At 65.3% G+C, this 115343-nt stretch carries 100 protein-coding genes and 3 tRNA genes (1 of these 103 running past the window's edge); 38 read left to right on the top strand and 65 right to left on the bottom strand.

The genetic code is table 11. From position 1 onward, the window contains the following. The 10 genes from ACPDIX_RS11855 to cas10 all read right to left on the bottom strand — a co-directional run. Positions 1-1161, bottom strand: partial view of a CRISPR-associated ring nuclease gene (locus ACPDIX_RS11855; protein ID WP_423432008.1) — the 5' portion only. The gene continues 714 nt to the left of window position 1, outside the view; only the first 1161 of its 1875 coding nucleotides appear in the window; it begins with the start codon at positions 1159-1161; its stop codon lies beyond the left edge, outside the window. 36 nt (positions 1162-1197) lie between these two features. Next, positions 1198-1617 (bottom strand): type II toxin-antitoxin system VapC family toxin, encoded by a 420-nt coding sequence (locus ACPDIX_RS11850; RefSeq protein ID WP_423432007.1) that lies wholly within the window; start codon positions 1615-1617, stop codon positions 1198-1200. After that, a complete protein-coding gene (locus ACPDIX_RS11845) occupies positions 1614-1904 on the bottom strand; it encodes a type II toxin-antitoxin system Phd/YefM family antitoxin (protein WP_423432006.1) in 291 nt (96 codons plus the stop codon). Before ACPDIX_RS11845 ends, ACPDIX_RS11850 begins: the two co-directional genes overlap by 4 nt. Next, a complete protein-coding gene (locus ACPDIX_RS11840; protein ID WP_423432005.1) occupies positions 1901-2251 on the bottom strand; it encodes a hypothetical protein in 351 nt (116 codons plus the stop codon). Before ACPDIX_RS11840 ends, ACPDIX_RS11845 begins: the two co-directional genes overlap by 4 nt. 106 nt (positions 2252-2357) lie before the next feature. Beyond that, positions 2358-3554: a type III-B CRISPR module RAMP protein Cmr1 gene (cmr1, locus tag ACPDIX_RS11835; RefSeq protein ID WP_423432004.1), complete on the bottom strand. Its 1197-nt coding sequence runs from the start codon at positions 3552-3554 to the stop codon at positions 2358-2360. Further along, the gene (gene cmr6, locus ACPDIX_RS11830) at positions 3551-4993 is read right to left on the bottom strand and encodes a type III-B CRISPR module RAMP protein Cmr6 (protein ID WP_423432003.1); all 1443 of its coding nucleotides are present in this window, start codon (positions 4991-4993) and stop codon (positions 3551-3553) included. The genes cmr1 and cmr6 overlap by 4 nt, the downstream gene beginning before the upstream one ends. A gap of 3 nt (positions 4994-4996) precedes the next feature. Then, positions 4997-5386 (bottom strand): type III-B CRISPR module-associated protein Cmr5, encoded by a 390-nt coding sequence (locus tag ACPDIX_RS11825; RefSeq protein ID WP_423432002.1) that lies wholly within the window; start codon positions 5384-5386, stop codon positions 4997-4999. A 19-nt stretch (positions 5387-5405) separates the two neighbouring features. Further along, positions 5406-6284 carry a type III-B CRISPR module RAMP protein Cmr4 gene (gene cmr4 / locus ACPDIX_RS11820; RefSeq protein WP_423432001.1) on the bottom strand — a complete coding sequence of 293 codons (879 nt, stop codon included), beginning with the start codon at positions 6282-6284 and terminating at the stop codon, positions 5406-5408. Between the two features lie 46 nt (positions 6285-6330). Further along, positions 6331-7752: a type III-B CRISPR module-associated Cmr3 family protein gene (locus ACPDIX_RS11815; RefSeq protein WP_423432000.1), complete on the bottom strand. Its 1422-nt coding sequence runs from the start codon at positions 7750-7752 to the stop codon at positions 6331-6333. Then, positions 7749-10181, bottom strand: coding sequence for a type III-B CRISPR-associated protein Cas10/Cmr2 (gene cas10, locus ACPDIX_RS11810; protein ID WP_423431999.1), 2433 nt, complete (start codon positions 10179-10181; stop codon positions 7749-7751). The genes ACPDIX_RS11815 and cas10 overlap by 4 nt, the downstream gene beginning before the upstream one ends. 1327 nt (positions 10182-11508) lie before the next feature. Between cas10 and ACPDIX_RS11805 the strand changes: the two genes are divergently transcribed. Further along, positions 11509-12366, top strand: a complete 858-nt coding sequence (locus ACPDIX_RS11805; RefSeq protein ID WP_423431998.1) for a substrate-binding periplasmic protein — start codon at positions 11509-11511, stop codon at positions 12364-12366. 21 nt (positions 12367-12387) lie between these two features. Then, on the top strand, positions 12388-15222 hold the full coding sequence (locus ACPDIX_RS11800; protein ID WP_423431997.1) for a PAS domain S-box protein: 2835 nt from the start codon (positions 12388-12390) through the stop codon (positions 15220-15222). 244 nt (positions 15223-15466) lie between these two features. Here ACPDIX_RS11800 and ACPDIX_RS11795 read toward each other — a convergent pair whose 3' ends face one another. The 3 genes from ACPDIX_RS11795 to ACPDIX_RS11785 form a co-directional block, all read right to left on the bottom strand. Beyond that, the gene (locus ACPDIX_RS11795; protein ID WP_423431996.1) at positions 15467-17677 is read right to left on the bottom strand and encodes an LPS-assembly protein LptD; all 2211 of its coding nucleotides are present in this window, start codon (positions 17675-17677) and stop codon (positions 15467-15469) included. A 154-nt stretch (positions 17678-17831) separates the two neighbouring features. Beyond that, positions 17832-18137: an Asp-tRNA(Asn)/Glu-tRNA(Gln) amidotransferase subunit GatC gene (gatC, locus tag ACPDIX_RS11790; protein WP_423431995.1), complete on the bottom strand. Its 306-nt coding sequence runs from the start codon at positions 18135-18137 to the stop codon at positions 17832-17834. Further along, positions 18134-18433 carry an HPr family phosphocarrier protein gene (locus tag ACPDIX_RS11785; RefSeq protein WP_423431994.1) on the bottom strand — a complete coding sequence of 100 codons (300 nt, stop codon included), beginning with the start codon at positions 18431-18433 and terminating at the stop codon, positions 18134-18136. The genes gatC and ACPDIX_RS11785 overlap by 4 nt, the downstream gene beginning before the upstream one ends. Positions 18434-18600: 167 nt before the next feature. On the opposite strand from ACPDIX_RS11785, the gene bamD reads away from it, so the two are divergent. The 4 genes from bamD (at position 18601) to ACPDIX_RS11765 (ending at position 22623) form a co-directional block, all read left to right on the top strand. Further along, positions 18601-19605 (top strand): outer membrane protein assembly factor BamD, encoded by a 1005-nt coding sequence (bamD, locus tag ACPDIX_RS11780; RefSeq protein WP_423431993.1) that lies wholly within the window; start codon positions 18601-18603, stop codon positions 19603-19605. Continuing rightward, positions 19602-20120 (top strand): LPS assembly lipoprotein LptE, encoded by a 519-nt coding sequence (gene lptE / locus ACPDIX_RS11775; protein ID WP_423431992.1) that lies wholly within the window; start codon positions 19602-19604, stop codon positions 20118-20120. The genes bamD and lptE overlap by 4 nt, the downstream gene beginning before the upstream one ends. A gap of 173 nt (positions 20121-20293) precedes the next feature. After that, positions 20294-21853 carry a hypothetical protein gene (locus ACPDIX_RS11770; protein ID WP_423431991.1) on the top strand — a complete coding sequence of 520 codons (1560 nt, stop codon included), beginning with the start codon at positions 20294-20296 and terminating at the stop codon, positions 21851-21853. Then, complete coding sequence (locus tag ACPDIX_RS11765) at positions 21850-22623, top strand: HAD family hydrolase (RefSeq protein ID WP_423431990.1); 774 nt, start codon at positions 21850-21852, stop codon at positions 22621-22623. The genes ACPDIX_RS11770 and ACPDIX_RS11765 overlap by 4 nt, the downstream gene beginning before the upstream one ends. 118 nt (positions 22624-22741) lie before the next feature. Here the strand turns inward: ACPDIX_RS11765 and tsf are convergent, their stop codons facing one another. The 3 genes from tsf to ACPDIX_RS11750 form a co-directional block, all read right to left on the bottom strand. After that, positions 22742-23581: a translation elongation factor Ts gene (tsf, locus tag ACPDIX_RS11760; protein ID WP_423431989.1), complete on the bottom strand. Its 840-nt coding sequence runs from the start codon at positions 23579-23581 to the stop codon at positions 22742-22744. A gap of 53 nt (positions 23582-23634) precedes the next feature. Continuing rightward, on the bottom strand, positions 23635-24540 hold the full coding sequence (gene rpsB / locus ACPDIX_RS11755) for a 30S ribosomal protein S2 (RefSeq protein ID WP_423431988.1): 906 nt from the start codon (positions 24538-24540) through the stop codon (positions 23635-23637). A 329-nt stretch (positions 24541-24869) separates the two neighbouring features. Further along, positions 24870-28430, bottom strand: coding sequence for a PA14 domain-containing protein (locus ACPDIX_RS11750; RefSeq protein WP_423431987.1), 3561 nt, complete (start codon positions 28428-28430; stop codon positions 24870-24872). A 587-nt stretch (positions 28431-29017) separates the two neighbouring features. Here ACPDIX_RS11750 and ACPDIX_RS11745 point away from each other — a divergent pair. Continuing rightward, on the top strand, positions 29018-29434 hold the full coding sequence (locus ACPDIX_RS11745; protein WP_423431986.1) for a response regulator: 417 nt from the start codon (positions 29018-29020) through the stop codon (positions 29432-29434). 5 nt (positions 29435-29439) lie between these two features. Continuing rightward, positions 29440-30588 (top strand): glycoside hydrolase family 5 protein, encoded by a 1149-nt coding sequence (locus ACPDIX_RS11740; RefSeq protein WP_423432035.1) that lies wholly within the window; start codon positions 29440-29442, stop codon positions 30586-30588. Positions 30589-30695: 107 nt separating this feature from the next. On the opposite strand, the gene ACPDIX_RS11735 is transcribed toward ACPDIX_RS11740, so the two are convergent. Continuing rightward, positions 30696-32957: a beta-L-arabinofuranosidase domain-containing protein gene (locus ACPDIX_RS11735; RefSeq protein ID WP_423431985.1), complete on the bottom strand. Its 2262-nt coding sequence runs from the start codon at positions 32955-32957 to the stop codon at positions 30696-30698. 610 nt (positions 32958-33567) lie between these two features. Between ACPDIX_RS11735 and ACPDIX_RS11730 the strand changes: the two genes are divergently transcribed. From ACPDIX_RS11730 to ACPDIX_RS11720, 3 genes are all read left to right on the top strand, one after another. Then, the gene (locus ACPDIX_RS11730; protein WP_423431984.1) at positions 33568-34878 is read left to right on the top strand and encodes an ATP-dependent 6-phosphofructokinase; all 1311 of its coding nucleotides are present in this window, start codon (positions 33568-33570) and stop codon (positions 34876-34878) included. Positions 34879-35013: 135 nt separating this feature from the next. Continuing rightward, positions 35014-36201: a class I SAM-dependent RNA methyltransferase gene (locus tag ACPDIX_RS11725; protein ID WP_423431983.1), complete on the top strand. Its 1188-nt coding sequence runs from the start codon at positions 35014-35016 to the stop codon at positions 36199-36201. Positions 36202-36495: 294 nt separating this feature from the next. Next, entirely contained in the window at positions 36496-37038 is a 543-nt protein-coding gene (locus ACPDIX_RS11720; protein ID WP_423431982.1) for a hypothetical protein, read from the top strand. Between the two features lie 244 nt (positions 37039-37282). Here the strand turns inward: ACPDIX_RS11720 and ACPDIX_RS11715 are convergent, their stop codons facing one another. The 3 genes from ACPDIX_RS11715 to ACPDIX_RS11705 all read right to left on the bottom strand — a co-directional run bounded on the left by ACPDIX_RS11715 (position 37283) and on the right by ACPDIX_RS11705 (position 39283). Beyond that, positions 37283-37711 carry an ExbD/TolR family protein gene (locus ACPDIX_RS11715; RefSeq protein WP_423431981.1) on the bottom strand — a complete coding sequence of 143 codons (429 nt, stop codon included), beginning with the start codon at positions 37709-37711 and terminating at the stop codon, positions 37283-37285. Between the two features lie 57 nt (positions 37712-37768). After that, positions 37769-38440, bottom strand: coding sequence for a MotA/TolQ/ExbB proton channel family protein (locus tag ACPDIX_RS11710; RefSeq protein WP_423431980.1), 672 nt, complete (start codon positions 38438-38440; stop codon positions 37769-37771). Between the two features lie 120 nt (positions 38441-38560). Continuing rightward, positions 38561-39283: an energy transducer TonB gene (locus ACPDIX_RS11705; RefSeq protein ID WP_423431979.1), complete on the bottom strand. Its 723-nt coding sequence runs from the start codon at positions 39281-39283 to the stop codon at positions 38561-38563. 399 nt (positions 39284-39682) lie between these two features. Between ACPDIX_RS11705 and ACPDIX_RS11700 the strand changes: the two genes are divergently transcribed. From ACPDIX_RS11700 to ACPDIX_RS11650, 11 genes are all read left to right on the top strand, one after another. Continuing rightward, positions 39683-40171 carry a hypothetical protein gene (locus tag ACPDIX_RS11700; protein ID WP_423431978.1) on the top strand — a complete coding sequence of 163 codons (489 nt, stop codon included), beginning with the start codon at positions 39683-39685 and terminating at the stop codon, positions 40169-40171. Positions 40172-40377: 206 nt separating this feature from the next. After that, positions 40378-41214: a DUF3106 domain-containing protein gene (locus tag ACPDIX_RS11695; protein WP_423431977.1), complete on the top strand. Its 837-nt coding sequence runs from the start codon at positions 40378-40380 to the stop codon at positions 41212-41214. A gap of 125 nt (positions 41215-41339) precedes the next feature. Next, a complete protein-coding gene (locus tag ACPDIX_RS11690) occupies positions 41340-41903 on the top strand; it encodes an RNA polymerase sigma factor (RefSeq protein WP_423432034.1) in 564 nt (187 codons plus the stop codon). Positions 41904-41951: 48 nt separating this feature from the next. Beyond that, positions 41952-42272: a hypothetical protein gene (locus ACPDIX_RS11685; protein ID WP_423431976.1), complete on the top strand. Its 321-nt coding sequence runs from the start codon at positions 41952-41954 to the stop codon at positions 42270-42272. A 96-nt stretch (positions 42273-42368) separates the two neighbouring features. Continuing rightward, the gene (locus ACPDIX_RS11680; RefSeq protein WP_423431975.1) at positions 42369-42893 is read left to right on the top strand and encodes a hypothetical protein; all 525 of its coding nucleotides are present in this window, start codon (positions 42369-42371) and stop codon (positions 42891-42893) included. A gap of 82 nt (positions 42894-42975) precedes the next feature. Then, entirely contained in the window at positions 42976-44205 is a 1230-nt protein-coding gene (trpB, locus tag ACPDIX_RS11675) for a tryptophan synthase subunit beta (RefSeq protein WP_423431974.1), read from the top strand. 81 nt (positions 44206-44286) lie between these two features. Next, a complete protein-coding gene (locus ACPDIX_RS11670) occupies positions 44287-44583 on the top strand; it encodes a HypC/HybG/HupF family hydrogenase formation chaperone (RefSeq protein ID WP_423431973.1) in 297 nt (98 codons plus the stop codon). Beyond that, on the top strand, positions 44567-45670 hold the full coding sequence (gene hypD / locus ACPDIX_RS11665; protein ID WP_423431972.1) for a hydrogenase formation protein HypD: 1104 nt from the start codon (positions 44567-44569) through the stop codon (positions 45668-45670). Before ACPDIX_RS11670 ends, hypD begins: the two co-directional genes overlap by 17 nt. Positions 45671-45748: 78 nt before the next feature. Then, on the top strand, positions 45749-46801 hold the full coding sequence (gene hypE / locus ACPDIX_RS11660) for a hydrogenase expression/formation protein HypE (protein ID WP_423431971.1): 1053 nt from the start codon (positions 45749-45751) through the stop codon (positions 46799-46801). A gap of 571 nt (positions 46802-47372) precedes the next feature. Continuing rightward, entirely contained in the window at positions 47373-47627 is a 255-nt protein-coding gene (locus ACPDIX_RS11655; protein WP_423431970.1) for a hypothetical protein, read from the top strand. Further along, positions 47627-48130, top strand: coding sequence for a hypothetical protein (locus ACPDIX_RS11650; protein ID WP_423431969.1), 504 nt, complete (start codon positions 47627-47629; stop codon positions 48128-48130). The genes ACPDIX_RS11655 and ACPDIX_RS11650 overlap by 1 nt, the downstream gene beginning before the upstream one ends. A gap of 163 nt (positions 48131-48293) precedes the next feature. Here ACPDIX_RS11650 and ACPDIX_RS11645 read toward each other — a convergent pair whose 3' ends face one another. The 8 genes from ACPDIX_RS11645 to ACPDIX_RS11610 form a co-directional block, all read right to left on the bottom strand. Then, positions 48294-49184, bottom strand: a complete 891-nt coding sequence (locus ACPDIX_RS11645) for a glycerophosphodiester phosphodiesterase (protein WP_423431968.1) — start codon at positions 49182-49184, stop codon at positions 48294-48296. Between the two features lie 84 nt (positions 49185-49268). Continuing rightward, positions 49269-51404 carry an ATP-dependent DNA helicase gene (locus tag ACPDIX_RS11640; protein WP_423431967.1) on the bottom strand — a complete coding sequence of 712 codons (2136 nt, stop codon included), beginning with the start codon at positions 51402-51404 and terminating at the stop codon, positions 49269-49271. Positions 51405-51451: 47 nt separating this feature from the next. Next, the gene (gene lpxD, locus ACPDIX_RS11635; RefSeq protein WP_423431966.1) at positions 51452-52540 is read right to left on the bottom strand and encodes a UDP-3-O-(3-hydroxymyristoyl)glucosamine N-acyltransferase; all 1089 of its coding nucleotides are present in this window, start codon (positions 52538-52540) and stop codon (positions 51452-51454) included. A gap of 134 nt (positions 52541-52674) precedes the next feature. Then, entirely contained in the window at positions 52675-54057 is a 1383-nt protein-coding gene (locus tag ACPDIX_RS11630) for an FAD-binding oxidoreductase (protein WP_423431965.1), read from the bottom strand. Positions 54058-54098: 41 nt separating this feature from the next. Beyond that, positions 54099-55223 carry a glycosyltransferase family 4 protein gene (locus ACPDIX_RS11625; protein WP_423431964.1) on the bottom strand — a complete coding sequence of 375 codons (1125 nt, stop codon included), beginning with the start codon at positions 55221-55223 and terminating at the stop codon, positions 54099-54101. Further along, complete coding sequence (locus tag ACPDIX_RS11620) at positions 55220-56176, bottom strand: mitochondrial fission ELM1 family protein (RefSeq protein ID WP_423431963.1); 957 nt, start codon at positions 56174-56176, stop codon at positions 55220-55222. Before ACPDIX_RS11620 ends, ACPDIX_RS11625 begins: the two co-directional genes overlap by 4 nt. A 41-nt stretch (positions 56177-56217) precedes the next feature. Beyond that, complete coding sequence (locus ACPDIX_RS11615; RefSeq protein ID WP_423431962.1) at positions 56218-56940, bottom strand: metallophosphoesterase family protein; 723 nt, start codon at positions 56938-56940, stop codon at positions 56218-56220. 12 nt (positions 56941-56952) lie between these two features. Beyond that, positions 56953-57240, bottom strand: coding sequence for an acylphosphatase (locus tag ACPDIX_RS11610; protein ID WP_423431961.1), 288 nt, complete (start codon positions 57238-57240; stop codon positions 56953-56955). Between the two features lie 267 nt (positions 57241-57507). Between ACPDIX_RS11610 and ACPDIX_RS11605 the strand changes: the two genes are divergently transcribed. Both ACPDIX_RS11605 and ACPDIX_RS11600 read left to right on the top strand, forming a co-directional pair. Continuing rightward, the gene (locus ACPDIX_RS11605; protein ID WP_423431960.1) at positions 57508-57984 is read left to right on the top strand and encodes a response regulator; all 477 of its coding nucleotides are present in this window, start codon (positions 57508-57510) and stop codon (positions 57982-57984) included. Positions 57985-58019: 35 nt separating this feature from the next. Further along, positions 58020-58988, top strand: coding sequence for a bile acid:sodium symporter family protein (locus tag ACPDIX_RS11600; RefSeq protein WP_423431959.1), 969 nt, complete (start codon positions 58020-58022; stop codon positions 58986-58988). A gap of 33 nt (positions 58989-59021) precedes the next feature. Here ACPDIX_RS11600 and ACPDIX_RS11595 read toward each other — a convergent pair whose 3' ends face one another. The 11 genes from ACPDIX_RS11595 to ACPDIX_RS11545 form a co-directional block, all read right to left on the bottom strand. Beyond that, positions 59022-60239 carry a GspE/PulE family protein gene (locus tag ACPDIX_RS11595; protein ID WP_423431958.1) on the bottom strand — a complete coding sequence of 406 codons (1218 nt, stop codon included), beginning with the start codon at positions 60237-60239 and terminating at the stop codon, positions 59022-59024. Positions 60240-60322: 83 nt separating this feature from the next. Further along, a complete protein-coding gene (locus ACPDIX_RS11590; RefSeq protein WP_423431957.1) occupies positions 60323-61621 on the bottom strand; it encodes an ATP-binding protein in 1299 nt (432 codons plus the stop codon). Then, positions 61618-63024, bottom strand: a complete 1407-nt coding sequence (locus ACPDIX_RS11585) for a sensor histidine kinase (protein ID WP_423431956.1) — start codon at positions 63022-63024, stop codon at positions 61618-61620. Before ACPDIX_RS11585 ends, ACPDIX_RS11590 begins: the two co-directional genes overlap by 4 nt. After that, positions 63021-64454, bottom strand: a complete 1434-nt coding sequence (locus ACPDIX_RS11580) for a class I SAM-dependent methyltransferase (protein WP_423431955.1) — start codon at positions 64452-64454, stop codon at positions 63021-63023. Before ACPDIX_RS11580 ends, ACPDIX_RS11585 begins: the two co-directional genes overlap by 4 nt. Positions 64455-64549: 95 nt before the next feature. Beyond that, entirely contained in the window at positions 64550-65755 is a 1206-nt protein-coding gene (locus tag ACPDIX_RS11575) for an OmpP1/FadL family transporter (protein ID WP_423431954.1), read from the bottom strand. A gap of 160 nt (positions 65756-65915) precedes the next feature. Next, positions 65916-66758, bottom strand: a complete 843-nt coding sequence (locus tag ACPDIX_RS11570) for an SDR family NAD(P)-dependent oxidoreductase (protein WP_423431953.1) — start codon at positions 66756-66758, stop codon at positions 65916-65918. A gap of 305 nt (positions 66759-67063) precedes the next feature. After that, positions 67064-68506: a nucleoside recognition domain-containing protein gene (locus ACPDIX_RS11565; protein ID WP_423431952.1), complete on the bottom strand. Its 1443-nt coding sequence runs from the start codon at positions 68504-68506 to the stop codon at positions 67064-67066. A gap of 7 nt (positions 68507-68513) precedes the next feature. Continuing rightward, on the bottom strand, positions 68514-69377 hold the full coding sequence (locus tag ACPDIX_RS11560; RefSeq protein ID WP_423431951.1) for a FeoB small GTPase domain-containing protein: 864 nt from the start codon (positions 69375-69377) through the stop codon (positions 68514-68516). Next, entirely contained in the window at positions 69374-70396 is a 1023-nt protein-coding gene (locus ACPDIX_RS11555; protein WP_423431950.1) for a FeoA domain-containing protein, read from the bottom strand. Before ACPDIX_RS11555 ends, ACPDIX_RS11560 begins: the two co-directional genes overlap by 4 nt. 174 nt (positions 70397-70570) lie before the next feature. After that, the gene (gene rimO / locus ACPDIX_RS11550; RefSeq protein ID WP_423431949.1) at positions 70571-72220 is read right to left on the bottom strand and encodes a 30S ribosomal protein S12 methylthiotransferase RimO; all 1650 of its coding nucleotides are present in this window, start codon (positions 72218-72220) and stop codon (positions 70571-70573) included. A gap of 158 nt (positions 72221-72378) precedes the next feature. Further along, the gene (locus ACPDIX_RS11545) at positions 72379-73647 is read right to left on the bottom strand and encodes an L-rhamnose isomerase (RefSeq protein ID WP_423431948.1); all 1269 of its coding nucleotides are present in this window, start codon (positions 73645-73647) and stop codon (positions 72379-72381) included. A gap of 386 nt (positions 73648-74033) precedes the next feature. Here ACPDIX_RS11545 and ACPDIX_RS11540 point away from each other — a divergent pair, with 386 nt between their 5' ends. From ACPDIX_RS11540 to ACPDIX_RS11525, 4 genes are all read left to right on the top strand, one after another. Then, the gene (locus tag ACPDIX_RS11540) at positions 74034-74351 is read left to right on the top strand and encodes a hypothetical protein (RefSeq protein WP_423431947.1); all 318 of its coding nucleotides are present in this window, start codon (positions 74034-74036) and stop codon (positions 74349-74351) included. A 129-nt stretch (positions 74352-74480) separates the two neighbouring features. Beyond that, entirely contained in the window at positions 74481-75014 is a 534-nt protein-coding gene (gene pyrR / locus ACPDIX_RS11535) for a bifunctional pyr operon transcriptional regulator/uracil phosphoribosyltransferase PyrR (protein WP_423431946.1), read from the top strand. After that, the gene (locus ACPDIX_RS11530; protein ID WP_423431945.1) at positions 75011-75955 is read left to right on the top strand and encodes an aspartate carbamoyltransferase catalytic subunit; all 945 of its coding nucleotides are present in this window, start codon (positions 75011-75013) and stop codon (positions 75953-75955) included. Before pyrR ends, ACPDIX_RS11530 begins: the two co-directional genes overlap by 4 nt. 15 nt (positions 75956-75970) lie before the next feature. Beyond that, on the top strand, positions 75971-76711 hold the full coding sequence (locus tag ACPDIX_RS11525) for a class I SAM-dependent methyltransferase (RefSeq protein WP_423431944.1): 741 nt from the start codon (positions 75971-75973) through the stop codon (positions 76709-76711). A gap of 156 nt (positions 76712-76867) precedes the next feature. Here ACPDIX_RS11525 and ACPDIX_RS11520 read toward each other — a convergent pair. Next, positions 76868-76954, bottom strand: a tRNA-Tyr gene (locus tag ACPDIX_RS11520). A gap of 166 nt (positions 76955-77120) precedes the next feature. Here ACPDIX_RS11520 and ffh point away from each other — a divergent pair. Next, entirely contained in the window at positions 77121-78464 is a 1344-nt protein-coding gene (gene ffh, locus ACPDIX_RS11515; protein ID WP_423431943.1) for a signal recognition particle protein, read from the top strand. 158 nt (positions 78465-78622) lie between these two features. Continuing rightward, positions 78623-79708: a recombinase RecA gene (gene recA, locus ACPDIX_RS11510; RefSeq protein ID WP_423431942.1), complete on the top strand. Its 1086-nt coding sequence runs from the start codon at positions 78623-78625 to the stop codon at positions 79706-79708. Positions 79709-79791: 83 nt separating this feature from the next. On the opposite strand, the gene ACPDIX_RS11505 is transcribed toward recA, so the two are convergent. Continuing rightward, positions 79792-81891 (bottom strand): thioredoxin domain-containing protein, encoded by a 2100-nt coding sequence (locus tag ACPDIX_RS11505; RefSeq protein ID WP_423431941.1) that lies wholly within the window; start codon positions 81889-81891, stop codon positions 79792-79794. A gap of 248 nt (positions 81892-82139) precedes the next feature. On the opposite strand from ACPDIX_RS11505, the gene purL reads away from it, so the two are divergent. Beyond that, complete coding sequence (gene purL, locus ACPDIX_RS11500) at positions 82140-84497, top strand: phosphoribosylformylglycinamidine synthase subunit PurL (RefSeq protein ID WP_423431940.1); 2358 nt, start codon at positions 82140-82142, stop codon at positions 84495-84497. Here the strand turns inward: purL and ACPDIX_RS11495 are convergent. Next, the gene (locus ACPDIX_RS11495) at positions 84413-84937 is read right to left on the bottom strand and encodes a hypothetical protein (protein WP_423431939.1); all 525 of its coding nucleotides are present in this window, start codon (positions 84935-84937) and stop codon (positions 84413-84415) included. The genes purL and ACPDIX_RS11495 overlap by 85 nt on opposite strands. A gap of 203 nt (positions 84938-85140) precedes the next feature. Here ACPDIX_RS11495 and ACPDIX_RS11490 point away from each other — a divergent pair. From ACPDIX_RS11490 to prfA, 3 genes are all read left to right on the top strand, one after another. Continuing rightward, positions 85141-85218 (top strand) — tRNA-Pro (locus ACPDIX_RS11490). 189 nt (positions 85219-85407) lie between these two features. Beyond that, positions 85408-85653 (top strand): 50S ribosomal protein L31, encoded by a 246-nt coding sequence (rpmE, locus tag ACPDIX_RS11485; RefSeq protein ID WP_423431938.1) that lies wholly within the window; start codon positions 85408-85410, stop codon positions 85651-85653. 144 nt (positions 85654-85797) lie between these two features. Continuing rightward, positions 85798-86889 (top strand): peptide chain release factor 1, encoded by a 1092-nt coding sequence (gene prfA / locus ACPDIX_RS11480; RefSeq protein WP_423431937.1) that lies wholly within the window; start codon positions 85798-85800, stop codon positions 86887-86889. 277 nt (positions 86890-87166) lie between these two features. Here the strand turns inward: prfA and ACPDIX_RS11475 are convergent, their stop codons facing one another. From ACPDIX_RS11475 to nuoF, 8 genes are all read right to left on the bottom strand, one after another. Further along, positions 87167-88693: a complex I subunit 4 family protein gene (locus ACPDIX_RS11475; RefSeq protein ID WP_423431936.1), complete on the bottom strand. Its 1527-nt coding sequence runs from the start codon at positions 88691-88693 to the stop codon at positions 87167-87169. 37 nt (positions 88694-88730) lie between these two features. After that, positions 88731-90596: an NADH-quinone oxidoreductase subunit L gene (gene nuoL / locus ACPDIX_RS11470; protein ID WP_423431935.1), complete on the bottom strand. Its 1866-nt coding sequence runs from the start codon at positions 90594-90596 to the stop codon at positions 88731-88733. A 70-nt stretch (positions 90597-90666) separates the two neighbouring features. Then, positions 90667-90978 (bottom strand): NADH-quinone oxidoreductase subunit NuoK, encoded by a 312-nt coding sequence (gene nuoK, locus ACPDIX_RS11465; protein ID WP_423431934.1) that lies wholly within the window; start codon positions 90976-90978, stop codon positions 90667-90669. Positions 90979-91017: 39 nt separating this feature from the next. Beyond that, positions 91018-91527 (bottom strand): NADH-quinone oxidoreductase subunit J, encoded by a 510-nt coding sequence (locus tag ACPDIX_RS11460; RefSeq protein WP_423431933.1) that lies wholly within the window; start codon positions 91525-91527, stop codon positions 91018-91020. Positions 91528-91595: 68 nt separating this feature from the next. Further along, positions 91596-92141 carry a NuoI/complex I 23 kDa subunit family protein gene (locus tag ACPDIX_RS11455; protein WP_423432033.1) on the bottom strand — a complete coding sequence of 182 codons (546 nt, stop codon included), beginning with the start codon at positions 92139-92141 and terminating at the stop codon, positions 91596-91598. A gap of 110 nt (positions 92142-92251) precedes the next feature. Continuing rightward, entirely contained in the window at positions 92252-93343 is a 1092-nt protein-coding gene (nuoH, locus tag ACPDIX_RS11450) for an NADH-quinone oxidoreductase subunit NuoH (RefSeq protein WP_423431932.1), read from the bottom strand. Positions 93344-93377: 34 nt separating this feature from the next. Further along, entirely contained in the window at positions 93378-95075 is a 1698-nt protein-coding gene (locus tag ACPDIX_RS11445; RefSeq protein ID WP_423431931.1) for a molybdopterin-dependent oxidoreductase, read from the bottom strand. 2 nt (positions 95076-95077) lie between these two features. Further along, a complete protein-coding gene (nuoF, locus tag ACPDIX_RS11440) occupies positions 95078-96532 on the bottom strand; it encodes an NADH-quinone oxidoreductase subunit NuoF (protein WP_423431930.1) in 1455 nt (484 codons plus the stop codon). A 71-nt stretch (positions 96533-96603) separates the two neighbouring features. On the opposite strand from nuoF, the gene ACPDIX_RS11435 reads away from it, so the two are divergent. Further along, positions 96604-96677 (top strand) — tRNA-Gln (locus ACPDIX_RS11435). Between the two features lie 119 nt (positions 96678-96796). On the opposite strand, the gene nuoE is transcribed toward ACPDIX_RS11435, so the two are convergent. From nuoE to nuoB, 4 genes are read right to left on the bottom strand one after another with little or no spacing between them, the layout of a single operon-like run. Beyond that, positions 96797-97312: an NADH-quinone oxidoreductase subunit NuoE gene (nuoE, locus tag ACPDIX_RS11430; protein ID WP_423431929.1), complete on the bottom strand. Its 516-nt coding sequence runs from the start codon at positions 97310-97312 to the stop codon at positions 96797-96799. 58 nt (positions 97313-97370) lie between these two features. Continuing rightward, on the bottom strand, positions 97371-98675 hold the full coding sequence (nuoD, locus tag ACPDIX_RS11425) for an NADH dehydrogenase (quinone) subunit D (RefSeq protein WP_423431928.1): 1305 nt from the start codon (positions 98673-98675) through the stop codon (positions 97371-97373). Positions 98676-98723: 48 nt separating this feature from the next. Continuing rightward, positions 98724-99308: an NADH-quinone oxidoreductase subunit C gene (locus ACPDIX_RS11420; RefSeq protein WP_423431927.1), complete on the bottom strand. Its 585-nt coding sequence runs from the start codon at positions 99306-99308 to the stop codon at positions 98724-98726. Beyond that, the gene (gene nuoB, locus ACPDIX_RS11415; RefSeq protein WP_423431926.1) at positions 99305-99862 is read right to left on the bottom strand and encodes an NADH-quinone oxidoreductase subunit NuoB; all 558 of its coding nucleotides are present in this window, start codon (positions 99860-99862) and stop codon (positions 99305-99307) included. Before nuoB ends, ACPDIX_RS11420 begins: the two co-directional genes overlap by 4 nt. A gap of 185 nt (positions 99863-100047) precedes the next feature. Here nuoB and ACPDIX_RS11410 point away from each other — a divergent pair, with 185 nt between their 5' ends. Together ACPDIX_RS11410 and ACPDIX_RS11405 are read left to right on the top strand one after the other, a co-directional pair. After that, complete coding sequence (locus ACPDIX_RS11410) at positions 100048-100695, top strand: DUF6580 family putative transport protein (RefSeq protein WP_423431925.1); 648 nt, start codon at positions 100048-100050, stop codon at positions 100693-100695. A 90-nt stretch (positions 100696-100785) separates the two neighbouring features. Further along, positions 100786-101259 (top strand): metallophosphoesterase family protein, encoded by a 474-nt coding sequence (locus ACPDIX_RS11405; RefSeq protein WP_423431924.1) that lies wholly within the window; start codon positions 100786-100788, stop codon positions 101257-101259. A gap of 51 nt (positions 101260-101310) precedes the next feature. Here the strand turns inward: ACPDIX_RS11405 and ACPDIX_RS11400 are convergent, their stop codons facing one another. The 5 genes from ACPDIX_RS11400 to nrdR form a co-directional block, all read right to left on the bottom strand. Continuing rightward, positions 101311-102336, bottom strand: coding sequence for a DUF6807 family protein (locus tag ACPDIX_RS11400; protein WP_423431923.1), 1026 nt, complete (start codon positions 102334-102336; stop codon positions 101311-101313). A gap of 12 nt (positions 102337-102348) precedes the next feature. Further along, positions 102349-103710, bottom strand: a complete 1362-nt coding sequence (locus ACPDIX_RS11395; protein ID WP_423432032.1) for a Gfo/Idh/MocA family protein — start codon at positions 103708-103710, stop codon at positions 102349-102351. A gap of 232 nt (positions 103711-103942) precedes the next feature. After that, entirely contained in the window at positions 103943-104287 is a 345-nt protein-coding gene (locus tag ACPDIX_RS11390) for a histidine triad nucleotide-binding protein (protein WP_423431922.1), read from the bottom strand. 66 nt (positions 104288-104353) lie between these two features. Next, entirely contained in the window at positions 104354-104905 is a 552-nt protein-coding gene (locus ACPDIX_RS11385) for a hypothetical protein (RefSeq protein WP_423431921.1), read from the bottom strand. Beyond that, entirely contained in the window at positions 104902-105357 is a 456-nt protein-coding gene (gene nrdR / locus ACPDIX_RS11380; RefSeq protein WP_423431920.1) for a transcriptional regulator NrdR, read from the bottom strand. Before nrdR ends, ACPDIX_RS11385 begins: the two co-directional genes overlap by 4 nt. Before the next feature lie 233 nt (positions 105358-105590). Between nrdR and ACPDIX_RS11375 the strand changes: the two genes are divergently transcribed. Further along, entirely contained in the window at positions 105591-106682 is a 1092-nt protein-coding gene (locus tag ACPDIX_RS11375) for a 3-deoxy-7-phosphoheptulonate synthase (RefSeq protein WP_423431919.1), read from the top strand. 329 nt (positions 106683-107011) lie between these two features. Here the strand turns inward: ACPDIX_RS11375 and ACPDIX_RS11370 are convergent, their stop codons facing one another. From ACPDIX_RS11370 to ACPDIX_RS11345, 6 genes are all read right to left on the bottom strand, one after another. Then, positions 107012-107791 carry an IS5 family transposase gene (locus ACPDIX_RS11370; RefSeq protein ID WP_423431918.1) on the bottom strand — a complete coding sequence of 260 codons (780 nt, stop codon included), beginning with the start codon at positions 107789-107791 and terminating at the stop codon, positions 107012-107014. A 1403-nt stretch (positions 107792-109194) separates the two neighbouring features. Beyond that, positions 109195-109650 (bottom strand): hypothetical protein, encoded by a 456-nt coding sequence (locus tag ACPDIX_RS11365; protein ID WP_423431917.1) that lies wholly within the window; start codon positions 109648-109650, stop codon positions 109195-109197. 97 nt (positions 109651-109747) lie between these two features. Then, entirely contained in the window at positions 109748-110734 is a 987-nt protein-coding gene (locus ACPDIX_RS11360; RefSeq protein ID WP_423431916.1) for an RHS repeat domain-containing protein, read from the bottom strand. 258 nt (positions 110735-110992) lie between these two features. Next, positions 110993-111388, bottom strand: coding sequence for a hypothetical protein (locus tag ACPDIX_RS11355; protein WP_423431915.1), 396 nt, complete (start codon positions 111386-111388; stop codon positions 110993-110995). 291 nt (positions 111389-111679) lie between these two features. After that, positions 111680-112798 carry an RHS repeat-associated core domain-containing protein gene (locus ACPDIX_RS11350; protein WP_423431914.1) on the bottom strand — a complete coding sequence of 373 codons (1119 nt, stop codon included), beginning with the start codon at positions 112796-112798 and terminating at the stop codon, positions 111680-111682. A 1122-nt stretch (positions 112799-113920) separates the two neighbouring features. Next, positions 113921-115343, bottom strand: a 1423-nt coding sequence (locus tag ACPDIX_RS11345; RefSeq protein ID WP_423431913.1) for an RHS repeat-associated core domain-containing protein, incomplete at its 5' end; no start/stop codon positions are given.

Here is a 115343-nt window from a genome sequence, read left to right as displayed (position 1 = left end):
GGGGCGCGACTCATCCATGCAGTGCTGAAAGGCTCTCCGGATGTCGGAGAGCACATGCCAGGGCGAACGTTCCGCAGTGGCGTAGTTGGCCGGCGAACACCGGACCTCGGCGTAAAGGACATTCTGTTCGAGGAAGTGTCGGTAGAGCAGTTCGCACTGCTTCTTCAGGCAACCGGTGTCTTTGAGCAGGGCGCTGCCGGTGGCGTCGCCGAGCTTCATGTAGTCGCTGAGCGCGACCGGTCGAGCGGGCAGAGGCCAGTCTTCGGGGAGCGGAGGTTCGTTCAAGGGGGGCAGTTTCCCGGGATGCTCCGCTGCGGCACGCACTTGCCGAAGGAGGTCGCCATGCGTCGCAAAGCCGCCGAGGTGGCAGTGGAGTTCGACCTTTGGCAGCGCGGCAACCCAGCGCTGGTCTTGGTTGGCGTCCGGATCGAGCGGTTCGTGCAGCCAGCTCAACTCCCGCTCGCTCCAGGTGGCCAGTTCGGCGAAGGGCAGTTCGGGCAATCGGTCCCAGGCACCGATGATGCGCTGGGAGCGCTGGACGATCTCGCGCAGATGTTCGCGAAAGCGTTGGTCGGGAGCGGTGGCCCAGCGGACACATCCTTCCTGCCTGGTGATGCGCAGCGGGTATTGGGTGGCGTCGGCAGAGTGGAGTTGCGGCCAGCCGGATTCGGGACCGAGCCGGATCCAGTGGAGATGGCCGTCACTCTTGGCCTGCAGGATCTCCTCGATGGTTGCGGGCTGGCGCGGTCTGCCATCGGCGCCAGAGTAACAATCGTCCGCCAGCACGTGGAAAACCTCCGTCGCGCCGAGCACGGCAGCCGCTCTTTGCATGGCGGCCGACATGGTCTTGAACCCGCCCGAGACGCAGACGAAGCGTTGGTCCGGCTTCGTTCGACTGTCCAGAAACCAGCGATACATCACCTCCTCGAAGCGGAAGTGATCCTCCTCGGAGGTGAAGTCCACGAAATCCGCCACGCGCGTGATCGTGAGCTTCACCGCGGGCGCATGCTGCTGAAAGAACGTGCGCACCAGCGAGACATCCGGCCGTTCGGTCGTGAGCACGTGCACGGCGGCGAACTCCGCACCGGGTAGGAGGACCGCCTCCGGCACGATGGCCGGCGAAGTGCCGAGGGAGATGAAAAGGTGAAGGGGGCGGCTCATGCGACGGTGTTTTTCGCGTGCCGGGGACAAGGCATTTCAGACGACCTCCAGACCTTCGATTTCAGCAGCTTGAGCAAGACGTTGGTCGGCGGATGCGAAGCGCAGTTTTTCGATGCCTCGACCGGCCAACGAGAGCGCGGCGGCCAATTGGAGGGCGTCCGCGGCCCGCAAGGGATGAGTGCGCAAGAGGCGCCGCGCCAGCCGGCGCAGTTCTTCGCCGGGAGGGACTTCCAGCCAGGCGGTCGCAAGCTGGTCGAGGGCCCGGCGTGCCTGGGAGACGCCGCCGGCCGTGAGGCTTCCCTCCCGGAGGCGTCGCTGGAGGGCGGATTCGCACTCCACCGGCGTGCCCCACCACACGACCACCACGGGGTCTTCGCGCAAAAGACGGCCACACTCCGCCGAACCGGGTTCCGTGACCAGGAGCCGCACCAACGCCGAGCTGTCCCAGAAGATCATCGTCCCTCCTCCCTTTCCTCCAGGACGGCTTGGGCGAGGGATTGTTTGGCGGACAAGCGCGGTCGGGGCATGCCCAGGAATGCGTCCACGTCCAGGGAAGATTGCCGGGGCGGGAGAACGGCCCCCTCGGCGATGAGCCGCGCGACCATGTCATCCGCCGCGGATACCGGACACAACAGGGCGACTGGTCGGGTGCGGTCGGTGATGAGGATGGTTTCGCCGCGCTGGACGCGCTTGAGCAGGCGGCTGAGCTGGTTCTTGGCGGTGGCAATATTGGCGCTTTTCACGTGTCCAAGTTGGACATGTCCGTCTGTGCCGTCAAGGTTTCATGGCCCCGGGCAGGCGCGGGCACCCCGCTGGCTGGAGGCTTCTTGCCGGCACCGCCCTCGGTGGTTTGCGGGCGGAGGCGGTGCTGATCGGACGGATCCGGCCGATCGACCGAATCTCTCCGGGTTTGGGTTTGCCGCCGCGCGAGCCTTTCGCCGGCGAATTGTTCGGAGCAGTGGCCCTCGGCGAAGCTTCGTCGTCCGCTACGAGCGGCCATGACCATCTGATCCACCAGCCGCGAGCGGCGATCGAGGAACGTCCCGCAGAACCAGTACGTGGCGCCGTGGATAAGCGTGTCCAGCTGCAAGCTGGCCAGCGAGTAATAACCCCGGTGGGCCGTAATCGTTTGCGGCGGCGGTCGGATCCAGCGGATCCAGCGGATCGCTCGGATCGGTTGTTGGGTGGTTCAGATTTCAAGGGAAAGGGTGCAAGGTTGGGTCGGTTTTCATTTCGTTGTAGAGGTCCAACTTGACGCTGCGCGTTTCATGCCGTTCGCCGCAAGACAGATGGACGGTTTCATCGTCGGGCCACTTGTGCGCATCCACGAAGATGACCAGCGCGCGCCAGTTGCCATGAGCGTCCTTGTGGGGACGTAGCAAGACCGGCGACGCGAAGCGGCCCTTGCCTTTGTTCTTCTCTTCATCCCAATCCCAGTCCCAGTTGACCGTTGCTTGGCTGCGTCGAATAGGTCCATTCGCGCCACCTAAACTGGAAAAATACTGTATGATCGGCAGACCCAAGGCGGGACGGAAACTCTCGCCCCGTTGGCCTGCCGGGTTCTCAGGATCGGGGTTCGGAGCCCCGGTTCCTTGGACATCCAGACCTTCATTGTGATCACGACGAGCATACTTGAACCCACGCTGGGATCGGTTTTCCTGTTTTTGTGCCGGCGGAATTGGGATCCACGTTCTACTGGGTTTATCCCAACGGCGGTTCATTTGCCCATGCTGTCGCCACCCCCGATACCAGCCGAGCAGTGCGGCAGCCGTGCCACGCCAGTTCCGCAAGTTTGGCGCGGGGAGTTCTTTGATTGTGACTCCTGAGGGCTGGGCAAAGTGGAGTAGGGCTTGCTCCAAGGCAAGATGTGGCTCCTTCAGTTGCAACGCACCAAACGCTCGACGACCCCGGAACCCTAGGCAACCAAGGTGAGCCCACACGGCGACCAGTGCCAGGATGGACTCCCAGAGTTGCGGACTCCCACGCCACAGTATCTGGATGCTGAATTCGGTGTGTTCGGCGAACTTGCCCCGCCGCGCGTCATTGTCCTGGAAAGGCCGCAGCGGAAAGAGGGCGTATCCCAAAGGTGTGTTCATACCCGCGTCCATGTCATCTGCGTTCGCGGGCACGCTCTCGGGCTGCGGCGAAGTGACGCGAACAAGCAGCTTGCCAGCCTGCCCAACGTCACCAGCCGTGCTGCCAAAAATGAGCGCTTCCTGGTCACGGACGGACATGCCTTGGTTAGACAGCGATTTGAAGCCGCCCAAGGTACGAAACCACCAGCGGAGCTGGCCTCGGATGGACGGAGCGCGGATCTCGGCCTGCTTTTCGGGTTCGGCCCCGCCGCAGAAGCAGGGCGTGATAAGTTCGAGTTGAAAGGTTTGGGTTTTCATTTGGGCATCTTCTCGTTGTTCTGCTTGGCACGCTTGAACATGTCCTGAACCAGGGGGCCCCATCGCTTTCTCTCTTTCTGTTTTCCGGTCTCGGAGAGTTGCCGGAGGTTCCGCCACAGGTCCGGTCGGCGATCTTTGAGTAAACGGTAAACAGCCGCTTGCTGGAGTTCGGAGAGTTTTGAATAGTTCAACAAGTGATTCTTGAGCTGGTCTTCACTCATTTGGTCCAGTTTGTAGTCTTCCTGCTGCTCGGGCGTCAGGTCTTTGAGTTTCGCTTCGAGTTCGCGCTTCTTGCGTAGCCGTTCTTCTTCGGCCGCCTTCGCCTTCTGCCGTTCCTCCTCCTCGCGACGCCGCTTTTCCTCGGCCGCAGCTTTCTTTTTGAGTTGGTCGTTGACGGCGGTCTGGATTTCGTCTGAACAATCAAACCACCCGTAACCCGCGTTGGTCTTGGCGCCGAGACCGAAGGTTTCCAAGCCTTGGGCGAGCCAGGTGCGGGCTTGTGTGAGGAGGTCGTTGTCTGCTCCGCGCAGTGGGGCAAGGGCGAAGGCGAAGACGTGGCCGGGAGCGACTGCGGGGAAGACGACCGGGTTGGGGTCCTCGGTGTCCGACGCCACTTGGCGATCACCGCGGTAGTATTCCGGGTGATGGCAGGTGACGACGTCCAGCTCGAGCGTGCCGAGCCGTGGGACTTCGAGGGGGAGCCCCTGCACCTTGCCGGTCTGGTCGAGGTCCACCGGGTAGGCGGGGAGGAAGCTCACGGTGCCGGCAAAGTTGGGGAGGTCATTCCACGGCTCATTCGGGTGTTTGCGCACCCGGACGTTCAGCCGGTCGAGAAGTCGAGTGGCCACTGAGACGGCCACTTCCTGCCATAGTTGGTGGCGCGCAGCATCGGCAGACCGGTCCCCGGAATCTTGAGCCATCGCCCACCAGAAATCCGAATAAGGCTCCGTTTCGATCTGGCGGCCGTTGTGCCGCTTGCGCTTCCGGCCAGCCTTCCAGTCGGTGTCACCCCAGCCGAAGATCAGGGCTAATCTGAAAAGCAGATCGGCCTTGGCTTGGGCCCCTTCGGTTTCCAGGAGTTGCTGGGTGGCCATCCGCCGGGCGCAGCCTTTGACAGCGCTGCCGGGAATGTACGGCATCCCAAACCGGTCGAGGCACAGTCCGGCGTTTTCCATCACGCCGCCAGCCATGTTCACCATGAGGCGGGATCGGAGCTGGGCGAACAACGGCGTGGAATCCAAGCGGGAAATGATCTCCGGCCAGGCCTTCGCTTTGGCGGAGTTTGCGGTTTTGTCAGCAACCCGCTTGAACCATTGGCAACGATCCTCTTCTCTGGCATCCGGAGCGGCGAAGCGATCGAACAGCACAGAACGGCCATCCGGCAGCTGCGAATGGCGGGAAAGCAACTCCCGGGTGTCTTTTGGCAAAAGTGCAGGCATGGCTCAATCCCTTCGGAAGCGTTTCAGGTAACCGAGGTAGGCCAACGATTCGTCGGCAGCCTGTTGCAGAACTAGGGAGTCATTGGCGGTGAGGATGCCGATGAAATCGTCCAATGTGTGCACCGTCTGGTTAAAGAGCCGGCGCCCGTCGTCGCCCTGGCTGGAAAGGTAGCGGCCAATCTCCTCCATGAAGGTCTTGTAGCCCTTACCCTTTTCCTTGGCGAAGGCGAGGGTTGCGAGAAGGCCGTTGGAGATGATCAGCGAAGAGAGGCCGCGGACGACATCGCCGCCTTGTTCACCGCGGACCTCCTCCAATCGACGGCGGCCTGTCTCGTCGGTTGGATTCCAGAACCGGTGTGCGTGGAGGGCACGGATTTGTTCAAGATTCTTCATGGCTTTGGCTCCTTTCTGGTCAGGCGAGTTTGACGGTGCAATAGCCAAGGCCGGTGGAGGCATCGCCGCCGAATTGGAAGACGTTCTTCCGTTGATCCACCTTTTGCTTGAAGGCTTCAAGTGCCTCTTCGGCCGTTTTGTCTCTGAACTGGGCTCCGCGGCCTTGGAAAGCGTGGAGAACAGCGTAGAACAGGGTTTCGCTGGGGACGTTTTCCTGGTTGAAGAGGGCACCGCTGGCGGCGGTGCCGGTTTCGTCGTCAATCCGGACGTGCTGGGCGACTTCGCAGGCGTTGCGGGCAAAGTAGCTCATCATGCCGTCGCTCAGGATGACGAGCCGGTTGTCCACCTCTTTCCAGACGGGGTCGTCGAGAAGGTTGGCGAGCGCGTTGGCCAAACCGCGGGGGAGGTCACCGGCGTGGGCGAAGGTGTATTCTTCGAGGACAACTTTGCCATCGATGGCGAGGGGGCCATTGGTTGCAAACAACGCTTGCTCGTCCGATGGACCGGACAGCTCGGACAGATTTACGTCAATGGCGCCGTCTCGGTAGGCGCGTCGCAGAACGAGGGGGCTGGTGATCCAAGCGAAGCTGCCCCTGGCGCTGCGGATGGGGAAGGCCAGGAGACGGGCCTCAGTGAATTGGAGGGCCCCGGCGGCACCCTCGGTGCCGGCGCCCAAACCGAAAAGCCAGTTGCCTTCTGGACCCCGGTTGAGTTTACCGTCGCCGTTGCGTTCATTCCACTCGTCCGAGAAGGTGCCTTTGAGGGACGAGGCGGGAATCACCGGAAAGCCGGTGTGGCGTTCGCGGATGATCGGTTGGTCAATGGCGCCCACGCTGGAGCCGGCGCCGACGTGCAAGGGCGTTCGAGTGAATATGTAGAGGATGCGTTTCGTGTTCATGGGTTTTGGGTCTGTTCGGTTTCTCAGATCAGTCAGATCGGTCAGATCAGCCGGCCCGGTCGGATGCGGCCGGTCCGGGGTAAAACTGCCAGGTGCCGCAGACGCCCAAGCCGTAGCCCTTTTCGCCCAGGAGCGTGCTGCGGCGGTTGACGATCGCGCGGCCGGAGGTGTTGCCGTGCCAGTTGAGTGCGGCAGCCAGTTGAACTGCAGCCTCGGCGGTGTCGGCCTCGAAATAGTAGACAGCACCGGCAGGGACGGCCAGATGGGTGGATTTGGCGCCGCCTTCCGGGCGGTCGGAGTCGTTCGGCAACGCCCAGCCGGTAACGGGAATGGGCTTGGGCACGATGGCCGCCACGAGGCGCGCGCTGACGGAACGCATCTCGCGGACTCGCTTGCGCCATGCCTCCCGACCTTCGCCCTCGCGACGGGTCGTATCACCCGCCTTGAGAAGAACCGCGCCGGTTTGCGAATCAATCCAGTTGGGCAACCAACCGCCCGGATGCGGCTGTTTCCCTTCGCCGGACATCTCGGGCCAGATGGCCGGCGTGAGGAGGACCCACTTCACGGCGAACTTCCCGTTGGAAAGCCGCACGAAAGCATCCGGATGATGAAGCCCGCACGGCAGGGGCAGCGGTTGCGGTGCGTCGCGGCGCATGGCAGTGCAGAGGCGTTGCTGGCCCCCGACCACGATGGATTGCGGATGGTCGTTGAGCAACAGGCGGATGAGATCCCGTTTGTTGGCAGGGTCGCCGTTCACCTTGTCCATGGCCTCGGCGAAAAGCCCGAGGCGATAGCCCTCGCGCAGGCGCAGGTAATGGGCCGAGTAGATCCTGCCTGCGGCTTCGCCTTGGCCCGTGGTCTGGGTTTCCGGATCGATGGCGATGCCGATGGTTTGCTCGGTGTCGGCGAGGGCGGAGTCCGGGAGGTAATGCGACCGATCGGACGGCGCGCACGGACCACCGGCAAGGTAACGCTGGTAAGCGGCTGTGGAAATCCACGGTTCGGCGACCGTTTCCTTGGCGGGCGGCTGGGTATTGGCGACCGCGTAAACCAAGGGTGCGGGCAGTGAGCTGGTGTCGCGCCAGTTGCCTGATACGGGGTGAAGGGCGACCGCCACGGTGCCCGCCCGGATCGTGTCCCTGGGGCGGGGAAAGAACCAGAGGGGCGCAGGCAGGGACCGGCCTTGCTCGTCGGCGACCGCCACGGGAAACGGCCCGGCGGTGGTCAGGCAGCCGAACTTGCGATCTCGTTGATTGCCGTACCTGCCGCTACGCCCACTGCGATGGGCATGAACGCCACTGAAGCCGGCGCGATGCAAAGCCGCGTGGAGAGCGTGGTTGGTGACGTCCGGCAACGGCCAGGCGGCCGTATGTCCGGCGAGCGAACCGGCCATGGGCCGGCCGTCGCGGAAGAAGAGGACGTCGGTCGGTTGGAGGAGGACTTGGTGCAACGTGCTGCGTGTGTTCATGGCGTGGGTTGCCTGTCGGCGGGTTGCGGGATTTCGGATTCGAGACGGGACGCGCGGGATTGCGACCCGGTGTGAGCGTCCTTTCGGTCGAAGAGGTTGCGCGCGATGAAGGTCGCGGTCTGGCAGAGGCCCATGAGGGCTTGCACCTTGGCTTCAGCTGAGGAAAGGCCCTGCAAGTAGTTGTCAAGGGCCTCCTGAATCTTTCCGACCGCCTCGCGGAGATACCGTTTCCCGCGCTGGCGGTCGGCAGCCACGGCAACTTCGCGGGAAAGGATGGCATCAGCCACCTCGGCAAAGTTCGCGACGGGCCGGACGGCTCCCGGCTTGTCCGTGGTTTCGGCCTGGTAGCCATCAATGAGTTCGATAACGCGATGCGGGAACTTCGCGCTCAGCACGTCCTGATGCAGCGCCTCGATCATCCGCTGGCAGGCGTCGAGGCCGCCGCTGTCCCATCGGCAGCCCCAGTGGATGGTTTCGCCGGATCGCTTCAGCAGCGTGACGGCCACGGCGGAGCGACCGAGATCTTTCTTGGCCCGTTTCTCGGCGGCTTGGGCTTCGCGGACGGCATCCTGCAAGGGATGGCTGAAATGGGCGATGGCGAGGCCGACGGAGGCGCCGGCAGCGGGACCGGGCACGATGAAAGGAATCGGCAGGTCGTTCTGATCACGGATATCCTCCCGCGCCAAGCAACCGGGAGCGATGTGCCGGAACAGGCCGGTTCTCGCGGCCAGCCTCTGATAACACCAAGGTTTGCGGCGAGCCTCCTCGTCGGCCTTCAAGAGGCGGCTGGCGGCCTGGCGGAGCATCTCGGGCAGGCGGGCATCACCCGTAAACGCGAGTTGCAAGGCGCGGGCGCATTCGAGCGCCGTGTCGGCGGGCAGCAGCGCCACCACGTCATCGCCACCGGAGTAGATCAGCCGGCCATCATAGATCTCGACGATGGGCCGGGCGCAAAGGAGGGCGAAGTTCGTCAAAGCCTCGCTGAATTGCAGGTGATAAGAAGGCGACACGGGGCGACGGGTATTCAGGAGCTCTTTATACCGGTTTCGCAGCGTTCCCTGGCCGTCCGGATCGGATTCGCGCTGGAAATATTCGAGCGCGCCGGCCGGGTTGCCGCTGCTGTCGGTGTAGCCGGCCAGTTGCTTGGAGAACGGCGGGCACTTGTCGCCGGCCACCCATTTGCCGATCTGGTCGCCGTCGAAGGCCAGCACAGCGAAGTAACGGTCACCGGCCTGACCTTCGACATCGGGTTCGTCGTCGGCGTTGCTGAAGGGGTCGTGGCGGGCCAGGCCGTGGGTGTTGGGCATGCGCAGCGGGTGCAGGCCGAAGTTCGGCTCCAGATAGGTCAGGTCCCACAACCGTTTGATCAGAGTGATCGCGCCCAGCCAATCGTCGTGTTTGAACCGCCTGGCAAGCAGGCTGTGGTTTGGCTCCGAGGCCGCCCCCTCTGTGACTCCGGCCAGTTGTTTGCATCGCGCCAGCCAGACGCGCCCGCCGGCGACGGCTTCTTCCTTGCCGGTGAGGCTGTCCTTACTGGAGGCGGCGCCGACGCGCCAGCCGCCGTCGCTCCAGGCGTTGAAATGGCGGGTTTGGCGGACGGCATCGAGCTGCCAGGAGTTGAGCGCGGTCAACAGCGCCCAGGCCACGCCGATGTTGTTGAGCCGGGTCTTCTGGTCGTCGGTGTAATACCGGCGGTCGCGGTGGTCTTGCGGCATCTTTTCTTGGGCGGCCTCGATCACGGTTTCAACCCGCTGAAGCAAGGTCTTGCCGTTTTTGCCGTCCTCGTCGGGGGCGAGGGGAAGCTGCTTCGCCAACTCGATGGCCTGCTCGGGTGTTTCCGGCCACGGGGTGACCTGCCAGGCGGTGGAGAGGAAGCGTTCGATCTGACGATCGAACCGAGCCTTCCGATCCACCCCGGCAAAGGCGTGGTCCTCGGGATTGTTTGTCAGGCCGGCTTGCTCGCAGGCGTTCCAGACGGATTGCGCGATGCGGTTGAACTCGTCGCGAATGGCCTTCTCGACCTCCCGGGCGATAGTGTCGCCGCGTTGGGCCGAAACAAGCGCGAGGAAAACGTTGGGCAGGTTGGGTGTGAGCAGGTCGCGCTCCTTGTCGAGCGGCTCAATGGATTCCCACACCGGCCGGTCGCCGATGCGGATCTTGCTCCACAGATCCTTCCTCCAATGCAGGTCGAACAACGGCTGGCCGCGCAGCGAGGGGTAAATGACCGCGTCCGGGCCGGCCAGCTCGGAGAACTTTTTCAGCCCGGCGGCCATGAGCCAGGAAAGCAGGTAACTGCCGCTCCAGAGGTCCCTTGTGCTGCGGGCCTGGGCGATGAATTCCTGCACCGGACCGAGCTGGAACTTCAGGAAGGCCGGGCGCCAGACGTTGTCCTCGTCCACACAGCCCGCCAGCGCCGAGACCACCTGCATGTGCGTCCAGATTGTGTGGTCCGGCAGACGGGTATCCGCCGGCAGAAATGCGAATCGGTAATCCTTCTCGATGGCAAATCTCGGCCAGCATCGCCAGTGAGCAAAGAACCGGGCCCGCCACATTTTGTCGTCTGGCCAATCCTCAGGGATGAAGCTCAACGCCGGCTGGACCGAGTTTTCGCCTTCAAAGCCCTCCTCCACCGAGCGAAACTCGGCATGAAACGGGACCGGCTCGCCGCTGAGCGGGTGGCGGAAGGCGTTCCGGACGCCGTCGAATGCGCAGCTCAAGCCAGCTGGCTGCGAACTCGGAAACGGGAACCGGTCGGCGGCGGCGCCCGTGTGGTCGGCGTGTTTGAAATAGTCGCCGATCTCGGTGTCGGTGAACCCTGCCTGGCGAAAGGCCGCATCCGACCGTTCACCGTGAGTCCGGATGTCAAGGCACTTGCTCGGCGGATCGTGCAGGTAGGCCGCCAGTTTCCGTTTCCAAAACTCGGCATTCATATCGCTTGCCATGGCCTCAGTGTGGGTCGTGTACGGGGACCGTGCCAGTTTTCGGACCTCCGCGGACCTCCGGACGAAAAACCGGCCGGCACGTCCGGGAGATTCCGGGAAAACAGAAACGCACCGCAGCCCGGGAACCTGTATCCGCAGACATCGGGTTGGACCCGGTCACCCTCCAACCCTGAGGACCCAGGCACCGAATCGCAGTGCCCCCCATTAGCCCGCCCGAGGTTTCGAGACTCTCCGCACAGGCCCGTCCCCGGCCGTTTCTGCGTCCGGGAGGGCACACCGGATCGGGACCGCCGTAAGGATGCGCCGCCGGCGTGACCTGGACTGCGGGATTTGCGCGTTGGCAGAAGAAGAAGCCGGTTTCGGAAACAGCGCGGCCCCTGTGGGACCCGTTGCCATTCATCCATGCCTTCGCGCTGAAGGGGCGGAGCTGCACGGCGTCGGCCGCACGCTTACCACGCATGCGCTCCGGGGTCAAGGAAGAACCCGGAGGATAACCCAGGGGACGCGACAACCCCGCCTGGGCCGGGTCTGTTACAGCCCCGTGGATGGGTGAAAACCAACCAGCTGGAGATCCGCCGGAGGAACCATCCGCAGTTAATGACAGGCCTGCGCCACCGGCGCCTCTTGGTGGGACACCCCTCCAGCCGGACGGCACCCGGAAGAAACGGTCTGAAACCGGGACGTGACAGATTGTCGCATGTTTGGCAGTCTCGAAGGTGGCGACGGACCCCGGCGCGGGACGCAACGGGCAGGGCGGGCCGGTCCGGTTGGTCGTTCGAGACCGACTCGCATCCCACCGGGCAGCGCGCTCAACATGACGTGGCGACGGGCCATTGCTCATCCCGGTTGGCTCGCACTGGTAGGCCTGGCTGCCCTGCTGTGGAGCCGGCCACTCTGGTTTGCATCCCCGCACACGCTGAAAGACGGACCCCGTCCAGTCCGTCGCGACCCGGGGATCCTTTGGGTGCACTATCACGAAAGGCCACCCTACTACATCACCACTTCAACCGGATTGACGGGGCTGTGTCTCGAGCCGGTTCGGCGCGCATTGGAGGAATCCGGGCTGAATCACCGGTGGCAGCTCACACCTCCCCAGAGGCAGTTGTACTGGTTGCAAACCCGAACCTGGGAAGCCCACGCCGCCGTGGGCTGGTTCCGACTTCCCGAGCGGGAAGCATGGGGCCGCTTTTCCGTGCCCGTTTACCGGGATGGCCCATGGGTGGCCGTGGTCCGCCGGGAAGAATCGCGCGTGGGCACGGCATCCGCCCTTGCGGATCTGTTGGCAACGACCGGCCTGACCGTGCTGCGACGCGTCGGATACAGTTACGGGGAATGGATCGAAAACGGGCTTGCCAGCGCCCGGCCTGTGCAACGGATGTATTCAAGCGACACCGTGCAGATGTTGCACGCTCTGGCTGCCGGCAGAGGCGACTGTCTCTTCATGGCCCGGGAGGAAGCCGAGACCCTTCTGAGCCTGAATCCTCATTTGAGCAAAACTCTCCGGGTGGTGATTCTGACCGATTCCCCGACGGGGCTGGAACGGCACGTGATGTTCGGACGGGGTGTCCCGGAGAATTGGATCCGGCGGTTCGACGACGCCATGAGGCGCATCCTTCGGCAGGGGCCGGGACGCGAAGACGCCCGGGAGCGGCAAACCTCCGATGGAGGATGAAAAATCTCAACTCCGAGACCCATGAAGTTCCCGAGCAGAAAGACGACACTGTGGAGTACGGCAGTGGCGGCACTGATCGGATACGGTGCCTGGATCTGGTGGTACGAAGGCGAGGCAAGGCGCGTGGCCCTGGCGGATCTGGAGCGCCATGCCGCCGTGGTGGCACCCGCGCTGTGGCACCTGGACCCCGCCATGTGTCGGGACTATCTCCAGCTGGCGGCATCCTCCAAGGGTTACCAATACTTGCGGGTGGAGGATGAAACCGGAACCCCCTTTGTGACCTGTCAGGGGCAGCCGTTGGGCGGGATGGACGTTGTCCTGCACCGGTTGGGGCTGATTCCGGCGGTCTCGTTTCAACGCCCCGTCGTTCATGAGAAAGACGTCCTGGGCCGGATCGTGGGTGTGTGGTATGTGCGCACGGTTTACGCGGAGGTGTTGGCGCTGTGCGGTCTGATCGTGGGGCTGGTCCTGCTGGAGCGGCATCTCCAGGTTCGGGAAATGCGCGATCGGCTCCAAGGCCAGGTGGAAGATCGAACGCGGGAACTGGCGGCGGCCCATGCCGCACTGGCGGCCCGGGAAGCCCAGTATCGCAGTTCCGTGGAACAGAGTCCCGACCTGTTCTGCCGGTTCACCGCAGATGGAACACTTACCTACGTCAACCCGGCCTACTGCCGGTTCTTCGGCAGGAACCCGGATGAACTGGTGGGCAGCCGTTTCCTGTCCTTCATCCCTGAAGAGGATCGTGCCCCGGTGGAGTCGGTCCTTCGAGCACGCTTGAGACCCGACATGGAGCCCCTGACCCTGGACCACCGGGTAAGGGCGGCAGACGGCGAGCTGCGTTGGATCCGTTGGACCAACAGCGCCATCCGGGATGACCAAGGGCGGTTCCTGGAATACCAGGCCATCGGCCACGACATCACGGAGCAGAAACGGGCCGAGATGGATCTGGTGCGGAGTCACGAGTTGTATCGGCGTGCCATCAGCGCCGCCGCGGCCGTACCGTACGAGATTGACCTGGTTGAAGATCGGTATCTGTTCGTGGGTGAGGGGATCCGGTCGTTGACCGGGTACGCTCCGGACGAATTGGCGCCCCGGGAGCTGTGGAATCTGGCGGAGGAGATCGTTTTCCTCGGGGCGTGCGCCGGGTTGAACCTGCAGGAAGCGTTCCAGCGGCTGACCGCGGGCCGATTGGAACAATGGCGCGCTGATTACCGGTTGCGCACGCGGGCGGGTGAGATCCGATGGATCTCGGACACAGCAGTGCCGACCCTGACAGAGAATGGGCAGGTCCGGGGGATGTTGGGGATACTCCTGGATATCACCGACCGTCGCCGGATGGAGGAGGAACATGCCCGGCTGGCGGCAGCGGTGGAGTCGGTGGACGAGGCGGTGTTTGTCACCGACCTGCAGGGCGTGATCCTCTATGCCAATCCGGCACTCGAACGGGTGACGGGATATGATCGGAACGAGGTGATCGGCCGGACGCCGCGTATCTTCAAAAGCGGGAAACATCCGCAGGCCTTTTATCTCCAGATGTGGGCGACGATTCGGGAAGGCCGTTCCTGGACCGGCCGCGTGACCAACCGTCGGAAGGATGGCCGTTTGTACGAGGCGGAGTTGACCATTTCGCCCGTTCGGGACGGCTCCGGCCGGCTCACCTACTACGTGGCGGTCAGCCGGGACATCACCCAACAACTTGCGCTGGAAGAACAGTTGCGCGAATCGCAGAAACTGGAGGCCATCGGCCGCCTGGCCGCCGGTGTCGCGCACGAGTTCAACAATCTGCTCACCATCATCCAGGGCAACGCCCTCTTGATGGACCGGGATGCCCTTTCACCGGAGGACGCCACGTGCGTGGATCAGATCGTTCACGCCACGCAACGGGCCGCCGATCTGACCCATCGCCTGTTGCTCTACAGCCGGAAGAAACCCATGCAGATGCGCGCCGTGGATCCGGGCGATCTGTTGCTCCGTGGCGCGCGGATGCTGGAACCCCTGCTTGGCGAAAGGATTCGACTGCGATTGCATCTGGGGAAGGACCTGCCGGTGCTCCGCGCCGACCCCGCATTGCTGGAACAGTTGCTGATCAACCTGGCGGCCAACGCGCGCGATGCCATGCCGGACGGTGGAGAGCTTTTCGTAAGTGCCGAAGTGTGCGAACTGAGCGAACGGGACAGAATGAACCGTCCGATGGCCGGTCTCGGCCGGTACATTCGACTGACCATCCGTGACACGGGTGTCGGGATTCCACCCGAACACATCCCGCATCTGTTCGAGCCGTTCTTCACGACCAAGGACGTGGGGAAAGGCACCGGCCTGGGGTTGGCGGCGGTGTACGGGATCGTCCAGCAACATCGCGGCTGGATCGAGGTCGAGAGCCAGGTCGGAGGTGGGACAACGTTCCGCATCCACCTGCCTGTGGCGGAGGAGAGCCAGCCCGCGCCGCCCACGGAGCTGGAGGTTCGTGATCTGCCCCGGGGCGGCGAGGGTGTCCTCGTGGTGGAGGACGAGCCTTCGCTGCGCCGGCTTACCGAGACCTTGCTGCAGCGTTGCGGGTATCGCGTGTGGTCGGCATCCGATGCCCGTGAGGCGCACAAGGTATGGGAACAACATCGGGCGGAAATCCAACTGCTGCTGACGGATCTGGTGCTGCCGGGCGGGAGTTCCGGGGCCGACCTGGCGGCACAGTTCGCGGCACAAAAGCCGGAACTCAAGGTCCTTTTCACCAGTGGCTATTTCGAAGCCCAGTTCCATGGGGCCCTCAACCTGATCGAAGGGGACAACTTTCTCCCGAAGCCCTACCGCCCGCGACAACTGGCGGAAATGATCCGGGCGCGGCTGGACCGCGGCAGATAGAGAGACCCGGTCCGGCATGCGGGCGCGCACCGTTCAGGCGGTTGGTAAGAATGACTGTCCGGCCGCATTCGGACCTCTCTACCGGCCGCAACGCCGGGAGCCCGCCGAAAAAGCGGTTTCCGCAGGCTAAACGGGCTGCACGGGGCTCGAGCCGGCATGGACGCCTCGGATTCAATGGCTCGATTGCCACAGCCGGACGGTGAAGCGCTGCGGGGTTCGGTGCCGGGAACCCGGACAGGGCAAGTTACCGCCCGAGAAGGCCGTAGGGTTGGAGGTGGTCCTCACCCACCCGATATTTCGGTGCCGCCTTCAGGGAGAAAGTGAAGGCCACTGCATAGTCCGCCGGTCCCTGGCGCGGATTGCGAACGCGGAAGGTCAAGGCACCGGTCCAACTGCGGAAGTCGCGGTAGACCGTGTAAAACTGTTCCTGCAATTGACCGTCGTCCACTTCGTAGTGGTGGGTCAGGCGGAAGGCCCAGTTGTCGTCCCACCGCCAGAGCAGACTTTGGAACAGCAGGTGATGTCCGGGGCCCCAGGCCGTCGGGTTGGCGCGAAAATCGTCCCGCAGGTGGTAATGACCCACGCTCCAGTTCCAACGCTCGCCTGCTTCCCAGGTGAGCGCGTGGAGGGCGAGCCGCAGCTGTCCCGCCTCGGGCGCTGCCCGCACCGTGGAGCGGATCGCCAACCACGACCTCGGACGCAGGACGAGGTCCGAGAGAAGGTCGCTCCACGTGTCCTCGCCCGGGTCCGGCTGAAGCGCAAGATCCGTGTGGAGAGACCAGTCGGCGAGGATGCTGACCGCGCCGTTTCTCCGTGTGTACCAACGCTGCTGGAGGCCCAGGCGGACGATGTGGGTTTCGTCGAGGGCGTCCACGGCGTTGAAGGCCGGGAACTCCAGAGGCAGCATCCAAAGGCTGGGTTGGAGGCCGTCGAACTGTGGCAGCGCAGCCGGCTCCGGTTCCGGTCGGGGCACATAAAGGTACCGCAGGGAGGGCTGGACCACGTGGCGGAGGCCGTCCAGGTCGAGCCATCGGGAGTGCCAGTCCGGCCAGGTGCGCGAGGCCTTGAATGAGACCTCCAGACCGGTGTGGAACAGGGCCCGGATTTCTTCATCGGTCCGTGCGCCCGGGCCGTCGGCCCGGCCGTAGGCGGTGAACCGGCCACCGATCTCGGGCGTGACGTTGAGCCAGTCCCACAGCAGCCACGGCCAGACGATTTGATGGAACGAGTCCGCGCGCCAGGCCTCCACACGGGGTTCCGTCCAGCCGTTGGTTTCCGGATATCGCAGCCGGTAGAAGCCGGCAGTGCTTTCGCTCTCGTAGTACAACGGGGTACGGCCGATGGGTTGCCGCCATGCGGTGAGTCGGACTTCCGGCAAGCGTTCGACACTTGGGAAGAACTCGTTCACGCGCGGTTCGGCCAGCAGTGCGAGGGCGAACCGGTCACCGGTGTGGGCACTTTCCAGGAATGTGCGGGGCTGTGGATTGCGGCGGTAAAGGTTCTCGAAGAAATCGTGTTCCATCAACGGGTCGGAGAAGTAGCGGAGCTGGGCGCGGAACACCGTGTTGCTTTCGGGGCGGGTCAGCCAGGAAAGGGCCAGGCGGTGCCGGTCCGGAGCGATGTCTCCGCCCCGCGGATCGGAGCCCGGGGCGGTGTCGTGGGCGTAGTAATACTCCAGGCGCGGATCGCCCCAACGGCCGGCGTGGCCCTGCAGATCGAGACCCGTGGCGGGACCGCGCCGGGTGCGATAATCGAAGTGCAGGGCTCCGTCCAGCCCGGGCGAAAGCCGCCACCACCACGTGCCCAACAGGTATCCCCCGAACCGGCTGCGATAACCGGGCACGACATCCCAGCGCGGGTCGCCCTCGGCCAGGGACCGGCGATAATAGGGGAAGTAAAAAACGGGGACCGATCCGAGATAGAGCGTGGCGTGTCGCAGTTCCACGTACCGGCCCGGGACGAGGGTGATCTGCCGGGCCACAATGCGGTCAAAGGGCGCCGCCACGTCGTCGGTGGTGATCCAGGCGTTGGTGGCGGTGTAAACGCCCGTGGTGGTGTCGGCATCCAGACCCTGCGCGGCTGCGAAGACGGGCGGCCGGCCGGTGCGGAACTGCTCAGCCTGCATTCGCCGCGTGCGAAAATTGTAACGGATGCGTTCGCCCACCCAGACCTGGTCGGCATGAAGGATGCGGACCCGTCCTTCTGCCACCGCCTCACCGGTCTGTTGGTTCAGCCAGACCACGTCGGCGGTCAGGGAGGCGTCTCCGTATCGGATGAACACGCCGTTGGTTCCCAGCAGCACTCCCTCTCCGGGCCGGTATTCGAAGCGGCCCGCTTCCGTAAGGGACCGCAGTTCCCATTGCTCGGCAGCAGGGGCGGGGCCGGGTTCCCCGGCAGCAGAGGCGCCTTCCGCCAGGAGGAGCGCCAGGCAGGCAATCAGGATGCGCACCGTCATCGAGCGCGGCCAGCAAAGCAGACCGGCAGGGGCGTTGCCAAGCTGATTGACGGGCCTGTCCCGCCGGTGTGCCGAAACCCACACCCGGGTCGGAATCGAGGGAAAGTGCAGGCCGCCGGAAGGCCCGGGGCAACCCGCCGGGGCGGGGAACGGATCACTCCACGATCTTGGGCACCAGGAAGAGGCCGTTGGCCTGCGCCGGCGCGTTGGCCAGGGCTTCTTGCTGTGAAAGGCCGGGCCGGGGCTCGTCCGGGCGCATGACATTGACCCGCGGAACGGCGTGGGCGGTCGGCTCGATGCCGGTCACGTCCAATTGTTTCAACTGGTCCACGTAGGCGAGGATTTGGCCGAGCTGGGCCTGAAAGAGGGTTGCCTCCTCCTCGGTGAGCTCGAGACGCGCCAGACGCGCCACGTAACGAACGTCCATGCCGGAGTCGGGGAATGGCGGGGATGTGCTCATTCCTCGTTGAACTTGTTGCGGACCAGGGCTTCGAGTTCGGCCAGCGCCTGCGGGGCATCCACGCCGCGCACATGAAGCGTCAACCGGCTTCCCGGTCCGGCCGCCAGCATCATCAAGCCCATGATGCTCTTGCCGTTGATGGTCTCGCCGTCCTTTTCCACCAGAACCTCGGAGGCAAACCGGTTGGCCGTTTTGACAAAAAGAGCGGCCGGCCGGGCGTGGAGACCCAGCTTGTTGGTGATCACGACACTTTTTTGCAGCGCCTGCACTTTTTCGTTCGCCGTTGATCCGCTCATTTTGCCGCAGGATTTGTAGCGCAAGTCCTGCGTGTTCGCCACTCCCAAATGCATGGCGGGCTGCCACCGGCCCGGGGCCGCGCCCTCGCATGGGCGGGCCGGGTCGGCCTGGCGTCCCGGCGCCGGTTCCTTGACTTGCGCGCAACGGCCCCGATACGGTTTGGCCCGTGAAACGCGCGCTGTTCTGGGTGGGTTGCCTGCTGTGGGTGGGGCTGCTGACGCCGACCCCCGTGCCGGCCCCCTTGATTTACACTCCCGGCGAGGGATGGACCTACGAGCCGGTGGGTGAAGAAGGGAAATGGCGCCGCGCTCGTGCCAAGGACCAGCTCGACGCGGCCCGGGAGGCGTTCGAACGCGGCGACTACCGCGTGGCTCTCAAAGCCGCCCGACGCGTCATCCGTCAGTGGCCGCTCTCCGATTACGCACCGGAGGCACAGTTCCTCCTGGCCCGCTGCTATGAGGAGCGGAAACAGGACGAAAAGGCGTTCCGCGAGTACCAGAAATTCATCGAGAAGTACCCGCGGGCCGAACAGGTCGAAGAAGCCCTGCAGCGGCAGTACGCCATTGCCCTGCGTTTCCTGAACGGTCAATGGTTCAAGCTCTGGGGGTACATCCCGTTTTTCCCCTCCATGACCAAGACGGCCGAAATGTTGGAGAAGGTCGTGCGCAACGGACCGTTCAGTTCAGTGGGGCCCCGGGCCCAGTTGAGCCTCGGCACCGCCTACGAAAAGGCCCGGGATTACGACCTGGCGGTCAAGGCCTATGAAACGGCTGCCGACCGGTACTTCGGCCAACCGGAGGTGGCCGCCGAGTCCCTCTACCGCGCGGGCATGGCCTGGCTCAAACAAGCGCGCACGGCCGAGTACGATCAGAGCGCGGCAGGAAAGGCCATCGCGGTGTTCACCGATTTCCTGGCGCTTTATCCCAACGACCCGCGCGCAGCCGAGGCCCGCCAACACATCGCCGATCTCAAGCGCGAACAGGCCCGGGGAAATTTCGAAATCGGCCGGTTTTACGAGCGCAATCGACAGTGGGCCGGCGCCCTCATTTACTACAACGAGGTCCTCCTGCTCGATCCCACCTCGCCCTACGCGGAGGAAGCACGCCGCCGCATCGAGCAACTCAAACCGCGGGTGCGACCGCAGGAAACCGCCAACAGCAACCGCCCATGAAAATCCACGCGGCATGGTGCGGGATGGTTTGCGCGCTCTGCCTGATGGCCGGCTGCACCGGCTACCGCCTGGGCACGCCCGCATCGGCGGACCTGGCCGGCCGCACCCTTCACGTGGCCCCCGCCATCAACGAAACCCTCGAACCCCGACTCACCGAGTTCGTCACCACGGCCCTGCGCCGGCAGGTCCAAAAGGACGGCACCTTCCGTCTGGTCAACGACCCGCACGAGGCGGATCTGGTCCTGCGCGTGACCGTGACCGCCCTGGACAGGCACAGTGTCAGTTTCCATCCCACCGACGTCGTTCGCCCCCAGGACTTCGAGGTGATCCTCCACGCCCGGGCCGAACTCAGAGACCGCACGTCGGGCAGGGTCCGACTGGACCGCACCTTCGAAGGCCGCCGTTTGATGCGAATCGGTCCCGATCTCACAAGCAGCGAGCGACAGACGATGCCGTTGGTGGCCGAGGACCTGGCCCGGCAGATCATCCTGGCCCTGGCCGAGGGGGAATGGTAAAGGGAAAGGCGCACCCTCCGGGCCGGGCACAGCCTCCCGCCTGCGGGGCCGTCCGGAAGCCCTGCACAGGTTTCGCGCCAGCGGCTGCGCCGGTCACGTTCTAGCCGCGGAACCAGCCCGATCCGCCGGCCACCTTGCGATGATGCACGGGCCCGGGCAGTCTCACAGGAGCGATGCATCTGGTGGTGGTTCACTATCATTACCGGCCCGGGGGTGTGCGCCGGGTGGTGGAGCTGGGGATCCACGCGCTGCTTTCGCATGATGCCGGATGCTGGGAATCGGTGTCGTTGGCGGGCGGCGAGCCGCCCGAGGCCGACTGGTGGGAGGCCCTCTGCAAACAGCATCCCAACGTCCCGTTCAGGCTGGTCACAGACCCGGCCATGGGATACGTCGCGGAAACGCGCATGAGCCCGGCCCGGCGCAGGGCCCGGCTCCGCCGGTTTCTGGAAACGTTGCTGGGGCCTTTCCCAAACGGCAGCGCCGTCATCTGGCTGCACAACCCGGGCTTGGGCCGCAATCTGGCCATGTTGCGGGAAATCCTGCGTGTCTCGGAGGCGCGGGGGTTTGCACTCGTGGCTCATCATCACGACTGGTGGTTCGAACACCGCTGGCATCGGTGGGAGGAGTTGCGCAGGAATGGCGTGCGCTCGCTGGCCGAAGTGGCCGGGATCGTGTTCGCCACGGGGCGGCAGGTTCGGCACGCCACCATCAATCGGCGCGACTTCACGCTGCTGCGAGCATTCCTCGGATCGCGGGTGGGTTGGTTGCCGAATCTCGTGGCCCGGCAGGCCCCTCCAGCCAAGGCAACCGTCCGGGCCGCCCGGTCCTGGCTGAGGGAACATCCGCTGACCGGTGGACGCGTCGCCTGGGTGGTGCCGTGCCGGTTGCTGCGGCGGAAGAACCTTGCCGAAGCCCTCTTGCTGACGCGGTGGCTTCGTCCGGAGGCATGCCTCATCACCACGGGCGGGCCCAGCTCGGAAGAGGAGGTTCCCTACGCCCGGGCGTTGGCTGAAGCCGCCCGCCGCCATGGCTGGCCGCTGGCGCTGGGAGCGCTGGCCGACCCGGACCCGCGTGCACCGGACGTGCTGACCCTCATGCGCGCCTCTGAGGCGGTTCTGCTGACATCGGTCCAGGAGGGGTTCGGCCTGCCCTATCTGGAGGCCGCCGCGGTCGGCCGGCCACTGATCGCCCGGGCATTGCCCGCGGTGGTGCCGGACCTGCAGCACATGGGATTTCATTTCCCGCAGTTGTACACCGACATCCGCATCCCCACGGCCTGGTTGGACTGGCGGGCTGAACAACGGCGCCTGCAACGGGCGTTTGACCGCTGGCGCCGGCTGCTGCCGCGTTCTCTGCGCAGGCATCCGGCCCTGCAGCCCTGGTGGGAAACCGCTCCGCCTCACGTGGCGTTCAGTCAGCTGACCTTGACGGGACAGCTCGAGGTGTTGACCCGGTCCATCGAAGAAAGCTGGGAGGCGTGCCTGCCGTTGAATCCGTGGTTGGCGGAGTGGCGCGCCCGGACGGCGCGCGGTTCTCTGGAAGTGACCTCCTGGCCGGCCGGAGCGGATCGCTGGACCCACCCCGGCGCCTACGCCCTCAGGTTTCACCGGTTGTTGCGCCGCCGCCCGGAACCGGCGCAGCCGGATGCCGCACGCCTTGCCCAGCAGGCAATGCTCGAGAAAACCCTTGCAGAAGCGCTTCATCACCCGCTTCTTTGGGCCCCGGTATCATGAAAGTGCGGGCCGTGCTGTTCGACATCTACGGGACCCTCTTCCGGGTGGGCCTGCCTCCGGCCGATGCCGACGCGCAATGGCAGCGCTTGTTTGAGGAGACACTGGCGAGTCCACCGCCGTTGAATCGTCTGCATTTTGCCGCCGCCTGCAGCCGGGCAGTGGCCCGGCGACACGAAATCGCCCGGGCCCGCGGGATTCCGTATCCGGAAATCCTCTGGCCGGCCGTGGTGTTGGAGGTGGTGCCACAGTTGCGGCGTCTGCCGGCTGCCGGGTTGACTCACTTCATTTACCACCAAATGCAGATCGGCCGGCACATCGAACTCCACCCGGGTGTCGCGCCGGTGTTGCGGATGCTCCGGGCCCGCAAATGTGCGATGGGCCTCGTCTCCAACGCCCAGGCTTACACACGGGAAGAGTTGCACGTTCATCTGGGCCGGGTGGGCCTGGCCCCGGACTGTTTCCGAACCGACCTGTGCTTTTTCTCGTTCGAACACGGCTTCGCCAAGCCGGATCCCCACGTGTTCCAATGGGCCACAACAAGGTTGGAAAGTCTGGGGATCGGCCCGGCCGAGACCCTCATGGTGGGTGACCGCCTGGACAACGACATCGAACCGGCCCGGGCGTTCGGCTGGCAAACGTGGCATCTCCACTCCCAGGCAGGAGACGGGCGGACGGGCGGTTCGTGGGAACAACTGCGGGCCTGGTTGGACCAGCATGCCGCCGCCGCTCCACCCGCAACAGCCGGCACGTCTGCCATGCAGCCCTGCTGAGCCACGCCCTCGCCCCCGGGCCTTGGTCCGCGACCCGGTCGGAGGGCCTTGCGAAAAAGAAGGCCCCGCGGGCCGTGGCCGACCCGCAGGGCTGAAGTCCCAGACGGAACCCGCCAAATCACGAGGTGGTCTCGCCCACCTGGAAGCGCAGGAACCGCCGCACTTGGATGGTGTCGTTCAACTCGCGGCTCACCCGCTCAATGTACTCGCGTACGCTGATCTCGGAATTCTGTTTTACGTAGCCCTGATCCAGGAGGCAGACGGTCTGATAAAACTTCTCGAGCTTGCCGTCCACGATCTTCTGGATCACAGCGGGCGGTTTGCCCTTGACCTGTTCGGCAGCGATCTCCCGCTCCTTGGCCACCACCGCCTCGGGCAGTTGATCCCGGGAAATGGCCAGGGGCGAAGAGGCGGCAATTTGCAGCGTGATGTCGCGCACCAGTTGTTTAAAGCCCTCCGAGGCCACCGTTTCCTCGCGGCCCGCGCCGACCTCGACCAGCACACCGATCTGGGCGCCGGTATGAATGTAAGCCGCCACCATGCCGCAGCCCTGAACCTCCAGTCGGGCATGGCGGGCGATCCGAAGGTTCTCGCGAATGCGGCTTACGGCATCCTGGCGCAGGCTTTCCACATCCGCGTTCGGATCCGCAGCCAGACGTGCCGCAACCTCCTGGGCGAAGTTGCGGAACATCTCGTTGCGCGCCACGAAATCGGTCTCGCAATTGACCTCCACCAGCACGCCGGCGCGGGCCCCGGGCAACACATGGGCCACGATGACACCCTCCCGGGCTTCCCGCGCAGCCTTGTGTGCGGCCGTGGCCGCGCCCTTTTTGCGCAGGATCTCCACCGCCTTTTCCATGTCACCCTGCGCCTCCAAAAGGGCGCGCTTGCAGTCCATCATCCCGGCGTTGGTAATCTCCCGCAGTTTGGCGACCTGAGCAGCCGTGATTTCAGCCATAAAAAACCTCCCGTGAATCGTTCCCTGGTTGTCTCGTGCCCAAAGGACCGCCTTCAGGCGGCAGGAGTCGTGCCGCCGCTTTCCTGAGAAGGCGTACCGGCAACCGGCGCCGCGGGTTCTGTCGCGGCCGGCGCCGTCTCCATCGCAGGGGCGGCCGGCGCCGCGGGCGGCGAGGCCGGCGTGGATTCCGGTGCCGACACCGTTTCGTTCACCGGGGCGGCCGGCTTTTGCTCCTCCCTGCGGGCCGGCTGGCCCCGGCGCGATTCCCCAGCCTCGAACTCCGCCCGGGCCTGTTGGATGGTCCGGGCCACCACGCCGAGAATCAAGCGAATGGACCGGATGGCATCGTCGTTGCCCGGAATGGGGTAGTCCACCTCGTCCGGGTCACAGTTCGTGTCCAGAATGGCCACCACCGGGATCTTCTTTTTGCGTGCCTCGGCCACTGCGTTGTGCTCCCGCCTGGTGTCCACGACGAACACCGCGCCCGGCAACCGGTCCATGCCCCGGATGCCTTCGAAATACTTCCGCAACCGCGCGGCCTCCCGGCGAAGCCGCGACTGTTCCTGTTTCACGTAGTTGTTGATGGCACCACTGGTCTCCATCTTTTCCAGCTCGTCCAGCCGCGCCATGGAACGTCGGATGGTGACAAAATTGGTCAACGTGCCACCCAGCCAACGTTCCGTCACCCAGAACTGGCCGCATTCCCTGGCCGTGTCACGGATCACCTGCTGGGCCTGCTTCTTGGTCCCCACGAAGATGATTTTGTCGCCGCGCAACACGACATCGCGCAAGAACCGGCAAGCGTCTTCCAGAAGGGTGAGGGTTTTGCTCAGGTCAATGATGTGGATGCCGTTGCGCGCATCGAAGATGTAGGATTTCATCTTCGGGTTCCACCGGCGGGTCTGATGCCCGAAATGCACGCCGGCATCCAACAGCTCCTTGATTCCAATGCTCAGCACGATGCTTCTTCCCTTTCGTCCCACCGGTCCGCAACACGGTGGGCCATCCCGTATGGCCGGGATTCAAACCGATGTGGTTGTGGCCCCCTGCGCACCGACCGCGCAGGCTTTTTAAGACCGTTCCTCCCTGTGCGGCTCACCGTTGCGGCGGTGGTCCCGGCACAAGGGACCGCCAATCTAGCAAAATGGCCGCCTCTCGCAACATCGGAGTCGAACCTCCCGGGCTGTCCGGATACGGCGGGGGCCGGATGCGCCTTGCCGGCGCACCCGGCCCCGCAGCCTTTCTCGATCCTCAAACGGGCCCGATCAGGCCCTCCCGCACGCCGGCCTCACCGCACCACGCGGAAGTACTTCGCCGTGCCCGTGATCGGGATCACCGCCGGATTGTCCGTCGTCTCGGTCGTCCAGGTCGCACCCGGACCCAGCACCGGACTGCTCTCCAGCCGGCCTCCGGCAGGACTCCACGAGATCACCACGTTGTCACCCTGCCGCACCACCGTCAGCACCGGCGGCTCCACCGGCGCAGGCGCAGCCATGTACCCAATCACATCCCCCGTCAGCCGCGGCGCATCCCCGTCCACCGGATCGTTCTCACTGGTCAGTTTGTAGGTCACCGCCAGGTTGTCCCCACCGCTGCCCTCGCGATGAATCGCCTCGATGTAGTAACGCTTGCCGGCTTCCAGGTGAATGCCCATGCCGTACGGATACGATACCCCACCGTCCGGCGTGAACTGATCCGAACGCCGCTGCAACGCATCCGTCCCGGAAACCCACATCCGCGCATCGTTCCAGCCCGATTGCGCCGCCACCAGCACCTTCGCCGCAGGCTGATCGCTGTTGGTGCTGATGTACAAGCGACTCTGATCGTCCGAGCTCAGGAAGAACACGTAGTTGCCGGTCTGCGGCGGAATGAAGAACCCGCTGACCCGACGCGTGTAATTGTCAGCCATGTTGGTCCTCGACTCGAAGATCGTCCACTCGTTGACCTCCGCCGGGTACCCAACGTTGCCATACAGCACCGCGTCGAACGAGGCTCCCGGGAAGAACTCTTCCTTGAGCTTGCCGGGCACGAACACCGTGTCGGTGGCCACCGTCACCGTCGCCACCTGGCTGGTCACCGAGCCGTATTGCGACAACGTCACCACACAGTCAATCTGCGCCCCGTTGTCATTGGTCGAGGCCACGAACGAGTAAACCGTCGTGGTCGCGTTGGCAATCGGCTGGCCGTTGCGACGCCACTGGTAGGTGGCCGGATACAACGCGTCGGTTTGGATTCCGACGGTGAACACCGCCGGATGCCACGCCCGCACCGTCACGCTCTGCGGTTGTTGCGTGATGCTCAGCGAGGTCGGCGCCGGCAACTTCAGACCCACCACGTCGCCCCGCAGGTTCGAGGGCGTACCGTCGGCAGGAGCCGGCTCGCCAAACAACGTGTAGTAGACCGCAACGTTGTCGCCGCCCGTACCCTCGTGTTGAACGACTTCGATGTAGTAGCGTTGACCCGCCGTCAGCGGAATGCCGCTGGCCCACGGCATGGAGCCATCCGGGGCCACAAACGTGCTCGAATTCCGCTGCGACACGTTGTTGCCCGACTGCCAGGCACGCGTCCCGTTCCAGGAGCTCTGCTGCGCGATCAACCGCTTGTTCGCCTCGTTCTCGTCGGTGCTCAGGAACAGGTCGGAGTCGTCATCCGACGAGAGGTAGAACACGTACCGCCCGGTCGTCGGCGGCACAAACCACGTGCTCAACCGTTGCACGTAGTTGTCCGCCCAGTCGGTCACGTCCATCGCGGTGATGAACTCCCGGATGTTCGGTGGACCGGCCTGGTTGTTCTCCACCTGCACGCGGGTGACGCTGCTGTTGTTCGGGCCCCACACCTCGCGGCGGACGATGCCCGGGATGAAGACCGACTGTTGCACCGTCAACGTGGCCTGGTCACTGGTTACAGTAAGGCCCGTTCCGGGGATACTCACCACGCACCGGTAGGTGGCCCCATTGTCAGCCATGGTGGCCACGAAGCTCAGGGTGTCCGAGTTCCGACCCGGCAGGTCCACCCCGTTCCGCTGCCACTGGTAGACAGGCGTCAGTTCCGAGTCGGTCTGCACCCTTACCCGGAACGTCACGTCCAAACCTTCCCACTGCGTCACCGACTGCGGCTGTTCCACAATGGTCAGGGTGGTCGGTTGCCAGGTGAGCAGCCGGATCAGACCGTTGGTCAGATTCGAAGGCGTCCCGTCCAACGGACCGCCACCCAGGTACTCCTGGCTGTCCGTGGTCAGGAAGTAAACACCCAGGTTGTCCCCACCGCCGCCTTCGCGGTGGACGGCCTCGATCCAGTACTTCTGCCCCGCCACCAGTGGAATCCCAAGGGCGTACGGCTGGGTCATACCATTGTCCGGTGTCCACAGATCCGAGCGCTTCTGCGTGGAAGCCAGGGGACCACCACCCCCGCCGTGGGTCAGCCAGTTGTTCCGACCCGACCAGCCCTCCTGCTGGGCGATCAACCGTTTGCTGGCCGGACTGGCATTGGTGCCCAAATACAGATCCGCATCGTCGTCAGCAGCGATCCAGAAAACGTAATTGCCGGTCACCGGCGGGACGAACAGGCCACTGACCCGGCTGGCATAGTTGTCGGCGTAATTGGCCGGGGCATCGAAGGCCTCGATGGCGCGAATCGTGGTCGGGCGACCATGGTTACCGGACCGCAGATCCGTAAGCGTCCGGCCTGGATAGTATTCCCACTTGAGGTAGCCCGTCACTTCCAAGGGCGCCACCACCGTGACCGTCCCTGTGGGGCTGTACACAGAAGCATCGCCGACCGATGCACGACAATAGATCTTCATGCCGCTCTGGGCGGCGCTGGGAATGAAGGAGAAGTCGCTGCCCGTGGCATTGGTCACGACGCTGTCGTTGATGAACCACTGGTAGCTCCCGGGACCGAGCAGAGCATTTTCCAACGCCCGATTGGTCACCACGAACCGGAAGGACTGTAGGGCTCCTTCGGTCGCCGTCACATCGGCCACGGTGGTGCTGACGACGGCCAGGTCCGGCAGAGGAGGCGGGGCTTTGGCAGCCATGTAGTTCACCGCTTTGAGAAACAACTGGGGGCCGATGCCGATAAGGTCGTACATACCGGCAATCTCGGAAGTCTGACCGGAGGCTTCCCGGCTGCCGGTCAGGAAGACCATTCGCGGCCCGGCCAGCCTCGCGTTTCCGGCTCCGGCCATTACGGCGCCCTCTTGCCATTCACCGATGATCATCCCGCCAAAGGCCGGGTCGCCTTCCGTCCCCACCACGGCCAACACGGTGCCGTTGCCGGCGACGGGGTCGGTGTTCACCGAAATGCCCCGCTGCACGACCCCGTTCCATTCCATGATGGTCGCGTAGGGGTCCACGGTGACGTTATTGGCGTCCAGATTGATCCCGTTGAAGATGGGATGATTCGGCTGCAGCACCCGCAACCGGAGGTCGTAACTGGCGGTGTCCGGAATGGTGGTTCCGGTGGTGAACCCCAGGCGGTTGTTGCGCAGGACGTACCCGCCCAGGATCATCACCGGCACGCGCAGTCCGTGCCAGGCTGCGTTCTCGGTGGCGGTCTCATAATGCCCGCTGGGAACAGACCGGCTGATGATCACCAGATCGTACTGGTTCAGGAATCCCACGTTTTCGGGCGTGGCGTTGTCGAAGGTCACCACCCGCGTCACCGTGTGGCCGTTGGCCCGCAATAATTGGGTGTAAGGCGCGTCCGGCGCGTTGGTGAAGCCGAGGGCCGCCGCCGCGGCAGAAGGCGAGTCATCCGCCGGGTGGAAGCTGATCCAGGCAATGTTGGCGCCCCAGAGCCGGGGAACGGTCAGGGCACCGCACAACAGGAGGGTACGGAGCAGTTTCATAACAGGTTCGTCGGGTTGGAATGTGACGGACGGATTCCGCAGAGGTTTTCCAACTGGAGTTGTACCGTTTCCCGCCGGTTCGAGCGTCCCCGCAAGCCGTTGCCGTACCCGGGAAAGGGCACAGGTCAGGTCTCCGGAGCCGCGCAGCACGTCGGGTTTGGCTGCCGACGGGTACCATTGCACCACTCCTTATGAAAGCATGCACCGTTTCTGTCAAGACTGCCTCGCACGGCTGGGTCCACTGTGCCGAAGGGGGAGGAAATGGTCCGTGGGATCCGGGGCCGTCCGCTGGGGAAGGTTTCCCTTGGTCCCTCCACCTGTGAGGGACCCAAGCGGAGCATCGGAGGATGACGCTGCGCAACAACCGGCAGATGTAGACCGGCCGCGGCCCCTGCTGCATACGATCCATCAGCCAGGGTATGGAAAGTTTGCCGGGTTTCCCCCGTTCGTCAGGGGTGATCCACAGGCAGACCCAGCCCGTGCCGCATCATCCCTCTCCGGCTGGGCGGCAGGCCACAGGGCAGGCGGATTCTGGCTTGCATCCCGGGCATAAGGCGGCATTTACTGTTTGCGGGCAACAAGTGTGCATGAGCTCGCCTGCCTCCAGCCGCACTCCGCAGAATGACCACGGTGACCACGGGCGCCCTGTCGTCTTGGCCGTGGACGACGAGGTGATGATCCTGGAGCTGATCGCCATGGTCCTGGCCCCGCACGGATACGAGGTGATCACCTTCGACGATCCGGTGCGGGCGTTGGAAGCCGTGCGGGCCGAACCGAATCGAGCAGCCCTGATGATCACCGACTATGCCATGCACAACATGAACGGCATGGAGCTGATCGAGCAATGCCGGGCGGTGGCGCCGGAGCTGAAGATCCTCCTGATCAGCGGAACGGTGAACGAGGCGGTTTATGCCGGCAGCCCGGTGCAACCGGATGGTTTTTTGGCCAAACCCTTTCCCACCCATCAATTGCTCGCCAAGGTGCGCCAGTTGATTGGGCGTTGAAGGAAGTGACGGGCGGGCACGTCGAAGCCGAAAAGACCATGATCAGCCGCCGCACGTTCCTCAGCCGGTCATTGGTGGCCCTTGCCGGCGGGCCTTGGTCCTCTGCCCTTGCCGCCGAGACTCCCAACACCCATGCGTCTGCCCGTCAGACCTCCACCGGCCTGGAGGAGCCCGATCCGGCCCGACTCCCACGCTGGCGCGGGTTCAATCTGTTGGAAAAGTTCGTTGCCCGCCCGGGTGGCAACCCGCCCTTCCGCGAGTCCGATTTCGAATGGATCGCCGGGTGGGGCTTCAACTTCGTGCGCCTGCCGATGTCGTACCGGTGCTGGTCAGCCGTGGAGGAACCGCGCAAGTTGGACGAGGCGCAACTGGCGCACGTGGATCAGGCCGTGGCATGGGGCCGGCAGTACGGCGTCCACGTCAACCTGAACCTGCATCGGGCACCCGGTTACTGCGTCAATCCGCCCAGGGAACCGTGGGACCTGTGGACGGATCCGCAGGCGCTGGACCTCTGCGCGTTTCATTGGGCGCAATTGGCCCGGCGTTTCAAAGGAATTCCCAACCGCTTCCTCAGTTTCGACCTGCTCAACGAGCCGCCAGACATCCCGGAAGCCACCTACGTTCGAGTGGTCCGCCATCTGGTGGCGGCCATCCGGAGCGAAGACCCCGGGCGCCTCATCGTCGCAGACGGCCTGCGCTGGGGACGCGATCCCGTACCCGGCTTGGTGGACCTGCAGGTGGCCCAGAGCACCCGCGGTTATGATCCCATGGAAATCTCCCACTACCGCGCGGGATGGATCCCCGGCTCGGACCAATGGCCGGAGCCCACCTGGCCCTTGAAACGCGGTGAACGCGTGGTGGACCGGGAGACCCTGCGGCGTGAACGAATCGAACCGTGGCTGAAGCTGCAGGCCCGCGGGGTGGGTGTCCACGTGGGAGAGTGGGGCGCCCACAACCAGACCCCGCACAAGGTGGTGCTGGCGTGGATGCGCGATTGCCTCCAGCTTTGGAGGGAGGCCGGTTGGGGTTGGGCACTGTGGAACCTGCGCGGCTCGTTCGGCATCCTGGACAGTCAGCGGGCGGACGTGACCTATGAGTCGTTTCGGGGTCACGCCTTGGACCGCGCCATGCTCGAGCTGCTTCGCCAAGGCTGAGCTTCGCACGGGCCAGGGTCGGCACACACTCTGCCCCGTCGCAATGTATCTACGACCGGCAACACGCACGGGACGGTAACCAATTCCACGCAGCCCCGCCCCGGACGCTACGGCTGGGTCTGACGCCGAACCACGCGCACGCCGAACACGCCGCCGGCATAATTGCCCGGATGGGCCTGGAAGCGAACCTCCACACGCTGTTTCCCGCGCGTCAGCCGTTCGGGCAGTGGATACACCTTCTCCCAGAACTCGTTCGGCCGGTCCATGTGCAGTCGGGTGGTGTCGATCCGTTCGCCCTCCACCAGCACGTCGAAGGTCCGGTTGCCCGTTTCGCTGCCCCAATAGGTGACGATCAGATCGGCCGGTGCGTCCGGCGGGACGGCCACGTCGAATGCAAACCAACCACCGTCCCAAGCATGCCGGAACTTGCGACCGTTGAATTCACCCGGCGCGCTCTTTTGACCCCGCACATTGTGGTCGCGCTCGGGCTGCATCTCCCCAATGGCGAACCAGTCCACCGTGCGGGCTCGGAGCTCCCGGAGCCGCGCCTGCTCGGCCTCGAACTCGGCCTGACGCTTTTCCCATTCCGCCTGGGTGAAGAGGTCCCAGTACACCGCGTGCCGAACGTCGTAAGCCGCGTAGAACGGCTTGAGCCAGACGTCCCCCGGCCGGCCCACCATGCGTGTGCGGAATTCCAGAGGCCGGCCCCAGGCCGACTCCAGCCACTCGTTCACGGGACGATCCTCCGTGACCAGGACGGGAACCGGGTCCTCCGATCCGGGTGCGCCCACCTGCCCGGCCAGCAGGATCGGACCGTAAAAGATGGCCACCCGGCGCGGGTTGTCGGGCATCGGCTCCAACCGCAGACTCATCGGCATGCGCACCACCAGCACATCGTCCCGATGCCAGTCGCGTTCGATCCGCGCATAGTCACCCGGCCGGCTCACCACGTCGAGAGGGCGGCCGTTGAGTTCCACTTCGAACCCGTTGGTGGCCCAGAACGGGTGCCGAATGTGGAGCGTCAAATGCACGGGTTGGTCCGGGAAGAACTGTAGTCGGACCTCCGGTACCTCGGGAAAATGGGTGTGCATGCGCAGCCGCAGCCCCTGCTCGGGCCACCGCAGTTCCGACGCGATGAACTGGTCCACCCACAAGGCGCCCGGCCCGTGAAAATAGATGTTCTCGTTGTAACGCGCATGGTTTTCCATCCCGGTGCCGCTGCAGCAGGTGAATGCATGATCGTCCATGAACTGTTTCACCGCCCCGGGTCGCAGCGGGAGGAAATAAAGCACCCGGCCGTTCTCGGGGTTCTGCGAAGCCAGGATGTGATTCCAGAGGGCGCGCTCGTAGTAGTCGCCCAGCGAGCCATCGGGATGCCAGCGATAGAGCGCCCGGGCCAGCTTGAGCATGTTGTAGGTGTTGCAGGTCTCGGTCGTGTTGTCCCCCAAGCGCCGGCTCAACCGGCCCGGCGGCCCGAAATGCTCGCCCTCGCTGTTGCCGCCGGTGGCGTAGGTATGACTCCTCAAGACGATGTGGAAGAAATTGCTGGCGATGGCCGCAAACCGGGGTTCACCCGTCAGCTCGAAGATCCGCGCCGCCCCGATCATTTTGGGGATCTGGGTGTTGGCGTGCTTGCCGGCCAGCTCGTCGCGCCCTTCGGCCAGGGGGTCCAGAACGGCGCGATGGTAGAATTTGAGAGCCAGATCCAGGTAGAGCGGTTTGCCGGTTCGGGCGGCCAGTTCGGCCAGTACCTCGTTCATGCCGCCGTGTTCGCAGGCCAGCATTCGTTGCCACCGGTCTTCATCGAGGTTCTTGGTGACCTCGTGGACCCAGTCTCCCAACCGGGCGGCAATTTCCAACGCCTGTGCGTTGGTACAATACGCGTGCGCGTCCAACAGGCCGGCAAACAATTTGTGCAGGTTGTACCAGGGCACCCATGACCCGTTGAGGTCGAAACCGCCTGAACGGATCTCGCCCCGGGCGATTTCCGAGAAAATCCTCCGGCTTTCGGGCATGCCGCCCACGAAGCCGTCCCCGCGGGCCTTCTGACACGTTGCCAACTCCTCCACGATGTAGTCCACCCGCTGCTTGAACTGCGGGTCCTGCAGGGCCTGGTACATGCGCGCACAAGCCGAGAGATAGTGTCCCAGGCTGTGCCCGGAGATGCTCTGCGATTCCCACCCCTCGTACACGGGCGCTTTCAGCGGCAGACCGGCCTCCCGCCGATACGGCGCCAACAAACGGTCCGGTTCCAGCCGCAACAACCAGCGGGCGTCCAGTTCCTGCGCCCTACGGAACGGCCCGTCGAGCAACCGCACCTGACCGGGCTCAAACGGTTGTGCCTCCCAACGAACGGATTGTGCAGCCACGGGCCACCATTCAGCCGCACATGCACCGGAAGCCCATCCCCAGACCAGCCCGAGCACCGCCCCGAGGGGCGCCTTCCCATTCCAGCCCACACGGCCGGATCCACCCGCAAAACCTCTCCTCAAGATCGTTCCCGCAGAAACCCGCCACCCGGCTGCCAACCACCGTGCCGTCTGCCGCACACTCTTCATGGCTCGAACCTTTCTCGCTAACCTCGTTGTCGCGTTCGTCAACAGACGCTGAGCGGCCCGACCGCTGCCGCGGCCCGACCCGGCCGGCGTTTCGTCCCCGGCCCCGCCTGCCCGCCCACAGCGGGCGTTCCGCCCTCGCCGCAGGCGTAATGGTAGCGACGTCGGTTGCCGGCGCGACACCAGATTGCGACTTTTTCTCGCCAAAACACGAACCAAACCCGGCCAGGTCGAACTGCCTGGCCCCCGTCTGCCGGGCGCGTCCACACTCCTCTCCCGGCGCACACCTGCCAACCGCGGTCCCCCCGCAGGGAACGAAAGCCGCACCGAGGCGCTGGAGACTCCCCGCACTCTACAACCGGATGGCCCCGGGACGACTGCGGGGTTGACCCGCGCGTTGGCACGGGAGTAATCCGGAGGCAAGATGCTCGCGTCTGAAGACACCGTCGTACCCGCCTTGGGCCCGTGTACGATTCCCTCGCCCCTTCGCCTGGGGCGTCAGCCGGAGGCCGGTTTTCCCCCGTTCGTTCCTGAAACTGCCCGGGTCCGTTACCGCGTGGATTGCGACCCGACCTGTGGTACCGAACCCGATGTATTCTTCGAAAAGGCCGGACCGCGGGAACGGCTCTTTTTCGATCCGCGCCGAACCCGGGCGGCCATCGTCACCTGTGGCGGACTCTGCCCGGGCCTCAACAACGTGATCCGGTCCATCTTCCTCGAGCTCCACTACAACTACGGTGTGCCGGAGGTTCTGGGACTCCGCTACGGTTACGCCGGGTTGAACCCGGCGGTGGCCGAACCTCCTCTGCGACTGACCCCCGAGCTGGTGGACACCATCCACGAGGAGGGCGGCACCATCTTGGGCACCTCCCGGGGGCCCCAGCCGGTGGAGGTCATGGTGGATTTCCTGGTCGAACGCGGAATCGACCTGCTCTTTTGCGTGGGAGGCGACGGCACCCTCCGGGGAGCCCGCTCCATCGCAGAGGAAGTCTTGCGTCGCGGCCTGAAGATTGCCGTGGTGGGCGTGCCCAAGACCATCGACAACGACGTCATGTACGTGCAGCGCACCTTCGGCATGCAAACAGCCGTGGACAAGGCCCGGGAGGTCTTGGACGCAGCACACAACGAGGCCAAAAGCGCCTACAACGGCGTCGGCCTCGTCAAGGTCATGGGCCGCGACGCGGGATTCATTGCCGCCATGGCCACCCTGGCCAGTCAGGAGGTCAATTTTACACTGATCCCGGAGGTGCCGCTGGTCCTCGACGGTCCCCGGGGCTTCCTCGAAACGCTGCGCCGCCGGCTCATGGCCCGCCACCACGCAGTCGTGGTGGTGGCCGAAGGCGTGGGCCGCGAATTGATGGCCGGCGAACCCACCGAAACCGACGCCTCCGGAAACCCCAAACCACCCGACATCGGGCCCTTTCTCAGGCATCGGATCATCCAACACATGCGCCGGAACGGGATTCCTGTGGACGTGAAGTATTTCGACCCCAGCTACCTCATCCGGAGCGTGCCGGCCAACAGTGACGACGCGATCTTCTGCGACGCCCTGGCGCGTCATGCCGTGCACGCCGGCATGGCCGGCAAGACCAACGTTGTGGTGGGGATCTGGAACGGGGTCTTCACTCTGGTTCCCATTCCCCTGGCGGTTTCCGGCAAGAAACAGGTGGACCCGGCCGGACCCCTTTGGAAGAGCGTCCTGGCAGCCACGGGCCAACCCCCCGTTTGGAGCTGAACCCCGGCTCCCGCCGGCAGGCCCCCGATACCGGACGAAACACCCCGCCGGACGTTCCCCCGGTCTTCGCCCGGACCCAAGGGCCACGGGCCGCCAGAACCCGCGCCTGCGGCCTCTGCAGCAGGCATTGCCCCCGTGGCCGGCACGCATACCTTGAATGCCGTGGACGTTCAGGTCGGACAACCCCAGGTGGGGCAACGCTTGACCCTGCGAATCGAAGACCTGGCCTTTGGCGGAGAAGGCGTGGGCCGGGCCGACGGATTTGTGGTGTTCGTTCCCTTTGTGGCCGTGGGCGAGACGGTGGAAGTGGAAATCACCGAACGCAAGGCCCACTACGCGCGGGCACGCCTGCTCCAGGTCCTCGAACCCTCGCCGGACCGCGTGGACCCCGCCTGCGCGCATTACGGCCGCTGCGGCGGGTGCCAGTACCAACATCTCCGTTACGAGGCCCAACTGCGCGTCAAACACAAACAGGTCACCGACCTGCTGCAGCGGATCGGAGGAATCGATCCGTCTGTGGTCCAGCCGGTCGTTCCGTGTCCGCGCCCGTACGGCTACCGCAACCGCATCATGGTTCGCAGCCAGTGGAACAAGCCGGAACGACGGATGAACGTGGGATTCCTGCGTTGGGACTGCGGCCTGGTCGAGGACGTGCAGGAGTGCAAGATCGCCGAACCCGAAATCAACGAGCAACTGCAACACGTCCGCGCCCACCCGCCCCCCAAAAGCGGGCTCAAGGTGGTGCTCAGACTTCCCCCAGCAGACTGGGTGGTGCCACCCGATTCGTTTTTTCAAAACAATTTCCATTTGCTCCCCGAACTGGTGCGGACCGTCCGTGAGGCCGTGACCCGCAGCGGCGCCCGCTATCTGGTGGACCTGTACTGCGGGGTGGGCTTCTTCGCACTCGAACTGGCCGGCTGCGTCCAACGGTTCATCGGCGTGGAATACGATCGACGCGCCGTCACGGCCGCCCGTGAGAATGCCCGACGGCGCAACATCACCAACGGCAGCTTCCTGGCCGGGCGCGTGGAAGAATGGCTGCCCCAAATCCTTCAAGAAATGCCCGCAGGCCAGTCCGTCTTCCTGGTGGACCCGCCACGCAAGGGCCTGACCCCCGAGGCCGTGCAGATGCTGCTCCAGGCGCGCCCTCGCGCCCTGATTTACGTCTCCTGTCATCCGGCCACTCTGGCGCGTGACCTGAAAGCCCTCCGGGACGACGGCTCCTACCACCTGGTGCGCGTCACCCCGCTGGACATGTTCCCTCAGACCCAACACGTCGAATGCGTGGCTGAACTTCATCGGCAAGGACTCTCGAGCGAATGACCAGGGCACACCCCGGTCGCACCCGGCCCCACCTGCTGGCCCGGCCGCATGTCGCTTTCCCACCTCCCATGACCCGGGGCCGGCCGGAACCCCGACAAACCTGACGGCCCGGCCGTGCGTCCACGGTCCGGTATCCCGCACCTTCCCCTGCGTCTGCCCGGCTGGGTCCGCCCGGCGGCACCTCGCGCCGGGTGGGCGGCCGGAAAAGACCGTTCTCCGGCTTTGACTCCGCGTGCAAAGCCTGTAATCCTCCGTTCGCTTGGCAGCCGTCCCACAAAAGGACGCACTCAATCTATGAAATCATTTTTGACGACGCTCTTGATGGTGTTTGCCCTGGCCCTGTGCGGTCTGGTGGCGTTTCAATGGAACCGGGAGGTTCGACTGCGCCAGCGCTTGCAGGCGCTGACGGACGAGGTCCAGGACCAGAAGGAGGCCATCCAGAACCTCAACGGTCTGGTCAAGCGCACCCAGGAGGAAGTGGACAGACTCGAGGCCATCCGCAAGCAGTTGACCGCCACCATCCAAACCAACATGGCCGAGCTGAGCCGGCTCGACAAAGAACTCGACAAGGCCCTGCGGGAAAACGAGCAGCTGAAGCAGCAGGTGGACGTTTACAAGGAGGCGCTCACCCAGGCCAACGAGAACATTGAACGCCAGAACCAAATCATCACCCAGCAGAACGAGGAAATGAAAAAGCTCGCCGAGGAGCGCAACGCCATCGTCGCCAAGTACAACGATCTGGTCCAGCAGTTCAACGATCTCGTTCAGAAGTGGAACGCCCAGCAGGAGGCACTGGCCGCAGCCGCCACCAACGCCCCCTCACCGCCCCGGCGCTGAGTCCAGCCCCGGATGCGCCGCGGCACCCGAAGATTCAACCGATCCGACCGGTCCGCATGCCCCGCCCCAACCACTCCTGCCAACAGCGGTGGTTGCAGTTCTCGCCCTCGCCGGGAAGGATCCGTTTGGAGCCGCATCCGGATGAGGGGCTGGAAAGAGCCCGGAACCTGCAGGTCCACACCGACCTCCTTCACCCACACCGGACTGTGCCCCGAAGATCGAAGTCGGTTTCGCGGCCGACGGGTCAATTCCCTCCCTCGCCGCTGCTCTGCGGAGAGATCGCAAAGGACACCTTCTGAATCCCCTCCCGTCGCACGATGTCCAACACGCGAATCACCGCGCCGTGGGTGGCGTCCTTGTCACCGCTGATGTACACCGGGACGTTGGTGTTGATGCGGTATTTGTTCGAGAGGTAAAGGCGCAGTTCGGAAAGGGTGACCCGCTGTTTCTCGATGTAGACGTCGCCCAGCTTGTCCACGGCAATGTTGATGATGTCCGGCTTGAAATCACGGGTGGCAGCGGTGGCCGTGGGCAGGTCCATCTTGATGGATTGGAGACGGATCATCGTCAGGCTGGCCATCATGAACGAAGCCAGCAGGAAAAACATGATGTCAATGAGCGGGATGATCTCGATCCGCGCCTTCTTGTGCGGCAATGGTGAGCCGATTCTCATGACGGGTCCGTCCGTTCTCAGGTTGTGATTCTGCCCGGCGCCGGCCGGGAGGCCGCATCAGGTGGTCTTCTCCCGGGCCGCTTCCTCGTGAAACTCGATCGTATCGAAACCGCGCTTTTTGGCCGCAGCCACCATGATTTCGAGGTTGGTCGCGGCCGATTCCAGCTCGAATTGAAGCCGGCTGACCTTGCTGGTGAAGTAGTTGAAGGGAATCAGACAGATGATGGCGATGGCCAGACCGCACATGGTCGCGATCAACGCCTCGCCGATGCCCCCGGTCACCTTTTCCACCGCCAGTTCCACGTCGCCAATCGACAGGAAGGTTCGGAAAATGCCCGACACGGTGCCCAACAACCCCAACAACGGAGCCAGCGTCACCATCGTGTCCATCACGGTCAAAAACCGGCCCGCCCGCTGAAGTTCGGCTCCGGCCGCCACCTGCAGCGCCCCCTGCAGCGAGGAATGATGATGGTTCAGTCCGTGCCAGATCATCCGGATCACCGGATCGCTCGAATCTCGTGACAATTGGGCGGCACCGCGGAAGTCGCCGTTCTCGATCGCGGCGAAGATTTGTTCCAGCTTCTCAGGCTCCCGGCGGAATCCTTCGCGGATCCACCAAAACGTGCGCTCGCCCACCACGGCCACAGCCACAATGGCGGTGACCAGGATGGGCCACATGATCCATCCACCCTTCTCGAAGTATTCCACCAGGATGTTCGCCAGCATCATATTCGTATCTCCCGTTTTCTTTCTCGTCTCAAGGGGCGGCTCCGGGAAGCGCCCCTCCATCGGTTCCGCCTCGCAACCGCCGCCACTCCCGTCCCCATCGGGATCGGAGAACTCCGCCGGTCACTTCGGCAACTGATAGACGAAAGGCACGTAATAGGCCCGGGGCGGACCCGGCGGCCAGCGCCAGTGATCCCGCACCCACTCCAATGCATGCCGATCCAATGTGCCGTACCCGGAACTCTCATGGACGGTTACCGAGGTCGGCTTACCGTCGGTCCCCACCTGCACCAGCAGGGTCACCGTACCTTGTTGCCGCTCCAGCAGGGCCTGCCGCGGATAACTCCGCGGCCAGGGGAAGCTCCCGCCCTCCCGACCGGTCGGAACGAACCGCGTCGGCGTGGGCGGGGGCGGCCGCAACACCCGCGGCGGCGGTGCCGCAAACCGCGCCGGCGCCAGGATCACCGGTCCCTGGACCGGCACGGCAAACGCCACGTTGGCCGGATCAGCCGCCACAACCGTGGCCACGACCGGCGTGTCCAACGTGGGCTCCGGCAGATCCTCAGGGGGCTCTTCCATCGGCTCTTCCTCCGTGCTCGGCGGCGGTTGATCCGGCGGCGTGAACACCACCGGCACAATCTCCACCGGCTCCGGAATCGGACGCACATGCGGCTCGGGCATCTTCAGCCCCACCAACCCCACCAACAAGAAAGCCGCGCAAATCGAATTCACGTAGGCAAGCCGGCGCAACGGATCCCGGCTGGCCGCTGGTAAACACAGCTTGGCCAGATCCGAGTTCAGTTGATACGACGTCACCGTGGCTGCCGGACTCACCGATTCTCCCATGGGCTCTACTGGCACCATGCTGTTTCAGGGTCACCTGCGGGCCCCTGGCCGGACCGTTGCCGGCTGGAGGAACCCCCGCCGCCCTTCTTCCGGACGTACCCGGATGGGCATACGTTGCTTTGGCCCGTGAGCCGCACGTCTGCCAAGGCGCATCGGGTACAACCCGGTCAAGCTGTGACAGTGTATCCGTTCTGCACACCGCCGCAAGCCCCGGAGCAGAGCCATGCCCGTGCCGCCCGAACCCCGCCCGACTCCGCCCAAACCACACGGTCCGCAGGCCCCCTGCACCCCTTGACACTTCCCAGCCGTCTTTCGGACCGCGCAAAGGGTTGCGGGAGCCTCCGCCGAAAGGCGGCGGCAACTTTGGCCACCCGCCGGTGTTTTGTCCCATGAACGACCATGAAAAGGGACGATCTGGACCGGTTGAGGGCGGAATTGTGGCGCCGGCCGTTGAACACGGAAGAGGCGGCCCAACTGGATGCCTGGCTCCGCCAACACCCGGAAGCCCGTGAAGATTGGGCCTTGGAACAGGCCCTGACCCGCGCCCTGAAGAGCTTGCCGGAGCGGGAGCCGCCGCCGAGCCTCCACGCGCGCATCTGGACGGAGCTGGATCGCGACACTGGCGCCGCCGGACCGGTCCGCTGGAGGGAAATCCTGGGCGCCCTTCGCACGGCCTGGGTCCGCTGGGCAATCGCCGGCGGAGTGGCCCTCCTGCTCGGCATTTTCTCATGGCAGCCCCTCACGCAGCCCAACCCGCCGGCACCGGAGGTGGTCCGGGTCTGGAACGATTGGGCGGCGCCGCCCGAGGTCTGGGCCGACTTCGATGTGGTGGCACGCTTGCCAGCCGGGCCGGGGCCCGACCTGGAACTCCTGACGTTGCTCCAGTGATGTGCCCCGGGCTCTCCCACCGCAACTCGTTTCGCCCTCCCACAGGCCAGCGCCGGTGGCGATGGCGCGTCTGGCTGGTGTTGGCCGCCCTTCAACTCTGGTTCGTTCTCCTCGCACCCGCCCAGACCGCCGCCCCCATCCCCCCGGCTGCTCCCCCCCTGCCTCCACCCGGTTCCCCGGTGGATTTTTTCAGGGAAGTGTTGGCCATGCAGCCCGCTGACCGCGAACGGGCTTTGAGCAATCGGCCCCCCGCAGTAAGGGCGAGGATCCTGGCCAAGGTCCGGGAGTACGAAGCCCTCTCGCCCGAGGAACGGGAACTGCGCCTGCGCGCCACCGAACTGCGCTGGTACCTGACCCCCTTGATGGGACAGCCCCCTGACCGGCGCCCGCCTCTGGAGCAAACCGTCCCCGCTCACCTCCGCCAGGCCGTGGCCGACCGGTTGGCGCTCTGGGATCGGCTACCTGAATCGGTCCGCACCCAGTTCCTCCGGGATGAACTGGCCCTGAACTATTTCAGTCGCGTCCCACCCCTGCCCCACTCTCCCGACCCCCGCGCACTCCGGGTCGTGGCCGTCCGAACCAGTTCACCGGCCGGCCCCGGGGTGGACACCCCGCCGCCCCTGCCGCAAACCGAGATGCGCGACGTCGTCCGACAGCTCCGTCGCTTCTTCGAATGGACGCCCGAAGAAAGGCAGAAGGCCCTCTCGACCCTCTCCGATACGGAGCGCCGCCAGATTGAGCAAAGCCTCCGCCGCTTCGAACAGTTGACTCGCGAACAACGGCGCCAGGTCCTTGCCTCCTTCGAACGACTGGCCCGCATGTCGCCCGAGGAACGGCGTGCCTTCCTGCGCAACGCCGAGCGTTGGACCGCCATGACGCCTTCGGAACGTGAGCGTTGGCGCCGGCTTGTGCAACAGGTGCCCGAACTGCCTCCGTTGCCCCCCGGTTTTTACGACCCCGTGCCCCCGCCCCTGCCCCCCGGCGCACCCGCCTCATCAAAAGGCCAGACTTCAAATCCACCCGTCCATCCTCCCGTACCATGACCTCCGGGCCGGCCCAGGAACGGGCGGCAGCCTCCCGCCACGCACCGCAGCACCCGGTCGAAGAACCGGACGTTCGGAGCGGCTCCCCCGCACCGGCTGCCACGGAACCTTCCGACGCCGCCTTGGTGGCCGGGGCGCGCGCGGGGGACCTCGGCGCATTCGAAACCCTGATGAGAAGGCACAGCCCGCGCGTATTCGCCACCGTTCGCCGCTACACCCGGCGGGAAAGCGATGTCGAGGATCTGGCCCAGGAGATCTGGATCAAAGCTCACCAAAAACTCGATGGATACCGCGGCGAGGCACCCTTCGAGCACTGGCTCATGCGGCTGGCCGTCCGCACCTGTTACGACGCCCTCCGCGCCGCCCGACGCAACCGCGAAGCCAGTTTCACCGACCTCACCGAGGCTGAGCACCAGTGGCTCATGGACCGGCTCCCCTCGCGGGAACCTCGCGACCCACACGACGCCGAGGCCGCCCGCGACCTGGTCCAGAGGCTCCTGGAACAACTCAGCCCCGCCGACCGGCTGGTCCTCACGCTGCTGGAGCTGGAGGACCGGTCCGTCAAGGAAGTTGCCGCCCTCACCGGCTGGTCGGTCCCCACAGTCAAGGTCCGCGCCTTCCGGGCACGGTCCCGGATGCGGCGGCTCTTGAAACGCTGGCTGGACAAGCATCCCATTGAAGCCCTGTAACCGCCAGCTCCCGAACTCCGTCTGAAAGCGTGGGAAGCTTTGTCGGTCATGAAACGATCTGAACTGGAACGAATCCGACGCGCCCTGATGAGCACGGCGCGCGCCAGTGCACCGTGCCAGGATGTGCCCGAGGGTTTCGAGCAACGGGTGCTGGCGCGGCTGCGCCGGCCGGCCCCTGCCCCCGACCCCTTGGCGACCTGGCTGCACGGGTTCGTACGCGCCGCCTGGGCATCGGTCGCCCTGGCGCTGGCCGCCAGTGCCTGGCTGTGGGTCGGCACCCCCACGGCAAACGGCTCGGCCACGGACCCTGCAGACCTGGAGTCGGCATTGTTGGCCGGCATGGAAGATACGGACGCTCTGACCTGGTGACCCGGAACCCGGGAGATCACACCCCTGGATCCAAGTCTTCTGGAGGGCAGCCACATGAGTCCAACGCCACAGGAAAATCCGAACCCAACCGGACCGATGCCCCAACCGGCCTGGTGGAAGATCGCCCTGGCCACCGCAATCATCTTCGCAGCCGGCGTGGTCACCGGCGGGATGGTGATCAGCAAATGGACACGGGAGCACAACAGGAATCTTCGTTTGCGCGCCCAAGTGCGCCCACCGGCGGACGCACCGCCCCCGCAGTTCCTGCCCCCTCCGGCCGAATGGACGCGTCGGCCCGCACCGGAACTTCAACTCCGGCTGGAACAGCGGCGCACCGAATTCCTCCTGCGTGCCGCGCGCGAACTGGACCTCCACCCCGAACAACGGGCCCGAATCGAGCAGATCATCCGCGAAAGCCAGGAACGGATCCGCCAGCTTTGGGAATCGGTCCAACCGGAGATTCGCCGGGAACTGACCGAAACGCGCGAACGGATCCGGCAGGAACTGACACCCGAACAACGCCGCGCCTTCGAACGCCTGCTCCGGCGGGAACCCGCCGGACGCACAGAACGACCACCGCTTGACCCCGACCGGCGAGATGCGCCCCGCCCCGCCCGTTGAAGCGGATCCATCCCACCGCGCCGGCCGATACCTCAGCCCCGGCCGACTCGACGATTCGCCCCTGCCGGGCTAACCTCCGGTCATGGATCGTCACACCCTGGCATCCGTGCCGGATGCACGCGGCCATTTCGGGCCCTATGGAGGCCGGTTCGTACCCGAGACCCTCATGCACCCGCTGGAGGAGCTCGAGCAGGAGTACCGCCGTGCCTGGGCCGACCCGCAGTTCCGTGCCGAGTTCGAGTATTACCTCAGAGAGTACTGCGGTCGCCCCACCCCGCTCTATTTCGCCGAGCGTCTCACGCGCCAGCTGGGCGGGGCCCGGATCTACCTGAAAAGGGAGGACCTCCTCCATACGGGTGCCCACAAGATCAACAACTGCATCGGGCAGGCCCTCCTGGCCCGGCGCATGGGCAAGCGCCGCGTCATCGCCGAGACCGGCGCCGGCCAGCATGGCGTGGCCACCGCCACCGTGGCCGCCCTGTTCGGCATGGAATGCGTCATCTACATGGGCGCGGTGGATTGCGCCCGCCAGGCCCTCAACGTCTACCGCATGAAACTCCTCGGCGCCGAGGTCGTGCCCGTCACCGCCGGCCAGCAAACCCTCAAAGAAGCCATCAACGAGGCCATGCGCGACTGGGTCACCAATGTCCGCACCACCCACTACATCCTGGGTACCGTGTACGGCGCGCATCCGTACCCCGAAATGGTCCGGAACTTTCAGCGCATCATCGGCGAGGAGGCCCGGCGCCAGATCCTCGAAAAAGAGGGGCGACTGCCCCATCTGTTGATCGCCTGTGTGGGCGGCGGCTCCAACGCCATGGGACTTTTCCACGCCTTCCTGGAAGATCCCCAAGTCCGGATGGTCGGAGTGGAGGCCGGCGGCGAGGGGATCCAGCCCGGCAAACACGCCGCCCGATTCCAAGGCGGTTCACTGGGCGTGCTGCAGGGCACCCGCTCCTACCTGCTCCAGGACGAATGGGGCCAGATCCAGCTCACCCACAGCGTCAGTGCCGGATTGGACTACGCAGCGGTGGGACCCGAACACGCCTGGCTGCGCGATCAGCGCCGGGTGGAATACACCTATGCCACGGACACGGAAGCCCTGGACGCCTTCGAACGACTCGCCAAAACCGAGGGCATCCTGCCCGCCTTGGAAAGCGCCCACGCCGTCGCCGAAGCCGTCAAACGCGCACCCCGGATGCAGCCCGACCAGATCCTCATCGTCAACCTCTCGGGCCGGGGCGACAAAGACGTCGCCCAGGTGGCGGCACGCAAGGACCTGAAGCTGCCCTCGGGCGTACGACTCGACTAGACCGCCGCGCACAAGGAGCGGGCCCGGGCGGAGTCCCCACGTTTGCCAAGCCCCCGCTCATGGCCTTACATTGCAGGCACCATGTGTTTGGCGGTACCGGGAAAGCTGTTGAGCATCAGCGGGGAAGACCCGCTGGAACGCACGGGCCGGGTGAGCTTCGGCGGGGTGGTCAAAGAAGTCAGCCTCGCCTGTGTGCCCGAGGCCAAGCCCGGTGATTACGTCCTCGTGCATGTGGGCATGGCCCTCAGCGTCGTGGACGAGCAGGAAGCCCGTCAGGTCTTCGAATACCTCCGCCAGATGGAGGAACTGGAAGAACTCGCGTCGCCGGGACCCAGCCCTCCCCGGGACTCTTTTGGCCCCGATGAAGTACGTGGATGAGTACCGCGATGCGGCCGGCGTGCAACGCCTGGTCGAAGCCATCCGGAAATGCCAGACCCGCCCGTGGGTCATCATGGAGGTGTGCGGCGGCCAGACCCACGCCATCGTCCGATTCGGCCTGGATGAGCTGCTGCCCCCGGGACTCACGCTGGTGCACGGCCCCGGCTGCCCGGTCTGCGTCACACCCGTGGAACTGATCGACAAGGCCGTGGCCCTGGCCCGCCGGTCGGAGGTCATCTTTTGTTCCTTCGGCGACATGCTGCGCGTGCCGGGCAGCCGCGAAGATCTTCTGTCCGTCAAGGCCGCCGGCGGCGACGTGCGCATGGTTTACAGTCCTCTGGATGCCGTGGCCCTGGCCCGCCGGCACCCGGACCGGCACGTCGTATTCTTCGCCGTCGGCTTCGAAACCACCGCCCCGGCCAACGCGCTGGCCGTCCTCCAGGCGCGGCGGCTCGGGTTGAAGAACTTTTCCCTGTTGGTCTCCCACGTGCGCGTGCCTCCGGCCATCGTGGCCCTGCTCAGCTCCCCCGACAACCGCATCCAGGGCTTCCTCACCGCGGGTCATGTCTGCACCGTCATGGGCTACACCGAGTACGAGCCACTGGCCGAACAATTCCGTGTGCCCATGGTCGTCACCGGATTTGAACCGCTCGACATCTTGCAGGGCATCTACCGCTGTGTGCGCCAGCTCGAGCGCGGCGAGGCACGGGTGGAAAACGCCTACGCACGGGCCGTCCGCCGCGAAGGCAACCTGCCCGCCCAGCGCCTGATGCAGGAGGTCTTCGAGATCGTGGACCGACAATGGCGCGGCCTCGGCCGCATCCCGGCCAGTGGACTGGGCCTGCGCGACACGTACGCGGACTACGACGCCGAGCGCAGGTTCGAGCTGGCCGTCTCCTCCCAACCCGACTCCGGCGAGTGCATCAGCGGCCTGGTGCTGCAGGGCCGGAAAAAACCGATCGAATGCCCCGCATTCGGCACGCGTTGCACCCCCGAACATCCGCTGGGCGCCACCATGGTCTCCAGCGAGGGTGCCTGTGCCGCCTACTACCGTTACCGGCGGGTCCCGGCCGTGCCCGCAACTTGAACGCCTCCGGCTCCGCTCCCCGCACCTTCGAAAGCGGGCTTGCCCTGGCATCACCTCCAACCGCATACCGATCCGGCCATGAACGAAACTCCTTTGGGAACGAGCTGTCCCCTGCCGATCAGCCGTTACGAAAACATCCTCCTGGCCCACGGCGGAGGCGGCCGCCTGATGCACCGCCTCCTGGAGGAAGTTTTTCTCCCGGCCTTCCACAATCCCGCCCTGGCCACACGTCACGACGGCGCCTCACTGAGCCTCGGTCCGGAACGCATCGCCTTCACCACCGACGCCTACGTCGTGCGGCCCCTCTTCTTCCCCGGCGGCGACATCGGCACCCTGGCCGTGAACGGCACCCTCAATGACCTCGCCATGTGCGGGGCCCGGCCCATGGCCATCTCGGCGGCGTTCATCCTCGAAGAAGGCCTGCCCGTTGACACCCTCCGCCGCGTGGTCGAATCCATGCAACAGGCCGCCGCCGCCGCCGCCGTGCCGATCGTGACCGGCGACACCAAGGTCGTGGACCGCGGCCGCGCCGACGGCTTGTACATCGCCACCACCGGCCTGGGCCGCATCCCGGCCGGCCTGGATGTCGGGCCGGGCCGAATCCAACCCGGCGACGCCCTCCTCATCAACGGCGACGTCGGCCGGCACGGCATGGCCATCATGGCCGTCCGTGAAGGCCTGGCCTTCGAAACCACCATCACCAGCGATTGCGCGCCGCTGGTGGAGCCGGTCTTCCGCCTCATCGAAAGTGGCGTGGAGATTCACTGCCTCCGCGACCTCACCCGCGGCGGCCTGGCCAGTGCGCTCGTCGAACTGGCCGAGGCCACAGGTCTGGATTTCAAGGTGGACGAGGCCGCCATCCCCGTGAGCGAAGAAGTCCAGGGCGCCTGCGAAATCCTCGGCCTGGACCCGCTGCATGTCGCCAACGAAGGCCGGTTCCTCGCAGTCGTGGCCGCGAAGGACGCCCAACGCGCCTGCGCCATTCTCCGGGAGGTCCAGCCGGACCTGCCGGCGGCCCACATCGGCCAGGTCCAGGGACGCGGTCAGGGCCGGGTCACCCTGCGCAGCCGGATCGGTGCCCCGCGCATCCTCGACATGTTCAGCGGCGAACAACTGCCGCGTATCTGCTGAACACGGCCCGCCTCCGATTCGCCCCGGCCGGACACCGCCCGGGCTCCGCCCTGACGAAACCCTCATCCACCGCCAACCTCCGGCAGCCGAGGTGTGCCGCACCACGCATCCCGGCCCGGCACTCACCCTGGGCCCCAAGCCGCAAAGGAAAACCGTGTCCTTCCCCCGGGCCCCCTGCTACACTGCGTCACGGGCTCGATCACGTCGTTGACCATCGAGCGTTTCAAATCAGTTCGTCCTCTCGAGTTGAGTTGCCGGCGGATCAACCTCTTCATCGGAGAACCCAACACGGGAAAGTCCAACATCCTGGAAGCCCTCGGTCTGTTGTCGTGGACAGGTTGGCCGGAGACACCCTTGAGCCAGTTCGTCCGCTCTCCCCCCTCACGCAGTACCTTTTCTCCGACGGACTCACGGACGAACCGACTCAGATTGCGTGGAAAGAACCCTCCCCGGGCACCCTGACCATCAGGTTCGAAAACAGCCGGTTCATCGTTGACATCAATAAACAACAGATTTGCACCCTGGATTTTCGGGCTAACCCACGTTTTGGACCGGGCACACAGCGCCTGTCGTGGATCCGCTTCTACCGTTACGCTCCGCTGAAGAAGTTCGACCGGGCAGAGCCCGGCATCCCTTCCCTGCCACGCACAATCCCTATTTCCCGGCGGCCGTGCTCGAAAAGGCCCCCCGGCAGGACGTCGCCGTGTTCGCCACCCGCTACGAGGACCATGAAACCATGGTCACCCTCCTGACCGACGAGCAAATCCAGCGGCTCAGGGAAGCCGACCCGTTTCTCGGGCTCTCCAACATCCTGGAAGGCGACTGATGCTCCATCTTGAGTGTTACGCTGACGAACGGTTGGCGCGGTCGTTGGGCGTACCCAGACGCCTCATCCGACACGAACATTGCACGGGCAACATCATCAGCCAACTTCGTCGGCTCGAGGCCGGACCGGGTCTGCTGGATGAAAACCCGCAAGCGGCCCAGCCGCGAGAGTTGAAGCACTACAGAAGCGTGAAGGAAACCGCCTCGCTCCGTCTTCTCCAGCACGAAGAGGTGCCGGGCCAGCGGCTGATCATCCTGTGCCCCCGCTTGGAAGAGTGGCTGTACCGGTGCGCATCCGCCTGCGGCGTGGATCCTCAAGACTACGGGCTCCCCGAAGACCCCGAATCCCTGAAGGCCAGACCGCGATACGACCGCGACAGCAGGTTCGGACATTTCCTCGAAACCCTCTGCCGGGAAAACCCTGAAGTACAGACCCTTGCCAACCGGATCCGGCACGCGCTCGCACTCGACCGAGATCAGCCCGATGTCCGGCCGGGGGCTTGAACCCCTCACCGTTTCCATTTTCCGGACCCTGGGCGACTGAGAAGGATGCCGTTCCCTGTGTGGACACGCGGCATGGCAGCCGCGCCCCACAAGGCGGACCCCTTTGTTCCTAACAGCCCGGGCAAGTATTGCGCCCCAGCACCCCGACCCCGCGCGACACCGCCTACCGCTGCAGAGCCATGAAACGCCAAAGCCGGGCAGGCTGATCGGTGATGAGACCGTTCACACCCGCCTTCAACATTGCCGCAAACTCCGGCGGCTCGTTCACCGTATACGCCCAGAACTTGAATCCCTTCTGCTGAACCGCGCGAATCCCTCCGGCGTCCACGTGACGATGATCCCAGACCAGAAGCCGCGCGCCGGTCTGCCGGGCATGGACCAGCCAGGGTTCGCTGCCTCGCTTCGGTTCATCCGTCGCCGGCCTTTCGCCGTTGGGAAGTCTGGAGGGGGGTCCCAGTGCGCCCAGGATCACTTCCGGCACCTGCTCGTGAAATTCTCGAAGGAAACGCCAGTCGAAAGACTGCACGACCACCCTGCGGCTTGCATCCAGCTCCTGCAGCAGGCGGGCCAGGTCGGCCGGGTTACCCGCTTTTCGTTCGATCACGGGCACCGCACCTCCGGCCAGGATGACCCGGAGGGCCTCCTGCAGGGTGGGCAGCCGCGTGCCCGCAAATCGCGGATGAAACCAGAAGCCGGCATCGAGCGACTGCAGTTCTTCCCACGCGACGTCCCGGACCTTCACCTTTCGCCGGCTCCACCGCGACACCGCGTCGGTCGTACGGTCGAGGGTCGCGTCGTGAATCACCACCCAGGTTCCGTCGGCTGTCTGGTGCACGTCCAGCTCCACGAGGTCGGCCTCCGCCGCCAGCGCCAGTTCGAACGCCGGAAGCGTGTTTTCCGGTGCCACCGCCGAGAACCCCCGGTGGGCAATGACCAGTGGCCGCGCCGTCTCGCACAGCGCGGCCGCGGCACCGAACGGCTCTCCCGCCAGGGCACTCATCAGACCCGAGCAAACCCCTGTTGCCCACAACCGCAGCAGAAAACCCATGTCCATGTCCCGATCGTAAACCGCGTGACCGACCGGCCAAAGTCACAACCCGGTCACACTACGAAGCGTGCCATCCCGGGCCGTCCACCCTCACACGATCTCGATGGGGCACGGAGGCAGGGCGTCCAAAAAGGCCCGGCCATAACGCCTGGTCAGAATGCGGTTGTCGAGCACCACCACGATGCCGGTGTCGTTCTTGGTGCGGATCAGCCGGCCCACGCCCTGCCGGAACTTCAGGATCGCCTCCGGCAGTGAAAACTCCCGGAACGCGTTGCCGCCGCGTGCCTCGATGGCCTCGATCCGCGCCTCGATCAGCGGGTGATCCGGCACCGCAAAGGGCAGGCGCGTGATAATCACATTGCTGAGGGCCTCGCCCGGCACGTCCACACCCTGCCAGAAGCTGTCCGTGCCAAACAACACCGAGTCCACGTCTTCCTTGAACCGTTCCAAAAGGGTGGAGCGCGGGGTGCCCGTGCCCTGCACCAGGCAGGCGATCCCCAGTGCGGCCAGCTTGGGTTCCAACCGCGCAGCCAATTCGTGCATCAGCCGCGTGTTGGTGAAAAGGACAAAGGCCTTGCCGTGGGTCTGGCGGATGAAATGCTCGATCCAGTGCTCCAGCGCATCGCGATATCCGGGCTCGCGTGGATCGGGCATCTTGGCCACCACGTACAGCTTCATCTGCCGGGCGTAATCGAAGGGTGTGCCCACCTGGAGTTGGACTGCTGATTCTCCGCCCACGCGGCGGGCAAAGTATTCCAAGCCGGCCCCTCCGGCCGCGGCCGTGCGACCGGTTCGTCCCCTCGATTCGGACGCCGCCTCCCCCGGGTCCCATCGCGTCGTGGCCAGGGTGGCACTGGTCATGATGATGCTCGTGCCGCTCTGGAACAGACGGGCCCGCAGGTAATCGGCCACCTCCACCGGCGCGGCGTTCAACGTCAGGTTCTGCTGCGCCTTGCCGGCGCGTTCCACCCAGTAAACGTGGTTCTCGGCGCTCTGACTCAGAAAGACCGCCACCGCCTCGCGCAGCTCGCCCAGCCGGCGATTGCACTCGGCCAGCTCCTCACCGATCTCGCGATCTTCGCTGGCCTTGATGAGATCGCCCACCGATTCGCGCAGCCGCTGCAGCGGCACGGTGAGCCGGTCCGGCACCAGGTCGGGTCGCCGGATGCGCAGCTCCGTCCAGGTCGCGCCCCCGGCCGGTTCGCCCTCCTCCCCGGTGTGGCGCCGGCCCGATCCGGAGGATCGAGCCAGTGCCTCGCAGGCGGCCTCCAGTTCCCGGAAAAACGCGTCGGCCGCCTGCAGCGCCTCGGCCACCAACGCCACCGACGCACCCTTGCGCAAGGTGGCCAGCAGTCCCTTTTGCGTCCGCGGATTCCAAAGTCGCTGGAGCGTGTAGCGCACCTGGGCATGGGAGAGGCTCAGACCGATGTGCCGCGCGGCCACGTTTTCCACCGTGTGGGCTTCGTCGAAGATCACGAAATCGTTCTTGAACAGGACGCCGCCGTCGGGCGGTTCCTCGTCCCACCCGCCCACCAACGTGAACAACAGGGTGTGATTCAAGACCAGCACATCCGATGAGAGAATCCGCTGCCGCGCGCGCTGGTAGAAACATGCCCCGTGCAGTTTGGCGAACTCGGACTGGGCCCCGCACAACCGCGGCGCGCACAGGCCGCGTTCCGAACAGACCAGGTCCCACACCTTCGGATCCGGTTGCGGCTCCAAGTCCGACAGACTGCCGTCCTCGGTGCGCTGCGCCCAGTCGCGAATCCGCTCCAGCTCCGCCTGCTCGGGCGAGGTGAACAGCGCGTGGGCCTGCTCCCACGCCTTGTGCAACCGCCGGGTGCAAAGGTAGTTGGCCCGGCCCTTGAGCATGCAGTAGCTGAACCTGACCGGCAGGATCCTCTCCAACAAGGGCAGGTCCTTTTGGATGAGCTGCTCCTGCAGATTGATGGTGTGGGTGGAAATGATGGCCCGTTTGCGGTGCCGCACCGCAAACAAAATGGCCGGGATCAGGTAGGCCAGGCTCTTGCCCACACCGGTGCCGGCCTCCACCAGGAGACTCTCCCCCCGCACCAACGCCTGCGCCACCGCCACGGCCATGGCCTGTTGTTGCGGCCGGTACTCGAAATTCCGCGCCCGGGCCAGCAAACCATGCGGAGAGAAAATCGCCTCGACCTGCGCCACCAGGTCGTTCGCCTCGGCCAGCGGATCGAGTACGGCAATCATGCAAGCGTTCCGACGAAAGACCGCAGCAAACCCTCCGCCGGCACACTTCAGGACCCGCCCCCCGGCGGGACAGCCGGATTCTCCGAACCCGCCGGCCCATCCTGTCGCTGCCCCCCCAGCGCCGCCTGCAGGCTGGCCACCTGCTTTTCCAGCTCGGCCACCCGGCGGAGCAGATCGGGCAGTTGTTGCAGAGCCACGATCTGTCGCTTGGCCTGCCGATCCGGTTGCGCAGGGATGCCCATCCACTTCTGGCCCTCCGGGATGTCGTGCATGACGCCGGACTTGGCCGCCACACTCACCCGGTTTCCGATCTTCAGGTGCCCCGCCAAACCAACCTGGCCGGCCAGAACCACGTGGTTTCCCAACCGTGTACTCCCCGCAATGCCGGTCTGGGCCACAATGAGGCACCGTTCGCCCACCGTCACGTTGTGAGCAATCTGCACCAGATTGTCGATCTTTGTGCCGCGCCCGATCACGGTCGGCCCCAGCGCCCCACGGTCAACCGTGACATTCGCGCCGATCTCCACATCTTCGCCAATGATGACCCAACCCACTTGCGGCACCTTCACATGCACGGGACCATCCTGTACATACCCGAAACCGTCGCTGCCAATGACCGTGCCGGAGTGGATCCGGACCCGCGCGCCCAGTTGCGTCCGCGGATACAGCACCACCTGCGGAAACAACCAGACGTCCTCACCCAACACACAATCCTCGCCCACGTACACCTGCGCCCACAACACCGAGCGCGGCCCCACCACCGCCCGCGCGCCCACCACGCACCACGGCCCCACGTGGGCCGTCGGGTCCACCCGCGCACCCTCGCCCACGACCGCCGTCGGATGGATCCCCGGCTCGGGGCGTGTTTCGGGGAAAAACAGCGGGAGCACCCTGGCAAACGCGATCCGCGCGTTGGGTACACGAATGAGCGTCTTGGAGGACTGTGCCGGCCGATCCACGATGATCGCCGAGGCACGACCCTGTTCGGCCCGCGCCAGGAACACCTCGTTCTCCGCAAATGTCAGGTCACCGGGCTCGGCCCGATCCGCCGGCGCAAACCGGTGGAGCACGACCGACCCGTCTCCGATCACTTCACCACCCAGATGCCGGGCAATTTCTGCTGCTGTAAAAGGCATAGACTGCGGACCGCGCCCGGACGGCCGCGGCCCGGCCTCCCACTATGGGACGCCCCTGCCGCAGGCGCAATGGCAAGCTCGAGCGCCGGCAGCACAACCCCGACCGCCCGACCACACCGCCCGCGCCGCCCGCCTCAGTCGAACATCTTGCCGGGGTTCAGTATCCCGTGTGGATCCAGCACCTGCCGCAACTGTTTCAACACCCGCAGTTCCACCGGATTCAACTGCAGGGGCAGGAACGGCTTCTTGGCCAGGCCCACCCCGTGTTCGCCGGTGATCGTGCCGCCCAGGCGGATGGCTTCCTCGAAGATCTCGCGCGCCGCCGCCTCCACCCGGTGCATCTCCTCGGCATTCCGCTCGTCGGTGAGAAAGGTCGGGTGGAGGTTGCCGTCCCCCATGTGCCCGAAGGTGCCGATCCGCAGATTGTACTTCCGCGCCACCTCCTGAACGAAACGCACCATCCGGGCCAACTCGCTTCGCGGCACCGTGGCATCCTCCAGGATCGTGGTGGGGGCCACACGGGCCAGGGCCGAGAACGCATTGCGCCGGGCCGCCGCCAGGCGAAGGGCCTCGGCATCGTCCCCGGCCACGCGCACCTCGCGCGCGCCGTTGCGCCGGGCGATCTCCTCCATCCGGGCCGCCTCCTCCTGCACGGCCGCCGGGTGCCCGTCCGTCTCCATCAACAACACCGCCTCGCAGTCCAGCGGCAGGCCCACATGCGCATGAGCCTCCACACAATGAAGGGTCGTCCGGTCGAGAAACTCCAACGTGCAGGGGATGATCTTCGACGCGATGATGTCGGACACCGTCTGCGCCGCGGCTTCCATCTGATCGTAAAGCGCCAGCAGGGTCTTCTTGGCCGCCGGCCGGGGGATCAACCGCAGCAGCACCTTGGTGATGATCCCGAGCGTGCCCTCCGAGCCGATGAAAAGGTCCTTGAGCGAATAACCCGCCACGTCTTTGACGCACTTGTTGCCGGTGAAAAACACCTCCCCGTCCGCCAGCACCACTTCCAGGCCCATCACATAGTTGCGCGTGATCCCGTACTTGAGCCCGCGCAGGCCGCCGGAATTCTCCGCCACGTTGCCGCCGATGGTGGAAATCTTCATCGAACCCGGATCCGGCGGATAAAACAGGCCGGCCGCCGCGGCCGCATCCGCGATGGCCTGGGTCGTCGCCCCCGCCTCGGCCAGCAGGGTCAGGTTCGCCCGATCCAGCTCCAGGATCCGGTCCATCCGCGCCAGGCACAGCACGATGCAGTCCGGCACCGGCACGCTGCCCCCGCTCAGACCGGTGCCCGAACCGCGCGCCACCACCGGCGTCCGCGTCCGCTGCGCCAGTTTCAACACCGCCGACACCTGCGCCGTCTCGCGCGGAAACACCACGCACCCCGGCATCTGCTGCAACGCCGCCGTCCCGTCAAACGAGTACGGAATCAGATCTTCGGGTGCGGCCAGCAGATGATCGGGCCCCACAATCTCCCTCAGCCCGGACAGGACAGCATCAGGCAACCCCATAAGCAGACGGCAGCATCAAACAAACCGCACCCCGGGGCAAGTTAGCGTTGCACCGGGCCGGGCCCTCCCCCCAGCTCCTCGTACAGCGCCAGCGTGCGGAGACACATGGATTCCAGCGTAAACGGCGGTCCCACCGGCCGCGGCACCGGCGGGTTCGACAAAAACCGGTCCACCCGCCCCGCAGCCGCCTCCACATCGCCCGGGCGCACCGCCCCCTCCGGCAGCAGGGCCCGAAGCTGCTCGCCCACCCCGCCATGGTCGTAACCCACCACCGGCCGGCCCAGGGCCAACGCCTCCAACGTCGTCCGGCCAAACGATTCCGGCTGCACCGAAAACGAGCAGACCACGTCCGACACAGCCAGGATCTCCCGCACGTCCCTCCGATGCCCCACGAAAACCACCCGCGATGCCAAGCCCAACCGCCGGGCCTGCTCCACCAACCACGTTCGATAGCCCTCCTTGCCCGACGGGACCCCGCCCACGATCAAGCCCGCCACGTCGGGCCGGCGCTCCTTCAAGCGAAGCAACACCTGCAGCAGGTCTTCATGCCCCTTCAATCGCGTCAGGCGACCGACCAGCGTGACCAGGCGGCACCCCGTAAGTTGCGGATATTCCTCCCGCCAACGCCCCCACCAGGCCGGGTCGGGACGGAACCCGTGCGGGAACTCGGCCGGATCCACGCCGCGTGGGATCACCCGGATCCGATCCGGATCGGTCCGCCGATAATTGCTCAGAATGTACTCCCGGATGCTCTCCGAAACCGCGATGACACGTTCCCCGCGGGTCATGATCGCCGAGTAGGCATTGACGGAGTAAAACCCATGGACCGTGGTCACCAGCCGGGGACGCTCCTCCGCAGCCAACCCCCGCCACGCCAGCCAAGCCAACCATGCCGGCCACCGGGAACGCAAATGCAGCACGTCCGGCCGCCCGGCCCGCAGCAACCGCCTCAGCCGTGGCACCAAAAACAGACCGCGCAGACCCTTCTTGTGCACCGGCAAGGTCACATGACGCACGCCCGCGCTCTCCAGCCCGGCCACGAGCCGGCCGCCGTTCGAAATCACAACCGCCTCGTGCCCCGCGCGAGCCAGGAACCGCCCCACCTCCAGCGTGCCGCGTTCCACGCCGCCCTCGTTCAGTTCCGGCACGATCTGCCACACCTTCATCGTCGCGTCCCCGGAAACAAACGGTCCAGGACCAGGTCCGCGCAACGGGCCGTCTCGTGCAGGCGCCGCGGCGGCGGCAACGACCGGCCTCCCAACCGCCATGCCGCGTACAGGGTCGCATACCCGTCCGCCACCAACTCTTGCAGCGCGCGCACCGGCCCGCCGCTGCTGTCCCGGACCGGTGCCGGCAACAGGCCCACACGCGCCCCGGCCGTCACCGCCTCAAAAGCCATGGACACACTGTCGGCCGTCACCCACACCTCCTCGGCCACCAGCAAATGATCGAGCAACTGTCGTGTCGAAGTTCGATCCCGCGGAAGCGGTTCCAGCGGCAGGCCGCTTGCCACCAAAGCATGCAAAAACCCCGCCGGAGTCCGCCGCGAATCCGCCGCGGCCCATCGAAGTTCGGGCCGCGCCGCCACGACCTCCGCCACACACCCGATCAGGGTTTCTCCGGCCCAATCGTGCGTGCGCGAAGGCCCCCCCAACAGGATCAACCCGCGCGGCTGTTTGGGAGGCAAATCCTCCGGGATCCGGTTCAACGCACCGCGGGTGGGAATCACACGCGATCCGGGTCCGGCAAAGCCAAGGTCGTGCCGCGGCACCAGGCAGAGGTCGAAGAGAAACATGGGCCAGGTCGGCTTCATGATCACAACCGAGCGCGCCCGAAACCGGCGTGCCGCCAGCCAGAGGGCCAGGTGCGTCTTGTGCCCGGCCCCGATGATCAGATCCGGTGCCGGCCCAGCCCGGCGCATCGCCCACCACCAACGCAGCGGCGGCCCGCCGGCGTCGGGGAGCCGACGGCATTCCACCTCCGCTCCGGTGCGTCGGGACAGTGCCTCCGCCAGACCCAGGCTCTGGTTCTCATGCCCCGGACGACCGTCCGAGAACACCCGGATCCGCCGCAGGCTGCGTCCGGCAGCACCTGACCGTTCCGTGTCGGAAGCAGACATCGGGACAGCATGGCCGGCACGGCGACCGGGGCGGCCGCCCTTCACCGGCCGTAGGCCAACCGCTCGGCCAGCCGTTCGGGCAGACCCGCAGCCCGGATCTTCTTCTGGGCCGTGGCAATGTCGTAATCGAGCCGCCGCAGTTCCACCGTGCCCTCGTCAACGTCGTACACCACGTAGGCCGCCTTCGGGTTGCCGTCGCGCGGCTGACCCACCGCACCCACGTTGATGAAGTACTTCTTGCCCGGCTCGACCTTGAACTTCGAGTAGGTGCCGCCCCGCACCATGCTGTCCCGCACGAAGGCCACCGGCACATGCGTATGACCAAAAAAACAGACCGGCGTGTTTTGATACGGAAAACTCGCCGCCGCGGCCAGTTTGTCGAACACGTACCCCCAACGCTGCGGGGCGTCCAACGTGGCGTGCACGATGGTGAAGTTGGTCACCATGCGGACGTACCGGAGATCCCGCAACCACTGCCGATCCTCCTCGCTCAACTGCTGACGCGTCCACATCACCGCCTCGGCCGCCAGCGGGTTGAAACCCTCGGCATCCTCCTCGATCGAGCAATACTCGTCGTGGTTGCCCTTCACACACGGCATCCCCATGGAGCGGATGATGTCCAGGCATTCCTTGGGGTTGGCACCGTAGCCCACCACGTCCCCGATGCACGCATAGTGCGTGCATCCCTGTTTCCGGGCATCCTCCAGCACCGCCTGCAGCGCCTCGAGGTTGCCGTGAATGTCCGCAAGGATGGCAAACTTCATCGTCTTACCCGTCTAACCTACAATTTGAAATCCTTTCATGCCACCCACCGCCGCCGACCACTGGACCTCCTCGTCCCGGATGAACCGTCCCACAGACGAACGCCGGATCGCCTCCCGAAACGCCTCCAGCTCCTCCCGCGCGCCCTCGGCAACCAGTTCCACCCGCCCATCCGGCAGGTTCCGCACCGTGCCCGTCACGTCAAACCCCCGTGCCACCTGACAGGTGGTATAGCGGAAACCCACACCCTGCACGTGACCCGAATAAAGAATCCGCATCCGCTGTCGGCCGGTCTCGCCCATGGCTGCATCCGGTTACCCCGTGCCGGCTCCGAACCGACCCGCCGGGCCGCCTCGCCGGAACGGAATCTCCCGCAGGATGAAGCCACAACAACCGCCTCCGCGCAACGCTTTTCACCGCTCACCCCTGCGTGCAGACCCGGCACCGGCACCACCGCAACCCGCCCCCCGCCCCGCACTTTCCAAGAGCCACTCGCCTCACCCCGCTCCTCCCGGACCGCGTGGACTTGCACGAGACGCCCGACCCGTTACCTTGGTCGTGGACATGCCATGAGCACGCCGGCCGAACCCATGCAACCGGGCGCGAACATGCCGGAACCCGACCCGCCGGCTCCGCGCGTGTACGAAATCCCCGAAGACCCCACCCAGATCCGCGCCCAGTCCGTCCTCATCCTCGAAGACGACCCGGAGCTCTGTGCGATGCTCCAAGTGACCCTGGAACAACAGGATTACCGGGTCACAATCGTCAACAACGGAGCCCAGGGCGTCCAACAGATCCTCGCCCGGGACTTCGACGCCATCCTCTGCGACATCATGATGCCCAATTTCCCGGGCGACATGTTCTACCTGGCCGTCCAACGGGCCAAGCCCGCCCTCTGCAGCCGGTTCATCTTCATGACCGGCCACCAGCACGACCCCGGGATTAAAGAATTCCTCGGGAAGATCTCCTGTCGCATTCTCTACAAGCCCTTCACCATGCGCGCCCTCTTCGACGCCCTCGAATCAGTCACCGGCCGGAGCCACTGACCCCGCCGGCCCCGGACCGCCCCCATCGCCGTCGCATGCATCGCCCGGCCCTCGTCCGCTGGTCCGCCCTGGCCACGAACCTGTTTCCCGTCTGGGTCCTGCTGGCCGGCGCCCTGGCCATGTTCCGGCCGCAATGGTTCACCTGGTTCAGCGGCCCGTGGATCCCCGTCGGGCTCGGGATCATCATGCTGGGCATGGGCCTGACCCTCCGCTTTGACGATTTCCGCGGCGTACTACGCATGCCCTGGGCGGTGGCCGTGGGGTTCGCCGGGCAGTACCTCATCATGCCCTTCCTCGGCTGGTCCCTGGCCCGCCTGTTTCAACTGGAGACTTCCCTGGCGGTGGGATTGATCCTGGTCAGTTGCTGCCCCGGCGGCACCGCCTCCAACGTCGTCACCTACCTCGCCGGCGCCAACGTGGCCCTGTCCGTGGTCATGACCCTCTGCTCCACCGTCGCCGCCGTTCTCATGACCCCCCTGCTGACCGCCCAACTGGCCGGTCATTACGTCCCCGTGGACGCCTGGGCCCTGTTCCGAAGCACCCTGATGGTGGTCCTGGTCCCCCTCCTTGCCGGGCTGACCCTTCACCACACCGTGCCGCGCTTGGTGCACGCGGTCCTGCCCGTGGCGCCCCTGGTCTCGGTGATCTTCATCACCCTCATTTGCGCCAGCATCATCGGTGGCAGCACCGCCGTGCTCAAACAATCCGCGTTGGCCGTGGCCGGCGCCGTCACCCTGCTTCACCTGGGCGGTTTCGGGCTCGGTTACCTGCTGGCACGACTGTGCCGCCTCTCCCCGAACGATGCCCGCACGGTCTCCATCGAGGTCGGCATGCAGAACTCCGGCCTCGGCGCCACACTGGCCCGCCAACATTTCGCCTCCATGCCCGCCGCCGCCCTGCCCTGTGCCCTCTCCGCCACCGCCCATTCCATACTCGGCAGCCTGCTGGCCGGGTACTGGCGCTGGCGCCAGCCACGTTCCGGCCGACCCGCCCAACCGCATTAGGCCTTTGACCCTGGGGCCCGCCCGGACCCGGCCTCACAAGATCGAGGCCGCCACCATGCGCACGACCTCCTCCAACGTCGTCCGGCCCTCCAACGCCGCCTGCAAGCCGTTCTGCCAGAGCGTGCGCATCCCGTTTTGGACCGCAATCTCCTCCAGCGCACTCGTCGGCAGCCGTTTCAAGACGGCCTCTCGAAACGGCTCGTTGACCACCAACAGCTCGCACACCGGCATCCGCCCGCTGTAGCCCGTGTGCCGGCAATGCTCGCAGCCCCGGCCCCGCCGGAAGGTGGCCCGCGCCAGCCACTCCCCCGGCACCACCTTCAAGACGCTCGGTTCGGGCTCGTACGGCTCCGCGCATTGCGGACACACCCGCCGGACCAGCCGCAGTCCCATCACTCCCAGGATGCTCGACGCCAGCATGAACGGCTCGATCTCCATGTGGATCAACCGCGTAAACGCTCCCGCCGACACCCCCGCATGAATCGTGCTGATCACCAGATGCCCGGTCAGACCCGCCTGCACCGCGATCGCCGCCGTGTCCGCATCCCGGATCTCCCCCACCATGATCACCTGCGGGTCCTGCCGCAGAATGCTCCGCAGCGCCATCGCATAGGTGAAATCCTGCGCCGGGTTGATCTGCGTCTGGCTGATCCGCGGCAGATTGAATTCCACCGGATCCTCCACGGTGCTGATGCTCACGGCGCTGCCCTCCCGCTGCACAATGTGACACAGCGCCGAGTACATCGCCGTCGTCTTGCCCGAGCCGGTCGGACCCGTGAACAACAGCAGACCACTCGTCCGCCGCAGCAACCGCTTCAAACCCTGCAACGTGTCCGGATCGAAACCCAGCTCGTCCAGATCGAACCGGCGATCCTGCGGATCGAACAACCGCAGCACGATCTTTTCCCCGCGGGTCGTCGGAAAAATCGAAACCCGCACCTGCACGTGGTCGAGCTCGGGACCGCAGAGGATCTTTCCGTCCATCGGAAGCCCCGTCTGATAGGTCGGCAGATTGGCCAGCACCTTGAACCGTGCCGACACCTTCTCCATCAGCCCCGGCGGCAGATGCACCACCTCGGTCAGGACCCCGTTCACCCGCGCCCGCACCGCGATGGTTTCCTCCCACGGCTCGATGTGCAGGTCACTGGCCCCCAGCCGAATGGCATCCTGCAGCAGGCAGTTGACCAGCACGCTGATCTCGATCCCCTGACGCGCGGCAGGCGATTCCAGATAATGAACCGTGTAACTCATGACACTCCCTGGGCGTCAAACGTCACCTTCCGTCCTGCCCCCGCACATGCGCCAGCCCGGCCACACCCGGCCCGCCCCCTCTCTCAGTCACCGGCGCGCCCCGGCCCCGCAGCCGGAGCCGTCCCCGCTGCCAGCCGGTGCCACAGTTCCTCATTCAAGACAACCTTGCGCAGAAACTCCGTGTCTCCACCCGGGCCCGAAACCGGCCCGCCCCGAACCGGCAGCCGGATGACAAAGGTCGTCCCCTGCCCCGGCTCGCTGCTGGCGTGAATGACCCCTCCGTGATGGTGCACGATGATGTAACAGGCCATCAGATTGATGCCGAACTCGGCCGGGCTGTCCGTGCGCGAAACGAACGGGTCGAACACCAGCCGCAACCATTCCTGGGGCAGACCCGGACCGGTGTCCCGGACACGGATCTCGACCTCCGGTCGTTGCGGATCCGAAACCGGCACCAGACGTGCCTCGAACCGCACCTGCCCACCGGGAGGCAAGGCCGTCAGCTCGTCCCTTAACAACAACTCGAACAACCGGCGAAACCGTGGCAGATCCACCGTCAGCTCGGGCAGATCCTCCGGAATCGCCAGCTCCACACCGATCCGGCGCGCCGCCAACTCCGACGCCAATCCCGCAAGCACCTCCCGCAGCAGCGGCGCCAGCCGCACCCGGTCGCTCAACGGTCCCGCAGGCCGTTCGGAAGCCCGCCACAACTCCTGCAAAAGGTGATTGATCCGGTCAATCTGCAGCTGCACATCGTGATGGTAATCCCGCCAAAAGGCCGCATCCCGCAGCCCGCCCGGCTCGGCCTTTTCCTCAGCCAGCTTCAACGGGGCCAGATCCAGGAACGTCTTCACCGCCACCAACGCGTTGCGGATGTGATGACTCAGGCCCGCCGCCAACAAGCCCAGGCTCACCACCCGATCCGCCATCACCAACTGCCGCAGCTCCGTCATCCGCAACCGCAGCAGCTCGTCCCGCTCCCGCTGGATCATGAACAGCTCCAGCGCATGCTTGAGGGTCTGCTCCAACTTGGGCAGGTCCCACGGCTTGGAAATGTACTTGTAGATGGCGCCCGTGTTGATGGCGTCAATGGCCTCCTTGTAGTCGCTGTAGGCGGTCACCAGCACCCGAATGATCCGCGGGTCCAAACGCCGGGCCTGGTCCAGCAACCACACGCCCCTCTCCCCCGGCATCCGCTGGTCCGTCATCAGCAGGCCGATCTCCTCCCGATGCTCCACCAGCAGCCGGTGGCCCTCCCCCGCGTTGGGAGCCGTCAATATGCGAAAAGTATCGGCAAAGGCCCGTTCGAAGCTGCGCAGCGACTTCTCCTCGTCATCCACGTACAGGATGGCGTACCGCCGATAATCGTAGGCCGGCTTCATGCATCAGGTCCTGAGTGACCTCCAGCGTGGGCCGTGCCCGACGGAAACTCAAGAATGAACCGGCAAAACCGGCCCGGCTCGCTCTCCACCCGGATGGAAGCCCCGCACTCCTGCAACAACCGGTAACAGATGCTCAACCCCAGCCCCATCCCTTCGCCCACGTCCTTCGTGGTGAAAAAGGGGTCGAAGATCCGACCCTGATGCTCCGGCGCAATTCCCGGACCGTTGTCCCAGACCTCCACGATCACCCGCCCGCCCTCCTCCCGGCTGGAGATGCGCACCGTGGGGACCTCCTCGCGGAATTCCTTCTGCCGCAGGGCGTCCAGCGAATTCTCCACCAGATTGATCAACACATGCACCAGCTTGTTCCGGCTGCCCCGCACCGCCAGATGCCGCGGCACGTCCACCTGCACCCGAACCGAGTCCGGCCGTTCCCCGCTCAGATAACGCACCGCCGCCTGGACAGCCTCCGCCACCTGGACCGCCTCCAGACTCTCCGCCTCCGGATGCGTGAACGTGCGCAGATCCGAAACGATGTCCCGGACCCGGCCCAGCCCGTCCTCCACGTCGGCAATGATCTCCTCCAATGCCTGCCGCTGGTGCCCTTCCAGCCCGGCCAGCCGCTTGCGCAACGCATACAGGTTGGTCGCCGCGAAGTTCAACGGATTGTTGATCTCATGGATGATGCCCGCACTCAACACGCCCAACGAGGCCATCTTCTCCTGCTGCACCAACTGCGCCTCCGCCTCCCGCAACCTCCGAATGGCCTCCTCCAGCTCGCGCGTGCGCTCATCCAATGTAAATCTACTCATGAATTCGCGAATCCGAAGATCACTGTGGAGCCAACTGCCAATGATCACAATAATGCTCGTAAGCGTGAGGAAATACAGGTTGTTCACGAACAGACCCCGCTGCTCGGGCGGTATCGGTCCCTGAGCGAAGCATGCAGCAAGATACGAGCCAAACACCACCACCGAGGCCATGATGCTGAGGTCTACCGACCAACGCATGATGAATCCGATGGCAAGCAACGTGAGATTCAACCCCGCGTAGTACGGAGAACCAGCAGCCCCCCCTTTCTCCGGTGGCGCGACAGCGATCATCAAGCAAATGAACACAACCGGGATGCTCGCTATGGTAAGCCCTACGGCACGATAAAACCGCTGACTGATTGGAAATCTCAAAAAGAACCACACCAACCCTGCGGCCAGGACGCTCAGGATCCTCAGCAGAAAAAAAAAGCCGAGTTTTTCAGGATAGACGAAATAATCCAGTATTACGCCCAACGGCATCAAGGTCATGACCAGCCAACATCCGACCTTGAGATGACCGCCGGTGATCTCGCGTTCGTAATCCGCATAGGCCCGGAGCGCTTCGGGCCGGTAGGCAGCCTTGGGATTCATCGGGCCTCTTTGCGCACTTCAAGGAAGATGTTCACTCCCGTTGATTCGCGCTTGATGCTCACACAGTGGGCTGGACAGTTGGGCGGAACGAGTGCCGCCATTGCAGATGTGTCCCGATATATCAGGTGCCAGTCCAAAAAACACTCCATCTCATAGCGCGCCGCGTGGTGATCCACGTTCGTCGCTATCAACAGCCCACCGGGTCGCAGCTTCTGGTAAAGAATCTCCAACAACCGGCGACACACGCGGTCAGAAAGATAATCGAACAGCCCTGCACAGTACGCGACATCATAGCCTTCTGCGGGTTCCTCGCCACGCAAGCGTTCCGCTTCCCGAATAAACTCCTGGGCCGATTGCCGCAGAAATCGGATCCTCGGCCGGCGGGCGAACCTGCGCGCTTGTTCCTCCAACACCCGCTCCGTGTGTGCCAGCGTCTCCTCGTTGAAATCCGCCAGCGTCGCGTCCAGGAAGTCGGAGAGTGGCGATTCCGCCAGGAACTGCTGGATCTCGTGAGCCGGACCGCAACCCAGACTGAAAATCCTCGGCCGATTGCCTTCAGCCACCACACGGGCAGCCTCCTCTTGGAGGATCCGCTTCAGATAGGCGATACGGTTCCTGTGGCCGGCAATGGGAGGCAGCTGAAGAGCGTACGCGTTGATCAGCATGCCCAGAATCGTCTCGCCCTGCAGGGGATCTCGAAACATCATGTTCACCACTTCGTAGTCACCCGAGTAACCCAAGGGCTTCTGGAAACTGCGCCGAACGAACGGCGAGCATAGAAGCACGTGGTGAATGAGTTGCCGCCCGAAACGGTAGTGCACCTCGACCAGTGCCGGCTCGATGCGCGACGCCGCTTCTTCGTACCGCCGAAAAAGCTGACCCAGCGCCTCGGTCACCCGGGGCGACAATCGCGCCGCCCACTCACGCAACCCCGAGCCGTCCTCTGCAGCCGCTCCCACGCTGGCCGCAAGCTGGCCCTGCTTGAGCCAGAGCCGAAGTTCCGACAAAAAACTGTGCAGGTCGGCCACGGCAACCTTGTACTCTGGCAACAGCCGGCAAGCGGCCTGCCAGTCTTTCAAAAACGTGTCAAACGTCTGCAGGGCACGCGAATAGAGCTTTCCATTGTGACCGACCAGGGCACGGTTCAGCGCCTCGGGGTCCAGTTTGAGCTCGCCGACGTAACCCGTGCCGGCATCCACCAGCGCCGTCACCACGCCCGGGCCGGTATAGACTTGGAGGCCAGCCGCCCAGATGCGTACGCACGGGATCCGTTCCGAGATGCGAAGCGCGGGCCAACTGCCAGGGACCTCGAATGCCGCGCTGTGCCAGCTCAGCCTGCGCAGGTGCGCCGCGACTCGAGCCCCAAGTGGCGCTTCGAATACAACCGCGCTCTCATAGCCCGCGGGCAGTTCCTGACCTATGCCACCCATAATCGCCCCACTCCGCGACTGCGGGTCCGCGGCTCTCGCCACCACGCCCGCAGCTGGCATGGTTTCCCATAGAACTCCTACTGTTACAGCGCGCTTTAAAACCTCCACCCCATCGACACCGCCAGCGCGTGGCTGAGGAAACGGTATCGGCCGTCGGCCGACTGACCCGTCCCCGAGGGCACGCTGCCCGACACGGTTCGCGCGGGGCCGTAACCAAACTGATAGGCCACGTCCACCGCCAGCCGTTCGCCCCGCCAGCCCACGCCCACACTCCCGAAATGCCGGTTCAAATCCGCCACCAGCGGCGAATAGGTGGCGTCCGGAACCGAGTTCTCGTTCCAAATATAACCTGCACTCACGTGCCAGCCACCGGAGAAATACCGCGTCACACCAAACTCGTAGTACCAGCTACCCTCCCACTCCAGGCGCAGTGGCACGGTGGAGGGAATCAGTCCCGGCAGCCCACCCGACTGGTGCAGGGTCACCGTACGCAGACGGTTCCACCCCGTGTAGTCGGCGTTGAACTCCAGATTCCACTCCGGAGTCGGCCGCCAGGAGATCCCGAAAATCGCCTTCAACGGAAACGGCCAGTCAGCCTCGGCCGACCACCGCTGCTCCGGAAAGGCCGGCACCATGCCCACCCCCGGCGGGAACTCTGCACGGTTGTAGGCCCGGCTGTGACCGTCCAACTCCACCGTCGTGGTACTACGAAAACTCACGCCGATCACCACCTTCTCGTGCACCTGCCACCGCAGACCCAGGTTGTATCCCACATCCCAACCGTCCCCCTTGAACGCAAAAAGATCCAGGGGTTGGGCCGGCCACACCAGGCCCTGCCGCAGGTCCAGCTCGGCGTAATTGATCGTGAGACCCGCGCCCAGGGACAGTCCCGGTGCCACCTCCCATGCCGCGACCGGGTTCACGGTGTAGTACCGCACCTCACCCTGCGTGGCCACCGTGCGGAACCCGGTGTCGTCCGGCCACTCCGAGCTCAGCCCGAACGGCGCGTAAAGGCCCAGACCAAAACTCCAGCGCGAATCCTTCGGCCCGTAAGTGTAATAGAACTGCGGGATCGCGTGCAGATCCTTCTCGTTGTCGAAACTCCGGCCCGTCGATGGCGACCGGTACCGGCTGCGCAGGTTCAGCCCGTAGACCCCCACCCGCACCTGGTGTCCCTCCAGCTGGGTGATCCCCGCCGGATTGTAGTAAATCGCCGACGGATTGTCGGCAGTGGCAGCGAAAGCCTCGCCACGCGCCGTCGCGAATGCGTCCTGGTCGGGCAGGCGAAAACCTGTGCCCATGCAGGGGCTCACACCCAGAAGCGCCAACCACCACAAAGAGGATGGCCAAGGCCGGAGCAACAATAACCAAACACCGAAGCGCCCGCTCTTGATTCTTGACCAGATTGTCTTCATAAAACAGCTCTCCCCAGGCTAATCCCGGTAGCAAGCTTGAGCCATGCTAACCGGTTGTAAGTGGTCGGGCGGTGCCAGTCTCCGCTGCTGCTTGAAAGAAACGGTTTACGCCGAAAAGGCGCGTCAACCAGGCTGAGGCTCCCGGCACCAGCTGCAATAACGCCAGCAGAGGACGTACCGGATAGCGCGTCACCATTACCTCGGCCAGATCGCGCTCCACGGCTCGAAACAGCGCCCGAACCACCCGCTGCGGTGTTACCGCAGCCAACAGCGGCGGCGCGGGCCGACCCGCCAGGGCCTTCAGGCGCTCGTACATCCCCGTCTCCACGAACCCGGGCACGATCACCGAGGCGCTCACCCCCGACCCACCATACGTCGCCCGCAGGGCATGTGTGAAGGCGATCAAACCGGCCTTGGAAGCGGCATACGGTTCCTGAAACGCCGGCCCGGCCTTGCCGGCCAGCGAGGCAATGTTCACCACGTGCCCGCGCCGCCGTTCCAACATTTCCGGCCACACCAACCGGGTCAGCATCATCGCCGCCACGAGGTTCACCGACAAAACCTCCTCGATTTCCGACTCCGCCAACCGGTGGTAGTAACCGTTGTGTTCCACGCCGGCGTTGTTGATCAACAGGTCCACCGGGCCGAAACGCCGGCGCACCTGTTGGACCACCCGATGGCGTTCGGCCGCCACCCGCAGGTCCGCAATGCATGGCTCGGCCTCCACCCCGCGGGCGCGGAGTTCCTCCGCCAAAGGCTCCAAACGTGCCCCCGGATGCGCCACCAGGAAGAGCCGGACCCGCCGATCCGCCAGCGCCCGCGCCATCACGCTGCCCAGACCGCCCGAGGCCCCGGTCAGCAGGACCGTCTGTCCAGGTTCAATCTGCATCGCCGCAATGCCCAGTGTAGCCCGTGCCACCCACCCGGCAATCCCCAAAAAAACCGGGGCCGGGGGCCGGACGAATGCCTTTTCATCGGCACACCCGGGTTTCAACTTGAGGACTTTTAGTCCAAAGCGTCACACCGCGAACGCCCGCACCAGGCGGTATTGCTCCGCCGGACGTGAAGGGAACAAGATCCCCGGGCCGGGCGCCCCGCTGCGGCCACGGGCGCGCCGGCGGTCCCCGGCCAAAAGCGGAGCCAACCTTTCACAGTCCGGACCCACTTGGCGTTGACCGTCGGAAGCCCGGGCCGTCAGGTGCACCACTGCCAGATCCGGGCCACCAGGAAACAAACGGCGAAACCCAGTGCCAACGGCAGCAGCGCGGCCCAGGCGGTCCAGCGCAGGCTGCCGGTCTCCTTGTAGATCGTGTAAAGTGTGGTGCTGCAGGGGTTGTGCAGCAGACTGAACAACATGAGGTTGATGCCCGTCAGGGCGGTCCAGCCTCCCTGGGTCAGCACCTGTTTCAGTACATTCTGATCCTCCACCTCGAACATCACCCCGGCACCGGCGCCCACACCCGGTGCGCCGGTCACCAGCACGGTCAGCATCAACACCGTCGGGATCACGATCTCGTTGGCCGGAATGGCCAGCACATAGGCCAGGAGAATGACGCCGTTCAACCCGAGCCAGAGCCCGAGCGGATCCAACGCCCGGATCAAGTGCGCCGCGACGCTCTCCCCTCCGATGTGCACATTGGCGCTCAACCAGATCAAGGCCCCGCAGGGCAGGGCAAAAACCACCGCCCGCCAGAGAACGAACAGCGTCCGATCCAACAACGAGGTGTACAAGGTCTGCCAGAGCCGCGGCGGGCGGTAGGGCGGCAACTCCAGGCTGAACGCCGAGGGCTCGCCCTTCAATACCGTGCGCGAGAGCGCCCAGGAAACGAGCAACGCCAGCACCACACCCAGCGCCGCCACACCCGTAACCGCCGCGGCCGCGGCCAGGCTGGACCACGGAGCGGGCACCAGCGCCCCCACAAACAGCGTGGCCATCAGGAACTGCGTCGGCCAGCGGCCGTTGCACAGGGAAAAATTGTTCGTAAGAATGGCCAGCAACCGTTCGCGTGGACTGTCAATGATGCGCGTGGACACCACCCCCGCGGCGTTGCACCCGAACCCCATCATCAGGCTCATGGCCTGTTTGCCATGAGCACCCGCACGCCGAAAGAGCGCGTCCAGGTTGAAGGCCACGCGCGGCAGATAGCCAAAATCCTCGAGGAGGGTGAACATCGGGAAAAATATCGCCATCGGCGGCAACATCACGCTTACCACCCATGCCGTGGCCAGATACATCCCGTCCACGGTGAGGCCCCGCAACCAGTCCGGCCACCCCCAGCCCGTCGTCAATCCCCGCAGCCAGGGATGACCGCGCTCCACCAACCACTCGGCGAGCAACCCCGAGGGAACATTCGCTCCGCTGATGGTGATCCAGAACATCACCGCAAACAGCGCGAACATGATGGGAAACCCCCAAACACGGCTGGTGACGATCCGATCCAGGGCACGATCAAACGTCGGCCGGGCCGGCGCGGTCGGAGTGGAGACCGCACGAGACACGATCCGCTCGGCCTGTGCGTAGATGGCCTCGACCATCTGCTCGTGCAGGTCTGCCTGCAATCGCTGCCGGTATTGCCGGGCGGTCCGCAGCAGGTCGTCCACCTCGGGGGCCGGCGGAATGGCCGGGGTTTCCTTCATGCGGGTTTCACGTTGTCTCGACCGCGCGTTCAGACTCCGGGGCCGGTCCGGCAACAGCCGCCCCGGACCGGCTCAGCGCCGCCAGTTCACCCGAGCGAATGGCGTTGAGGATGCTCTCGTCGCCCGCCAGCAGGCGCATGGCCACCCAGCGGGCGTTGGGCAGACCGGGATACAACCGTTCCAGGCGCCGTACCAGGTCTTGAATGGCCTCCCGCAAGGCCGGCGGCGGTTCGGGCAGGCGGAAGGGACGGCACCGGACCCGTCCGGTGGCCACGTCCTCGATGGCCTGCAGCAGCTCGGGCAGCCCCCGGCCGCGGCGCGCGGCCGTGCCCACCACCGGAATCCCCAGGTCCCGTGCCAGTTGGCGGGTGTCCACCTGAGTTCCATGTCGCTCGGCCTCGTCCAAGAGGTTCACGCACAGCACGGCACGGTCGGTAATCTCGAGCACCTGCAGCACCAGATTGAGGTTCCGTTCCAGACGCGTGGCGTCCGCCACCACCACGGTCACATCCGGCTGCCCGAACAACAGGAAGTCCCGCGCGACCTGTTCGTCGGGGCTGGTCGACAGCAGGGAATAGGTCCCGGGTAGATCCACCAGTTTGTAACGCCGTCCGTTGTACTCGAAGGCCCCCTCGGCGCGGGTGACGGTTTTGCCCGGCCAGTTGCCGGTGTGCTGCCGCAGACCGGTCAACGCATTGAACACGGTGCTCTTGCCGGTGTTGGGGTTGCCCGCCAGCGCCACCACAAAATCGGCCCGTCCCACGCGTACACCGAGTTTCCGAAGCCGGGCCGCGCGGAAGACCGCACAACTCTCGCACGCTTCACCCACCGGCGTCACCGCGGCACCGGAAAGAGAGGTCGGCTCGCTCATGCGGCCTCCGCTGGCAAGGGTTCCACCCGTATCCATCGGGCCTGGTCCTGACGCAGGGCCACCAGGCTCCCGCGCACCCGATAGGCGCGGGGATCCCCGAGCGGACTGGCCATGTCCACCGTGACCCGCGTGCCGGGAACGAAGCCCAGGTCCAACAACCGACGCCGTTCCAAACCCCGGCACGCGGGCGAGAGTTCCACCACCCGCGCCGTCTGGCCCGGAGCCAACTGGTGCAAAAAAACCTCGCCCTGCAAATCCCGCAGGCTGGTGTCGGACAACGGTTCCACGCCGATGCTCTGGGCTTCGACGGGCGAAAGCAGGTGTTCCCGCCCCTGGCCCCAGAGCCGGACCGTGTTGGGCGTGCGCTCGAGCACGCAGATCTTCACCCCGGGCCGCAACCCTTCGCGCGCCAGCCGTGCGTACAAGGGCTGTGGCTCATCCTCCACGTGGGTAATGACCGCGGGGGTCTCCGGCTCAAGGCTGTTCAATGAGGCCCCGCGGTCGGCAGGCAGGGCGGACCCGGGTTCCGGAATGGCATCCCCGTGGGGATCCACACGCGGGTGACCCAGCTCGGCTGCCAGGGCCTCGGTTTGTTGTCGGCTGAGCAGGTGCTCCTGCCGCTCCGCCAGACGATGCCACTGTTCCTCCGTCAGACCGGTACGGTCCGCCAGATAACTCTCCCACAGCCGATGCGCCCTCACCACCTGGGTGGCCAGTTCGCGGCCCTGCGGACTCAGTTGCATGCGCCCGCCCTCGAACGAGATCAGCCCCCCCGACTCCAGCTCTGCCAGCAGCCCGGCGGCTTTTTGAGGCGAGAGTTGCAACGCGCCGCTGACGCTCTCCAGCGTGGCCTCACGCCCGTTGGCCTCGGTCTTCAGGATGTGTTTGAGCGCGTCCTCCCGTCGGGCTCGCTCTGCCAGACGCCGCGCCTCACGCAAACGGGCCCACAAACCCCGCCGCGGCCAGGCCACCATGAGCCCTCCCACAACCGCCAGCGCCATCCAAAGCATCCAGTTCATGCCCGAACCATTCCATCTGTGCTCCGCCGCCCCGCAAACCGCCACACGCGGCTCGGTTCACCCCTTTCCAAGCCTCACAATCCGCCAGCCTGCCCCAGTTTTGCATCGTCCGGGTCGAAGTCAAGGACCCGGCCCCTCCGACGCCACGGCCCGTGCCCCGCCGGTTCGTTCGGATCACGCTGCCACCGGTCGGGCGAGCAGGTCATAGTCCGTCGCCCCCACCACCTCCACAGTGACGAACTCGCCGACCGGCAACCGGCCGCGGACGAAGACCCGCCCGTCCACCTCGGGGGCATCCGCCTCCGAACGGGCCACCGACCAGCGCCCCCGCCCAAGCCGCTGGCCATCCTCAGCCCCCTCCCGCACCAGACCCTGTTCCCACGACCGGATCTCGGCCGGCGCCGCCTCGTTCCCCTGCAGATGACCTTCCACCAACACGCGGAGCCTCCGTCCCACCATCGCCTCGTTCCGCTCCCGGGAAATCCGCCGCTGCAACGCCATGGCACGATCCCGCCGACGCGCCTTCACCTCGGCCGGGACCTGCTGGGCCATCCGCGCCGCCCGGGTCCCCTCCTCTCGCGAGTACAGGAACACACCCGCTCGATCGAACCGAACCCGCTCCATGAACTCCAGCAGGGCCTCGAAACAAGCCTCCGTCTCGCCCGGAAAACCCACGATGAACGTCGTGCGCAGGGTCACGCCGGGTATCCCCTCCCGGATCCGCTGCAACAACTCCTCGATGTAGGCACGGGTCGTCTCCCGCCGCATCCGCTCCAGCATCAGGTCGTGGATATGCTGCAGCGGCATGTCCACGTAACGGGCCACCTTGCGGCACCGGGCAAAGGTGCGGATCAGTTCGTCCGTCCAGTGCGCCGGATGCGTGTACAGCACGCGGATCCAAAAGTCCCCCGGCAACGCGTCCAGCGCCTCCAACAACCGGGCCAGCGTTGGCGTGTCCGGCGGCAGCTCCTGCACCGCCCGGCGAAACCGATCCGGCGCCGCAATCGCACCAGCCCGCCGCGGGCGCAGGTCCAGACCGTAATAGGTGGAATCCTGGGAAATCAGATTCAGCTCCCGCACGCCCTGTTCCAACAACGCCCGCGCCTCTTGCAGGATGTCTTCCATCGGCCGACTCCGATGAGAACCTCGCATCTGCGGGATGATGCAGAACGAACAGGGATGATTGCAGCCCTCGGCAATCTTCACGTAGGCGTAGTGTGGCGGCGTCAGTCGAAACCGGGGAGTCTCGTAGTCCGGAATGTACCGCGGGCGCGCCTGCACGAGCACCGGCGCCGGAGCCACCGCGGCGCCGCGCCTCCCGCCGGCCCCTCCACCGCCGTTGCCCGACCCCGTTTCGTGCAGCTGCAGCAACTCCTTTCTCAGAGCCGCACGGGCCCGCCCCTGCCGGGCCGCCGCGCCCGCCAGCCGCGTCGCCCGGTGGGCCAGCGCCTCCCGGACGATTTCACTCACCTGCGGCACCTCGTCCACCCCCATGAAGGCGTCCACCTCGGGCAACAGATCCCGCAGCTGCGCCCGAAAACGCTGCGGCAAACACCCCGATACGATCAACGCCTGGCCCCGCCGATGCGCCTCCCGAAACTCCGCCGACTCCAGGATCGCGTCCACGCTCTCCTCCTGCGCCGCGTCAATGAACGAGCAGGTGTTGATGATCAGGGCATCGGCCCGGGTGGGGTCGTTCGTAATCTCGAACCCGTCCCGCAGCAACGTCCCCAGCATCACCTCGGCGTCCACCAGGTTTTTTGCGCACCCCAGCGAGACCAAACCGACGCGCCGGGGGGCTTCCACTTGGTTCTTCGGCTGCATGTCGGACCGCCGAATGTAGGCCGCGCCGCGCCGGTTGGCAACCCGCCGGCGGGTCCCCACAGGACAGGCCGGTCACCCCTCCGCAACACCGCGCCGCCAGGCCGGGCGCGGACCCGTCCTCAACCGACCCCGCCACACGGTCGCCCCTGCAAACGCACTCAACTCCGCCGGCTCAGGACCTTCCGTTCGTACTCCCGCACCTCCTCCAGCCAGGCCATCCCCGCCGGCACGCCCGACCGCAGGCAGTGATAATCCCACACCGCTCCGTAGGGCAGGTTCTTGGCCTCTTCCATCCACGCAAGGCGTCCCGTGTAATCGCCCGCACGCTCCAGGCGCTGGTACTCCGGCCACGGCTCCAGCAGCGCCGTCAGCAACGCCCGCAAAAAACTGCGTGCCCCGATCACCCAGGCTGCCACCCGGTTGATGCTCGCATCGAAAAAGTCCAACCCCAGCCGGGTCCGGTCCAAATACCGCCCGCGCACGAGTTCCTGCGCAATCGCCAGCAAATCGTCGTTCAGAATCACCACGTGATCACTGTCCCACCGCACCCCCCGACTCACGTGCAGCAGGATCCCCGGCACGTACGTCAGCACCGAGGAGATCTTGTCGGCCAGACTTTCCGTCGGATGATAATGGCCCGCGTCCAAACAGAGCCACTTGCGCCGCGTCACCGCATAACCCAGATAAAACTCGTGCATCCCCACCGTGTAACTCTCGGCACCGATGCCGAACAGTTTGCCCTCCACGGAGTCGAGGTTGTACCGGGAGGGCAACGGCTTCCGGAACACCTCATCCAACGATTCCAACAACCTCTCGCGCGGTCCCCGCCGATCAGCCGGCGTGTCCTTCATCCCGTCCGGTATCCACACATTGGTCACCGCAGGCGTGCCCAATGCACGACCCATCGCCGCACCAATCTCCCGACACCGCTGGCAGTGCTCGATCCAGTAACGCCGCACCGACCGATCCGGATGCGACAACGTGAATCCGTCCGACGCCAGCGGATGGGCAAAACAGGTCGGGTTGAAATCCAGGCCCAGCCCCAGCCCCCGGGCCCACTCGATCCAGCCCCGGAAATGTTCCACACCGATCTCGTTCCGCTCGACCTTGCGGCCGCCAAATTCCCCGTAAATGGCGTGCAGGTTGAACCGGTGCCGGCCGGGAATCAACGAGAACGCCTTCTCGGCATCCTGCCGCAGCTCCTCCGGCGTCCGCGCCCGCCCCGGATAAGCCCCCGTGACCGCCAGCCCGCCACCCGGCGCGTCGGCCGCACTCTCGAAACCCCGCACATCATCCCCCTGCCAGCAATGCAACGACACCCTTAGCCCGGACAACCGGGCCAGGGCCGCCTCCGTGTCCACACCCACAGCCGCAAACCGTTCCCGCGCCCACCGGTAAGCCTGCTCAATCTGCTTGTTTGATTTCATGGTCTTCTCTGCATTCGACGGCAGGTTACGACGCGCCCCCGCGGTCCTGCTCTCATGGCAGGCCCGGTCTTCGGCCCCCGGTCCACCCCCGAGAGCGCCCGCCGTGCCCCTTCGGTTTCCATTCTCACCACCAGCCTGAAACGCCGCCACCAAGCCTTTCCAGCCCAAAAATCGCCGCCGCCACCGCAGCCCCGTGCAAAGGCGTCCCACCCGCCGTCGCGCCGCGGGCCACAAGCCCACCGGACCGCGCACCGCATACACAAATGGCTGATTCCCAGATTCTTGGATCTGAGCGGGGCGGTGTGCCGCGCCCGTTGGCGGGACTTTTGGTTTGTCATGCCGGGGAAATGGGCTTACTGTGCCCCGTAGAGCTGAAAGGTTCGCCTATGTCCAAACCTGCTATGGCGGAAGACACCAAAGAACTGGACGGGGACGACCTGCTTCGGAACTCGACCCTTTACCGCGAGTTCCAGGCCGAAAGGGAGGAGATCCTCAAGCACAAGTGGATCGAGTCGGAAAAGGCCGGCTACGACATCGGCTTCGAACGGGCCCTGACCGACTGGATCCTCAAGCACCGCTCCAAATGGCGCGCCTACCGCCAGGCAATGGCGCGCCAGCAACAGGGCGCCCCGACGCAGCCCGCCTCCGCCCCCTCTTCCCCCACTCGCTCTGATTCGAATCCCGACCGCTCCCCCTCTTCCTGATCCGCCTCCCGCTCCTTCCATGGCCGACTGCATCAGGAGTGCAAACGCCCGCGGCATGGACCAGGGGTGCACCCCGCCAGCCCGGGCCCGAACCCGCACACCTGTGTCCGCGCACCTCCGCCCATCAGCATGAGCCAGCGCTTCCTCATTCTTTCCGGTCCGGTCCTGCAGCGGATCCTCGCCCGCATGGCCCACGAAATCGCCGAGGCCAACGAGGACTCCACCCGGGTGGCCCTGGTGGGCATCCAACGCGGCGGCGTCCAACTGGCCCGCCGCCTGGCAGCCCGACTGGCCGAGATCTGGGGCCACCCCGTCCCCGTGGGCGAGCTCGACGTCTCCCTGCACCGCGACGACCTCGACCAACGCGTCGCACCCGACATCCAGCCAACCGTCATCCCCTTCGACGTCACCGACCGCACCGTGGTGCTCGTGGATGACGTCCTCTTCAGCGGCCGCACCATCCGCGCCGCCATGGACGCCCTCAACGATTTCGGCAGGCCCCGCCGCATCCAACTGGCTGCGTTGATCGATCGCGGACACCGCGAACTGCCCATCAAGGCCGATTTCGTCGGCAAAAACATCCCCACCTCGCCCGCCGAACGCATCGAGGTGGTCCTCTCCGAATCTGGCACCGAAGACGCCGTGTACCTCGAACGCCCATGAGCTGGACCCGACGCCATCTGCTGGACATCGAATCCCTCACGGCGGAGGAAATCCTCACCGTGCTCGACACGGCCCGCGCCTTCAAGGCCGTCGGTCAACGCGCCATCAAAACCGTGCCCGCCCTCCGCGGGAAAACCGTCGTCAACCTCTTCGTCGAACCCTCCACCCGCACGCGCACCAGCTTCGAACTGGCCGAACAACGGCTCTCGGCCGACATCATCAATTTCACCGCCGAAGCCTCCTCCCTTCGAAAAGGCGAAACCCTCAAGGACACCGCACGCAACCTCGAGGCGCTGAACGTGGACTTCATCGTCATCCGGCATTCCGCCGCCGGCGCCCCTCATTTCCTGGCCCGCGTACTCCAGGCCCACGTCATCAACGCCGGCGACGGCGCACACGAACATCCCACCCAGGCACTCCTCGACCTCTTCACCATCCGCGAGCGAAAAGGCACCATCGAAGGCCTCAACGTCACCATCATCGGCGACATCCTCTACAGCCGCGTGGCCCGATCCGACATCTGGGGCTTCACCAAACTTGGCGCGCGCGTGACCCTCTGCGGCCCGCCCACCCTCGTGCCGCGCGAATTCGAGCAGCTCGGCTGCCGCATCACCCACAACCTCGAAGAAGCCATCCGCGACGCCGACGTCATCAACCTCCTGCGCATCCAGCACGAGCGCCAGCGCCGCACCATGTTCCCCGGCCTCTCCGAGTACATCCAGCTCTTCGGCATCAACCCTGCCCGCATGGCCGGCACCAAGCCCGACGTCCTCATCATGCACCCGGGGCCCATCAACCGCGGCGTCGAAATCGACAGCGAAACCGCCGACGGCGAACGCTCCGTCATCCTCGAACAGGTCACCAACGGCATGGCCGTCCGCATGGCCGTCCTCTTTCTGGTCAACGGAGGCCGGGGTCCACAGGAGGTCATCGCCGCCTGAAACCCTCCCAGCACCATGGCACCAGCAGCACGCACGGCCCACCCCCACCCACCCCGCGCCTCCCGGGTCAACCGTCCGGCCGTTCCCGCCCCCGTCCCCCGTTCCGCCCACCTCCGGCGCCTCCTGCGCGCCTTCGCCGACACGCCCCTCATTCTCTGGCACTACGCCACCCATCCCCGCCGCATCGGCGCCGTGGCGCCCAGCTCGCGTTTCCTCGCCCAAGCCATGGCACGATGGGTCCCCATCCCACCCAACGGCTACGTGCTCGAACTCGGCGCGGGCACCGGCGCCGTCACCGAAGCGCTCCTGGCCCGCGGCGTGTCCCCGGACCGGCTCGTGGCCGTCGAAGCCATGCCCCGGCTCGTGGAGGTCCTCCAGAAACGCTTTCCCGGCATTCACGTCCTGCAGGGCGACGCCCGTCAGCTACGCCAATTGCTCCGGCAGCGCCTCGGCCCGGACACCCCGGTCGCAGCCATCGTTTCCAGCCTGCCCTTGCGCGCCTTTTCCCCGGAAGACCGCCGGCAAGTCGTCCACGAAATCCACCGGCTGCTCGCCCCCGGCCAAGGCTGGATCCAATTCCGCTACCGCCTCCGCCATGAACCCTCCCTGCACTGGCCGGGGTTCCGGATCCGGCAGACCATGGTCGTATGGTGGAACATCCCGCCGGCCCGGGTCGTCCTCTACGAGCGCACCACCGAACCCTGGCCCGACGAAAAAACCTTTTCGACCGCCTCCCGGACCGCCAAGCCCTCGTAACCTGCCGTGCCCCCGACGATCCCGCCGCAAGGCAACCTCCGTCACGCGGCCCAAACCGGGCCCCCACGCCCCGCCACCGCAGATTCAGCTCATCCACCATCCACGCAACACCCACTCCCCACGCTTCGGCAGGACGAAAGCAGGACAAAAAAAAGATGGTGGTGGGAACAGGATTCGAACCTGTGAAGGCGTAACGCCAGCAGATTTACAGTCTGCCCTCGTTGACCACTTGAGTATCCCACCACTCGGGCGCCTTTAGTAAGCCACGGCCAGCGCCGGTTGTCAACGGGGTCAATTCCCGGGCAACTTTCTGCGCCCCAGTACCTTCGGAAACCCCGGCGCGTTTCCGCCACCCGCCCGCACCCGCCGTTTGCCAGCCAGGCTCCCTCCTGCTAGCCTCCCATCCGGCATGTTCGAATCGCTGACCAGCAAACTGCAGAACGCCTTCCGCCACCTTCGCGGCATGGGCAAGCTCACCGAGGCCAACATGGCCGACGCCCTCCGCGAAGTGCGCATTGCCCTGCTCGACGCCGACGTCCACTACAAGGTCGCACGCGACTTCCTCGAGCGCGTCAAAACCAAGGCCCTCGGCCAGGAAGTCATCCAAAGCATCCAACCCGGCCAGCAGGTCATCAAAATCATCCACGACGAGCTGGTCGCCCTCCTCGGTGAGACACATGCCGGCTTGGACCTCAGCGGCCACCCCACCGCCATCCTCATGGTCGGCCTCCACGGCTCCGGCAAAACCACCACCAGCGGCAAACTGGCCCGGCTCCTCCACAAGCAAGGGCGGCAACCCCTGCTGGTGGCCGCGGACGTCTACCGCCCCGCCGCCATGGACCAGCTCGAGACCCTCGGCCGGCAGCTCGGCATCCCCACCTACGCACCCCGCGGCGAAAAAGACGTCCTGGCCATCGCCCGCGGCGCGCTGGACCAGGCCCGATCCCTCCAGCGCAATGTGCTGATCTTCGACACCGCCGGCCGCCTCCAAATCGACGAGCCCCTCGTCCAGGAACTCGTCCGGCTCCGTGACCTGGTCAAACCCCGCGAGATCCTCCTCGTCCTCGATGCCGCCACCGGCCAGGAGGCCGTCAACGTCGCCACTCACTTCGACCAGGCCCTGCAAATCACGGGCGCCATCCTCACCAAACTGGACGGCGACGCCCGGGGCGGCGCCGCCCTCAGCTTCCGGGCCGTCGTCGGCAAACCCATCAAATTCGTCGGCACCGGCGAAAAACTGGACGACTTGGAACCCTTTCACCCCGATCGCATGGCCTCCCGGATCCTCGGCATGGGCGACATCGTCAGCCTGGTCGAAAAGACCGCCCAAGCCGTCAGCCTCGAAGAAGCCAAACGGTTCGAGGAAAAACTCCGCAAGGGCCAGTTCACCCTCGAGGATTTTCTCGAACAACTCCGCCAGATGCGCAGGCTGGGGCCGATCGAGAACCTGATGAAACTTCTGCCCGGCGGCGACGAAGCCCTCCAGCAGGTGGACCTGGCCAAACAGGAAAAGGAACTGCGTCGCATGGAGGCCATCCTCTGCGCCATGACCCCGCAGGAACGCCGGCAACCCCACATCCTCAACGCCAGCCGCCGCTTCCGCATCGCACGCGGCAGCGGTGTCACCGTCCGCGACGTCAATGACCTCCTCAAAAAATTCAACCAGATCCAGCAGATGATGAAAAAAATGGGCCGGTTCCAAAAGCTCATGGCCCGCATGGGCGGCCGCATGCCCGGCCCTTGGGGTGGCTGAATCCTCGCCCCCGCCCGAGCCGAACACCGTCACCCCCACCTGGGCCCACCTGCCACCGGATTTGACGGCCGCCCGCGCCCGCGATACGCTGCCGGCCGGAACGAAACCCGAAAAGCCCCCTCCGGGGCCGGGCCCGCTCATGCAGCAAACTGTAAGCCATGCCACCCAAAACCAATGAACGAGCACAGGCCGACAAGGCCGCCAGCGAGACCAAGACAACGGCGGACACCCCCCGACTGAACCCGGCCCGCCAACGCGATCTGGACGCCGCCATCGCCACCATCACCAAAACCTTCGGCGAGGGCAGCATCATGCGCCTGGGCGACGAGCAGGCCCGCGTCAAAATCGAGGTCATCCCCACGGGCGCACTCGGACTCGACCTGGCACTCGGCGTGGGCGGCATACCCCGCGGTCGCATTGTCGAAATCTACGGCCCGGAATCCTCCGGCAAAACCACGCTCATGCTCCACGTCATCGCCAACGCCCAGAAGGCCGGCGGCCTGGCGGCCTTCATCGACGCCGAACACGCCCTCGACCCCGCCTACGCCAAAAAACTCGGCGTCAACCTCGACGACCTCCTGGTGTCCCAACCCGACAGCGGTGAGGAAGCCCTCACCATCTGTGAAACGCTCGCCCGATCCAACGCCCTCGACGTCATTGTGGTGGACTCCGTCGCCGCCCTGGTGCCCAAGGCCGAACTCGAGGGCGAGATGGGCATGGCCACCATGGGCATGCAGGCCCGCCTGATGAGCCAGGCCCTCCGCAAACTCACCGCCGTCCTGGCCAAGGCCAAGACCGCCTGCATCTTCACCAACCAGATCCGCGAAAAGGTCGGCGTGCTCTTCGGCAACCCCGAGACCACCCCCGGCGGCAAAGCCCTCAAGTTTTACGCCAGCGTCCGCATCGACATCCGCCGCAAGGACACCATCAAGGACGCCTCCGGCAACGCCATCGGCAGCCGCGTCCGCGCCAAGGTCGTCAAAAACAAGCTCGCCCCGCCCTTCGCAGAAGCCGAGTTCGACATCCTCTTCAACCAGGGGATCAACCGCGAAGGCAGCATCCTCGACGCCGGCCTCGAAAGCGGCGTCATCGAAAAGAAGGGTTCCTGGCTCCAGTTCGCCGGCGAACTCATCGGCCAGGGACGCGATGCCGCCCAACGCGTCCTGGCCGAGAAACCCGAGCTGGCCCAGCGCATCGTCGAGGCCATCCTCGCCAAACGCGAGGTCGGCACGGGCCGCACCTGATCCCGGCCCCGCCACCATCGCCCGCGCCACGCACCAAGGGCACCGCAGTTCACCGCCGGAGCCGCCCCGGAGCCCCCCGAACCTCACCGTGTGCCGCCCAGCAACCGCCTCAGGCCCTCCGGATCCTTCACCGGCGGCAGGCACGTTTCCCGACGGCACACCACCGCACACGCGCCCTCCCCGCCCACACCCGCACCCGCCGGCACAGACACCGGACCTTCACTCCCCAGAATGACCCGAAACGGATCGTACACCGCATGCGACGCACCCAGCAGCGCGCGCACCTCGGACGACGCATGCGAACCACGGATCCACACACGGGTCACCGGCCAAACCGCAAAACCGGCCGCCCGCAACATCGCGCAATAGGCCGTCGGCACCCGACTCCATTCCCCGGCAAACGCCCGGATCGTCCGCAGGGCGGCTTCCTCATACTCCGCCCGGCCGGTCACCGCCGCCAGGCGCAACATCCCCTGCACCGCAAGGCTGTTGCCCCCGGGCTCGGCCCCGTCCGAATCGCGCTTGAGCCTGACCCACGACTCGCCGCCGTCCGACGGCGTCATCCAAAACCCGCCCCCTTCCTTGTCGTAAAAATCGCGAAGCAGGCCCCCGGCCAGTTCTCGGGCAAACGCGAGCACCTCGGGGGCCAACGTCGCCTCGTACAACCACAACAAGCCATCCAGCAGAAAGGCGTAATCCTCCAGGAATCGCACCCGCATCGTCCTCCCGGCCCGCCACTCGTGCCATAAACGCCCTCCGCCCCCGCCGTGGCCCTCTTGCCCGGCCGAACCCGCTTCCCAGAGGTGCGACTGCAGAAATGCCAGGTTCTGCCGGGCCGCCTCCACGTACCGCGGTTCGCCCAACACCGCACCCGCACGGGCCAGCGCACCCAACATCAGACCGTTCCAGGAGGCCAGCACCTTGTCGTCCCGGGCCGGCCGGGGCCGCCGCGCCCGTGCCTCCCGCATCTTCTGCACCGCCGTGGCCAGCCGCACCCGCGCATTCGCATCGTTCAACACCTCGGGATCCGCCACACTCAACACGTTCAACCCGCGAACCGGATCCGGATGACTGTGGTCCACAAAGTTCCCCTCCCTCGTGACCCCGAAATACCGGGCCGCCACCGCGTACTCCTCGGGCGTCAACACCTCACGCAGCTCCGAGTCCGTCCAGCAGTAAAACCGGCCCTCCTGACCCTCGCTGTCCGCGTCCTCGCCCGAGGCAAATCCACCCTCCGGCAAACGCAGATCCCGCAAAACGTACTCCAGGATGTCCCGCACCACCGCCGCATGCCGCGGCTGTCCCCCCGTCAGATACGCTTCCAGATACAAATGCGCCAGCTGGGCCTGGTCATAGAGCATCTTCTCGAAGTGCGGCACCAACCAGCGCTCATCCACCGAGTACCGGGCAAACCCGCCGCCCAACTGATCGTGGATCCCCCCGGCCGCCATCCGGTCGCACGTCAGCAGCACCTGCTCCACCGCACCGGGCAGCTCCACCCGCGAAGCAACCGCCAGCAAAAACAGCCCCACCACAGGCTGGGGAAACTTCGGCGCCCCACCGAACCCGCCGTGGACCGGATCGGAATGCTCCAGAATCCTCTCCGCTGCGCGCCGCAACAGGGCCGGACCGGGCAGGCCCGCCGGTCCGCTCTCCAGATCCAGAGCCGCCACCAGTTGCCGGCGCAAATCCGCAGCCGCGCGGCAGATCTCCCCACGGCGCTGCCGCCACAACTCCGCCACCCGTCGCAACACCATCATGAACGAGGGCCGTCCATGCCGCGGCTCCGGCGGGAAGTACGTCCCACCAAAAAACGGTTCCCCCTCCGGCGTCAGAAACACCGACAGCGGCCAGCCTCCCTCCCCGGCGGTCGCCTGCACAAAAGCCATGTAATACCGGTCCAGATCCGGCCGTTCCTCCCGATCCACCTTGATGCTCACGAAATGCGCGTTCAAGAACTCCGCCACCCTCGGATCCTCGAACGATTCCCGCTCCATCACATGGCACCAGTGGCAGGTCGCATAGCCGATGCTCAGAAAAACCGGCTTGTCCTCCGCACGCGCCCGCGCGAACGCCTCCCCGCACCACGGATACCAGTCCACCGGATTGTGCGCGTGCTGCAGCAGGTAGGGTGAAAGCGCGCCCGCCAGTCGGTTGGCCGGGCGCACCCCGCTCGTTTGCATGGCCGCTTCCTCCATTCCCTTCTTCCCGCCTTGACCGTGACTCGAACACCCGCCCCGGCGTGGTGCACCCCGCCGGGGCCGTGGCGCAAACCTAGCCCGTTTCCTCGCCTGGGCAAAACGGCCCGCCGCTCCGCGCGCGGGCGTTCCCCGTTCCCCCGCCCAACCCGTGCGCCGGTCGGAAGGCGGACTTGTAACGCCGGCGCCCAATCGCCATCGTAAAGGCCATTCGCGTGGGACCGATGCAACCGATGAACGAACCGGCAATCACACCGGAACTGGTGGCGCAGCACAACCTGACGCCCGAAGAATACGCCCTGATCGAGCAGATCCTGGGCCGCCCGCCCACCTACACCGAGCTGGGCATCTTCTCCGTGATGTGGAGCGAACACTGCAGCTACAAAAACACCCGGCCGCTGCTCAAACAGTTTCCGACCCGCTCGCCCCGGGTGTTGGTCGGCGCAGGCGAGGAAAACGCCGGTATCGTGGACATCGGCGACGGCCTCGCCGTGGCCTTCAAGGTCGAGTCCCACAACCACCCCAGCGCGGTCGAACCCTTCCAGGGAGCGGCCACCGGCGTCGGCGGGATCATCCGCGACATCTTCACCATGGGCGCCCGCCCGCTCTGCGCCGTCAATTCCCTGCGCTTCGGCCCCCTCACACCGGACGCAGCCACCGACGCCGCCACCGCAGCCAACAACCGCCGCCTCTTCTCCGGTGTCGTGGCCGGAATCGCACACTACGGCAACTGCTTCGGGATCCCCACACTGGCCGGTGAGGTCTGTTTCGACCGCTCCTACGAGGGCAATCCCCTGGTCAACGTCTTCTGCCTCGGCATCCTCCGGCACGAGCAGATCGCCCGTGCGCGAGCCCAGGGCGTGGGCAACCCCGTCTTCTACGTCGGCCCCCCCACCGGCCGCGACGGCCTGGCCGGCGCCGCGTTCGCCTCCCAGGACCTCACCGAAGAATCAGCCGAACTGCAGCGCGGCGCCGTGCAGGTCGGCGATCCGTTCATGGAAAAACTCGTCTGCGAAGCCTGCCTCGAACTCCTGGCCACCGGCGCCGTTGCCGGCATCCAGGACATGGGCGCCGCCGGCCTCACCTGTTCCACCTGCGAAACCGCGGCCCGCGCCGGCACCGGCATCGAGATCGACCTGGACAAGGTCCCCCAACGCGTCCCCAACCTCTCCAGCTACGAGATCATGCTCAGCGAATCCCAGGAACGGATGCTCGTCATCGTCCACAAGGGACGCGAGCAGGAGGTCCGCCGTATCTTTGACAAATGGGAAATCCCATGGGCCGAAATCGGCACCGTCACCGACACCGGCCGCATGGTCGTCAAGCACCAGGGCCGCGTGGTGGCCGACATCCCCGTGGACAAAATCACCAACAACTCCCCCGTCTACCACCGACAGGGCCGGCCCCCGGCGTGGCTCGCCGAAGCCCACGCCTTCTCACTCGACCGGTTCCCGGAAACCCATGATGTGGACGCCACCCTGCGGCGCCTGCTGGCCTGGCCCACCATCGCCTCCAAAAACTGGGTCTTCCGCCAGTACGATCACATGGTCCGCAACAACACCGTCGTCTGCCCCGGCAGCGACGCCGCCGTCATCCGCATCAAACCCGATTGCCTCCCGCCGGCCCCGCCCGACCTGCCCGAAAAAACCATCCCCGAAAAATTCCTCGCCCTCAGCGCCGACGGCAACGCCGCCTACGTCCTGCTCGACCCCTACGAAGGCGGCAAAACCGTCATCGTCGAAGCCGCGCGCAACCTTGCTTGCAGCGGAGCCGTGCCCATCGGCGTCACCGACAACCTCAACTTCGGCAATCCCCTCCGCCCCGACCTGTTCTGGCAACTCAGCGAAAGCGTCCGCGGCATGGCCGAGGCCTGTCGGACCCTCCAAATCCCCGTCACCGGCGGAAACTGCTCCCTTTACAACCAGAGCCCGCGCGGCCCCATTGACCCCACCCCCACCGTCGTCATGGTCGGCCTCATCGAGGAGGCCGCCCACATCACCACCCAGTGGTTCAAAGACGAAGGCGACGTCATCCTCCTGCTCGGCCGGGCAGTGGACCCCGAGGACCCCCTCCAAGGCCTCGGCGGCAGCGCCCTCATGCAACTGACCCTCCAGCGCAAAACAGGCCGCCCCCCGCGATGCGACCTTGCCACCGCCTCCACCCTTCACTCCGGCCTCGTCGGCCTCATCCGCGCCGGAGGAATCAAAAGCGCCCACGACTGCAGCGAGGGCGGCCTGGCCGTGTGCCTTGCCGAAAGCTGTATCAGCCACCAGATCGCACGGCACACCCCGAGCCTCATCGGCGCCCGCGTGGACCTGTCACCCCTGCTCCAGCCTGGGCCCGACGGTTTCACTCCGCGACTCGATGCCCTCCTGTTCGGCGAAACCCAGTCGCGCGTCGTGATCTCCTGCGCACCACTGGACGAACCCAAGATCACCGAACGCGCCCGCATCCTGGGCCTCTCCGTCACCCGACTCGGCACCGTCGGCGGACCCGATCTGGTCATTCAAACTGGCCAACACAAATGGTCCTGGCCCGTCAGGGAGCTGTACGACCTCTGGTGGAACAGCCTCGCACGGGCCATGGGTTGACCACGATCCGGACCGCCTGCCCCTTGCAGCCCCTGCCCCGGATCCCCCGCACCGGGCAACAGGATCCGTACCTCGTCACCACCCGGCAACGCCCGCGCGGTCTCCTCCTCCCGCACATGCGCCTCGCCCTCCTCCCGCGGCCAGATGTGGAACCCGCCCCGGTCCAGAGCCGTGATCTCCCACGTCCCCCAAATCCCGCGCCCCTCGCGAAACCCGCGGTAAAACACATCGTGCCCGCCCACGTACGTCTTCGTCCACCAACACTCCAGTGCGTCCCGATCGTACCGCCCCCGGATCACAAACCGGCCCACATCGTCCACGCCCGTTCCCTCGATCCGGCCGTCGCGAAACGTCAGCTCCAGATCCATCCGATGCCGGTCGCCCGGCCGATAGTTGTAAAACCCCGTCCACGGCCCTGACGGAAACAACGGGTCACTCACACCGCCACCCATAGGCCGCTCCCTGCAGTTTGTCAAAACGCCCCGCCACCCTACCCGGCCGGCCTGGCACCCACCCCGGCCCGTCCATCCGCATCCCGCCCGCCGCACCCCGTTTTACTGCCCGCAAATTCAGTTGAGTCGGGCGCCGGATCAGTGGTACAGTCTCCCTGCTCGGTGCCGACCGCGCCGGGCCCAACCATGGTCGGGGCGTAGCGTAGCCTGGCTAGCGCGCTTGCTTGGGGTGCAAGAGGTCGCGAGTTCAAATCTCGCCGCCCCGACCATCTCACTTTTCCGCGCCCGGTCGCCCGCGCCCACCCAGGCGCGGCCTTGCCTCCGGCACCACCGGCCCGTCAACGGCGATCCCTCCCCGCCCTTTCTCCCCGGCCCCCGAAGGCGCACACCCGTCCACCGGCCTGACTTTCCTCCTTGTCACACCGGCCAACCCTGATAGCCTGATCCGCCTTGGGAATATGAAAGCGGACATTCATCCGAAATACGTGGATGCGGAAATCCGTTGCGCCTGCGGCAACGTGATCAAAACGCGTTCCACCAAGCCGGTGATCATCGTGGGCATCTGCAATGCCTGCCATCCCTTCTACACCGGCCAGCAAAAACTGGTCGACACAGCCGGCCGCGTGGACAAATTCCAGCAGCGCCAGGCCAAGACCGCGGCCCTGCAGGCGGCCCTTGCCGCAAAGAAGAAAAAGAAGCGCTAGACGGTCACTTCGTGCAACCGCCCGTCGCCGTGCGGACCACCGCACCCGCGGGCGGTTTGCTTTTCAACCGGTGCGGTTCCCCCGCCCGGCCGGCCCGCCCCCTGCACGCGCCGTTGCCGGCTCCGTAAAGCACGCCGCTCCGCCATGGACATGAAACCCTACATCGAAAGGTTCCGCCAGCGCCTGGCCGAGGTCGAAACCGCGCTGGGCAACCCCGCCGTGGCCGCTCAACCTGCCCGCCTCCAGGAACTCGGCCGCGAATACGCCCGCCTCAAGGAGCTCGTATCCATCGGAGACGCCTACCTCCGCACCGAACAGGAACTCGCCCGAAACCGCGAACTGCTGGCCGCCGAACCGGCGCACTCCGAACTCGCCGGGCTCATCCGCGAAGAAATCACCCGCGGCGAGGTCGAACTCGACCGGCTCACCCGTGAACTCCAGCGCGGCCTGCTTCCACCCGATCCCGCCGACCACCGCAACATCGTCATGGAAATCCGCGCCGGTGCCGGCGGACAGGAAGCCGCCCTCTTCGCCGCGGACCTCTTTCGCATGTACAACCGCTACGCCGAAGCCCGGGGATGGAAAACCGAAACCATCGACGCCAGTCCCTCCGACCTCGGCGGTTTCAAGGAGGTCATCTTCCTCATCAGCGGCCCGGACGTCTACCAACGCCTCAAATACGAAAGCGGCGTCCACCGCGTCCAACGCGTCCCCGTCACCGAGGCCCAGGGCCGCATCCACACCAGCACCTGCACGGTGGCCGTCCTTCCCGAGGCCGAGGAGGTGGACGTCGAAATCAAACCCGACGAACTCGAGATCACCGTCAGCCGCGCCTCCGGACCGGGCGGCCAGGGTGTCAACACCACCGACTCCGCCGTCCAAATCCTCCACAAACCCACCGGCATGATCGTCCGCTGCGCCGACGAACGCTCCCAACAAAAAAACAAGGCCAAGGCCCTGCGCGTCCTCCGCGCCCGCCTCCTCGAAGCCAAACGCGCCGAGGAAAACGCCAAATACGCCGCCCAACGCCGCGCCCAGGTCGGCACCGGCGAACGCAACGAACGAATCCGCACCTACAACTTCCCCCAAAACCGCGTCACCGATCACCGCATCGAACTGACCCTCTACAACCTCGGCGCCGTGCTCGACGGCGAGCTCGACCCCCTCATCGAGCCGCTCATCGCCCACGACCTCGCCCGGCGGCTGCAAGAGTGGATCCGTACCCAGCCAGCCTGAGCTCCGACCCCGCTCAGCCCCACACACATCCGCCACACACCGGCTTCCACCCCGCCAGCCCCCGGGACAACCCCTCCCGGCACGACCTACCGACACCCGGACAACGCCCGCAGCAGGCCCCTCCACACTCACGTCGCACCGATACGCCGGGCACGTGACCCCTTGCCGGCCGGTCGTTCCAGCCCCGGGCCCCGCCCGGGATGGACAACAAAACCACACCGGCAGAAACCGGCGCCAGGGCCAGGCTCCCGGCCCGGCCAGCCAGGCGCAGAGTCTCTCAAGGGCTGCGCGTCGCCAGAACACCCGCCTGCACCCGCGGCATCAGACCGGCCACAGCGGCATCCACCTTCTCCACCAACACGCCCGGGAACCAACCGAAGAACAACAACACAGCCAACAGCACCGCATAAGGAAGACGCGCGGACAAGCCCGTCACATCCGCAGCTTGCACACCCTCCGCCGCCGGCCCGTGAACCAGCCGCCGCACCGCCCGCAACATGTACACCGCGCCCACCACCAGCGCACCGAACAGGGCCGCCACCGTCACCCCGCGCAAGGCCGGCACCTCCCAAAGCCCGAAAAACACGGTCACCTCACCAATGAAATTCGCAAAACCCGGCAAACCACAGCCGGCCAGCGCGGCCATGGTCATCGCCGCCCCCCAGAACGGCATCGCACGGCCCAGGCCACTCATCTGCCGCAGGGACCAGTCCCCCGTCTGTTCATACAGGTGCCCGGCCAGTCCGAACGACAACGCTGCCAGAAACCCGTGCGCCACCATCACCACCACCGCACCGGTCACACCCACCTCGTTCCAGGCCGCCAACCCCAGAAACACAAAACCCATGTGCGCCACACTCGCGTAACCCAGCAGCCGGCCCAGATCCGTCTGCCGCATCGCCACCCAGCCCGCATACAGCACGTTACCCAACGCCAGCGTCGCCACCACCGGCATCCACTCCGCCGCAGCCTCGGGCAAACACGGCTGCGCCACCCGCAGCAGACCGTACAGCCCGAACTTCTTCAGCACACCCGCATGCAGCATCGCCGTGGCGCTCGGCGCCGCGGCGTAGCCGGCCGGCGCCCACACGTGAAACGGCCACAGCGAAACCAGAATCCCGAACCCGAACAACAACAACGGATAGATCCAGCCCTGCACGCCCGCGGCCGGCGGATGATCGCGGAAATACCGCGTCAGAGTGGGAATGTCGAACGTCCGTTCACCCGCCGGAAGCTGCAGATACAACGCCACCAGACCGATCAACACCAGCAACGCGCCCGCCGTCAAAAACAACGTCATCTGAAACGCCGCCGGGCCCCGACCCTCCCCACGGCCCCAGATCCCGATCATCAAAAACGTCGGCACCAGCGCCAACTCGTGAAAGAAATAGAAGTAAAACAGGTCCAGCGAGGCGAACGCGCCCAGAATCCCGCCCGTCATCAGCAACAGCAGGAAATAAAACTCCTTGGTCCGGTGCCGGATCTCCCGCGAACAAACCGCCGCCGCCCAACCCACCACCGCACCCATCAACAGCAAACCCACATTCAGCCCGTCCACGCCCAGCCGGCACTTGATCCCCAACGACGGCGCGCCCCATCCCGGAACCTCCGTCACCATGCGGTACCCGTCCGCATCGGCCGGCGCCCCGGCAAAACGCAGAAACACACCCACCGCCACCAACGCCGTCAGACCCGTGGCCACCAGGGCGATCACCCGCGGCGTCCGCCCGGCCGTGCGCGGCACCAGCAACACCGCCAGCGCCGCCAGCAACGGAATCCCCACCAGCCAACCCAGCATCGTCATCGCCGTCCCTCCACTCTCCTGCGACAACCGAACCTCTTCATCCGCCCAACCACCACCACAACACCACGGCCAGCCCAGCCGCGAAAACCAGCGCGTAGGTCTGCAGACTTCCCGACTGCATCAGCCGCAGGGTCTGACCCAGCACATCCGCGCTGCCCCGCAGCAAACCCACACAAAACCCTTGCAACACCCACCGTTCCACACCGGCCAGAAACATCGCCCAGGCCTCATGCAGCCCGATCACCGTTGCCTCGTACAACTCATCGAAGTACAGCCGGTGCCGCAACCAGCGCGCCAGCCGCGGCCACCGTTCCGCCACCGGATCCTCCGACGCCCCCGCATACCATTTCCACGCCAGCACCGCCCCTGCCGCCATCGCCAACAGCCCCCCCAGCGCCGGCACGGGCGCATGACGAAACGGTTCCCACAGGCGGTCCCACCACGTCCCGGAACCGGCCCCCTCCAACCCGGGCAGCACGCCCTGCAACACCGACTGGATCCCCGTCACACCGCCCACGATGCTCAGCACCGCCAGGATCCGCAGAGGCCACAACATCGCCTGACCCGGCTCCGTCGCATGCCCGGCCGCCTCGGTCCGCGCCTCACCGCCAAAGGCCACGCACACCAGCCGGAACATGTAAAAGCTCGTCAGACCGGCCACCCCCACGCTCAACACAAACAACGGCAACTCATGCTCCCAGGCGGCCGCCAGCAGGCTGTCCTTGCTGTAAAACCCGCTCATCGGCCAGACCCCCGCCAGCGCCAGCGTCCCCACAACGAACGTCCAAAACGTCACCGGCAGGCGGCGGCGCAACCCGCCCATCCGCCAGATGTCCTGCTCGTGGTGCAGCGCCACAATCACCGAACCCGCCCCCAGAAACAACAGCGCCTTGAAAAACGCATGCGTAACCAGATGGAACATCCCCGCAGCCGGCGCCTGCAACCCCACCCCCATCACCATGTAACCGAGCTGCGACAAGGTCGAATAGGCCAGAATCCGCTTGATGTCGTTCTGCTGGACCGCAATCAGCGCGGCCACCAACGCCGTCAGCCCGCCTGTCCAGGCCACCACCGCCAGCGCGTCCGGCGTGAACAGGAAAAACACCCGGCACAACAGATACACCCCGGCCGCCACCATCGTGGCCGCGTGGATCAGCGCGCTGACCGGCGTCGGACCCTCCATCGCGTCCGGCAACCAGACATGCAACGGCACCTGCGCCGACTTCCCCACCACCCCGCAGAACACCAGCAAACCAGCCACCGTGGCCACCGTGCCCAGCTCCGAAACCATCCCCGGCCAACGCGCCTCCAGCCGGCCGAAATCCATCGTCCCGGCCAAACCGTACACCATCAGAATCCCCGCCAGGAAACCCAGGTCCCCCAGCCGGTTCGTCAAAAACGCCTTCCGAGCCGCATCCGCGGCCGAAGGCCGTTCGAACCAATGCCCGATCAGCAGGTAACTCGACACCCCCACCAGCTCCCAGAACACGAACATCTGCAGAAAATTCCCCGCCAACACGATCCCCAGCATCGAAAACATGAACAGGCTCAGGCAGGCAAAGTACCGCGCAAAACCGCCGTCCCCTCGCATGTACCCGGGTGAGTAGATGTGGATCAGACTCCCCACGCCGGTCACCACCAGCAACATCACCAAACTCAACGGATCCACCCGCAGATCGAACGTCACCGACCACGAACCGGCCGACCACCACGGCACCGACACCGTCCCGGCGGTCCAACCATTGATCCCCCAGAAGATCACCGTCAGCAGAAAACTCCCCACCGCCGCCCCGATGGACAATGCCGCACTCCGCCGCGGCTGCCGCAGCGAGGTCAACGTGATCCCCCCCGCCGCCGCCAGCGGCAGCAGCAGAATCCACCACAACAAACCTTCACCCTTCATCGTCTCGTCACCTTGCCCGCAAACCAGCGGCAGCCGCCCCTGCCGATCCGCGCCGACGGGGCCGTTCCCGCTACAACCTCAGCAAACTCACATCCTCCACGTGCGCCGTGCGACGTTGCCGGTACAACGCCACCAGCAGCGCCAGACCCACCGCCACCTCGGCCGCCGCCACCGTGATCACAAAAAACACCAGCAATTGACCGTGCATCTCCCCGCGAAACCGCGAAAACGCCACCAGCGCCAGATTCGCCGCGTTCAACATGAGCTCCAGACTCATGTACATCACCAGCAGGTTCCGCCTGGCCACCACACCCAGCAACCCCAGGCCGAACAACAGAAAACTCACCGTCAGGTAATGTTCCAGTCCCGGTTTCCAATCCATGGCTCGTGCCTTCCTGCCCCGCCCGGCCCCTCCGCACCCTCACGGCAGATCGCGTTTACTGATCACGATCACGCCCACCATCGCCGCCAGCAGCAGCACCCCCATGATCTCCAGCGGCAACAGATACTGCGTGAACAACAACCGGCCCAGAAGCCGAACCGTCCCCTCCATCTCGGCCGCCGGCAGCCCGTCCCCCGGCCGGGCGCGCCACAGCGCCCACAGCAACAGCGCCGTCACCCCGGCCGCCGCCGCGCCACCCGTCAGCAGGCCGGCCCACCGCAACCGGCGCCGCGCCTCCTCCCGCAGATCCAGCAACATCAACACGAACAGGAACAACACCATCACCGCCCCCGCGTACACCAGCACCTGCACCGCCGCCACGAAGTAGGCGTGCAGCAGCACGAACAGCCCGGACAACGCCAGGATCGTCACCGCCAGGAACAACGCGCTGTACACCGGATTCCGGCTGAACGGATTCCAAACCACCAATCCCCCGCTGCCCAGCGCCAGCAGGGCAAACACATAGAACAACACGTCCGGCAGCGTCATCGCTCAACCTCCTCCGCGAACCCCGACCGGGCGCCGCACGCCGCGGCGGCCGCGCCCGAACCCACCTCTCAGGTCCGCACCGGAAAGTCCTCCTGTGCGCGCGCCTCTTCCAGCTTGTGCTTCCATTTCTGAATCCCCGCGTGCACGCCCCCCAGGGCGAGCAGCTTCTCCTTGTTGAAGATCATCTCCTCGCGACTCGTGCCGGTCAGCGAATAGTCCTTCATCAGAAAAATCGCCTCCTCCGGGCAGACCTCCTGGCACAACCCGCAGAAGATGCACCGCAGCATGTTGATCTCGAACTCCAGCGGCATCTTCTCGGCATTGGGCCGGTCGGCCGGCGGACCGTCCGGACCCGGCGGCACGATCCGGATCGCCTTGGGCGGACAAACGAACTCGCACAACTGACAGGAAACACACTTGGTGTTGCCGTCCTGGTCCCGCACCAGATACGGCGCACCCCGGTACCCTTCCGGCACCGTCCAACGCTCCTCCGGGTACTGCAGCGTCACCTTCCTCCGGAAGAAATGCCGCAGGGTCACCTTCAGCCCGCCCCAGACCGCCGGCAGATACAGCCGCTCCCAAAAACCCAGCGGCTTGCGCGGCACCACCCGCACCGAGCCGCGCCCCACCTTCTCAGCCGGCGCCTGCCACGACCCCGCCCCAGGGCCGGCAACAGGCCAGCCGCCCGGTCCGGATCGGCCCGGTTTCTCCTCCGGTCGCTCCTTCATAGGCTCCGCCACCATAGCCACGTCGCCGTCACCAGAATGTTCACCAGCGCCAGCGGGATCAGGTTGTACCAGCTCAACCGCATCAGTTGATCATAGCGAAACCGCGGCCACATCCAGCGCACCCAGATGAACACCAGCAGCAGCGCCAGCACCTTGCCCAGAAAAATCCCCACGTGCAACAGCCCGCCCCATACCGTCGCCGCCGGCCGGTCCAGCCCCCACACCGGCAACGTCCAACCACCGAAGAACAACGTCGTCATCAGCCCCGAGGCCAGGATCATCGCCGCGTACTCGCCCATGAAAAACAGCGCAAACCGCATCGAGCTGTACTCGATGTTGTACCCCCCGGCCAGCTCCTGCTCCGCCTCCGGCAGGTCGAACGGTGTCCGGTTCGTCTCGGCAAACGCCGCCACCAGGAACAGGCAGAACGACAGACACGTCATCGGACTCTGAAACACCAGCCAGTTGGGCACCGGCATCCAGGCCGGTGCCCACGCCGCCCGACCCGCCTGCACGGCCAGAATCTCACTGAGGTTCAGGCTCCCCACCCACAAAAACACCGGCACCACCGACAACCCCATCAACACCTCGTACGAGATCAACTGCGCGCCGCTGCGCAGCCCGCCCAACAACGGATACCGCGAGTTCGACGCGTACCCCGCCAGCACAATCCCGTACACGCTCAGCGACAGAATCCCGAACACGTACACCAGGCCCACGTTCAGGTCGGCGATCACCCACGAACCGGCCCGTGTGCCGGGCGCCGACCCGAATGGGATCACCGCCAGGTTCAACACCGCCGGGGTCATCACCAGCGCCGGCGCCAGCGTGAACAACACCCGCCGCACATGCGCCGGCGTGAAGTCCTCCTTCAAAAACGCCTTGATGGCGTCGGCCGCCGGTTGCAACAGCCCGAGCGGACCACACCGGTTCGGCCCCACCCGATCCTGGATGAACGCGCACACCCGGCGCTCGATCAACACCACGTACGACACCAGGAACATCAACACCGCAAACGCCCCCACCGCCCGCACCACGGTGAGCAGCGCCTGTTGGGTCGTCGGTTCCAGTTGTGCCCAAAAATCCATGGTCACCCCGTTTCCCGTTCCGCCACCCGCGCCCTCAAACCGGCACGGTGGCCCCGCAGTCGCCCAACGCCGACCAGCTCAACCCCCGGAAGGCCGGCACCTCCGAAGCCATCCGATCGAACAACCCCGGCAGATGCCCCGGCAGTTGCTCGCCGGTCAACGCGCTCACCCACTCGGCCAGCACCTCCCATTCCGGCCGGGCGTCGCCCGGCGGCGGGATCGCCGGTTGAAACCGTTGCACCCGGCCGCGCACGTTGGTGAACGTGCCCATCTTCTCCGCCGGCGCACAGCCCGGCAGGAGATAATGCGCCCGCTCCGTGGTGGCATTGGGCAACACGTCGCACACCACCAGCAAATCCAACCGCTCCAGCAGCTCCGGCTCGAAACCGTGCCGCGTCAGCTCCTCCCCGAAAACCAGCAGCGCACGGATCTGCCCCTTGCGCACCCGCTCCAGCATCACCGGCAGCTGACTGCCCATCTCGGTGTAACAGATGCCCGTCAGCCGCGCCCCCTGCGTGTTCGGGTTGCGATCCGCGTTCAACAACAGATGATCGCCCTCGCTCTCGCGCGGGACCGAATCGCTCATCGCACGCAACCGCGCCTTCAGCCGGCTCAGCAGCCAGAGCTCCTCGTTGCTCAGCCGCGCCGATCCCACCAGCCCCACCGACCCGGGCTCGGCCCGACGCAGCCGTTCCAGGATCTCCGCCGTGGCCAGCTCCCAGCCCGAATCGCGACCGCGGATCCGCACCTTCTTCAACCGGTCGGCCCGGTGGATCCACTTGTAGTTCAGCCGGCCATAATCGCACATCCAGTGGCTGTTGACCGCGTCGTTGGGCCGGGGCGTGTACCGGTAGATCCGGCCCTGGCGCGAGCCGATCAGGATGTTGCAGCCGGTTCCGCAGCTCGGACAGATGCTCGGCGTCTCCTTCAGGAACCACACGCGCATCCGGAACCGGAAATCCCGGGAGGTCAACGCCCCCACCGGACAGATGTCCACCGTGTTGAGCGTGTAATTGTTGTCGAACGGCCGGCCGGGTGCGGTGGCAATGGTGTTGTAACTGCCGCGGTTGATGATCCCCAGCGCGTCGTCGCCCACGATGTCACGAGTGAACCGGATGCAACGCGTGCAAAGGATGCAACGCTCCGCGTCGAACACGATGCGCGGGCCCAGGTCCACGGCCTTCGGCTTGTGCACCTTGGCCTCCACAAACCGGCTGCCCGCCTGCCCGTAATCCAGCGAGTACTCCTGGAGCTTGCATTCACCGGCCTGGTCGCAGATGGGACAGTCGAGCGGATGATTGATCAGCAGGAACTCCAACACCCCCTCCCGCATCGCCTTCACGCCGGGGGTCTCCGTGTAAATCTCCATGCCGGGACTGACCGGCGTGGCACACGCAATGGCCGGGCGCGCCGATTTGACGATCCGCGGCGTGCCGTCCGGGTTCAGAATCGGCTTCCGGTCCGGACCCAGCGCCGGGGTGCCGTACTCCACCAGGCACATCCGGCAATTGCCCGCAATGGGCAGCTTGGGATGATAGCAATAGTGCGGCACCGTCACACCGGCCAGCTCGCACGCCTGCAACATCGTCGTGGGCGCCGGCTTGCCCTGCCAATCCGGCATCGTGCGCGGCACCTCGACCTCGCGCCCGTTGACCCGCACGCGGATCGTCTCCACCGCCGGAGCCGCCGCCCCGCTCCCCGCTGAAGTCGCACTGGAAGTCGCCGTGCTCATCCTCACCTCGTCATCGGCACCCGGACGGTCCCGGCCCCGACCGGCCGACCGCCCGATTCCGCGCCGGCCTGCTCGGCCGCCTGACGCGCCTCCGCCTCGGCACCCCGCGCCACAAACTGCTCCTTGAACTTCGCCACCGTGCTCTGGACCGGCCAGGAACAGGCATCCCCAAACGCGCAGATCGTCCGCCCGCCGGGAATGTTGTCTGCAATGTGCAACAAATCGTCGGCATCCCGCCGCCGGCCCCGCCCTCCGGCCAGGCGCTTCAAAATCTTGGCCATCCAAAGGGAGCCCTCCCGGCACGGCGTGCACTGGCCGCAACTCTCGTGCGCGAAAAACGCACTGATGTTGGCCAGCACGTCCACCATGCTCACCGAATCGTCCACCACGATGATCGCGCCCGATCCGGACATGCTGCCCGCGGCAATCAGCGTGTCGAAGTCGTACGGCAAATCCAGCACGTCCTTCTCCTCCACGACCTCCCTGCCGTCCAGACCGCGCCGGCGCAGCGTCACCCGTTCCCCCGCACGAAACACCTTCGCCGAAACCCCGCCGGGAATGATCGCCTGCAACTGCCGCCCCTCCCGGAGCCCGCCCCCGAAAGCCGGATCAAAGATCAGCTCGCCCAACGTCACCTTGCCGGTCTCGATCTCGTAACAGCCCGGCTTGCGCACATGCCCGCTGAGACTCACCAACCGCGTGCCGGTGTTGTTGGGCGTCCCGATCTTGGCAAACTCCGCACCCCCCATCGCCACGATGTGCTTGATGTTGCACAACGTCTCCACGTTGTTGACGATCGTGGGACACATGTACAACCCCAGCACGGCCGGAAAATACGGCGGCTTGATCCGCGGATAAGGCCGTTTGCCCTCCAGCGACTCGATCAGTCCCGTCTCCTCCCCGCAAATGTAGGCACCCGCCCCGCGGTGAACGATGATGTCCAGATCGTATCCGGTGCCCAGAATGTTCCTGCCCAGAAAACCGGCTTCACGCGCCTCCGCCAGCGCCCGCTCCAGAATCTTCGCCCCCTCGGTGAATTCGCCCCGGATGTAGATGAACCCCAGGTGCACGTCGTTGGCAAAACAGGCCAGAATCATCCCCTCCAGCAACTGGTGCGGATCCCGGTGGATGATCTGCCGGTCCTTGAACGTCCCGGGCTCGGATTCGTCCGCATTGCAGATCAGATAAATCGGCTTGCCGCTCTTGCGGTCCACAAAACCCCATTTCAACCCGCACGGAAAACCGGCCCCGCCGCGCCCGCGCAGCCCGGATTTGACCACCTCCTCCCGAATCTGTTCCTGCGCGGTCATCACCCGGCCGTCCGGCAGCGTCCGCGGCGGCAGGGTCAGCCCCTTGCGCAACGTCTCGTACCCGCCATGCCGCAGGTAGCACGCCAAATCCGGCGTGTAGCCCGGCTCGAACGCATGCTTCAGGATCAGCCGATACTCCGATGGCATCGCCTCAACCTCCCCCCATCCGAACCCTTGACGACCGGCCCGGAACGAATACTCTCTCTAGCAGACGGGCTTGCCCGATGGTGTAACGGTAGCACAGCAGACTCTGGATCTGTTTGTCATGGTTCGAATCCATGTCGGGCAGCCATTTCGTTTTGCCCGGATTCCCCCCGTCTGCCGCCCACCGCCCGCGCCGGGCGCCGCCCTGACCGCACCCGGTCCAGACCCGCCGGCCCCATTCTTGGGTGGCCCGCATGTGACCGCGTTTCACGATCCAACCTCCACCCGCGGCAGCTTTTCTTCCGGATGGGCCAGCCACGATTCGACCTGCTCGGGGCTGACCCGCTCCCACAAATCGTCGTTGATCATCACCACCGGTGCCGTGTGACAACTGGCCAGGCACTCCACGAACTCCAACGTAAACCGGCCGTCGGCCGTCGTCTGCGGCCCGTGTCGGTGCGGATCCAGCCCCAGCCGCTCGCACAAACGCCGGTGCAACTCGTGCGACCCGGCCAGCATGCAACTGAGCGTCCGGCAGATCTTGATCTGCCACCGGCCGCACGGTTCCTGCCGGAACATCGGATAAAACGTGACCAGCTCGTAAATGTGGATCGGCTGCAACCCGAGTTTCCGGGCCGTCCATTCGATGGCCTCCTGCGACAGCCAGCCAAAATGAGCCTGCAACGCGTGCAGCACCATCAGGGACGCGCTCCGTTTCACCGGATACCGCGCCACCAACGCGTCAATCTCCGCCTCCAATTCCCGGGGTACGGTCCAGTCCATGACTTCTTCGACTCCCCGCAGTCGGGCTGTGGCAGCCGTCCCACCTCGCCCGACAGGCTCAGCGGTCGCACTCGCCCATGACGAAATCAAGCGAACCCAGAATCGCCGGCACGTCACCCACCAGGTGACCCGGCAACAGCCGGGGCAGGATGCTCAAATTACAGAAGGAGGGCGAGCGGATTTTCAGCCGCCACGGCGCCCCGCCGCCCCGACTGTGGATGTAAAAGCCCAGTTCGCCCTTCGGATTCTCGTGTCCGAAATACACCTCGCCCGGGGGACAGTTGATCCCCTCGGTCACCAGCATGAACTGGTGGATCAACTCCTCCATCGAGGTCAGCACCTTGCGCTTGGGCGGCAAAACGATCTTCCCATCATCCACGCACACCGGCTCGCCCGTGGCGTTGTCCGGGCCGCCCGGCATGCGCGCCAGACACTGCCGGATGATGCGCGCGCTCTGGCGCATCTCCTCCATCCGCACCAGGTAGCGGTCGTAGCAGTCCCCCGCCGAGCCCACCGGCACGTCGAATTCCAGCTCCGCGTAGCACAGGTACGGATGCGCCTTGCGCAGGTCATGCGCCACACCGCTGCCGCGAAGGTTGGGACCCGTCAGCCCGTAAGCCACCGCCAGCTCCGGCGGGATCACCCCCAACCCCTGCGTGCGGTCCACCCAGATGCGGTTCCGTGTCAACAGGGTCTCCACCTCGTCCACCGTGCGCAGCAGCTCCTCCACAAACCGCCCCACCGCATCGCACCAGCCGGGGGGGGTGTCCCGGGACACTCCGCCGATCCGCGTGTAACTGGTGGTGAACCGCGCGCCCGTCAGCGCCTCGCACAAGTTGTAGATCTTCTCCCGTTCGGTGAACGTGTGGAGAAACACCGTCACCGCGCCCACGTCCATCGCAAAACTGCCCAGGCCCAGCAAATGGGCCGAGATCCGCGCCAGCTCCGCGCAAATGACGCGAATGTACTGGCAGCGCGGCGGCAAACGGTCGTGGATCCCCAACAGCTTCTCCACCGCCAGTGCATAGGCCACGTTGTTGGCCAGCGGTGCCAGATAGTCCAGCCGGTCGGTGTAGGGGATGAACTGCGTCCACGTCATGTTCTCGGCGATCTTTTCATCGCCGCGATGCAGATACCCGATGTCCGGCGTGGCACGCGTGATCACCTCCCCGTCCAACTCGAGCACGATCCGCAACACGCCGTGCGTGGACGGATGCGAGGGCCCCATGTTGACGACCATCCGGTCGCCCGCCACCTCCTCCCAGGCCCCATCGTCCACCGCCGGCGCCTCCACCCGCGCCTGCGCCAACTCCTGCGCACGCGCAGCCGTGTCGCCGAATTCGAATGTCCGCCCCGTGCTCATCGGTCTCCTTTCGGCCGGTCGCCGCTCCCCGGCTGCGTCCGACCCGGTTCAGCCCTCGGTCGGCCCCGGCTTGGCCCGGGGCTCACGATGAATGGCATCCGCAGCCCCCGGCGTGGTCACAAACGGCCCGCCCTCCAGGGGCGCCACCTCCGTAAACGCCACCCCGGGCACCTCGCTCGGCAAACCGCCCAGCGGAAAATCCTTCCTCAACGGATGGTACGGATACCCCTCCCACATCAGGATCCGGCGCAGATCCGGATGCCCGCGGAACCGGATCCCCATCATGTCGTAAACCTCCCGCTCGTGCCAATCCGCCGCCGGCCACACGCCGGTCACCGTCGGCAGCTCGGACCGCTCTTCCGGCACCCGGGTGCGCAAACGCAACATCTGCCCGTGCCGCAAACTGTAAAGGTGATAGACCAGCAACCACCGCGGCGGCCGGTCTTGGTTGTCCACACTGGTGATGTCCAGCAACAGGTCGAAGCCCAACTCGTCCCGCGCCGCCCGGCAAACCTCCGCCACCCGCTCCGGATCCGCCAGATCCAGACTCACCTCCCCGCGAAACTCCTCCGGCTGGCCCAGGACCCCGCCGAATCGTTCGCGCAGTTGATGGGCCAGTTCGAGCGCGGTCATGGCTGCAACTCCATCTGCCTTGCCGGCGGCCGCACCGGCAACGCCGGCCCCGGTCGCTTGAGCGTTCGCAAGACCGGTTCGCGCCGCACCTTGCCCTGCAACTTGATCAGCGCATCCAACAGGGCCTCCGGCCGCGGCGGACACCCCGCCACATAAACGTCCACCGGCAGGATCCGGTCCACACCCTGCAACACCGCATAGCTCCGGTACATCCCGCCCGTCGAGGCACAGGCACCCATCGCGATCACCCACTTGGGCTCGGCCATCTGCTCGTAGAGACGCCGCACCACCAGGGCCATCTTGTACGTGACCGTGCCCGAAACGATCATCACGTCCGATTGCCTGGGGCTGAAACGCATCACCTCCGCGCCAAACCGCGCAATGTCGAACCGGCTGGCCCCCGCCGCCATCAGTTCGATGGCACAACAGGCCAGCCCCATCGGCATCGGCCAGAGAGAATACTGCCGAAACCAGTTCAACGCGGCTTCCAGGCGCGTGATCACCACGTCGCCCTCCACCTTCGAGTCGTAACCAATTACCGTGGTGGTTTGCATCGGACGAACACCGCTCCCCGGTTCGAGACCGCTCAACCCTAGAGGAGCCGGACCCCCTTCGCAAGTGAATCCCCCGGATCACCCGGCGTCCGCCGGAATCGGTCCGGGCCCCGGAAAAGCCCAGCTGCGCCCGGCGCGGCAGGGCCGCTTGTCACTCGACACCGCTGCTCTATGATGGGGCGGTGATGGCGAGGATCGCTTGGCCGTTGCTGTTTGCCCTGGTTTTCGCGCTGACGAGGATTCCGGGACTCCTCCCGCCCAACTTCAGCGCCGCTTACGCCTTTGCCTTCTGCGCAGGCGTGTTCTTCCGAGGGGCCCTGGCCTGGTGGCTGCCCCTGGGGACCCTCGCGCTGACCGACCTCGCACTGACCGCCTGGTACGCCTTCGGCCTCGGCTACGACGTCCTCTCCACCCCGGCCCTGCTCGCTCTGGGCTTCAACTACGTGGCCTACGCCGCCCTGATCCTTCTCGGACGTTGCTTCAAACCTCACAGTTCGCTCCTGACCCTGCTGGGCGGCGGGCTCCTGGGCGCCATCCTGTTCTACCTCATCACCAACACCGCCGCCTGGTGGTTCAATCCCTTCGGCCACCCGGAATACACGCGGACCCTCCAGGGCTGGTTGCGCGCGCTGACCCTCGGCGCCAGCGGATGGCCGCCCACATGGGAATTCTTCCGCAACACGCTCCTCAGCAGCGGCCTGTTCACCGCCCTGTTCAGCGTGGCCGCGCGCCTGACCGCCCCGGCCGAATCACCCGCGGAAAAAGACCCCCTCCCCGCGGCACAAGAACCCGAGGAATCAGCCGAACCTGAGGGCGGCCCCCAACCGGCCTGATCGAAACCAACCCCGGCAGGATGCAACGCCTGCAAAGATTCCCCACACCGCCGCCGGCAATCCCGAAAACCTCCTCCACACGCACGGCCCATGCGCATCGGCGTCATCTCCGACACCCACGGTTACCTCGACCCGCGCGTGGCCGAGTTGTTCGACGGTGTGGACGCCATTTGGCACGCCGGAGACATCGGCCCGGCATCCATTCTCACCGAACTCGAGCTGATCGCCCCCGTGACCGCCGTGCTGGGCAACAACGATTGGAACCTCCCGCTGCGCGAAAGCGAGGTCGTTCAGGTTGAGGACCGGCGCTTCCTCATCCGTCACATCGTGGAGCCGGCCCGACCCGGCCCGTCCCTGCTGGAACGGATCGCCCGCGGTGAACTTCACGGCGTGGTGTTCGGTCACACCCACCGTCCCTACCGGAACCATCACCACGGAGCCCTCTTCCTCAACCCCGGTTACGCAGGCCGACCCCGCGCCGGTCACGAACGCACCGTGGCCGTCCTGCACATCGGCCCCGGCGATTGCATTGTGGAACACTTGAGGCTGGACCCCTGCGGGTGAGCCCGCCCGGCAGCGACACTCCCCTCGGAACACCGCCGTCCCCCGGGCCACTCACAGACGGCCCTCGCTCCAGGCCCGGTACCGTTCAGCCACCCGGCCGCTTTGCACATCCCCGCGATGGATCAGCAGCCCCACGCGCGTGCCCAGCGAGTCGCCCGCGGCCAACGTGAACGGTCTCCCGCTCCGGGCAGCCTCACGCCGCGGACCGAACGTCCCGTAGTCCCGCGTCAGCCAGGTGTGCGGATGCGGATTGGACGGGTGACTGAAAAGCGCCAGTCCCTCTGCATCCGGCACGCCGGTCCGCGAAAAATCCACCCACCGTGCCGGCTTGTCATGCGTGCCCGCCTGACCCACACCGCCCTCGGAATTCACCAACCGGCCCATCCCGTTGGTGTTGAACCGGTCGTTCATCCGAACATACGGCCAGGCATAATGAACCGCGTCGCTGCGGAAGATGACCGGGCCGTACGCCGCGGTGACCGTGAAGCGGATGTCGAGAAAGTACTCTCCCCCCTCCAGCGCCACCACCCGCATCTGCCGCTCCTCCTCCAGCACGGGCGTCCGACCGTGATCCATCTCCCAGATCAACCGCCAACGAAGCCGGCCCTCCCCACGGCCCGGCGCCCATGACAGAAAACGATCGTGCCGAATCCGATCCCGAAACGGCGCGTGCGGGTCCTTGGGCCCGCCCGCACCCGTGTAGAAAGCGTTGTAAAACGACGCCTGCCGGTGCCCCGCCAGCTCCACCGTGTCGGCGAACCAGAACGAGCGATGGTGCGGATACGGCTCGGCCTTCTGCACCGTCATGGATCGGCCGGACGGACTGTAAATCGGATAAAAGTGCGGCAGGTCCCAATCCTCGCCGTAAACGTACCTGAAGGCCGGTCGGCCCCCGATCCGCACCTCCAACCGGCCCTGCGCATCGTCCCGCACGAATTCCACCCGCGGCGCGCCCGTGCCGCCCGCGCCCGTCTGCCGGCAGGCCGTCAACAGCAGAACCGCACACGCGCCCCCCGACAACACCGCCAACAACACCCGAAGCGACCCGGTCCAACCCTTGCCAGGTGTGCGTCCCATTTTCGTAGGTGCTCAGACCTTTTCCGGATGTTGCCAGGGCTTCCGCCGTTCCCGCTCCAGATACTGATTGGCCTCGGGATCGTCCGGGAAGATCTCGCGCACCGGGTCCCAGCGCAGCCGACGCCCCACCCACCGCGCAATGTTGCCCAGATGACACACCGTCGCGGAACGATGACCAATCTCCACGTCGGCGTTGGGTCGCTGCCGCGTCTTGATGCAGTCCAGCCAGTTCTTGATGTGGTCGTCGTTGAAATCGCGGGGCCGCCGCTTCAACAGTTCGATCGCATATTCCTCCGGCTCCGATTCCACCCGACCGCGGTCCACGCGGAACCGGCCACGGTCCGTGATGAATATCGCGCCGAACCCGGGTGGCCTCGGGTCGTCGCTCGGTTCCAGTACCACCCCGTTCGCGTACTTGAAGTACACCCGCGCCTCGCTGCAAATGCGGTCGCCGCGGTCCTTCGGCTCCGGCTGCGTGTACACCGGCGGAATGAGCTTCTCGCCCTCGATCCAAACCTCCACCGGGCCGCTGTCGTCCATCCCCAGCGCCATCTGGATCATGTCGAACCCGTGCGAACCCCAGCCGGTCATCTCCCCGCCCGAGTACGGCCGGAACGACAACCAACCCGGATTGGCACGCGGCAGGTAAAGGTCCCGATTGTACGGCACCACAGGCGTCGGACCACACCACATGTCCCAGTCCAACCCTTCCGGGATCTTCTGCTCCGGCAGCGCACACTCCCACGGCGTGGGATAGTTCATGTAGAGCACCTTCTGGATCCTGCCCCAGTCACCACGGCGCAGCGCATGACACGCCTCAATGTCAATCCACATGGACCGTTGCTGGCTGCCCACCTGGAAAACCCGGTTGTACTTCCGCGCCGCCTGCACGATCAGCCGCCCGTCCCGGATGGTCAGCGACACCGGCTTCTCCGCGTACACGTCCTTGCCGGCCTGGCAGGCACTGATGCAGATGTACGCTCGCCAGTGCTCCGGCGTGGCCGTGATGATCGCGTCCACGTCCTTCCTCTCCAACAGCCGCCGGAAATCCTGATACGCCTCGCCCCCGTGTTGCTTCGTCACCGCCTGAGCCCGCGGCAGGTTCACGTCCGCCACCGCCACCAGCCGCGCCTCCGGCAACCGCAACAGCCCCTGTAAAAGATTGCCCGCCTGCCGGCCCATCCCGATGAATCCCACACCAATCTGCTCGTTCGGCCCGGGCCGACCCGGCGCCCCCAACACACTCCGCGGCAGCACCTGCGGAAACGCCCACGCAGCAGCAGCCGCCATCACGCCGCGGCGCAGAAAGCTGCGGCGCGACAATCCCTGTGACTCGGAGGAACGGACCTTGGTTTGGGAGGTGTACGGCTTCATCGTTTTCACCCGGCTCGATACGGTCGCCACCGGCCGAACCCTTCACCGCGGCCACCCACCCTTCGCGAATGCCTCAAGGCCGGCCCGGGTCCAACCGCATCGTCTCCAACTCCATTCACCACTGTCAGCATGCGCATCTGCCAGCGCAGGTGGCCAGAGGAAAGTTTGCCCGGCCCCGGGCGTTTCTCACGAGCCGGCGCCACCCCCACGGCCCTCCTCCCGACCCACCCGATCAACCGGGCGGCCAGCCCATCTTGCGCCCGCCCAGGATGTGACCGTGCAAATGCGGCACCGCCTCCCCGGCGTTGGGCCCGCTGTTGAAAACCATCCGCCAGCCCTCCTCGGCCAGCCCCAGCTGCCGCGCCACCTCAGCAGCCTTCACCATCAAATGACCCAGCAGCGGCGCGTCTTCAGGCGTCACCGAGGCGAGGTTCCGGATCGGTTTGCGCGGCACGATCAACACATGCGTCGGCGCCTGCGGGTTGATGTCGTGAAACGCCACCACCAGATCGTCCTGATACACGATCCGCGCCGGCAGTTCCCCGTCACAGATATTCTGAAAGATGGTCTTGCTCATGTCACGATCTCCTCTGATCCGAACCCTGCCGGCCGGCCCGCGCCCACGGCCGCACCGGCACCCACCTCATTCCACCACCAGCAGGCACTCGCCGCTGGCATGGGCACGCACACATGCACGCAGGTACTCCACAATGCGCTCCCGCAACGCCTCGCACCGCGGACACCATCGACGCACCCCCAACAACCGTTTCACACAGGCGCGCAACCCGCAAAACCGGACACGCGCCGGCGTCAGGCGCAACTGAGTCTGAACCGCCCGACGCAATTCGGCAAAGAAGAACAACTCCCCGCCCCCGGCCGCATGCGCCAACGTCAAAAGATCCTCCGACCGCGCCCGCTCCAGCCCCGTCCTCGGCCCGCACGACCGCATCTCCTGCGCCAGCCCCCGCAAGGCCTGTTCCAACGTGCGCGTGAACTCCTCCAGCGTCACCGCCTCCCGCGCCAGATCGTGCCGGAAATAGTGAAACACCGCCCGCACCGTCTCCTCCAACACCTCCGCGTCACACGCAGGCGACCCGTCCCCAATCAACTCGCCCACGATGCTCTCGGCCGAACAAGGGACCCGTTCCCCGCTCGCCAGCTCGAACACCAGATAATCACTGCCCAAAAGAATCATGACGCCCCCTCCAGTCGCCGCACCTCCTGCACAAAATCCGTCGCCTCCTGAAACCGACGGTACACACTGGCAAATCGCACATACGCCACCTGATCCAGCCGCCGCAGTTCCTCCATCACCAGGTGACCAATCGCCTCGGCCGGCACCTCGCGATCGTACCGCTCACGCAACGCCTGCATCACCCGCTCGATCAACCCCTCCACGGCCTCCGTGCTCACCGGCCGCTTCTCACAAGCCTTCGCAATCCCGGACGCCAGTTTCTCCCGCGAAAACGGTTCCCGCCGCCCGTCCCGCTTCCGCACCACCAAATCCTCGTGCTCGATGTGCTCGTAGGTCGTGAACCGATACCCGCAACGGGTGCACTCGCGCCGACGTCGAATCGTCGCCCCCTCGCGTGAGGACCGGGAATCCACCACGCGATCCTCCAGACACCCGCATTTCGGACAACGCATACCCAGCCGCCACAACCCGTCGCGGCTCCCCCAGCTAACACCCCAACCGGTGGGACGTCAAGCCGGAGCAGCAAAAAACACACCATGTTCCCGGCCAACCTTCACCACCCACGTCCTGTGCCCACCTGCACTCCACTCCGGCCCGGTTTCCCCCGCCCGGCCACGCCCCGACCCGGACCGGTCCCGTTCTCCAGCCTTTGCAAGCCCGATGCGCCGACGATAATGTTGCCTGTATGGTTCGCGTGCAAAACGTCCATGTCCGGGAACTCATCCGGCTCAAGCCCCCCCGGGCCATGCTGGCCGAGCTGCCTCTGGACCAGGCAGCCGCTCGCACCGTCGTCGCCGGTCGCGAAGCCGTCCAGCGCATCCTTGACCGGTCCGATTCCCGAATCCTGGTCCTCGTCGGCCCCTGCTCCATTCATGACCCGGAAGCCGCCCTCGATTACGCCCGGCGCTTGGCCGCCCTCCGCCGCGAACTCCACGATACCTTCGAAATCGTGATGCGCGTCTACTTCGAAAAACCGCGCACCACCATCGGCTGGAAAGGACTCATCAACGACCCCCACCTCGACGGCACCTACGACATCGAAACCGGCCTGCGCCGCGCCCGTTCCCTCCTGCTCGAGATCACCCGCATGGGCCTGCCCGCCGGAACCGAGTTCCTCGATCCCATCGTCCCCCAATACATCGCCGATCTCATCTCCTGGGCCGCCATCGGCGCCCGCACCACCGAGTCCCAAACCCACCGCGAAATGGCCAGCGGCCTCTCCATGCCCGTCGGATTCAAAAACGGGACCGACGGCAGCCTTCAAGTGGCCATTGACGCCATGCAAGCCGCCCGTCACCCCCACGCTTTCCTCGGCGTGGACGAGGACGGCATCACCAGCATCGTCCGCACCACGGGCAACCCTTGGGGCCACATCGTCCTCCGCGGCGGACGCCAACGCCCCAACTACGATCCCGAAAGCATCCGCCAAGCCGAACAACAACTCGCCGCCGCCGGGCTGCCCCAGGTCATCATGGTCGACTGCAGCCACGCCAACTCCGCCAAAATCCCGGCCCGACAAGAGGACGTCTGGCGCAGCGTCATCCAGCAACGCTGCAACGGCACCCTGTCCCTCGTGGGCATCATGCTCGAAAGCAACCTCTTCGAAGGCAACCAACCCTTCCCACGGCCCGTTCACGAACTCCGCTACGGCGTCTCCATCACCGACCCCTGCATCAGCTGGGAAACCACCGAACGCCTCCTCCGCTGGGGCGCCGCCGAGCTCGCCCGCGCCGGCCTCGGCACCACCCGCCCCGCCCCAGCCGTCTCGAGCACTTGAGACCCACGAGCCCGCCCCGCGCCCCGGACGCGCTCCTCCACCCGTGCCCTCCCCATGGCGTCCTGCCCCGCCGCCTTCCAACGGCCCCCATCGTGCCCACAGGCTGGAACCTATCCCTAAACCCGATGTCCAAGTCGTTTCAAGGCGCGATAGCCATGGGTTGGCTACAGCTGAGAAGGCACACTCGACACGCAGGACACGGTCGGGCAGGAGTCAGAGCCGCTCTTGAGAGCTGCAAATGTCGTAGGAACAGAAAGGCCTCCCATCTGCCGGTGACCCGCTGCCCGAAAGCTCGGTCAACGGAGGCGCGGAATCGCCCCGTTTGCTGTTCAGACCAGGACCTGCCGGACCAGCAAGAACGCGCAGGCCATCTGCAAATACGCCTCAAAAGCCCGGCTCGACTTCTCCCACCTGACGCACAGCCGCCGAAAATGCAGCAGCCGGGCCAGCGTACGCTCCACCACCCACCGCCGACGATACCGCCGCAGCGACCGGCCGTCCTGCGTGCGATTCTCCGGCCGACGACTGCTCCGGTGCGGCGCCATCAGCTCCATGCCTCGCGCCGCAAACGCCCGGTCCAGTGCATCGCTCTCCCAGGCCTTGTCGCCCACCACCCGCTCCGGGACCTCCTTCGTAAGCATGAGATCGAACCACCCCTGCGCCAGAGTCGACTCATGCGGCCGGGCCGAACAGCTCTGCACCGCAATCGGCAATCCCCGGGCGTCCACGGCAATGAGGATCTTCACCCCCTTGCCCACCTTCGTGCGCCCGATCCCGTCGCCTCCACCACGTGCCGGACAGAACGCCGCATCCGGAAAGCATTCATACAGCCGATACTCTCCGCGCTCCTCCACCAGTTGCCCGGCCTCCTGCAACAGCCGTTCGAACACTCCCTCCCGCACCAGCCGTTGGAAGAACCGGTGCACGGCGCTTTTGGTGCCGAACTGTCGCGGCAGATCCTTCCATTTGGCTCCGTTGGCCAGCAACCAGAAGCTCCCGGCCAGAGCCTTGCGCTTGCCGGTTCGGGGGCGGCAGCCTTTGCAGTTCTTGGGAGGATCCGGAATGCGTGCGTAAAACCATTTCAGCAGCCTCCCCGTAACTTTCAACACAACTGCATGATGACTACGTCACAAACGCTTGAAAATGCTTTTGGGACAGGTTCTACCTGTCACTTTCCCAAGGCGGCCGCTCATAGGTTCTCGTTTGTTCTCCTTCCAAACGTGGACTGTCCAAAGCTTCCAGCGGAGGGTAATGGTACACGATTTCACCGTGCTGAAGCACCATCACTCCATTCGTCAACACAATGCGGCTACCCACGCGGCTCACCCGTTCAAAGTATAAACTCACGCCTCCCCTGTTGACTCCCTCCTGATACTCCCTCAGCCCAGACAGAAACCAATCATGGCTTTCGACCGACGCCAACAATTCCCTCCACCAGTTTGTCTCCGGCGGATTGCAACGTCCCCGCTCTAAAGCCAGCGTCAGTACCTCGAAGTCTGTTTCTGCCATCCGTCGCGTTACAAACCAGATACCACCCGGCCCAACCGGTTCCATAACCTGTACACAACTTGCGGCGGTGGGATCGACCACCCACAACGCCAGCCTCGGATGCTCCCGGGCCAGGTATTCCCACCCCGGGATGGCAACGGCGGCCGTCAATGTTCCAAACCGGGCCAACCACATCAGGAGTCTGGTCGTCCGTAGTCCGTCCACTTTGTCGACTGAAGCCAGTTTCTGTTCCATACCCAGCTGCGCTTGCCCTGTCCGTGCGAAGGTTCCGCTACTCACCACCAGCCGCCTGATGCTGCCTCCCACACGATTTCTTCACACGTGGCACGGTCTTGGCCCGCACTCCCCTAGAAGCCGGCATGCGATATGAACCACGCCCCGAGCGCCACGGTCGAGCGCAACACCGCTCGGCCGCGCCCGTACATTCGCGCAATCAGGACGGTCTCGGTTCTGCAACCCGCACCGACGAGCATGTCCATGATCCCACGTGCAGTCAGCCATCATGAACGCCGAGCACTCGTACGACGGTGCACCGCAGAGCCTCCACCAGTCACCGTCCACCCTCCCCGAGCCGGGATCTCTCCAGGCCGCTCCCCAAAGCGCAGCTCATCCGCGAGCTGTCCCGGCCGAAGAGCCTGAACAGCTACCAACCCGGCCACTTCCTTGGCGGCCATTCCTTCCATGCGGATGCATTTGACGTTGGCTCTCTCACCGATCTTCGTTCCAGTGCCCCGCACACAGATCGTCATTTGCCCTTCCTGCCCAGAGTCCCGCTCCACGGGCATGCTTCCTCCTGGCCAACGCCGCGCCGCGTGTCCCACGCATTCCAACCGCGCCGTGCGTCTTCAACCGTCCCAACCCCTTGCCGAGCCGTCTCCTCCTCATTGCCGATGTCGCGCTGTCCAGTTTCGCCTCTCAGCGGCTACTTACAAGGCTCCGACGCCTTCCTGCCCCTCCGTCTGGTCCAACCACGTTGACGCCGCTACCAAACGGCATCCCCGTATCAATACTGCACCCACCCGGCAACTCGCCCATGGGACAAGATCAACAGGCCACTCCCGCTATGCACCGTTTGCTTTTCTGGCACAAAAAATCCATACTTGATAAAGAAAGGCCTCCCTGTCCCCGGTTTGTAAACGCCTTCCCAGTACCACTCCATATACATGTTCGTCCACGCGTTGGCCAATCTGGTCAGCCACTTTTCCATTGCCTCCGGATCCTCCACACGACTCATGAACCCTTTCTGTTTTCCAGTCACACCTGCATTGGCCAGACTGGCGTGCATCTGTACAAATTCCGGCGACAGCGGTTCGAAGTTAATGTACCATGCTGCAAGTTCAGGGTGCTTGGCTCGAAACAGCTCAACCTCCCTTGCATACCTCTGTGGCAGCGTGGATTCATCGGCGGCCCACCTCAAAAGGATATACCACACCAGTGCCAACAACAAAGCCTCCACCAAGGCAAGGCACATTCTCGCGTGTCTCAACATAGTCATTGTTTGCCGGTGCAGTTCACGTGCTTATAGGTTTCGACATGTGCGGGACACTCAACCTGGCTCACTCTCTGCGACAAGCACAGCAATCCCCGAAAAGAAGTTTGCATTCAAAGCGATGCATAATGAGTTGGGCTTCGAATGGAAAGGAAAAATCCTCCCAACCGAGCACACCGCCCACCAAGATCGGCACGTCCACAAACACCGTTCGGCGCACGAAGTCACACCTGAGCTTGCCCGTCCCAACGAGCATGGAAACGTCCTCATAGTTGGGACCACCGAGGCACTGGCTTAAACAAGCGCCGAACCGCACCCATTTAGATCCGCTTTTTGCCGCGATGTCCTCCGACACCCACTCTTTCACCTCAGGCACCCGGTCGGACTCGTGCGGAGCAGCGGCTTGATCCCAGCACCAACCTCTGAGCTTCGAACAGAAATCAACGGCATCAAGCTTTTTTCGGATCCAGTCCACTAAACCAACCTCCACCGAACACCTCATTACACACGCCGTGACCTGCTTGCCGGTCGGCCCGGGTCTGTTGGGTGCCCGGGCGTCCAGGCCGAGAAAGTCTATTCGGACCACTGAGGCATTGCCAGCCAGGACCAGCAGACCAAGCCCTCCACGTTCCTCTATAGGATCCCGGCTCAGCCAGCGGCCAAGGGTGGGATTGTAGGCGCGGTATTCGTACAGGACCAGCCCGGTGAAATCCTCGGAGCGTTTGGTGCTGAAGCGGAAGGGGTTCAACCAGACCGCAGGGCCGCTCAGGCGGAGGGGCTCGCCAGAAGGACCGTATTCGTAACGGGCGGTTTCAGTGCCGGTGGTGGCCGACACCAGGTTCCACACGTTCCCGTTGCCGTCGTAGCACACAAAATGCGTGCTAGAAGCAGGTCCGGTGCCAGCCCGAACCCACAACAGCCCACCCACCCCTCCGGCGCCGTCCACGGTCTTTGAGACGTCCAGGCCACAGATGTACGCCTGTACCGGCGAGCCGTTCGTCGCGTTCAATTCCCCCGCGTGCGGGCTCAATCGCGATTCAACTCTCCGCCACATGTCCTCTACCCCTTACTCGCAACGTCACCCGTGCGTCACGCCGCTAGGAGGATCGCGGCGATCATAAACGTCGTCTCAATTCCCCGACTGCCGGCCCGAGGCGCCGTCCCCCGATCACCGCTGCGGCTTTGAATGGCTGCTGCGCGCCATGCAGACACACATCTTGCCTTCATGCTCCCGTTCTCACTCACCTGCCCACCGGCGTCCCCACCAACAGAGGACTACAGGGGCGCGCCGGCATCGCAAGCTCACACCGCCTCACTTATACCACACCGGACGCTCGCCTTTTGCCATCCACTCCGGCCTCCCCCGCTTCGGTAGCCAGACGACATCCCCATTGGTCGAGACCAGATAATGCCCGTACAATTCCGTCCAATGATCGCGGTACAAAAACATGGTTTCAACCCGAACACCTTTTATCACGACATTCGTCGGAAACACCATAAATATCCGCGAATGGTTACTGTACGTATAGGAGGCCGGCATACCCTCCGCCCGCCACGCTCCAAGATTCAGCAGGGCTCTTATCGTATCGATCCTCTTTCGATCCTCAAGACCGTACGGAAGCACGCAGTCACAGACCTTTGCCAAAACGACCAGCCCCAGCAAAGCCCCGCAGATTTTGAACACTCGCCGTTTTGTCATCGTGGCCATACGCTTTCTCCCGAGGCCAGCCCCACCTCATCAGCATTGATTTCTGCAACCGTCAACTCTGGGTGTGCGAGCCGATACCAGGGATGCCACATGTAGATGCTACAGAGGCTCTATCGCCAAGTCGACCTCCGCTGCAGCCCAGCGACGCCGTCTCCCAGTGGTAGGCGTACCTCTTTGCGTGCGTACGACTCTCATTGGCCAGCCGCTGAAATGCCCGATCAGACCCCACCTTAGTGGTCTTCCTATCGAGCGATTGAGCATAGCCCTCTCCAGACGATATCCACGTGGCCGTCATGTTCCTCCACGGGGTCCTGATGCTGCCACAGTCCGCAAGATTCTGCCACGCAGGTCCCTACTGTGTGGCTCTCCCTCTTGGTCTTGCGCTTTCGACGCATTTTCAACAATGTCCGACCACATCTGTTCGAATTCTCGGATGAGGTTTTCGGCCAGCTTCTCGTACACACAATCAACAATGCTGCGGCAATCATTGATTAAAATGCAGTACGTCATAGTTGTATCGCCCAAGGACGCCGCTGCCTCCGCTAATCCCTTGTCCACCTGCTCACTTGTGTGCACGTGGTTGACGACCCCTTCGTACCTCGACACGACATTTGTCGCCGCTTCCGGCAGGTGTTGATATGTAAACTTTCCCCGGCCACAGATCCTGCGTGGCGAGAAGGGTTTAGTTGTGTCAGGACCGAACTCAATCGCATACGCACCCCCAGCACCATCGTCACCGACCATCACCCAATGGTTGATACCGCACACGCCCTTCGCAATAACGATCCAGTAGTCCAGTCCAAGCCGATCCCAAAGCCGGGGTGGCGCGTTGACCACAAAACAATGAAGATTCCGGCCGCCGTGTTCCCCTTTAGGATCCCTGCTCAACCAGCGGCCCAAGGTTGGACTGTATGCGCGGTACTCGTACAGGACCAAGCCAGTAAAGTACTCGGTGCGCTTGGTGGAGAAACGGAAGGGATTGGTACGGGCCGCAGGGCCGCTCAGGCGGAGGGGTTCGCCAAAGGGACCGTATTCGTAGCGGGCCCTTTCGGTGCCGGTGGTGGCCGACACCACGTTCCACACGTTCCCGTTGCCGTCGTAGCAGACGAAGCGCGTGCCCGCGGCAGGGCCGGTGGCCAGCCGAACCCACAGCAGCCCTCCCACCCCTCCGCCGCCGCCGAGGGTCTCTGAGAGGTCCAGGCCCCAGATGTACGCACGCACCAAGCTGTTGTTGGTGGCATGCAACTCCGCCACGTGACGACCGAACAGCTCAGGATCGCTCACGAACTTCACGTCCTCCACCACCTGCCACACCCCGTTGCTCAAGACGTACGACGTCTGCCGCACCCGCCGACCCATCGCGTCGTACTTCCAGTCCACACGACAGAAGCTGGATGAAGGACCCGCCACCGTGATCACCCTCGTCAGCCGGTTCTCAGCATCCCAACTATACAGCCGCCGTCAGTGGCCAGCAAGGCTCTGCCACCCTCCGGCAATCACAGGGCAGGTAAAGCCGTACCCGCGCCTTCACAGGCTCCCAGCCCGTCTCCACCTCTGTGACACCTCTGTGTTCTCCGCTCCTCGGTGGTGCTCTTTGAGCCATTTCCCCCGCGTCTGTCACTGCCACCACTGATATTCCTGAATCGACCACCGCCGCCTCCCCCACCAGAGTCTCGTAATGGACCGCTGCTACCCCGGGGTCCACAACACGCCGAATCCCAAAAGCATTCGTGGAGCCGATGCTACCGCTGCGGTTTCCGAAGTTGCCCCCGCGCAACGACCGCTCGCATATCCCCTGCCGTACCATGCACTGGAAGACCAGCTGAGCCGCCCTTCTCGACCCGAACAGTCGAGGCAGATCCTTCCATTTGGCTCCGTTGGCCAAGAGCCCGGCAACTCCCGCCCGTGTTTTCCGCTTATTGGTCCGCGGACGGTGGCCCTTCGGGTTCCCGTGAGGATCCGAAATGCGCGTGCAAAAGCAATCCAACAGCCTGTCTGTAAGTGTCAGCTCAACTGCATGATGACTACGTCACAAATGCTTGTCAATGGTTGTTGGATAGGTTGTAGCTTCAACGTGCGTATTTCCGTGTCTCCGGCCGCAACGGGCATTCCGGCCATCTTACATCTAGGGACACATGAGGTACCGTTCATCGCTTACGCGGCCGTACGAAATCACCCGACCATCGTGGGTAACGAAAAGAAGCAGTTTCTCCCCGCCGGCCCAACCCCATAAAATGCCAACCTGACACTCGTTCGTCACCCCATCCAACACAACCGCATAATTGCAAGAAAAAGCCAACAGAACCGTCGACTCCTTTTGGGTTACAATCCCATGCCGCCGGTAGTCCTGCCATGTTTTCAGCGCGTGCATGCAGGCGTTATATTCCATTGCGCGTAACATGCGCTGTCTGTGCACCCATGCCCCAAACACCACGCCCACCAGGGCAGTTGCCAGCGCCACGCGTATCCACCACACCGCGACCTCACCACTCCCTTGGCACGCTGGCACTTCCTGACCTCGTTTTGTGCGGATCATGTATCCTCTTCCTCGGCAGATTCATGCCATTCCCTACCTCGCACGAGGCAGCAGCTCCTAATTATCGCGTTGACGTAGGACCGGCAATTTCGCGACGCAGAGTAAGAACTACCTTCCCATGTCCGCTTAAAATACTCGGCGCATTGTATAATTCTCTCTGCCGTTGCAGAACAACAGCTTCCGCCCGCGTCGTCTTTGAACTTCCCCTTCCTGGTTATCTCCAATTGCCAGACTCGCCGAGGCTTCACTGTTGCTTCGTACCCTCTGGTAGTCCCGACAGAGAAGAACACACGCAACTTCCAGTGGCCAAAGCCGTACCCTCGTCCAGCTACTTCCAACGCAGCATGCCCGAGCATACCATCTTCCTGATATGCCTTCCCAACCGCGTCAAGACCCATAGCATCGGTGCCTGCCACGGGATCATTGGCGAGCATGCTCTTTAGGTTGTGTCCACCAGCCTCCTCAATGAGATCCCTGCTCAACCAGCGGCCCAAGCTGGGACTATACGCCCGGTATTCGTAAAGAAGCAAACCGGTGAAGTCTTCGGTGCGTTCGGTGCTGAAGCGGAAGGGATTGGTACGGGCCGCAGGACCGCTCAGGCGGACGGGCTCGCCAAAGGGACCGTACTCGTACCGGGCGGTTTCGGTGCCCGTGGACGCCGAAACCAGGTTCCACACGTTCCCGTTGCCGTCGTAGGTGACGAAGTGGGTGCCTGCGGCAGGGCCGGTGGCCATCCGAACCCACAACAGCCCACCAACACCACCGGCGCCCTCGAGGGTCTCCGACAGATCCAAGCCCCACACGTACGCACGCACCAAGGCGTTGTTCGTCGCATTCAGTTCGGCGATGTGACGGCCGAACAGCTCAGGATCGCTCACGAACTTCAAGTCCTCCACCACCTGCCACACCCCGTTGCTCAAGACGTACGAAGTCTGCCTTGTCCGCCGACCCCAGGCGTCGTACTTCCATTCCACCCGACGAAAGCTGGACGATGGACCCGCCACGGTGATCACCCTCGTCAGCCGGTTCTCAGCATCCCAATAGTACAGCCACCTGCCGTCCCGGACAAGGTTGCCGTCCAGATCGTGGATCAGCAGCTCCGGCGTCTGCGGCACAAAGGCCGACCGCGTCTCCGACTGCACCCGGTCCGGTTGGCCCCGCACCACGCCCAGGTTCGTAATCACCACCCAGACCGAGCCCGTCGCGTTGTTCACCACAGCCTCACCGTACCAGTACCGGCCCTGCTGAATCGCCCGCGCCCATTCGTTGCTCCCCCACCACAACGTCACCGTCGCCGCCTCGGCAGCCTCCCCGGACACCCCCACATATCCCGGCACCGTCCGGCCGGTGTACTGGCTCAGCCGATTGACCGTGTTGGTGCTCCAGCGCAGGCTCTGGCCCAGTTCGTCCCCGCCCCAA

The organism is Limisphaera sp. 4302-co, assembly GCF_049537155.1.
In the GTDB taxonomy this organism is placed as follows: Bacteria; Verrucomicrobiota; Verrucomicrobiia; order Limisphaerales; family Limisphaeraceae; genus Limisphaera.
Note: the sequence above shows the minus strand (reverse complement) of the source record. Positions and strands in the feature narration are given on the sequence as shown.

Excerpts from the sequence above, each read along its gene's own strand:
- ACPDIX_RS11850 (WP_423432007.1), bottom strand. The coding sequence starts at position 1,617 with ATGATCTTCTGGGACAGCTCGGCGTTGGTGCGGCTCCTGGTCACGGAA.
- cmr1 (WP_423432004.1), bottom strand. The coding sequence starts at position 3,554 with ATGAAAACCCAAACCTTTCAACTCGAACTTATCACGCCCTGCTTCTGC.
- cmr6 (WP_423432003.1), bottom strand. The coding sequence starts at position 4,993 with ATGCCTGCACTTTTGCCAAAAGACACCCGGGAGTTGCTTTCCCGCCAT.
- ACPDIX_RS11825 (WP_423432002.1), bottom strand. The coding sequence starts at position 5,386 with ATGAAGAATCTTGAACAAATCCGTGCCCTCCACGCACACCGGTTCTGG.
- cmr4 (WP_423432001.1), bottom strand. The coding sequence starts at position 6,284 with ATGAACACGAAACGCATCCTCTACATATTCACTCGAACGCCCTTGCAC.
- ACPDIX_RS11815 (WP_423432000.1), bottom strand. The coding sequence starts at position 7,752 with ATGAACACACGCAGCACGTTGCACCAAGTCCTCCTCCAACCGACCGAC.
- cas10 (WP_423431999.1), bottom strand. The coding sequence starts at position 10,181 with ATGCAGGTGGTCTCGGCGCTGGCGGGCTGTGTGGACGAGGACAACGTC.
- ACPDIX_RS11805 (WP_423431998.1), top strand. The coding sequence starts at position 11,509 with ATGACGTGGCGACGGGCCATTGCTCATCCCGGTTGGCTCGCACTGGTA.
- ACPDIX_RS11800 (WP_423431997.1), top strand. The coding sequence starts at position 12,388 with ATGAAGTTCCCGAGCAGAAAGACGACACTGTGGAGTACGGCAGTGGCG.
- ACPDIX_RS11795 (WP_423431996.1), bottom strand. The coding sequence starts at position 17,677 with ATGACGGTGCGCATCCTGATTGCCTGCCTGGCGCTCCTCCTGGCGGAA.
- gatC (WP_423431995.1), bottom strand. The coding sequence starts at position 18,137 with ATGAGCACATCCCCGCCATTCCCCGACTCCGGCATGGACGTTCGTTAC.
- ACPDIX_RS11785 (WP_423431994.1), bottom strand. The coding sequence starts at position 18,433 with ATGAGCGGATCAACGGCGAACGAAAAAGTGCAGGCGCTGCAAAAAAGT.
- lptE (WP_423431992.1), top strand. The coding sequence starts at position 19,602 with ATGAAAATCCACGCGGCATGGTGCGGGATGGTTTGCGCGCTCTGCCTG.
- ACPDIX_RS11770 (WP_423431991.1), top strand. The coding sequence starts at position 20,294 with ATGCATCTGGTGGTGGTTCACTATCATTACCGGCCCGGGGGTGTGCGC.
- ACPDIX_RS11765 (WP_423431990.1), top strand. The coding sequence starts at position 21,850 with ATGAAAGTGCGGGCCGTGCTGTTCGACATCTACGGGACCCTCTTCCGG.
- tsf (WP_423431989.1), bottom strand. The coding sequence starts at position 23,581 with ATGGCTGAAATCACGGCTGCTCAGGTCGCCAAACTGCGGGAGATTACC.
- ACPDIX_RS11750 (WP_423431987.1), bottom strand. The coding sequence starts at position 28,430 with ATGAAACTGCTCCGTACCCTCCTGTTGTGCGGTGCCCTGACCGTTCCC.
- ACPDIX_RS11745 (WP_423431986.1), top strand. The coding sequence starts at position 29,018 with ATGAGCTCGCCTGCCTCCAGCCGCACTCCGCAGAATGACCACGGTGAC.
- ACPDIX_RS11730 (WP_423431984.1), top strand. The coding sequence starts at position 33,568 with ATGCTCGCGTCTGAAGACACCGTCGTACCCGCCTTGGGCCCGTGTACG.
- ACPDIX_RS11720 (WP_423431982.1), top strand. The coding sequence starts at position 36,496 with ATGAAATCATTTTTGACGACGCTCTTGATGGTGTTTGCCCTGGCCCTG.
- ACPDIX_RS11715 (WP_423431981.1), bottom strand. The coding sequence starts at position 37,711 with ATGAGAATCGGCTCACCATTGCCGCACAAGAAGGCGCGGATCGAGATC.
- ACPDIX_RS11710 (WP_423431980.1), bottom strand. The coding sequence starts at position 38,440 with ATGATGCTGGCGAACATCCTGGTGGAATACTTCGAGAAGGGTGGATGG.
- ACPDIX_RS11705 (WP_423431979.1), bottom strand. The coding sequence starts at position 39,283 with ATGGGAGAATCGGTGAGTCCGGCAGCCACGGTGACGTCGTATCAACTG.
- ACPDIX_RS11700 (WP_423431978.1), top strand. The coding sequence starts at position 39,683 with ATGAAAAGGGACGATCTGGACCGGTTGAGGGCGGAATTGTGGCGCCGG.
- ACPDIX_RS11695 (WP_423431977.1), top strand. The coding sequence starts at position 40,378 with ATGCAGCCCGCTGACCGCGAACGGGCTTTGAGCAATCGGCCCCCCGCA.
- ACPDIX_RS11685 (WP_423431976.1), top strand. The coding sequence starts at position 41,952 with ATGAAACGATCTGAACTGGAACGAATCCGACGCGCCCTGATGAGCACG.
- ACPDIX_RS11680 (WP_423431975.1), top strand. The coding sequence starts at position 42,369 with ATGCCCCAACCGGCCTGGTGGAAGATCGCCCTGGCCACCGCAATCATC.
- trpB (WP_423431974.1), top strand. The coding sequence starts at position 42,976 with ATGGATCGTCACACCCTGGCATCCGTGCCGGATGCACGCGGCCATTTC.
- ACPDIX_RS11670 (WP_423431973.1), top strand. The coding sequence starts at position 44,287 with ATGTGTTTGGCGGTACCGGGAAAGCTGTTGAGCATCAGCGGGGAAGAC.
- hypD (WP_423431972.1), top strand. The coding sequence starts at position 44,567 with ATGAAGTACGTGGATGAGTACCGCGATGCGGCCGGCGTGCAACGCCTG.
- hypE (WP_423431971.1), top strand. The coding sequence starts at position 45,749 with ATGAACGAAACTCCTTTGGGAACGAGCTGTCCCCTGCCGATCAGCCGT.
- ACPDIX_RS11650 (WP_423431969.1), top strand. The coding sequence starts at position 47,627 with ATGCTCCATCTTGAGTGTTACGCTGACGAACGGTTGGCGCGGTCGTTG.
- ACPDIX_RS11645 (WP_423431968.1), bottom strand. The coding sequence starts at position 49,184 with ATGGACATGGGTTTTCTGCTGCGGTTGTGGGCAACAGGGGTTTGCTCG.
- ACPDIX_RS11640 (WP_423431967.1), bottom strand. The coding sequence starts at position 51,404 with ATGATTGCCGTACTCGATCCGCTGGCCGAGGCGAACGACCTGGTGGCG.
- lpxD (WP_423431966.1), bottom strand. The coding sequence starts at position 52,540 with ATGCCTTTTACAGCAGCAGAAATTGCCCGGCATCTGGGTGGTGAAGTG.
- ACPDIX_RS11630 (WP_423431965.1), bottom strand. The coding sequence starts at position 54,057 with ATGGGGTTGCCTGATGCTGTCCTGTCCGGGCTGAGGGAGATTGTGGGG.
- ACPDIX_RS11625 (WP_423431964.1), bottom strand. The coding sequence starts at position 55,223 with ATGAAGGTGTGGCAGATCGTGCCGGAACTGAACGAGGGCGGCGTGGAA.
- ACPDIX_RS11620 (WP_423431963.1), bottom strand. The coding sequence starts at position 56,176 with ATGTCTGCTTCCGACACGGAACGGTCAGGTGCTGCCGGACGCAGCCTG.
- ACPDIX_RS11615 (WP_423431962.1), bottom strand. The coding sequence starts at position 56,940 with ATGAAGTTTGCCATCCTTGCGGACATTCACGGCAACCTCGAGGCGCTG.
- ACPDIX_RS11610 (WP_423431961.1), bottom strand. The coding sequence starts at position 57,240 with ATGGGCGAGACCGGCCGACAGCGGATGCGGATTCTTTATTCGGGTCAC.
- ACPDIX_RS11605 (WP_423431960.1), top strand. The coding sequence starts at position 57,508 with ATGAGCACGCCGGCCGAACCCATGCAACCGGGCGCGAACATGCCGGAA.
- ACPDIX_RS11600 (WP_423431959.1), top strand. The coding sequence starts at position 58,020 with ATGCATCGCCCGGCCCTCGTCCGCTGGTCCGCCCTGGCCACGAACCTG.
- ACPDIX_RS11595 (WP_423431958.1), bottom strand. The coding sequence starts at position 60,239 with ATGAGTTACACGGTTCATTATCTGGAATCGCCTGCCGCGCGTCAGGGG.
- ACPDIX_RS11590 (WP_423431957.1), bottom strand. The coding sequence starts at position 61,621 with ATGAAGCCGGCCTACGATTATCGGCGGTACGCCATCCTGTACGTGGAT.
- ACPDIX_RS11585 (WP_423431956.1), bottom strand. The coding sequence starts at position 63,024 with ATGAATCCCAAGGCTGCCTACCGGCCCGAAGCGCTCCGGGCCTATGCG.
- ACPDIX_RS11580 (WP_423431955.1), bottom strand. The coding sequence starts at position 64,454 with ATGGGTGGCATAGGTCAGGAACTGCCCGCGGGCTATGAGAGCGCGGTT.
- ACPDIX_RS11575 (WP_423431954.1), bottom strand. The coding sequence starts at position 65,755 with ATGGGCACAGGTTTTCGCCTGCCCGACCAGGACGCATTCGCGACGGCG.
- ACPDIX_RS11570 (WP_423431953.1), bottom strand. The coding sequence starts at position 66,758 with ATGCAGATTGAACCTGGACAGACGGTCCTGCTGACCGGGGCCTCGGGC.
- ACPDIX_RS11565 (WP_423431952.1), bottom strand. The coding sequence starts at position 68,506 with ATGAAGGAAACCCCGGCCATTCCGCCGGCCCCCGAGGTGGACGACCTG.
- ACPDIX_RS11560 (WP_423431951.1), bottom strand. The coding sequence starts at position 69,377 with ATGAGCGAGCCGACCTCTCTTTCCGGTGCCGCGGTGACGCCGGTGGGT.
- ACPDIX_RS11555 (WP_423431950.1), bottom strand. The coding sequence starts at position 70,396 with ATGAACTGGATGCTTTGGATGGCGCTGGCGGTTGTGGGAGGGCTCATG.
- rimO (WP_423431949.1), bottom strand. The coding sequence starts at position 72,220 with ATGCAGCCGAAGAACCAAGTGGAAGCCCCCCGGCGCGTCGGTTTGGTC.
- ACPDIX_RS11545 (WP_423431948.1), bottom strand. The coding sequence starts at position 73,647 with ATGAAATCAAACAAGCAGATTGAGCAGGCTTACCGGTGGGCGCGGGAA.
- ACPDIX_RS11540 (WP_423431947.1), top strand. The coding sequence starts at position 74,034 with ATGTCCAAACCTGCTATGGCGGAAGACACCAAAGAACTGGACGGGGAC.
- pyrR (WP_423431946.1), top strand. The coding sequence starts at position 74,481 with ATGAGCCAGCGCTTCCTCATTCTTTCCGGTCCGGTCCTGCAGCGGATC.
- ACPDIX_RS11530 (WP_423431945.1), top strand. The coding sequence starts at position 75,011 with ATGAGCTGGACCCGACGCCATCTGCTGGACATCGAATCCCTCACGGCG.
- ACPDIX_RS11525 (WP_423431944.1), top strand. The coding sequence starts at position 75,971 with ATGGCACCAGCAGCACGCACGGCCCACCCCCACCCACCCCGCGCCTCC.
- ffh (WP_423431943.1), top strand. The coding sequence starts at position 77,121 with ATGTTCGAATCGCTGACCAGCAAACTGCAGAACGCCTTCCGCCACCTT.
- recA (WP_423431942.1), top strand. The coding sequence starts at position 78,623 with ATGCCACCCAAAACCAATGAACGAGCACAGGCCGACAAGGCCGCCAGC.
- ACPDIX_RS11505 (WP_423431941.1), bottom strand. The coding sequence starts at position 81,891 with ATGCAAACGAGCGGGGTGCGCCCGGCCAACCGACTGGCGGGCGCGCTT.
- purL (WP_423431940.1), top strand. The coding sequence starts at position 82,140 with ATGAACGAACCGGCAATCACACCGGAACTGGTGGCGCAGCACAACCTG.
- rpmE (WP_423431938.1), top strand. The coding sequence starts at position 85,408 with ATGAAAGCGGACATTCATCCGAAATACGTGGATGCGGAAATCCGTTGC.
- prfA (WP_423431937.1), top strand. The coding sequence starts at position 85,798 with ATGGACATGAAACCCTACATCGAAAGGTTCCGCCAGCGCCTGGCCGAG.
- ACPDIX_RS11475 (WP_423431936.1), bottom strand. The coding sequence starts at position 88,693 with ATGACGATGCTGGGTTGGCTGGTGGGGATTCCGTTGCTGGCGGCGCTG.
- nuoL (WP_423431935.1), bottom strand. The coding sequence starts at position 90,596 with ATGAAGGGTGAAGGTTTGTTGTGGTGGATTCTGCTGCTGCCGCTGGCG.
- nuoK (WP_423431934.1), bottom strand. The coding sequence starts at position 90,978 with ATGGATTGGAAACCGGGACTGGAACATTACCTGACGGTGAGTTTTCTG.
- ACPDIX_RS11460 (WP_423431933.1), bottom strand. The coding sequence starts at position 91,527 with ATGACGCTGCCGGACGTGTTGTTCTATGTGTTTGCCCTGCTGGCGCTG.
- nuoH (WP_423431932.1), bottom strand. The coding sequence starts at position 93,343 with ATGGATTTTTGGGCACAACTGGAACCGACGACCCAACAGGCGCTGCTC.
- ACPDIX_RS11445 (WP_423431931.1), bottom strand. The coding sequence starts at position 95,075 with ATGAGCACGGCGACTTCCAGTGCGACTTCAGCGGGGAGCGGGGCGGCG.
- nuoF (WP_423431930.1), bottom strand. The coding sequence starts at position 96,532 with ATGCCATCGGAGTATCGGCTGATCCTGAAGCATGCGTTCGAGCCGGGC.
- nuoE (WP_423431929.1), bottom strand. The coding sequence starts at position 97,312 with ATGGACTGGACCGTACCCCGGGAATTGGAGGCGGAGATTGACGCGTTG.
- nuoD (WP_423431928.1), bottom strand. The coding sequence starts at position 98,675 with ATGAGCACGGGGCGGACATTCGAATTCGGCGACACGGCTGCGCGTGCG.
- ACPDIX_RS11420 (WP_423431927.1), bottom strand. The coding sequence starts at position 99,308 with ATGACCGCGCTCGAACTGGCCCATCAACTGCGCGAACGATTCGGCGGG.
- nuoB (WP_423431926.1), bottom strand. The coding sequence starts at position 99,862 with ATGCAAACCACCACGGTAATTGGTTACGACTCGAAGGTGGAGGGCGAC.
- ACPDIX_RS11410 (WP_423431925.1), top strand. The coding sequence starts at position 100,048 with ATGGCGAGGATCGCTTGGCCGTTGCTGTTTGCCCTGGTTTTCGCGCTG.
- ACPDIX_RS11405 (WP_423431924.1), top strand. The coding sequence starts at position 100,786 with ATGCGCATCGGCGTCATCTCCGACACCCACGGTTACCTCGACCCGCGC.
- ACPDIX_RS11400 (WP_423431923.1), bottom strand. The coding sequence starts at position 102,336 with ATGGGACGCACACCTGGCAAGGGTTGGACCGGGTCGCTTCGGGTGTTG.
- ACPDIX_RS11395 (WP_423432032.1), bottom strand. The coding sequence starts at position 103,710 with ATGAAGCCGTACACCTCCCAAACCAAGGTCCGTTCCTCCGAGTCACAG.
- ACPDIX_RS11390 (WP_423431922.1), bottom strand. The coding sequence starts at position 104,287 with ATGAGCAAGACCATCTTTCAGAATATCTGTGACGGGGAACTGCCGGCG.
- ACPDIX_RS11385 (WP_423431921.1), bottom strand. The coding sequence starts at position 104,905 with ATGATTCTTTTGGGCAGTGATTATCTGGTGTTCGAGCTGGCGAGCGGG.
- nrdR (WP_423431920.1), bottom strand. The coding sequence starts at position 105,357 with ATGCGTTGTCCGAAATGCGGGTGTCTGGAGGATCGCGTGGTGGATTCC.
- ACPDIX_RS11375 (WP_423431919.1), top strand. The coding sequence starts at position 105,591 with ATGGTTCGCGTGCAAAACGTCCATGTCCGGGAACTCATCCGGCTCAAG.
- ACPDIX_RS11360 (WP_423431916.1), bottom strand. The coding sequence starts at position 110,734 with ATGTGGCGGAGAGTTGAATCGCGATTGAGCCCGCACGCGGGGGAATTG.
- ACPDIX_RS11355 (WP_423431915.1), bottom strand. The coding sequence starts at position 111,388 with ATGGCCACGATGACAAAACGGCGAGTGTTCAAAATCTGCGGGGCTTTG.